This window comes from Caballeronia sp. SBC1 (genome assembly GCF_011493005.1).
In the GTDB taxonomy this organism is placed as follows: Bacteria; Pseudomonadota; Gammaproteobacteria; order Burkholderiales; family Burkholderiaceae; genus Caballeronia.
On the sequence record NZ_CP049156.1, the window covers coordinates 574,955 to 690,297 of the forward strand.

87 protein-coding genes and 1 pseudogene (2 of these 88 running past the window's edge) are annotated in these 115,343 nt (G+C 60.0%); 48 read left to right on the forward strand and 40 right to left on the reverse strand.

Going from position 1 to position 115,343, the window contains the following annotated elements; genetic code table 11:
- Window positions 1-326, forward strand: the end of a protein-coding gene (glnE, locus tag SBC1_RS02530) for a bifunctional [glutamate--ammonia ligase]-adenylyl-L-tyrosine phosphorylase/[glutamate--ammonia-ligase] adenylyltransferase (RefSeq protein WP_165987177.1). The gene continues 2,473 nt to the left of window position 1, outside the view; only the last 326 of its 2,799 coding nucleotides appear in the window; its start codon lies off the left edge, out of view; its stop codon occupies window positions 324-326.
- 157 nt (window positions 327-483) lie between these two features.
- Here the strand turns inward: glnE and recN are convergent, their stop codons facing one another.
- Both recN and SBC1_RS02540 read right to left on the reverse strand, forming a co-directional pair.
- Complete coding sequence (gene recN / locus SBC1_RS02535; protein ID WP_165086379.1) at window positions 484-2,139, reverse strand: DNA repair protein RecN; 1,656 nt, start codon at window positions 2,137-2,139, stop codon at window positions 484-486.
- A gap of 7 nt (window positions 2,140-2,146) precedes the next feature.
- Window positions 2,147-3,049 carry an NAD kinase gene (locus SBC1_RS02540; protein ID WP_165086381.1) on the reverse strand — a complete coding sequence of 301 codons (903 nt, stop codon included), beginning with the start codon at window positions 3,047-3,049 and terminating at the stop codon, window positions 2,147-2,149.
- A 234-nt stretch (window positions 3,050-3,283) separates the two neighbouring features.
- Between SBC1_RS02540 and hrcA the strand changes: the two genes are divergently transcribed.
- From hrcA to SBC1_RS02555, 3 genes are all read left to right on the forward strand, one after another.
- Window positions 3,284-4,300: a heat-inducible transcriptional repressor HrcA gene (hrcA, locus tag SBC1_RS02545; protein ID WP_165086384.1), complete on the forward strand. Its 1,017-nt coding sequence runs from the start codon at window positions 3,284-3,286 to the stop codon at window positions 4,298-4,300.
- A 249-nt stretch (window positions 4,301-4,549) separates the two neighbouring features.
- Window positions 4,550-5,617, forward strand: coding sequence for a ferrochelatase (gene hemH, locus SBC1_RS02550; protein WP_165987179.1), 1,068 nt, complete (start codon window positions 4,550-4,552; stop codon window positions 5,615-5,617).
- Window positions 5,618-5,636: 19 nt separating this feature from the next.
- Window positions 5,637-6,044: an RNA-binding S4 domain-containing protein gene (locus SBC1_RS02555; RefSeq protein ID WP_165086388.1), complete on the forward strand. Its 408-nt coding sequence runs from the start codon at window positions 5,637-5,639 to the stop codon at window positions 6,042-6,044.
- Here SBC1_RS02555 and SBC1_RS02560 read toward each other — a convergent pair.
- On the reverse strand, window positions 6,016-6,177 hold the full coding sequence (locus tag SBC1_RS02560) for a hypothetical protein (RefSeq protein ID WP_165086390.1): 162 nt from the start codon (window positions 6,175-6,177) through the stop codon (window positions 6,016-6,018). The two genes, SBC1_RS02555 and SBC1_RS02560, sit on opposite strands and share 29 nt — an antisense overlap.
- Before the next feature lie 457 nt (window positions 6,178-6,634).
- Between SBC1_RS02560 and grpE the strand changes: the two genes are divergently transcribed.
- The 5 genes from grpE (at window position 6,635) to pabB (ending at window position 13,081) form a co-directional block, all read left to right on the forward strand.
- Window positions 6,635-7,216, forward strand: a complete 582-nt coding sequence (grpE, locus tag SBC1_RS02565; RefSeq protein ID WP_165987181.1) for a nucleotide exchange factor GrpE — start codon at window positions 6,635-6,637, stop codon at window positions 7,214-7,216.
- 26 nt (window positions 7,217-7,242) lie between these two features.
- A complete protein-coding gene (locus SBC1_RS02570; protein WP_165987183.1) occupies window positions 7,243-7,638 on the forward strand; it encodes a thioredoxin family protein in 396 nt (131 codons plus the stop codon).
- Window positions 7,639-7,837: 199 nt separating this feature from the next.
- Window positions 7,838-9,793: a molecular chaperone DnaK gene (gene dnaK / locus SBC1_RS02575; RefSeq protein WP_165086397.1), complete on the forward strand. Its 1,956-nt coding sequence runs from the start codon at window positions 7,838-7,840 to the stop codon at window positions 9,791-9,793.
- A 332-nt stretch (window positions 9,794-10,125) separates the two neighbouring features.
- On the forward strand, window positions 10,126-11,268 hold the full coding sequence (gene dnaJ, locus SBC1_RS02580) for a molecular chaperone DnaJ (protein ID WP_165086400.1): 1,143 nt from the start codon (window positions 10,126-10,128) through the stop codon (window positions 11,266-11,268).
- Between the two features lie 19 nt (window positions 11,269-11,287).
- Complete coding sequence (gene pabB / locus SBC1_RS02585) at window positions 11,288-13,081, forward strand: aminodeoxychorismate synthase component I (protein ID WP_165987186.1); 1,794 nt, start codon at window positions 11,288-11,290, stop codon at window positions 13,079-13,081.
- Window positions 13,082-13,175: 94 nt separating this feature from the next.
- Here pabB and SBC1_RS02590 read toward each other — a convergent pair.
- The 7 genes and pseudogenes from SBC1_RS02590 to hda all read right to left on the reverse strand — a co-directional run bounded on the left by SBC1_RS02590 (window position 13,176) and on the right by hda (window position 19,015).
- Window positions 13,176-13,613 (reverse strand): annotated as a pseudogene (locus SBC1_RS02590) (DUF29 domain-containing protein).
- Between the two features lie 106 nt (window positions 13,614-13,719).
- Window positions 13,720-14,535 carry a 3-methyl-2-oxobutanoate hydroxymethyltransferase gene (gene panB, locus SBC1_RS02595; protein ID WP_165086407.1) on the reverse strand — a complete coding sequence of 272 codons (816 nt, stop codon included), beginning with the start codon at window positions 14,533-14,535 and terminating at the stop codon, window positions 13,720-13,722.
- A gap of 58 nt (window positions 14,536-14,593) precedes the next feature.
- Window positions 14,594-15,301 carry a deoxynucleoside kinase gene (locus tag SBC1_RS02600; RefSeq protein ID WP_165086410.1) on the reverse strand — a complete coding sequence of 236 codons (708 nt, stop codon included), beginning with the start codon at window positions 15,299-15,301 and terminating at the stop codon, window positions 14,594-14,596.
- Window positions 15,302-15,316: 15 nt separating this feature from the next.
- Window positions 15,317-15,844: a 2-amino-4-hydroxy-6-hydroxymethyldihydropteridine diphosphokinase gene (folK, locus tag SBC1_RS02605; RefSeq protein WP_165086413.1), complete on the reverse strand. Its 528-nt coding sequence runs from the start codon at window positions 15,842-15,844 to the stop codon at window positions 15,317-15,319.
- An 83-nt stretch (window positions 15,845-15,927) separates the two neighbouring features.
- On the reverse strand, window positions 15,928-17,523 hold the full coding sequence (gene pcnB, locus SBC1_RS02610; RefSeq protein WP_206365992.1) for a polynucleotide adenylyltransferase PcnB: 1,596 nt from the start codon (window positions 17,521-17,523) through the stop codon (window positions 15,928-15,930).
- Window positions 17,516-18,202, reverse strand: a complete 687-nt coding sequence (locus tag SBC1_RS02615) for an HAD family phosphatase (protein ID WP_165086418.1) — start codon at window positions 18,200-18,202, stop codon at window positions 17,516-17,518. The genes pcnB and SBC1_RS02615 overlap by 8 nt, the downstream gene beginning before the upstream one ends.
- Window positions 18,203-18,277: 75 nt before the next feature.
- The gene (gene hda / locus SBC1_RS02620; RefSeq protein ID WP_206365993.1) at window positions 18,278-19,015 is read right to left on the reverse strand and encodes a DnaA regulatory inactivator Hda; all 738 of its coding nucleotides are present in this window, start codon (window positions 19,013-19,015) and stop codon (window positions 18,278-18,280) included.
- Between the two features lie 232 nt (window positions 19,016-19,247).
- Here hda and purM point away from each other — a divergent pair, with 232 nt between their 5' ends.
- Window positions 19,248-20,303, forward strand: a complete 1,056-nt coding sequence (gene purM / locus SBC1_RS02625; RefSeq protein WP_165086422.1) for a phosphoribosylformylglycinamidine cyclo-ligase — start codon at window positions 19,248-19,250, stop codon at window positions 20,301-20,303.
- Window positions 20,304-20,421: 118 nt separating this feature from the next.
- Here the strand turns inward: purM and SBC1_RS02630 are convergent, their stop codons facing one another.
- The 4 genes from SBC1_RS02630 to thiL form a co-directional block, all read right to left on the reverse strand.
- Complete coding sequence (locus SBC1_RS02630; protein ID WP_165987188.1) at window positions 20,422-23,727, reverse strand: DEAD/DEAH box helicase; 3,306 nt, start codon at window positions 23,725-23,727, stop codon at window positions 20,422-20,424.
- 72 nt (window positions 23,728-23,799) lie between these two features.
- The gene (locus SBC1_RS02635; protein WP_165086426.1) at window positions 23,800-24,300 is read right to left on the reverse strand and encodes a CinA family protein; all 501 of its coding nucleotides are present in this window, start codon (window positions 24,298-24,300) and stop codon (window positions 23,800-23,802) included.
- 54 nt (window positions 24,301-24,354) lie between these two features.
- Complete coding sequence (locus tag SBC1_RS02640; protein WP_206365994.1) at window positions 24,355-24,891, reverse strand: phosphatidylglycerophosphatase A; 537 nt, start codon at window positions 24,889-24,891, stop codon at window positions 24,355-24,357.
- The gene (gene thiL / locus SBC1_RS02645; RefSeq protein ID WP_165987190.1) at window positions 24,881-25,936 is read right to left on the reverse strand and encodes a thiamine-phosphate kinase; all 1,056 of its coding nucleotides are present in this window, start codon (window positions 25,934-25,936) and stop codon (window positions 24,881-24,883) included. Before thiL ends, SBC1_RS02640 begins: the two co-directional genes overlap by 11 nt.
- Before the next feature lie 245 nt (window positions 25,937-26,181).
- Between thiL and SBC1_RS02650 the strand changes: the two genes are divergently transcribed.
- The 3 genes from SBC1_RS02650 to SBC1_RS02660 all read left to right on the forward strand — a co-directional run bounded on the left by SBC1_RS02650 (window position 26,182) and on the right by SBC1_RS02660 (window position 30,201).
- Window positions 26,182-28,488, forward strand: a complete 2,307-nt coding sequence (locus tag SBC1_RS02650) for an NADP-dependent malic enzyme (RefSeq protein WP_165086430.1) — start codon at window positions 26,182-26,184, stop codon at window positions 28,486-28,488.
- A 631-nt stretch (window positions 28,489-29,119) separates the two neighbouring features.
- Window positions 29,120-29,638 (forward strand): ribonuclease, encoded by a 519-nt coding sequence (locus SBC1_RS02655; protein WP_243830266.1) that lies wholly within the window; start codon window positions 29,120-29,122, stop codon window positions 29,636-29,638.
- Between the two features lie 5 nt (window positions 29,639-29,643).
- Window positions 29,644-30,201, forward strand: a complete 558-nt coding sequence (locus tag SBC1_RS02660; protein ID WP_047895752.1) for a barstar family protein — start codon at window positions 29,644-29,646, stop codon at window positions 30,199-30,201.
- Window positions 30,202-30,415: 214 nt separating this feature from the next.
- Here the strand turns inward: SBC1_RS02660 and SBC1_RS02665 are convergent, their stop codons facing one another.
- Window positions 30,416-31,153 carry a 16S rRNA (uracil(1498)-N(3))-methyltransferase gene (locus SBC1_RS02665; protein WP_165987191.1) on the reverse strand — a complete coding sequence of 246 codons (738 nt, stop codon included), beginning with the start codon at window positions 31,151-31,153 and terminating at the stop codon, window positions 30,416-30,418.
- 106 nt (window positions 31,154-31,259) lie between these two features.
- Window positions 31,260-31,673 (reverse strand): glyoxalase/bleomycin resistance/extradiol dioxygenase family protein, encoded by a 414-nt coding sequence (locus SBC1_RS02670; RefSeq protein WP_097261018.1) that lies wholly within the window; start codon window positions 31,671-31,673, stop codon window positions 31,260-31,262.
- 358 nt (window positions 31,674-32,031) lie between these two features.
- On the opposite strand from SBC1_RS02670, the gene tkt reads away from it, so the two are divergent.
- Together tkt and gap are read left to right on the forward strand one after the other, a co-directional pair.
- Window positions 32,032-34,062, forward strand: a complete 2,031-nt coding sequence (tkt, locus tag SBC1_RS02675; RefSeq protein ID WP_165987194.1) for a transketolase — start codon at window positions 32,032-32,034, stop codon at window positions 34,060-34,062.
- A gap of 85 nt (window positions 34,063-34,147) precedes the next feature.
- Entirely contained in the window at window positions 34,148-35,158 is a 1,011-nt protein-coding gene (gap, locus tag SBC1_RS02680) for a type I glyceraldehyde-3-phosphate dehydrogenase (RefSeq protein ID WP_165086438.1), read from the forward strand.
- A 128-nt stretch (window positions 35,159-35,286) separates the two neighbouring features.
- Here gap and fur read toward each other — a convergent pair whose 3' ends face one another.
- Window positions 35,287-35,715 carry a ferric iron uptake transcriptional regulator gene (gene fur / locus SBC1_RS02685; RefSeq protein WP_165086440.1) on the reverse strand — a complete coding sequence of 143 codons (429 nt, stop codon included), beginning with the start codon at window positions 35,713-35,715 and terminating at the stop codon, window positions 35,287-35,289.
- A 200-nt stretch (window positions 35,716-35,915) separates the two neighbouring features.
- Here fur and SBC1_RS02690 point away from each other — a divergent pair, with 200 nt between their 5' ends.
- The 4 genes from SBC1_RS02690 to SBC1_RS02705 all read left to right on the forward strand — a co-directional run bounded on the left by SBC1_RS02690 (window position 35,916) and on the right by SBC1_RS02705 (window position 38,929).
- Window positions 35,916-36,749: an outer membrane protein assembly factor BamE gene (locus SBC1_RS02690; protein WP_165987195.1), complete on the forward strand. Its 834-nt coding sequence runs from the start codon at window positions 35,916-35,918 to the stop codon at window positions 36,747-36,749.
- A 139-nt stretch (window positions 36,750-36,888) separates the two neighbouring features.
- On the forward strand, window positions 36,889-37,692 hold the full coding sequence (dapB, locus tag SBC1_RS02695) for a 4-hydroxy-tetrahydrodipicolinate reductase (protein WP_165987197.1): 804 nt from the start codon (window positions 36,889-36,891) through the stop codon (window positions 37,690-37,692).
- Between the two features lie 57 nt (window positions 37,693-37,749).
- Entirely contained in the window at window positions 37,750-38,454 is a 705-nt protein-coding gene (locus tag SBC1_RS02700) for a MotA/TolQ/ExbB proton channel family protein (protein WP_165086447.1), read from the forward strand.
- Window positions 38,455-38,503: 49 nt separating this feature from the next.
- Complete coding sequence (locus tag SBC1_RS02705) at window positions 38,504-38,929, forward strand: biopolymer transporter ExbD (RefSeq protein ID WP_165987199.1); 426 nt, start codon at window positions 38,504-38,506, stop codon at window positions 38,927-38,929.
- Between the two features lie 42 nt (window positions 38,930-38,971).
- Here SBC1_RS02705 and SBC1_RS02710 read toward each other — a convergent pair whose 3' ends face one another.
- Window positions 38,972-39,757: a fimbrial protein gene (locus SBC1_RS02710; protein WP_165987201.1), complete on the reverse strand. Its 786-nt coding sequence runs from the start codon at window positions 39,755-39,757 to the stop codon at window positions 38,972-38,974.
- Window positions 39,758-40,558: 801 nt separating this feature from the next.
- Here SBC1_RS02710 and leuS point away from each other — a divergent pair.
- The 5 genes from leuS to SBC1_RS02735 all read left to right on the forward strand — a co-directional run bounded on the left by leuS (window position 40,559) and on the right by SBC1_RS02735 (window position 46,759).
- Window positions 40,559-43,153 carry a leucine--tRNA ligase gene (gene leuS, locus SBC1_RS02715; protein ID WP_165987203.1) on the forward strand — a complete coding sequence of 865 codons (2,595 nt, stop codon included), beginning with the start codon at window positions 40,559-40,561 and terminating at the stop codon, window positions 43,151-43,153.
- A gap of 92 nt (window positions 43,154-43,245) precedes the next feature.
- Window positions 43,246-43,797, forward strand: coding sequence for an LPS assembly lipoprotein LptE (lptE, locus tag SBC1_RS02720; protein ID WP_165093026.1), 552 nt, complete (start codon window positions 43,246-43,248; stop codon window positions 43,795-43,797).
- 27 nt (window positions 43,798-43,824) lie between these two features.
- Window positions 43,825-44,949 (forward strand): DNA polymerase III subunit delta, encoded by a 1,125-nt coding sequence (gene holA, locus SBC1_RS02725; protein ID WP_165086455.1) that lies wholly within the window; start codon window positions 43,825-43,827, stop codon window positions 44,947-44,949.
- An 85-nt stretch (window positions 44,950-45,034) separates the two neighbouring features.
- Window positions 45,035-46,312 (forward strand): glutamate-5-semialdehyde dehydrogenase, encoded by a 1,278-nt coding sequence (locus tag SBC1_RS02730; protein WP_165086457.1) that lies wholly within the window; start codon window positions 45,035-45,037, stop codon window positions 46,310-46,312.
- A 30-nt stretch (window positions 46,313-46,342) separates the two neighbouring features.
- On the forward strand, window positions 46,343-46,759 hold the full coding sequence (locus tag SBC1_RS02735) for a CopD family protein (protein ID WP_165086460.1): 417 nt from the start codon (window positions 46,343-46,345) through the stop codon (window positions 46,757-46,759).
- A gap of 194 nt (window positions 46,760-46,953) precedes the next feature.
- Here the strand turns inward: SBC1_RS02735 and SBC1_RS02740 are convergent, their stop codons facing one another.
- Complete coding sequence (locus SBC1_RS02740) at window positions 46,954-47,730, reverse strand: copper homeostasis protein CutC (RefSeq protein WP_207958423.1); 777 nt, start codon at window positions 47,728-47,730, stop codon at window positions 46,954-46,956.
- Window positions 47,731-48,321: 591 nt separating this feature from the next.
- On the opposite strand from SBC1_RS02740, the gene SBC1_RS02745 reads away from it, so the two are divergent.
- The 4 genes from SBC1_RS02745 (at window position 48,322) to SBC1_RS02760 (ending at window position 58,949) form a co-directional block, all read left to right on the forward strand.
- Entirely contained in the window at window positions 48,322-50,640 is a 2,319-nt protein-coding gene (locus SBC1_RS02745) for a type I secretion system permease/ATPase (protein WP_165086462.1), read from the forward strand.
- Window positions 50,637-51,914: an HlyD family type I secretion periplasmic adaptor subunit gene (locus tag SBC1_RS02750; protein WP_165086465.1), complete on the forward strand. Its 1,278-nt coding sequence runs from the start codon at window positions 50,637-50,639 to the stop codon at window positions 51,912-51,914. Before SBC1_RS02745 ends, SBC1_RS02750 begins: the two co-directional genes overlap by 4 nt.
- A gap of 99 nt (window positions 51,915-52,013) precedes the next feature.
- Entirely contained in the window at window positions 52,014-54,233 is a 2,220-nt protein-coding gene (locus SBC1_RS02755) for a TolC family protein (protein WP_165987206.1), read from the forward strand.
- Between the two features lie 624 nt (window positions 54,234-54,857).
- Window positions 54,858-58,949: a YadA family autotransporter adhesin gene (locus tag SBC1_RS02760; RefSeq protein ID WP_165987208.1), complete on the forward strand. Its 4,092-nt coding sequence runs from the start codon at window positions 54,858-54,860 to the stop codon at window positions 58,947-58,949.
- Window positions 58,950-59,175: 226 nt separating this feature from the next.
- Here SBC1_RS02760 and SBC1_RS02765 read toward each other — a convergent pair whose 3' ends face one another.
- Entirely contained in the window at window positions 59,176-60,021 is an 846-nt protein-coding gene (locus SBC1_RS02765; protein ID WP_165086471.1) for a MurR/RpiR family transcriptional regulator, read from the reverse strand.
- A 284-nt stretch (window positions 60,022-60,305) separates the two neighbouring features.
- Here SBC1_RS02765 and edd point away from each other — a divergent pair, with 284 nt between their 5' ends.
- From edd to SBC1_RS02795, 6 genes are all read left to right on the forward strand, one after another.
- On the forward strand, window positions 60,306-62,168 hold the full coding sequence (edd, locus tag SBC1_RS02770; protein WP_165086473.1) for a phosphogluconate dehydratase: 1,863 nt from the start codon (window positions 60,306-60,308) through the stop codon (window positions 62,166-62,168).
- Window positions 62,169-62,804, forward strand: a complete 636-nt coding sequence (eda, locus tag SBC1_RS02775) for a bifunctional 4-hydroxy-2-oxoglutarate aldolase/2-dehydro-3-deoxy-phosphogluconate aldolase (protein ID WP_165086475.1) — start codon at window positions 62,169-62,171, stop codon at window positions 62,802-62,804.
- A 222-nt stretch (window positions 62,805-63,026) separates the two neighbouring features.
- Complete coding sequence (locus SBC1_RS02780; RefSeq protein ID WP_165086477.1) at window positions 63,027-64,388, forward strand: GntP family permease; 1,362 nt, start codon at window positions 63,027-63,029, stop codon at window positions 64,386-64,388.
- Between the two features lie 10 nt (window positions 64,389-64,398).
- A complete protein-coding gene (locus tag SBC1_RS02785; protein ID WP_165086480.1) occupies window positions 64,399-64,893 on the forward strand; it encodes a gluconokinase in 495 nt (164 codons plus the stop codon).
- Between the two features lie 485 nt (window positions 64,894-65,378).
- On the forward strand, window positions 65,379-72,416 hold the full coding sequence (locus SBC1_RS02790) for an Ig-like domain-containing protein (RefSeq protein ID WP_165987210.1): 7,038 nt from the start codon (window positions 65,379-65,381) through the stop codon (window positions 72,414-72,416).
- A 460-nt stretch (window positions 72,417-72,876) separates the two neighbouring features.
- Entirely contained in the window at window positions 72,877-75,213 is a 2,337-nt protein-coding gene (locus SBC1_RS02795) for an Ig-like domain-containing protein (protein WP_165987212.1), read from the forward strand.
- Here SBC1_RS02795 and istB read toward each other — a convergent pair.
- Together istB and istA are read right to left on the reverse strand one after the other, a co-directional pair.
- A complete protein-coding gene (istB, locus tag SBC1_RS02800) occupies window positions 75,138-75,926 on the reverse strand; it encodes an IS21-like element helper ATPase IstB (protein ID WP_165098394.1) in 789 nt (262 codons plus the stop codon). The genes SBC1_RS02795 and istB overlap by 76 nt on opposite strands.
- An 8-nt stretch (window positions 75,927-75,934) precedes the next feature.
- Window positions 75,935-77,458 carry an IS21 family transposase gene (gene istA / locus SBC1_RS02805; RefSeq protein WP_165106248.1) on the reverse strand — a complete coding sequence of 508 codons (1,524 nt, stop codon included), beginning with the start codon at window positions 77,456-77,458 and terminating at the stop codon, window positions 75,935-75,937.
- 193 nt (window positions 77,459-77,651) lie between these two features.
- Between istA and SBC1_RS02810 the strand changes: the two genes are divergently transcribed.
- Window positions 77,652-83,420, forward strand: a complete 5,769-nt coding sequence (locus SBC1_RS02810; protein WP_165987213.1) for an Ig-like domain-containing protein — start codon at window positions 77,652-77,654, stop codon at window positions 83,418-83,420.
- Between the two features lie 331 nt (window positions 83,421-83,751).
- Complete coding sequence (locus SBC1_RS02815) at window positions 83,752-84,678, forward strand: Ig-like domain-containing protein (protein WP_165987215.1); 927 nt, start codon at window positions 83,752-83,754, stop codon at window positions 84,676-84,678.
- A 65-nt stretch (window positions 84,679-84,743) separates the two neighbouring features.
- Here the strand turns inward: SBC1_RS02815 and purB are convergent, their stop codons facing one another.
- The gene (gene purB / locus SBC1_RS02820) at window positions 84,744-86,132 is read right to left on the reverse strand and encodes an adenylosuccinate lyase (RefSeq protein ID WP_165086488.1); all 1,389 of its coding nucleotides are present in this window, start codon (window positions 86,130-86,132) and stop codon (window positions 84,744-84,746) included.
- 150 nt (window positions 86,133-86,282) lie between these two features.
- Between purB and SBC1_RS02825 the strand changes: the two genes are divergently transcribed.
- Both SBC1_RS02825 and SBC1_RS02830 read left to right on the forward strand, forming a co-directional pair.
- Window positions 86,283-86,528: a plasmid stabilization protein gene (locus SBC1_RS02825; protein ID WP_165086490.1), complete on the forward strand. Its 246-nt coding sequence runs from the start codon at window positions 86,283-86,285 to the stop codon at window positions 86,526-86,528.
- On the forward strand, window positions 86,525-86,947 hold the full coding sequence (locus SBC1_RS02830; RefSeq protein WP_165987217.1) for a type II toxin-antitoxin system VapC family toxin: 423 nt from the start codon (window positions 86,525-86,527) through the stop codon (window positions 86,945-86,947). Before SBC1_RS02825 ends, SBC1_RS02830 begins: the two co-directional genes overlap by 4 nt.
- Before the next feature lie 9 nt (window positions 86,948-86,956).
- Here the strand turns inward: SBC1_RS02830 and murU are convergent, their stop codons facing one another.
- Both murU and SBC1_RS02840 read right to left on the reverse strand, forming a co-directional pair.
- A complete protein-coding gene (gene murU / locus SBC1_RS02835; protein ID WP_165987219.1) occupies window positions 86,957-87,649 on the reverse strand; it encodes an N-acetylmuramate alpha-1-phosphate uridylyltransferase MurU in 693 nt (230 codons plus the stop codon).
- Between the two features lie 26 nt (window positions 87,650-87,675).
- Entirely contained in the window at window positions 87,676-88,707 is a 1,032-nt protein-coding gene (locus SBC1_RS02840; RefSeq protein ID WP_165987221.1) for an aminoglycoside phosphotransferase family protein, read from the reverse strand.
- A 249-nt stretch (window positions 88,708-88,956) separates the two neighbouring features.
- Between SBC1_RS02840 and SBC1_RS02845 the strand changes: the two genes are divergently transcribed.
- The 8 genes from SBC1_RS02845 to SBC1_RS02880 all read left to right on the forward strand — a co-directional run bounded on the left by SBC1_RS02845 (window position 88,957) and on the right by SBC1_RS02880 (window position 99,301).
- On the forward strand, window positions 88,957-91,335 hold the full coding sequence (locus SBC1_RS02845; RefSeq protein ID WP_165987223.1) for an LPS-assembly protein LptD: 2,379 nt from the start codon (window positions 88,957-88,959) through the stop codon (window positions 91,333-91,335).
- A 105-nt stretch (window positions 91,336-91,440) separates the two neighbouring features.
- Window positions 91,441-92,811 carry a peptidylprolyl isomerase gene (locus SBC1_RS02850; protein ID WP_165988782.1) on the forward strand — a complete coding sequence of 457 codons (1,371 nt, stop codon included), beginning with the start codon at window positions 91,441-91,443 and terminating at the stop codon, window positions 92,809-92,811.
- 14 nt (window positions 92,812-92,825) lie between these two features.
- On the forward strand, window positions 92,826-93,830 hold the full coding sequence (gene pdxA, locus SBC1_RS02855; protein WP_165987225.1) for a 4-hydroxythreonine-4-phosphate dehydrogenase PdxA: 1,005 nt from the start codon (window positions 92,826-92,828) through the stop codon (window positions 93,828-93,830).
- A 61-nt stretch (window positions 93,831-93,891) separates the two neighbouring features.
- Window positions 93,892-94,704 (forward strand): 16S rRNA (adenine(1518)-N(6)/adenine(1519)-N(6))-dimethyltransferase RsmA, encoded by an 813-nt coding sequence (gene rsmA, locus SBC1_RS02860; RefSeq protein WP_089163065.1) that lies wholly within the window; start codon window positions 93,892-93,894, stop codon window positions 94,702-94,704.
- 503 nt (window positions 94,705-95,207) lie between these two features.
- Complete coding sequence (locus SBC1_RS02865) at window positions 95,208-96,263, forward strand: porin (protein WP_243830267.1); 1,056 nt, start codon at window positions 95,208-95,210, stop codon at window positions 96,261-96,263.
- A gap of 145 nt (window positions 96,264-96,408) precedes the next feature.
- Window positions 96,409-96,984, forward strand: a complete 576-nt coding sequence (locus SBC1_RS02870) for a LysR family transcriptional regulator (RefSeq protein WP_165987229.1) — start codon at window positions 96,409-96,411, stop codon at window positions 96,982-96,984.
- A gap of 41 nt (window positions 96,985-97,025) precedes the next feature.
- Entirely contained in the window at window positions 97,026-98,783 is a 1,758-nt protein-coding gene (locus SBC1_RS02875) for an IS1634 family transposase (RefSeq protein ID WP_165987231.1), read from the forward strand.
- A gap of 92 nt (window positions 98,784-98,875) precedes the next feature.
- Window positions 98,876-99,301 (forward strand): substrate-binding domain-containing protein, encoded by a 426-nt coding sequence (locus SBC1_RS02880; protein ID WP_165987233.1) that lies wholly within the window; start codon window positions 98,876-98,878, stop codon window positions 99,299-99,301.
- A 32-nt stretch (window positions 99,302-99,333) separates the two neighbouring features.
- Here SBC1_RS02880 and SBC1_RS02885 read toward each other — a convergent pair whose 3' ends face one another.
- The 15 genes from SBC1_RS02885 to SBC1_RS02955 form a co-directional block, all read right to left on the reverse strand.
- Complete coding sequence (locus SBC1_RS02885; RefSeq protein ID WP_165987235.1) at window positions 99,334-99,549, reverse strand: hypothetical protein; 216 nt, start codon at window positions 99,547-99,549, stop codon at window positions 99,334-99,336.
- Window positions 99,542-99,928 carry a lactoylglutathione lyase gene (gloA, locus tag SBC1_RS02890; RefSeq protein ID WP_089163063.1) on the reverse strand — a complete coding sequence of 129 codons (387 nt, stop codon included), beginning with the start codon at window positions 99,926-99,928 and terminating at the stop codon, window positions 99,542-99,544. The genes SBC1_RS02885 and gloA overlap by 8 nt, the downstream gene beginning before the upstream one ends.
- 181 nt (window positions 99,929-100,109) lie before the next feature.
- Complete coding sequence (locus SBC1_RS02895) at window positions 100,110-101,093, reverse strand: M48 family metallopeptidase (protein WP_165987237.1); 984 nt, start codon at window positions 101,091-101,093, stop codon at window positions 100,110-100,112.
- A gap of 96 nt (window positions 101,094-101,189) precedes the next feature.
- The gene (locus SBC1_RS02900; RefSeq protein ID WP_165086512.1) at window positions 101,190-102,011 is read right to left on the reverse strand and encodes a 1-acyl-sn-glycerol-3-phosphate acyltransferase; all 822 of its coding nucleotides are present in this window, start codon (window positions 102,009-102,011) and stop codon (window positions 101,190-101,192) included.
- A gap of 58 nt (window positions 102,012-102,069) precedes the next feature.
- Entirely contained in the window at window positions 102,070-102,633 is a 564-nt protein-coding gene (gmhB, locus tag SBC1_RS02905; protein WP_165086514.1) for a D-glycero-beta-D-manno-heptose 1,7-bisphosphate 7-phosphatase, read from the reverse strand.
- An 11-nt stretch (window positions 102,634-102,644) separates the two neighbouring features.
- Window positions 102,645-104,744: a glycine--tRNA ligase subunit beta gene (gene glyS / locus SBC1_RS02910; RefSeq protein ID WP_165987239.1), complete on the reverse strand. Its 2,100-nt coding sequence runs from the start codon at window positions 104,742-104,744 to the stop codon at window positions 102,645-102,647.
- An 18-nt stretch (window positions 104,745-104,762) separates the two neighbouring features.
- Window positions 104,763-105,770: a glycine--tRNA ligase subunit alpha gene (gene glyQ / locus SBC1_RS02915; protein ID WP_165086518.1), complete on the reverse strand. Its 1,008-nt coding sequence runs from the start codon at window positions 105,768-105,770 to the stop codon at window positions 104,763-104,765.
- 182 nt (window positions 105,771-105,952) lie between these two features.
- On the reverse strand, window positions 105,953-106,450 hold the full coding sequence (locus SBC1_RS02920) for a GNAT family N-acetyltransferase (RefSeq protein WP_165086521.1): 498 nt from the start codon (window positions 106,448-106,450) through the stop codon (window positions 105,953-105,955).
- Window positions 106,431-108,146 (reverse strand): apolipoprotein N-acyltransferase, encoded by a 1,716-nt coding sequence (lnt, locus tag SBC1_RS02925; RefSeq protein ID WP_165086524.1) that lies wholly within the window; start codon window positions 108,144-108,146, stop codon window positions 106,431-106,433. Before lnt ends, SBC1_RS02920 begins: the two co-directional genes overlap by 20 nt.
- A 205-nt stretch (window positions 108,147-108,351) precedes the next feature.
- On the reverse strand, window positions 108,352-109,272 hold the full coding sequence (locus SBC1_RS02930; RefSeq protein WP_165086527.1) for an HlyC/CorC family transporter: 921 nt from the start codon (window positions 109,270-109,272) through the stop codon (window positions 108,352-108,354).
- Window positions 109,273-109,507: 235 nt separating this feature from the next.
- Window positions 109,508-110,188, reverse strand: coding sequence for a gamma-glutamylcyclotransferase (locus tag SBC1_RS02935; RefSeq protein WP_165086559.1), 681 nt, complete (start codon window positions 110,186-110,188; stop codon window positions 109,508-109,510).
- Window positions 110,189-110,191: 3 nt separating this feature from the next.
- Window positions 110,192-110,659, reverse strand: a complete 468-nt coding sequence (ybeY, locus tag SBC1_RS02940) for an rRNA maturation RNase YbeY (protein WP_165086562.1) — start codon at window positions 110,657-110,659, stop codon at window positions 110,192-110,194.
- A gap of 37 nt (window positions 110,660-110,696) precedes the next feature.
- The gene (locus SBC1_RS02945; protein WP_165987241.1) at window positions 110,697-111,794 is read right to left on the reverse strand and encodes a PhoH family protein; all 1,098 of its coding nucleotides are present in this window, start codon (window positions 111,792-111,794) and stop codon (window positions 110,697-110,699) included.
- A 42-nt stretch (window positions 111,795-111,836) separates the two neighbouring features.
- Window positions 111,837-113,198, reverse strand: coding sequence for a tRNA (N6-isopentenyl adenosine(37)-C2)-methylthiotransferase MiaB (miaB, locus tag SBC1_RS02950; RefSeq protein ID WP_165987243.1), 1,362 nt, complete (start codon window positions 113,196-113,198; stop codon window positions 111,837-111,839).
- Between the two features lie 182 nt (window positions 113,199-113,380).
- On the reverse strand, window positions 113,381-114,346 hold the full coding sequence (locus SBC1_RS02955) for a LysR family transcriptional regulator (RefSeq protein ID WP_165987245.1): 966 nt from the start codon (window positions 114,344-114,346) through the stop codon (window positions 113,381-113,383).
- 169 nt (window positions 114,347-114,515) lie between these two features.
- On the opposite strand from SBC1_RS02955, the gene SBC1_RS02960 reads away from it, so the two are divergent.
- Both SBC1_RS02960 and SBC1_RS02965 read left to right on the forward strand, forming a co-directional pair.
- Complete coding sequence (locus SBC1_RS02960; protein ID WP_165987247.1) at window positions 114,516-114,938, forward strand: extradiol dioxygenase; 423 nt, start codon at window positions 114,516-114,518, stop codon at window positions 114,936-114,938.
- Window positions 114,939-114,948: 10 nt separating this feature from the next.
- Window positions 114,949-115,343, forward strand: the beginning of a protein-coding gene (locus SBC1_RS02965; protein ID WP_165987249.1) for an MFS transporter. It continues 784 nt past the right edge of the window; 395 of the gene's 1,179 nt are visible here — the first part of the coding sequence; its start codon is at window positions 114,949-114,951; its stop codon lies off the right edge, out of view.

Sequence of the window (115,343 nt, forward strand, 5' to 3'; positions counted from 1 at the left end):
GGAGCAAGTTATTTGATTTGAAGCACGACCGCGGCGGGATGGTGGATATCGAGTTCATCGTCCAGTACTGGGTGCTGCTGCACGCGCGGGAAGACGCTGAGTTTGTGCGAAATATGGGTAATATTTCGCTGCTGCGGCTGGCCGCGGGATTCGGGCTGATGAGTGCCGAGGAGGCGGAGACGGTGGCGGCTGCGTATCGGCGGTATCGGAAGTTGCAGCACACCTTGAGGCTCGACGGGATGGAGAAGGCACGGGTCGAACCAGATGTTGTGGTGGCGGAGAGGGAAGCGGTAACGGGGCTTTGGACGCGGGTATTTGGGAAATAGCCGCTTTGTTTGGCCTGAAGATTGGAGATCGGCGGCGAGCCTAGGCGCCCTGCAAGACGACGCTTGAATCGCTTGAAGGTGCGTCCCCAGCGTCGCGGGCGTGTGCATGGCGAGGGGTGACTGCCGCGAACAGCCGCGCTCCGCGCTGATTTACCGCTTACGCCGCAAGCATTTCCTTCGCGTGTTTGCGGGTCGTGGCCGTAATCTCAAGGCCCCCGAGCATCCGCGCGACTTCCTCCACCCGTTTTGATTTATCCAGCGGCGTGACGGTGCTAACCGTTCCGCCCACTGCGTCTCCGGCTTTAGCCACCTGGAAATGATGATCGCCGCGCGCCGCGACCTGCGGCAAGTGCGTCACGCACAACACCTGCCGGTCGCGGCCCAGTTGATGCAGTAAACGCCCGACCACTTCCGCCACGCCGCCGCCAATCCCGGTATCCACTTCGTCGAAAATCAATGTGGGGGTCGGGCTCGCCGTACTCGCAATCACCGCCAACGCCAGACTGATCCGCGCGAGTTCGCCGCCGGACGCGACCTTCGCCAACGGCCGCAAGGTGACGCCCGCATGGCCGGCCACCCGGAACTCGATCTGCTCAAGCCCATTCGCACCGCCTTCCGCAAGCGGCACGAGCGCGACTTCAAAGCTGCCGCCTACCATCGATAATTCCTGCATGCCCTTGGTGACTGCCTTGCCAAGCGACTTTGCAGCTTTCCCGCGCGCCTTCGACAACACCGCCGCTTCCGCCAGATAAACCTCTTTCGCCTTGGCAACCGCCGCGCGCAGTGCGTCGAGATCAGCGGCGGCATCAAGCGCCGCTAGCTGTCTGCGCCGCTCGGCATGCTCCTCGGGCAACGCTTCAGGCTGCATGCGGAACTTGCGCGCGGCCGAATGCAGTTGCTCCATCCGATGCTCGACCTGCGCAAGCCGGTTCGGATCGAGTTCAAGCCGCTGCGCGTAGTGTGAGAGCGAATACGACGCTTCCTGCAATTGAATTTCGGCAGGTTCGAGCGAAGCCAGCACATCGGCGAGCGCAGGGTCGATATCGACAAGACTGCGCAGCTTCGAGACGATTGCGGAAAGCTGCGTGATCATGGCTTCGTCCGACTCGGACAGCGCGTTGAGCGCACCTTGCACGCCGTCGATCAAACTCGCCGAATGCGACAGCCGATGATGCTCGGCGCTGACGTCTTCCCACTCGCCCGGCTGCGGCCCGAGTTTGTCGAGCTCGCTCAACTGCCACGCGAGTCGCTCGCGTTCCAGTTGCAATTCGCGATCGCGGTTTTGCGCCAGTTCCACTGCATGCGTGGCGTCGCGCCAGACCCGGTGCGCCCGCGCCACTTTCTGTGCCGAGTCGAGAAGGCCCGCGTGGGTATCGAAGAGTTCGCGTTGAGCGTCCGGGCGCATCAGCAATTGATGGGCGTGCTGGCCGTGGATGTCGACGAGCATTTCGCTCAGCTCACGCAACTGCACGAGCGTGGCCGGCGTGCCGTTGATGAACGCCCGCGAACGCCCGCTTGAATCGACTACGCGGCGGAGCATGACCGTATCGGTGTCGCCGATAGCCAGCGCGTGCTCGTCCAGCCAGCGCGAGACTTGTGCGTGGGTCGAAAATTCGGCCGTGATATCGGCCCGCGCTTCGCCGGTCCGCACAATGCTGGCGTCGGCGCGCGCGCCGAGCGTAAGCGCGAGGGCGTCGATAAGAATCGACTTGCCGGCGCCGGTTTCGCCCGAAAACACGGTAAAGCCGCGCTCGAACTCTAGGTCTAGCGCGGCGACAATGACGAAGTCGCGAATCGAGAGATGACGGAGCATGGGCGTCTTAGAGTTTCGTGGCGTCTTCGTGCGAGGGATATTCGTTCCAGTGCAGCTTCTTGCGCAGCGTGGCGTAATGGCTATAGCCGACCGGATGCAACACGGGCACGGTATGACGCGAACGCCGCACTTCAATGGTGTCGTTCAACTCGACAGCCGTAAACGACTGCATGTCGAAATTCACGTTCACGTCGCGCCCGCCAATAATCTGGATATCTACCTGAGAGTCATCGGGCAAAACAATGGGACGATTCGACAGCGAATGCGGCGCAATGGGCACGAGCACAAAACCCTGCAACTGCGGATGCAGGATTGGCCCGGAAGAGGAGAGCGCGTATGCGGTCGAACCCGTTGGCGTGGCGACAATCAGACCGTCCGAGCGCTGGTTGTACATGAAACGTCCGTCCACTGACACGCGCAGTTCCGCCATGCCCGAAAAGCCGCTCCGATTCACCACCACGTCATTGAACGCCAGCGCGTGATAGATCGGCCGGCCGTCCCGGACAATGCGCGCTTCCAGCAAGGTCCGCTCTTCGCGCTCGAAACTGCCGGCGAGCATTTGCGGCACGAGCTCATGCATTTCGGCCAGCGTGATGTCCGTGATGAAACCGAGCCGTCCGTGATTCACGCCAATCAGCGGCGTGCGATACGGCGCGAGCTGCCGCCCAATGCCGAGCATGGTGCCGTCGCCGCCGAGCACGACCGCCACGTCCGCGCGCGCGCCAATTTCCGGCGCGGTCAAGGCGGGGTAGTCGGTTACGCCAACGTCATGCGCCGTTTCCGCTTCGAACACGACGTCGAAGCCGCGTTTCGCAATGCACGCGGCGAGCGCCGTCAGCGGCTCCCTGATGCCGGGCGTATTGTTGCGCCCCACGAGCGCGACAGTCTTGAATTGGGTACCAATTTCCATGCCGGCATTACACCATAGGTGAGTGTCGAAAAGAACCGCGCGCCATGTCCGTGACGCCCTGGGTCGTCCTCTGGGTTGTCCTGTATACGCTAAGCCTCGGGCGGGAGGGGGAATTGTCGCTAGAATGGGTATGGATCATGAATTGATGACCGGTGAATGACAAATTAACGTCAGCCGTCGTCGCCCTATTTGGTGTGCTCGCTGTTTCCTTACACGTTGAGCTAAAATTTCCCCATGCTAGACCCACGTGCCCAGACCCTCCTCAAGACGCTGATCGAGCGTTACATCGCCGAAGGTCAGCCGGTCGGTTCCCGCACGCTGTCGCGTTATTCGGGACTCGAGCTCAGCCCGGCCACCATCCGCAACGTCATGTCGGACCTGGAGGACCTCGGGCTGGTGGTGAGCCCGCATACGTCGGCGGGGCGGATTCCCACGCCGCGCGGCTACCGGCTCTTCGTGGACACCATGCTCACCGTCGAAACCACCGACGACGAAGCCATGACCTCCGCCGTCAAGATCAAGCTGCAAGGCGGCGAGCCGGCGAAGATCGTGGCGGCCGCGGCGAGCGTGCTGTCGAACCTGTCCACCTTCGCTGGCGTCATTCTCACGCCGCGCCGCAGTCACATGTTCAAGCAGATCGAGTTCATGCGCCTGTCCGACAAGCGCATCCTGCTGATCATTGTGACGCCGGAAGGCGACGTGCAGAACCGCATCATGGCGACCCAGCGCGACTACTCGCCGTCGCAGCTCACCGAGGCGTCGAACTATATCAACGGGAATTTCGCCGGTTTGTCCTTCGACGAAGTACGCCGCAGACTGCGCGAGGAAATCGACGCGTTGCGCGGCGACATGACCTCGCTGATGCAGGCAGCGGTGGCCGCGAGCGTCGACGAAACGGATCAAGGCGACACCCTGCTGATTTCGGGCGAGCGCAACTTGCTGGAAGTGGCGGATCTTTCCTCCGACATGGCGCGGCTGCGCAAGCTTTTCGACGTGTTCGACCAAAAGACGAGTCTCCTTCAATTACTCGATGTCTCGAGCCACGCGCAAGGCGTGCAGATTTTTATCGGCGGCGAGTCGAATCTCGTGCCGATCGAGGAAATGAGCGTGGTGACCGCGCCCTATGAAGTGAACGGGAAGATTGTGGGTACGCTCGGGGTGATCGGACCCACGCGGATGGCGTACAACCGCGTGATTCCCATTGTTGATATCACCGCGCGCCTGTTATCCCTCTCGCTCAGCCATCAATAGGCCCGTGCGAGCGGCTTCCAGATTGGTTTCCAATCAGCCGCTCGCATGAAGCCGTCCACATTGAGCCGTCCACATTAAGTCGTCTGCCGGGGCGGCCCGCAAAATGCTGCAAATCTGTTCGGCAGACAACCCATCTTGCCTTGCCCCAGCCCCGTGCACCACTCGGCCGTTCGGCCGATGTTGCGTTCCGAAACGCGCCGCTATAATGGGTTTCACTTACTTACACAGGCTTCACAGCCCCTTTCCTCCATGCGCTACGACCTCGAGTTGCCTTCGCAGCCATCCGCTTCGCATCGCGTCGCGGTGCTGCTGATCAACCTCGGAACGCCAGACGCGCCCACGCCCAAGGCCGTGCGCAAGTACCTCGCGCAGTTCCTGTCGGACCCGCGCGTGGTGGAAATTCCGGCGCTTGTGTGGCAAGTGATCCTGAGGCTGGCAATCCTGCCGTTTCGCAGCCGTGCGTCGGCGAAAAAATATGCCCAGGTATGGCTACCTGAGGGCTCGCCGCTGCGGGTCTATACGGAGAAACAGGTGGAGGCGTTGCGGCGCTTGTTCATGGTGAACGACTATCACGTGATCGTGGACTACGCCATGCGCTACGGAACGCCTGACATTCCGGCCATGATGAATCAACTCAAGCTGGAAGGCGCCGAGCGCGTGCTGCTTGTTCCCATGTACCCGCAATATTCGTCTTCGACCACGGCTACCGCGTTCGATGACGCGTTCAGCGCCTTGCGGCACGTGCGTAATCAGCCCGAACTGCGCACTATCCGTCAATACGCCGACCATCCGGCCTATATTGGCGCGCTGGCCGAGCAGGTGCGGGACTATTGGCGGCATCACGGCCAGCCGGACTTTGCGGCGGGCGACCGGCTGGTGCTGAGTTTCCACGGGGTGCCAAAGCGCACCATGGATCTTGGCGATCCGTATCATGATCAGTGTCAACAGACCGGCTCGTTGCTCATGGCTGCGCTCGGCTTGTCGCCGGTCGAGTGCCGGGTGACATTCCAGTCTCGTTTTGGCCGGGCAGAATGGCTGCAGCCTTATACCGCGCCCTCGCTCGCTGAACTCGGAGCGGCGGGCGTGAAGCGAGTAGACGTGTTCTGCCCTGGGTTTACGTCGGATTGCCTGGAAACGATCGAGGAAATCGGTATGGAAGTGCGTGATGAATTCCTGCATGCAGGCGGCAAGGAGTTTCACCGGATTCCCTGCCTGAATGCATCGCCGGCCTGGATCAAGGCGCTGGGCGAAATTGTTGCGCAACACCTGCAAGGCTGGCCGGTTCAGGTGCCGCATACGCTGAGCGCAGTAGCATAGACCACCTTATTGACCACTCGTGAACTACCAGATATCAACCGACTCCAGCGCGCGCCTTCGTATCGATAAATGGCTGTGGGCAGCGCGCTTTTTCAAAACGCGCTCACTGGCGAGCGACGCCGTCGAGAAGGGCCGCGTGCGAATTGGCGGCGCGAATGTGAAGCCGTCCAAGGACGTACGCGTCGGCGATCTCGTGGAGATCGAGATTGAACACGTGCTCTGGCAAGTGAACGTCCTGGGAATTTGCGAAGTGCGCGGTCCAGCGCCGATTGCGCAGACGCTTTATGCGGAAACGGACACCGGACGGGAAAAGCGTGTTGCGGAGAGTGAGCGGAGGAAGACGTATCGCGAGCCAGCAGCCGCACTGCAGGGCCGCCCGACCAAGCGCGACCGCCGCATTATCGACAAACTTTCAGGCTCGGACTGAAAAGGTGTTCCATGGTGGCCGAGATGCCACCGTACTCTGTGGTGTGGTCGTTGACCGCGCCAGACATGCAAATGGTCGTGGTGCCGCCAACAAGTACCAATGCGACGATCGCAATAGCAAAGGTCAGTTTCATGGGCACCCCCTGTAACAACGCAACAGCTCTGAAAAGCAGGCGCTAGAGCTACATTGAATCAAGCTTCAGCGATAAAAAAACCTTGGATTCGGGCATTCGTAAGATTAGGGTTAACTAGCGCTTCCGAAGACATGTTCGAAGTGTAGGCGAGCAAGTCGACCGGCTCAATCTGAATCTGATGACAGGCCGAAAATGGTTGTAACCGGTCATTTCCACAGCCTAGAAACAGCCCCGGAAAGCGCATGCAACACCTTGAAAACGCTCATCTGAGCCTCAAATGCGTCTTTCAGAACGAACACAGGATGTCCCTCGCTTTACTCGCACTGCCCGCTGTTCCGGCAGTTGTGTTTTTGCAACGTTGAGTTGGCGGCTATCATCGGCAGCTTTTTGATGGGTCGAAACCGCAACGTTGCGTTCGATTTCATCCGTTTTCACCAATAGCAAAATCTTAAGCGACATGGAAAACACGCAAGACAATTCCGCGAGCCAGAACTCCACGCCCGTCGACAACACCGCGGCGGCCCAAACTATCCAGCAGCCCGGCATGCCGGACACGAATTCCGTACCGGAAGCCGTCGACGCGAACGAAACCGAAGCATTGCTCGCCGAAGCGCAAGCTCGGGCAACGTCGTTGCAAGAGGAGTTCTTGCGCGCGAAGGCCGAGACCGAGAATGTGCGGCGCCGAGCCCAGGAAGACGTGCAGAAGGCGCATAAATTCGCGATCGAAAATTTCGCGGAAAACTTGCTGCCGGTGCTCGACAGCCTGGAAGCCGCGCTGACGCATTCGTCCACCGACTTGGCAAAAGTCCGCGAAGGCGTTGAACTGACGCTGCGCCAACTGACCGCCGCGCTCGAAAAGGGCCGTGTGATTGAGGTCAATCCGGTTGGCGAGAAATTCGATCCGCACCGCCATCAGGCAATTTCGATGGTGCCGGCCGAGCAAGACGCGAACACGGTGGTCTCGGTGCTGCAAAAGGGCTATGTGATCGCGGACCGCGTTCTGCGCCCGGCGCTCGTCACGGTCGCCGCGCCGAAATAAGCGTTTCAGCCAAAGACGCTGCTGTCATGGCCAATATTCCTGTCGACGCCACGGCGTTTGCCGTTTTCGGCATGCAGGAATTGAGCGCCAAGACGTTCGATGCCGGCCTCGAGTCGGCGGCGGACGAACTGGCCGTCGTGTTCTTCTGGGGTTTCGAGTGTTTCAACTGCGAAATTGCGAAGAAGGCGATGCTCGCACAACCGGGCGAGATCCGGGCGCTCGGGCTGAGGTGGTTTCACAGCAACGTCTACGAGCATCGCGATCTTGGCCGCCGTTTCATGCTGCATGGCGTGCCAACGTGGTTCTTCTTCTACCGGGGCAAGCGCCTTGGACGAGCAACCGGCTGGCATGGGCTTGGCCAGTTTGAAGCCGCAGTCGCAGCCGCCCGCGAGAAAATCCGGTTACTCGAAGCGAAGGCGTGAGCGGTGAGCCCCAAGAAAAGTTTCAGATCGGCTGAAAAAAAGCGGGGAAGCGTCAGTTTTTGGTCTTGAAAACGATGCGAACGCTCTTATTTGGCGTACAGGGTTAAATTTTGGGCATCCGGCTAGCGGATTTGACCGTCAACCACGGCGAAAACGCGAAAACGGACCTGCTGCAATCAAAGTCAGGAGAGTGATAAAAATGGGCAGAATCATTGGTATCGATCTGGGCACGACGAACTCGTGCGTAGCGATCATGGAAGGCAACACGGTCAAGGTGATTGAGAACGCGGAAGGCACGCGCACCACGCCGTCGATCATCGCTTATGTGGACGACAACGAAATTCTCGTCGGCGCGCCGGCGAAGCGTCAGTCGGTCACGAACCCGCGGAACACGCTGTACGCGGTCAAACGGTTGATCGGTCGCCGTTTTGACGAAAAAGAAGTGCAAAAGGACATCGCACTGATGCCTTACAAGATCGTGCGCGCCGATAACGGCGACGCCTGGGTTGAAGCCCGCGATCAAAAACTGGCACCGCCGCAAATCTCGGCCGAAGTGCTGCGCAAGATGAAGAAGACCGCTGAAGACTATCTCGGCGAAGAAGTCACGGAAGCCGTCATTACGGTTCCGGCGTATTTTAACGACAGCCAACGTCAGGCGACGAAAGACGCGGGCCGTATCGCCGGTCTGGAAGTGAAGCGGATCATCAACGAACCGACCGCAGCCGCGCTCGCGTTCGGTCTGGACAAGAACGAAAAGGGCGATCGCAAGATTGCGGTGTACGACTTGGGCGGCGGCACGTTCGACGTGTCGATCATCGAAATCGCGGACGTCGACGGCGAGAAGCAGTTCGAAGTGCTTTCCACGAACGGCGACACGTTCCTCGGCGGCGAAGATTTTGACCAGCGCATCATTGACTACATCATCGCCGAGTTCAAGAAGGATCAAGGCGTTGACCTGTCGAAGGACGTGCTCGCGCTGCAACGCCTGAAAGAAGCCGCTGAAAAGGCGAAGATCGAGTTGTCGTCGGCTGCTCAGACCGAAATCAACCTGCCGTACATCACGGCGGACGCGTCGGGTCCGAAGCACTTGAACCTGAAAATTACGCGTGCGAAGCTGGAGTCGCTGGTTGAAGACCTGATCGAACGCACGATGGAACCGTGCCGTATCGCTATTAAAGATGCAGGCGTGAAGGTCGGCGAAATCGACGACATCATCCTGGTCGGCGGTATGACGCGTATGCCGAAGGTGCAGGAAAAGGTTAAGGAATTCTTCGGCAAGGAACCGCGCCGTGACGTGAACCCGGACGAAGCCGTGGCTGTTGGCGCCGCGATTCAAGGCCAGGTTCTGTCGGGTGATCGTAAGGACGTGTTGCTGCTGGACGTGACGCCGTTGTCGCTGGGTATTGAAACCCTTGGCGGCGTGATGACGAAGATGATCAACAAGAACACGACCATCCCGACCAAGCACGCACAAGTCTATTCGACCGCTGACGACAACCAGAGCGCCGTGACGATCAAGGTGTTCCAGGGCGAGCGCGAGATGGCAGCCGGCAACAAGCTGCTGGGCGAGTTCAACCTCGAAGGCATTCCGCCGGCAGCACGCGGCACGCCGCAGATCGAAGTGAGCTTCGATATCGACGCGAACGGCATTCTCCACGTCGGCGCGAAGGACAAGGCGACCGGCAAGGAAAACAAGATCGTCATCAAGGCGAACTCGGGCTTGTCGGACGCCGAGATCGACAAGATGGTGAAGGACGCCGAAGCGAACGCGGAAGAAGATCACCGTCTGCGTGAACTGGCCGACTCGCGCAATCAGGGCGACGCGCTGGTGCACAGCACGAAGAAGGCCGTAGCTGAATACGGCGACAAGGTTGAAGCGGCTGAGAAGGAAAAGATCGAAGCGGCATTGAAGGACTTGGAAGAAGCGCTGAAGAGCACGGCGAGCGACAAGGCTTCGATCGACGCGAAGATTGAAACGCTGGCAACGGCGTCGCAGAAACTCGGCGAAAAGATGTACGCCGACATGGCTGCAGCGCAAGGTGCGGCGGGCGCGGCAGGTGCAGAGGGCGCAGCAGGCGGCCCCGGTGCGCAAGCGGCGCCGGAGCAGCACGATGATGTTGTCGATGCCGACTTCAAGGAAGTGAAGAAGGACTAAGTCGATTGAACCGCGTCAGCGATTCGTCGATGAACGAACCGGTCCTGTGCAGCCTGGGTGTTGCGCGGGACCGCGACGAAAAATGTCCAGCGAGAAGTTGAGCGCACGGACGAAGAGCGCGCCTGGCGAGCCAAATGGCTTTCCGGGCACGTTGTTTTTTTAGAGGGCGCTGTGCTTTGTGCGGGTTGATTTGCGTGCCGGTCACTTATTGATCGCGCGAATCATGCATGTATGCCAGACGTCGACGAACCACATGAGTCGCGAGACTCCAGGCATCCAAGAGGGAGCTGCCGCACCTGATCTCTGATCAGCCGCGGTGGCGCTGAACCGATATGGCGAAACGGGATTACTACGAGGTTATGGGCGTCGCGAAGAATGCGAGCGACGACGAAATCAAGAAGGCTTATCGCAAGCTTGCGATGAAGCATCACCCCGACCGCAATCCGGATAACAAGGATTCGGAAGCGCGTTTCAAGGAGGTCAAAGAGGCCTACGAAATGCTCTCGGATCCGCAAAAGCGCGCGGCCTACGATCAGTACGGCCATGCCGGCGTCGATCCGAACATGGCCGGTGCAGGTCAGCAAGGCTTTGGCGGATTCGCCGATGCGTTCGGCGATATTTTCGGCGACATCTTCGGCCAGGCCGCCGGCGGTGGCGCGGGAGCCAGCCGTGGGCGGGCGGGTCCGCAGGTTTATCGCGGTGCGGACTTGCGCTACAGCATGGAAATCTCGCTGGAGCAGGCGGCACACGGCTACGACACGCAAATTCGCGTCCCGAGCTGGGTAAATTGCGAGATTTGCAAGGGCTCGGGTGCGAAGCCCGGTACCAAGCCGGAGAGCTGTCCAACGTGTCAGGGTCAAGGCACCGTGCGCATGTCGCAAGGCTTTTTCAGCATCCAGCAGACTTGCCCCAAGTGTCACGGAACCGGCACTTACATTCCTGAGCCGTGCGGACATTGCCACGGCGCGGGCAAGGTGAAGGAAACGAAGACGCTGGAAGTGAAGATTCCGGCGGGTATTGACGACGGCATGCGCATTCGTTCGTCGGGCAACGGCGAGCCGGGCATCAACGGCGGTCCGAGCGGTGATTTGTACGTCGAGATTCACATCAAGCAGCATTCGGTGTTCGAACGCGACGGTGACGACCTGCATTGCCAGATGCCGATTCCGTTCACCACGGCGGCGCTTGGCGGTGAGATCGAAGTACCCACGCTGGCTGGCCGCGCGAGTTTCACCGTGCCGGAAGGCACTCAGTCGAGCAAGACCTTCCGGCTGCGTAGCAAGGGTATCAAGGGATTGCGCTCGAGCATTGCCGGGGACCTATATGTGCATGTGCAGGTCGAAACACCGGTCAAGCTCACTGACCAGCAACGCGATCTGCTCAAGCAGTTCGAGCGTTCGCTGACGGAAGGCGGCGCTCGTCATAGCCCGCAAAGCAAGAGCTGGTTCGATCGGGTGAAGAGTTTCTTCGACTGAGCAATCTTCGATTAAGGCAATGATCATGCAGCAACGCAGCGAGGTTTTCGCGCTGCTCGACGATTGCGACTCGACCGCCGAAAGGCGGTCGAGTCGCCTTTACGCCAGCTTCCTGCGCGAACGGTCATGTCATGACGCCGCCGAACTCGACGCAGTGTGCGCGAGTGTTGCAGCAGACCTGCGCGACGGATTGCACGCCGTCGTGCTCGCAGACTATGAATTTGGCCGTAACCTCCAGTTAGCGCAGCCCGGCGATGCCGCGCTGCGCTTTTTGTTGTTCCGCGAGTGCACGTTGTTATCGCGTGAAGAGGCCGAAGGTTGGCTCGCCTCGCGCGATAACGGCCTGGCCGACCAGCCGTCGGTGGCGGGTGTAGCGAACATTGAAGCGAGTGTGTCGCGGGATGCATTCGAGCAAGCCATTACGGCCGTCCAGGAAGCGTTGCTGGCGGGCGATTCCTATCAGGTCAACTACACGTTCCGTCTCGCCTTCGATGTGTTCGGCTCGACCGTTGGGTTATATCGGAGGCTGCGGGAGCGGCAGCCGGTGCAATACGGCGCGCTGATTGCGCTGCCCGATGGGCGCGATGTGCTGTCATGCTCACCCGAGTTGTTCATCCGCCGCGAGGGCGACGTGCTGCGCGCACGGCCGATGAAGGGCACCGCGCCTCGCAGCGCGGACCCAGAATGGCTACGGCTCGATCCGAAGAACCGAGCTGAAAACGTGATGATCGTCGACCTGCTGCGTAACGATATGTCGCGTGTCGCGGTCACGGGAAGCGTGCACGTACCGCACTTGTTTTCGGTTGAGGCATACACCTCGATTTGGCAGATGACATCGACGGTCGAAGCGCGGTTGCTTCCCGGCGCCACCTTCGCGCCCATTCTTCGGGCGCTTATGCCGTGCGGTTCGATCACGGGCGCGCCGAAGCACAAGACGATGCAACTGATCGACGCGCTGGAAGCCACGCCGCGCGGCATTTATACAGGCGCAATCGGCTGGCTCGACACTCACCAGGACTTCTGTTTGTCGGTGCCGATCCGGACGCTGGAAATAGAGCATGGCAGAGGCAAGATGGGCGTGGGCGCAGGCATTGTGCTGGACAGCGTTGCCGCCGATGAATTCGAGGAGTGCCAATTGAAGGCTCAATTCCTGACCGGCTCGGATCCGGGTTTCCAGCTATTCGAGACAACTTTTGCTACGCGGGAACAACGCGTTCGGCATGGAGATCGGCATCTTGCGCGACTTGCCTCTAGCGCCGAGTGGTGCGGCTTTCCGTTTGATCCGGTGAAGCTGCAGGAACGTATCGATGAAACATGTGCGAGCTTCGAAGCGAAAGCGGGTTATCGGTTGCGGATTGCGTTGAGCAAAAGCGGCGAGATTGCCGTGACGAGTGCGCCGCTCGCGCCGTTGGCGGCGTCAACGGTCGACGTTTTACTGGCATCGGAATATGGCTTTGCGCCGCGATCGTCGGATGATCCGTTGCTCAGGCACAAGACAACGTCGCGTGAAGAATACGATCGTGCGTGGCGCAAGGCCGAAGCGCAAGGCGCATTTGACATGCTGTTCTTCAACGAGCGCGGAGAGCTGACGGAAGGCGGGCGATCGAACGTGTTCGTGCGACTCAACGGCCGTTGGAGCACGCCGCCGCTCGATGCAGGATTGTTGCCGGGCGTGATGCGTGGCGTGTTGATTGAAGAGCTGGAGGCTGAGGAACGCACGCTGACGCGTGAGGACCTGGACCGCGCGGAGTCGCTGATGATTTGCAACGCGCTTCGCGGCGCGATGCCGGCGCGATTGAAGCGGTTGAGCTAATGCTAAGAGAACACAAGAGAAAAGAAGAGAAACGGCCGGCTACGTTACCGCGCAACGTAGCCCTCCATGCACACCCTCTCGCTTCACGCATCGGCTAATCCGGGTAAAACGCTTGAGAGAGCGCCTGCTGCATGCTCCACGGACAGGCGTCAGGGAAGATTGCAAACCCGATCTCTGTTTCCTGGCTGGCTGTCTGGCGCGCGTCGGCCCACATATCCATGATCCACTCCGGATCCACCAGCATCGGCGCCAGACTTGGCGTTTTCTTCAGCCGCAGCTCGATGCGCTCGCGCTGAACGTCAATTGTGCGCCTCCAACTGCTGCCGCGCCTGTCTGGTTGATATCGCCACTTGAGCAGATGGGCCTACAGCGCAGCCATGCGGCTGGCCAACTCGCGTTGTTCGCTCTTGCCCACGTCCTCAATCTCCTCGGCGATGTGTCCAATGTCGATGGCTGACAGCTTGCCCGCACGCAGCAACGCCGCCTGCTCGGTCGCCCAGGCCACCACGTCTTCTTCGTAAGTCGTTCCCATGACATCCCCCAGCTTTCGGGTGAACTTATGTCAGCTCGTAACGCGAAGTGGCTCAACGAAGCTAGATGCGTAGAATGCTGCCCCTGACAGAACCGCAAAAAGCCCCTTAAAACGTATGCTCCGGTCCCGGAAAGGTCTTCTCCCTAACGGCGTGAACATACGCCTCGACGGCGGCAAGAATACTCGGTTGCCCTTGCATGAAGTCTTTAACAAAGCGCGGCCGTTTGCCTGGGAAAATCCCGAGCATATCGTGCAGCACCAGCACTTGGCCCGAACACTCGATCCCCGCGCCAATGCCAATTGTCGGGATAACCAACTGTTGCGTGACCTCGCTAGCCAGCAGCGTAGGCACCGCTTCGATCACCAGCAGCTGCGCGCCGGCATCTTGGAACGCCTGCGCATCGCGGCGCATTTGCTCGGCACCAGCATCGGTTTTCCCTTGCACCTTGAAGCCGCCAAACGCATGCACCGATTGCGGCGTCAAACCCACATGCCCGCAAACCGGAATTGACCGGTCGACGAGAAACTTGACCGTATCGGCGACCCATTCTCCGCCTTCGATCTTGACCATCTGCGCGCCCGCCCGCATCAATTGCACGGCGTTCGCATAGGTTTCCTCACGAGAACCGACCGTACCAAACGGCATATCGGCGACAACCAGCGCATTCTTGTTGCCTCGCGCGACTGCCGCAGTGTGATACGCGATATCGGCCAGCGTGACGGGTAATGTTGTGCCGTGCCCTTGAAGCACGTTTCCAAGTGAATCGCCAATCAACAAGACATCGACGCCCGCGCGATCCAGCAACGCGGAAAAACTCGCGTCGTAACACGTCAGCATCGTGATTTTTTCGCCGGCTTCGCGCATGGTCCTGAGTTTCGGGACAGTGATCGCGGAGCGGCTGGTTTCCTGCAAATACGCCATGGCAATTTCCACATCGACTAGATAAGAGACGGCACGCCTGCGCGCAAGCCGGACGGACTTAAAGTGACGTGCCCTTGACAAAGAATTCCTTGCGCCCACGCATGGTTTCAATGCGGTCTACCAGCAGCGCCAGATCGGCGTCCGATTCCAGCGGATTCAAATGCTCGGCGTTCACCGTCAGCAGCGGCGTAGCGTCGTAATGATAGAAGAAGTCATTGTAGGCGTCGCAGAGGGCGCGCAGGTACGTGTCGGGAATCTGCAGTTCCATCGGCAGCGCGCGCTTTTGAATGCGCGCGAACAATACCTCGGGACTGGCCTGCAAGTACACGACCAGATCCGGAGCGGGTGCGGAAGTATCAATACGCTTGGCGATCTCCCGGAACAACTCGAATTCGTCGTCGGGAAGCGTGAGACGCGCGAACAGCGCGGTTTTATCGGTGATGAAGTCGGTGATGAGCGGCGCGCTGGCGCTTTGCCCCGGATGCCCGGGTGCGCCCAATAGCGCCGCTGCGACCTCCTGCGTTTGCTGCGCGCGCTGTAACGCGAACTGCAACTGCGTGGGTAGCGCGTAACGCGTGTTGTCACGATAAAACCGTTCGAGAAACACGTTCTCCTGCGGACGCTCGAACAGCGTGCGCATTGACCAGCGTTCGGCGAGCAGCCGCGCCAGCGTGGTCTTGCCGACGCCAATGGGCCCTTCAATCGCAATATACCGATGCGGCGGGCGCAACTGCGGCGCGGTGACGGTCAGGGGCGAGATGCTCATGGGGCTATTCACCTTTCAAGCTTCGCGTCGCGAAGTACAGCGGGAAGCGAATAGCGGGCACTGATGTGTCGCCACTTTTTCAATACGTTGATTCTGAACCGAAGCGAGAAACGCATCGGCGCGGCCAAGTTGTGCGATGACTACATCGCGGTCGAGTTCGACCAGCGGCACGAGTGTAAACGCGCGCTCGGTGAGACGGGGGTGGGGCACGACAAGGTCGGCTTCCTCGATGCAGGAATCGCCGTACAGCAGGATGTCGATATCAAGTGTACGCGGCGCGTTTCTATATGGCCGCTCGCGTCCGAAATGGCTTTCTATGCCGTGACACAGCCGCAGCAACTGGCGTGCGGGCAGCGTGGTATCGATCTTGACGACACAATTGAAGTAGTCGTCGCCACCGGCGTCGATGGGCGCGGTGCGATAGAGGCTCGATTTCGCGAGCACGGTGATCGTGTGTTGCTGAGCAAGACACACCACTGTGTCTTTCAGGGTCTGGCGCGCGTCACCAAGGTTTGCGCCCAGGCCCAGATAAGCTACCGTCATGGCATGAATCCTACAACTGTCGTTCGGCGAAACACGACTCACGCGTGTTGATCGAAATGATCAAAACACGCGCACGGTCCGTGTCAATCGTCGCGCTGGCCACCGCTTTCGTCGCCATACCGCACATCACGCACGTCACGCTCTTCGCGAGCTGACCCTTCTGCGGTGCTCGCGCCGCCCTCCATTCCGTCACCCGGCCTGCGGCTTTTGGCGTTGCTGCTACGCCGCCGTCGTTTCTTGGTGGGTGCCCGGTCCTTCCCGCCTTGCGAGAGCAGTGACTCGCGCGCGGCAGTGTCCCCTTCGATGAAATCCGTCCACCACTGACCAACCGATGCATCCAGTTCGCCGGATTCGCATCGCAGCAGGAGGAAATCATAACCCGCCCTAAACCTTTGGTGTTCCAGCAGCTTCATCGCGGTTCTGCCCGAGCGTTTTTCGAGCCGATGTTGCAGACCCCATATCTCGCGCATATCCGATGAAAAGCGCTTATGGATAGCAAGCTTTTCGGTCTGCATGTCGAGTACGTCGTCCATCGCTCGATGCATCGCGGGCACGGGGAATTCGCCGGCCAGTTCGTATTGCTGCCAACGCGTCTGCATGTCGTTCCAGAGCAGCGTGGCGAACAGGAAGCCCGGCGACACACCTTTGCCGGCGCGCACACGTTCGTCGGTGTTGGTCAACGCGAGCGTGATGAATTTCTCGCCGTGCTGTGATTCGAAAATCACGTCGAGCAGCGGCAGCACACCGTGGTGCAGACCTTCCGCGCGCAGCCGAGTCAGGCACGCGAGCGCGTGGCCTGAGAGCAGCAGTTTGAGCATTTCGTCGAAGAGACGGGCGGCCGGGACGTTGCTAATCAGGTCGGCCAGTTCCGCGATCGGCGCGCGCGTGGCAGGCTCGATCTCGAAGCCGAGCTTCGCTGCAAAACGCACGACACGCAGCATGCGCACCGGATCTTCGCGGTACCGTGTGGCAGGGTCGCCAATCATGCGCAGCAAACGCGCACGGATGTCGGACATACCGTCGTGATAGTCCAGCACGGTTTGCGTGGCCGGATCGTAGTACATGGCGTTGATCGTGAAGTCGCGACGCGTGGCGTCTTCATGCTGCTCGCCCCACACGTTGTCACGAAGCACGCGGCCGCTGGCATCTACCGCATGCGTGCGCGTGTCCATCTCGCCGCGTCGCAGACGCGGTGGAGGCGGCGAGGGCGGTGCGTCGACGGGGGTATCGACGAGCGCGCGAAACGTAGATGTCTCAATGATGTCCTGCCCGAACTGCACGTGCACGATCTGGAATCGCCGGCCAATGATGCGCGCGCGGCGGAACAGCTTCTGCACCTGGTCGGGCGTGGCGTCTGTTGCAACGTCGAAATCCTTCGGCGCCACGTTCAGCAGCAGGTCGCGCACGGCGCCGCCCACGATAAACGCACGATGCCCGCCTTGCTGCAGGCCATCGGTCACGCGAATCGCGTTCTTCGAGATCAGCGACGGGTCGATGCCGTGCACGTCCGCCGCCAGGATCACCGGCACGTTGGGATCACGCTTCGCTGCGGCGGGCGCGGCTTTCTTGCGTGTGCTCTTGCGGGCGGGTTTTACATCGTCGGAGAGCGGGGCGGTTGCCGGGGTCTCTTCTTTGGCGCTTTCCTGGCCGAACAGCTTGCGGATAAGTTTTTTAATCACGTGGGGAGAAGATTTCCAGGATGCGCCAGCCGCGGGCTTGCGCATGCGCGCGCAAGGTGGCGTCGGGATTGGTCGCGATCGGGTCGGTGACTTTCTCTAGTAGAGGAATGTCGTTGTGCGAGTCGCTGTAGAAGTAGCTGTGTTCGAAGTCGTTCAGGTTTTTTCCCATGGACGCGAGCCACGCTTCGGTGCGCACGATCTTGCCCTCGCGATAGCTTGGCGTGCCCGTTGCGCGGCCGGTCAGCTCGCCGTTGGGGACATTGTCGACCGTTTCGACCTCGCACGCGATCAACGCTTCAATCCCGAACGCCCGGCCGATCGGCGCCGTGATGAACGCGTTCGTGGCGGTTACCAAACAGCAGAGATCACCTGCTTCCTGGTGTTTGCGCACGAGTTCCAGCGCGGCTGGAGCGATGGCCGGCGTGATGATTTCGCGCATGAATTGCGCATGCCAGTCGTCCAGTTGAGCGCGCGGGTGCTGGGCCAGCGGCGAAAGCTGGGCGCTCAGGTACGCGTGGATATCGAGCGTGCCGGCTTTGTAATCTTCGTAGAACGCGTCGTTTTGTTTCGCGAACTTCTCGGCATCGACAATGCCGAGCTTCGCCATGAAGCGACCCCATTCGTGGTCGCTGTCTGTCGGGATGAGCGTGTGATCGAGATCAAATAGGGCTAGGTTCATGGGAGCGCATTTTACTTGAAGCGGGTGGAAGCGTTCGCTGGCTGCTTGCGGCGGAGTGCCAGACTACTAGTCGGGCTAAAAAAGCTCGTTCTGCGGACGGGGCGCGTTGTCTGCCGCGTTGCCTTCTTTTGCGGCGAGCATCGTGCGCAATAACGGCAGTGTCACGGCGCGCTTTTGTTCCAGCGAAAAGCGGTCGAGCTCATCGAGCAAGGTCATCAGGCTGGGCATGTCGCGGCGAAAATGCGTGAGCAAATAGGCGGGGACGTCGTCGGCCAGCGCGATGCCGCGCTCGCGCGCCGCGTGTTTCAGCGCGCTGGCCTTGCTTTCGTCGGAGAGCGGCGTGAGCTGGAACACGAGTCCCCAGCCGAGGCGCGTGCGCAAATCTTCCCTCACCGATAAACCCAGCGGCGCCACGTTACCCGTTGCTACCAACGCGCTGGCCGGATGCGCGCGCACCTCGTTGAACAGGTTGAAGAGCGCGATTTGCTGCGCGCCTGAAAGTTGCTCGCAGTCGTCGATTGCGTAGACGCTGGCTTTCGGGTCGAATGTGAAGGCGGCCAGCGGCGCCTGCGGGCTCAGAAACCGCGCCCGGCCGTTCGCTTCGTGCACCAGCGCCTGCAGCAGATGGCTGCGGCCGCTGCCCGCTTCCCCCCAGACGTAGAAGGTCCGGTCGGCTACGGGGCCGGCTGCGAGCGCACCGTCGAGTTCGCGCAGACGGGTCACCAGTTCGTGGTTGCCGGCGGCGAAAAAATTATCGAAGGTGGCGAGCGGCGGCGTGCCGAGATCGAGCGTCAGTTGGCGTTGCACGGGCAATCGGTTCCGTCAGGGCGTATCTTGAAAAGCGGCGCGCTCAGCGGGCCGATGCCCGGTTTATGCCGTGGCGAAAGGCGTTGAGCGCAGGGTCGAGTTTCCAGCCGGATGGGCGTGAGTCTCGAAAAGGGTTTGGTGCGGTCTTTCTGAGTCAGGGCCGCGAACTGCGAGAAATCCGGCCGGGCGGCTGGCATCGGTTAAAATCTCATTTTACCGACCTTCTCGCCGATCCCCCATGAATCAACCGAAATCCGCCCCAGACGCCCAAGGTTTGTCCTATCGCGACGCGGGCGTGGACATCGATGCCGGCGACGCGCTTGTCGACCGGATCAAGCCCTTTGCCAAGAAAACCATGCGCGACGGCGTGTTGGGGGGAATTGGCGGATTCGGCGCGCTGTTCGAAGTGCCTAAACGATACAAAGAGCCGGTGCTGGTATCCGGCACGGACGGCGTGGGCACGAAGCTGCGTCTGGCTTTTCAACTGAACAAGCATGACACGGTTGGCCAGGATCTGGTCGCCATGAGCGTCAACGACATCCTGGTGCAGGGTGCCGAGCCGTTGTTTTTCCTCGATTATTTCGCTTGCGGCAAGCTGGACGTGGATACGGCGGCGACCGTGGTGCAGGGGATTGCGCAGGGTTGCGAGCTGGCCGGGTGTGCGTTGATCGGCGGTGAAACGGCTGAAATGCCGGGCATGTACCCGGACGGTGAGTACGATCTGGCCGGGTTTGCGGTGGGTGCGGTCGAGAAGAGCAAGATTATCGATGGCTCGACCATTCAGCCGGGCGACGTCGTGTTGGGCCTTGCTTCTTCCGGCATCCATTCGAACGGGTTTTCGCTGGTGCGCAAGATTATTGAGCGTGCGCAGCCTGATCTGAATGCCGATTTCGATGGCCGTTCGCTTGCCGATGCCTTGATGGCGCCTACGCATATTTACGTGAAGCCGTTGTTGTTGCTGATGTCGCAGATGGCTGTGAAGGGCATGGCGCATATCACCGGCGGCGGGCTGGTTGAGAATATTCCGCGGGTTCTGCGCGATGGCCTGACGGTTGAGCTGGATCACCGGGCGTGGCCGCTGCCGCCGTTGTTCTCGTGGCTGCAGAAGCATGGCGGTGTGGCGGATGCCGAAATGCATCGGGTGTTCAACTGCGGAATCGGCATGGTCGTGGTGGTGGCCGCTGCCGACGCTGAAGCCGCGACGGGTCTTTTGTCGGCTGCCGGTGAGCAGGTTTGGTCGATCGGTGTGGTGCGGGAATCGCTTGCCGGTGAAGCTCAGACTGTAGTGGTGTAAGTTTTTGACCGCGCCGGCGGACCGAAAGGGGTCGCTGGCGCTGGGCGGAAGCGGTCAGGGGCAAAAGCCCAGTCCCCGCCGCCCGATGATCCCTCCCGATCCACCGGTGCGAACGAACTCAAACCGCCGGCATTGGCGCCAGTAACGCCTCAATATCCTCGGCAGAAAACTTCGCTGCTCCGGCCGCGTCCTCACGCAAAATACTATCGGCGAGAGCGGCTTTGCGGCCCTGCATGGCCACAATCCGTTCTTCAATACTCCCCGCCACAATCAGCTTGTAGACAAACACCGGCTTCAATTGCCCAATCCGGTGCGCCCGGTCCGTCGCCTGATTCTCCGCCGCCGGATTCCACCACGGATCGTAATGAATCACCGTGTCCGCAGCGGTCAGATTCAATCCCACGCCGCCCGCCTTCAGACTGATCAGGAACAACGGCACCTCGCCGTCCTGAAAACGCGTCACCGGCGTAATCCGGTCAGTCGTATCGCCCGTCAATGTGACGTAGGGAAGCCCGGCTTTATCGAGCGCGGCAGCAATGATTGCCAGCATCCCGGTGAACTGCGAAAACAGCAGCACCCGACGCCCTTCCTCAAGCAACTCCGGCAGCATGTCGAGTAGTAAATCGAGCTTCGCCGATTCCTCCACACGCCCTGCCCGCGCCAGCTTCACCAACGCCGGATCGCAGCAAACCTGCCGCAACTTGAGCAACGCCTCGAGCACGACAATATGGCTGCGCGCCAAACCCTGGTCGGCCACCGCCATCCGCACTTTTTCCTGCATCGCGATCCGAACGGTCTCGTAAAGATCACGTTGCGCGCCCTCAAGCGCCACCGTGCGCACAATGGTCGTTTTCTGCGGCAATTCCTTCGCGACCTCATCCTTTCTTCGACGCAGCATGAACGGCCGAATCCGGCGCACCAGCAAATCGCGCCGCACCGGATCGTCGTATTTTTCGATCGGTGTACGCCAACGCTTCGTGAAATCTTTCTGCGTCCCGAGGAAACCGGGCAGCAAGAAATCGAATTGCGCCCACAGCTCACCCAGGTGGTTTTCCAGCGGCGTGCCAGTCAGGCATAGCCGATGTCGCGCGCGCAAATCGCGGATACCCTTCGCGGCCTTGGTCGCGACGTTCTTCACTATTTGCGCTTCATCGAGGATCAGCAGGTGGTACTCGTGCAGCGACAACATTGCCTGATCGCGCCACAGCAGCGGGTAGGTGGTCAGCACGAGATCGTGCTCGCCAATCTGATCGAACCGTTCCTTGCGCTGTGGTCCATGCAGGTCCAGCACCCGCAGATCAGGCGCGAACTTTTTCGCTTCCTCACGCCAGTTGTGAACCAGCGTGGTCGGCAATACAACGAGCACCGGCCGGTCCAGCCGTCCGGACTCCTTCTCGACCAGGATATGCGCCAGCGTCTGCACGGTTTTGCCGAGACCCATGTCATCGGCGAGAACGCCGGACAAATTGCGCTCGCGCAAATACTGCATCCAGTTGAGCCCTTCGCGCTGATACACCCGAAGCTCGGCATGCAAGCCGCGCGGCACGGGCACTTCCCGCAAGCCTGGCCCTTCCTGCAAACGCTGAGCAAGCTCGCGAATGGAAAGGTCGCCGTGAAACTCCCAGCGGCCTGTGTCGCTGAGCGCTTCCAGCCGCCCGGCGTCCTGCTCGGAGACACGCAGCGGATGCGTGCCGATGGTATCGAAGAGATCGATCAGTACGCGCACCACCGGCTTGATCCGCGCCGCCCGCACCCGCAGCCGCTCGCCAAGATCGGTCTTCAGCTCAATGCCTTCTTCGTCGGGGATTGAATCGATAGCGCCTGCCAGCCAGCGCCGGTCACGCTGGAACAGATCGGCCAAAAGCGGTTCGAGCCGAACGCTCCGATCACCCACGGCAATGCCGAGTTCCAGGTCGAACCAGCCGTCGTTTCCCTGGCGTGCGGTGCCCTGAATATCGTCGATCTCAATAAAGTCGAAGCGAAATTCCGGCGACATGCTCACGCGCCAGCCGTCCTCACGCAACGCGGGCAGCGCGTCGTTGGTGAACACGGCCCATGCGTCGGGCACGGGCAAGCCGAGCACGCCGCTGGGAATGGGCTTGGGACCAAAACGTTGATTCGATGGAATCTGGCGGAAGCCAAGATCGTAGAGCGAGGCCAGGTAACGCGCTTCCACGTCGTGACGGCGCCTGACCTGAACCATCTCGCCTGACGCGGCGCGCATGACCGTGGTGGCGCGCGTGGGGTCGATGCTGAAACCGTCGTAATCGAACGTCACGAGGGCAAAGTCGAGCACGTTCGCGGCGGTGCGCTCGTCGCGGGGACGCCAACTGCTGTTGACGGGCCGTGTATCGAGCGCGAGCGTTGGCACGGGCTCCGTATCGATAATGCGCACGTTCAGCGTTTCCGGCTCGGGCGGCGGGGGCAGGTCGGAATCGACTTCACGCAGCATGGCGCTGACCAGCGGCGCTTCGGCGAGCGAGATGGGCGGCATCGACAAATAATCGGCCAGTTGCCGCGCGGGTTGCGGCATATCGACAATGCCCGCTTCACGCGTTTGCGCGTCGGCGAACCACAGCGGTTCGGTGGGAATGACCAACGTGGCGGGCGGCTCGGTTTGCAGCACGGGGTGCACGCGATCATCCGCGTCCGGCGTCCATTCGATTCGTCCTGGCCGTTGCTCACCTTCGCGCAGCGGCCGGCGCGGCTCCGAGGCATCGTGGTCGGCCGGCATGGCGCTGAACAACCGTCCTGTCGCCAGCATGCGCTTCACCAGATCCGCACCATCTTCGCCGTGTAGCCCGAAACCGCCGAAATCGTTGCGAGTACGCCCAATGACGAGCCCCCGCACAATGGTCATGTCTTCATCGCTGACGAACTTCGGCTGCTTGACAAGCGCCGCGTCCAGATTGGTCCAGGGCCGGTCGAGGGTCTGGAACGAACCGTCCGGACTGAGCCGCACTTTATGCAGTGCGACTTCCGGGGTGCGCATGATGCGTGACGCTCCCAGCACATAAACGAGCGCAAGCGCACCGCTCGTCTCGCCGGGCTTTTTCGCGGAGTTGCTGCGAGTGGAGGCGAACCTCGAGCGGAATCCTTCAAGCCAGCCCGCCACTTCCGGGCGCACGGTTTCGGACTCGCGCGGCCTGTCCGCGGCGCTCGCGAGCAATACGGCGGCGGCGTGCTTGCAGCCGAATCCGACCGGGCACGAACAATGGCCTTGCGCGGAAAGCTTGCCGTGCTGCTCGCCAAACATCACCTCCACGGTATACGGCTGGCGTTGCGTTCCTTGAACGTTGGCGCGCAGCACGTCTTCGTCCCAGTGCAGACGCGTCACCTCGTCTACATAGCCGCGCGCCTTGGCAACGGTATGCGAGCCGAGCCATTTGATGATTTGAGCCGTGTCGTACACAAACGCCGGCATCAGCAAACCCGTCCGTGCATGGCCGTTCCTGTCTCAGCCCGTATTGCCGCCATCCTTTCGATCACCGTCTACTCACCGTTCCCTTCGTTCCAATAGTTCCAGCAAGCCGCGCAGCGCGTACGCTGCCGCTTGCGTGCGAATCTGCGCGCGGTCGCCCTTGAATTGCTGCGTCTCCACGGTCGTGTGCAAGCGGTTGCTCCACGCAAAAGACACCATGCCGACAGGCTTCGTTTCCGTGCCGCCGCCCGGTCCGGCCACGCCGGTAATCGACAACGATACCTGCGCCCGGCTATTCCTCAGCGCGCCTTCTGCCATGGCTTTGGCGACCGGTTCGCTGACCGCGCCGTGGCGCTCGATCATGTCGGCTGGCACGCCGATCATCTCGGTTTTCGCCAGGTTCGAATAGGTGACAAAACCGCGCTCGAACCATGCGCTGCTGCCGGAAATATCGGTCATGGCTGCGGCGACCAAGCCGCCGGTGCACGACTCGGCGGTCGCGAGCATCAGCCGCTCGTCGCGCAGTTTGTTGCCGGCACGGATGGCGAGCTGGTGGACGACGTTATCGGTAGCCATGGCAAAGCCTCGAGTGGGGGCGGTCGGAAACGTGAGATGCGAGCAAGACGGAAATCAAATGGTCATGCGCCACAACGCAATCACGAGCAGCGTGAAGAACGCAGCGGCAATGTCGTCGAACATGATGCCGAAACCACCTTTCAACCGGCGGTCGAAATAACTGATGGGCGGCGGTTTCACCATGTCGAAGAAACGGAACACGATGAACGCCCACAATTGCCCGGTGAACGTGGCCGGCGTGACGAACAGCAACACCAGCCAGAACGCGATGATCTCGTCCCACACCACCGGCGACGGATCGGCAATGCCCATTTTTTTTGCCGTGAAACCGCAGAACCAGCAGCCGGCCACGAACCCCACGGCGATCAGCGCTGCCCATTCGGCGACTGTCAGGTGCGGGTTGAACACCACGAACGATACCCACGCGAACAAAGTGCCGACCGTGCCGGGCGCGATCGGCGACAAGCCGCTGCCGAAGCCGAGCGACAGGATATGCAGCGGATGCGACAGCATGAATCGCACGCTCGTCCGGCGTGGAGGCTTCGGGGGTGGCGTCTCGTCGATTGTGTCGATGATTGGATCAGTCTGCATGAAAATGGTCGAAGCCCGTGTCTGGAAAATAAACCGGACCAGTGTTGTCGCGCCAGTCGATAGCCGGCAGGTCGTGATGCTCGCCCGTCGGGGCCGCGCTGGACGTGCCGGAAGCCGCTTGTTCCTCGGCGGCCGGACCCTCGATTGTACCGATACGCGTCAACAAAATTTTCTGCGCCGTTCCTATCTGCTCGATTTCAGCCCGCGCGGCGACGGGCGCGGTGAAGCAGAGTTCGTAGTCGTCGCCGCCCGCCAGGATGCAATGCACTTGCGCGGTTTCGGTCAGCGTGGCGAGCGTGCCGGAGCGCGGTATCTGATCGATATTCACTGTCGCGCGCATCTTCGAGCGCTCCAGGATGTGCAGCAAGTCGCCGGCGAGACCGTCGGAGATATCGAGCGCGGCGTGCGCGATTCCCCGCAATGCGATGCCGAGCGCCACGCGCGGTTCCGGTTGTTCGAGTGCCTTGATTGCGATGGCTTCGTCGGCAGGATCTTTCATCGACCATTCGTTGCGGCGCAGGCCGAGCCCGGCACGCGCACCCCCCAGGACGCCGGACACCCAAATGTCGTCGCCTGGGCACGCAGCGTCGCGCCGCAGCGCCTGCGCAGCCGGGACATCGCCGAACACGGTAATGCTGATGCACACGTGCGGGCCGCTGGTTGTATCGCCGCCAATCAGCTCGCAGCCGTACTGGTTCGCCATCTGGAACAGACCGCTGCTGAACGCTTCGAGCCAGCTTTCATCGGCTTTCGGCATCGACAACGCCAGGGTGAACGCACGCGGCTTCGCGCCCATGGCTGCGAGGTCCGAGAGGTTCACTGCCAGCGCCTTGTAACCGAGCGCCCACGGGGAGACATCCGGGAAAAAATGGCGGCCTGAGACCAACATGTCCGTGGAGATTGCCAGATGCTGACCGCGCTTCGGTGCGAGCAGCGCACAGTCGTCACCAATGCCGAGCGTTGCCTTCGGCTCGTCGTCCGTTGCCGGAAATGCGGCGGCGGGCTGGGAGAAATATCGTTCGATCAGGGAAAACTCTGAGAGCATCGGCGATCCGGCAATGTCGAGGGAGAGTTAAGGACGATGCGCGCCTGTTGACGCGCGTTTCATCTCAATAAGGGAATTTTGCGGCGTGAACCGGCTGCCGGCGTGCGGCTCATGCTGCTTTTCCAGGTCTTGTCCAAATGGGCTATGTACCGCGTCTGGCCGGTATTGCCGGTCGGGACGGCCTTTGATTGGCGCTACAATGCATTCGAACTTCTATTCTAATCTTGCCTTTAGACCGACGCCTCATGACCACTCCAGCCGATAACGCCAAAGCCAAACTCCGCGAAGCCGCGCTCGATTACCACGAGTTTCCGACTCCCGGCAAAATCGCGATTGCCCCCACCAAGCAGATGATCAACCAGCGCGATCTCGCGCTGGCGTATTCACCGGGCGTGGCTTTCGCGTGCGAGGAAATTGTCGCCAATCCGCTGAATGCCGCGCGTTTTACCGCGCGCAGCAACCTGGTCGGCGTCGTGACAAACGGCACGGCGGTGCTCGGACTCGGAAATATCGGCCCGCTCGCGTCGAAGCCGGTCATGGAAGGCAAGGCGGTGCTGTTCAAGAAGTTCGCCGGCATTGACGTGTTCGATATCGAGCTGAACGAGATGGACCCGCTGAAGCTCGTCGACGTGATCTGCGCGCTCGAACCCACGTTCGGCGGTATCAACCTGGAAGACATCAAGGCGCCGGATTGCTTCATCGTGGAGCGGGAATGCCGCAAGCGCATGAAGATCCCGGTGTTCCACGACGACCAGCACGGCACGGCCATTGTTGTTGCGGCGGCCATTACCAACGGCCTGGTCGTGGTCGGCAAGAAGATTGAAGAAGTGAAGCTGGTCGCCTCGGGCGCGGGCGCGGCAGCCCTGGCCTGTCTGGACCTGCTGGTTGAACTCGGCATGAAGCTCGAAAACATCTTCGTGACGGACTTGGCCGGCGTGGTCTACAAGGGCCGCGTGGAATTGATGGACCCGGACAAGGAACGTTTTGCGCGCGAAACCTCGGCGCGTACGCTGGCGGACGTAATGGAAGGCGCTGACGTGTTCCTCGGTCTTTCCGCTGGCGGCGTGTTGAAGCAGGAGATGGTGAAGGGCATGGCGCAAAAGCCGCTGATTCTTGCGCTCGCCAACCCGACGCCGGAAATCCTGCCGGAACTCGCGCTGGAAGTGCGTCCAGACGCAGTACTTGCCACCGGCCGCACGGACTATCCGAACCAGGTCAATAACGTCCTGTGCTTCCCGTTCATTTTCCGCGGCGCGCTTGACGCGGGCGCGAGCACGATCACGCGTGAGATGGAAATTGCCGCGGTGAACGCGATCGCGGATCTGGCACGGCAGGAACAAAGCGATATTGTGGCGACCGCTTATGGCATTCAGGACCTGTCGTTTGGTCCGGAATACCTGATTCCGAAACCGTTCGACCCGCGCTTGATCGTGAAGATCGCGCCGGCCGTGGCCAAGGCGGCCATGGATTCAGGTGTGGCCACGCGTCCTATTGAAGACATGGACGCGTACGAACAGCATCTGCAGCAGTTCGTCTATCACAGCGGCACGACCATGAAGCCCGTGTTCCAGCTCGCACGCAGCGTGGAGCCGGACAAGAAGCGGATTGTGTTCGCCGAGGGCGAAGAGGAGCGCGTGCTGCGCGCGGTCCAGATCGCGGTGGACGAGAAGATTGCCAAGCCAATCCTGATAGGACGCCCGGCCGTGATCGCGCAGCGCATCACGAAGTACGGTTTGCGTTTGACAGCGGGCGTGGACTTCACCGTTGTGGATACCGATCACGACGAGCGGTATCGCGATTTCTGGCAGACGTATCACACCATGATGGCCAGGAAGGGCATCAGCGCGCAGATGGCGAAGCTGGAGATGCGCCGCCGCACTACGCTGATCGGCGCAATGCTGGTCAAGAAGGGCGAGGCGGACGGCATGATCTGCGGCACGATCAGCACCACGCACCGGCATCTGCATTTCGTCGATCAGGTGATCGGCAAGAAGGAAGGCTGCAGCGTGTACGCGGCAATGAATGCGCTGGTGCTGCCGGGCCGGCAGATTTTCATTGTCGACACTCATGTGAACGTGGATCCGACCCCCGAGCAGCTTTGCGAGATCACGATCATGGCGGCGGAAGAAGTGCGCCGCTTCGGGATTGTGCCGAAGATCGCTCTGCTGTCGCATTCGAACTTCGGCACAAGCAATGCGCCGACGGCCATCAAGATGCGCGACACGCTGGCGTTGTTGCGCGAGCGAGCGCCGGATCTGGACGTGGACGGCGAAATGCACGGCGACGTAGCGCTGGATGCGAATCTGCGCCGCGAAATCCTGCCTGAGTCAACGCTGGTAGGCGACGCGAATTTGCTCGTACTGCCGAATATTGATGCCGCGAATATTTCGTACAACCTGTTGAAAACGGCGGCGGGCAATAACATCGCCATTGGGCCAATGCTGCTGGGCGCGGCTCAGCCGGTGCACGTGCTGACGGCGTCGGCTACGGTGCGCCGGATCGTCAACATGACGGCGTTGCTGGTGGCGGACGCCACGGCTGTGGCGCGGTAAGGGTTTTTGAAGCCTGGGTTCAAAGCCCGGGTTCGAAACTCGCGGCGCTAAATTCGTGGGACCTGACCCGCGCGGGGCTGGCGGGTTCGAGCAGAACTCCGGGAAGAGGGATTGCAGAAAAGAGGGATTGCGACTTCTCGTCGCAATCCCTCTTTTTACTTCTGCGATCTTTGCCCGGCATGGACGGAGTGCCTGCTCGACTTAGTGACCTGAACCTTGCGGCTTACTGTGTTTCCCTGGACGAAAAAAAAGCGTGCCGGATGATCCGGCACGCCACGAGGCATGCAAGGGGATTTGCTTTGTCCTCCAAACAGCAATGGTGCCGACTTTGCGCCGTGGGAGCTTCGCGAGAGAGGCGACGCTGGTTCCACTCCCCAAACCATGCATGAAGCCATTATTCATCTATGTGGGATAAAAATATCTCAGACTGATCTTAAATATGATCGAGGCCTATTTTTTTGACCATCAACGAAAAAGTGCTGGCGAACCGCATGTAACGGTCAAATGCGAGGCAAAAATCGCCTGAAAAATGGGCATCTTCCGAACCAACATTGATTCCCGGTGTCATTAGCGATACCCTTACGTCTTTCATGGTCGTCATATTTCTGGGTTCAAAGCGGGGACAGGTTTCGTGAAGCGCGCATGGTTTTGTGGATTCATCGTGGCGCTTTCTTTGGTGGTAAGCGGCTGCGGGAAGAGCGGGCCGGATTCCCACAGCCCGGCCGCGAATACCTCAGCAGGAGCGTCGCAGGCGGAATCGCCGCACGTGTTGCAAGACAAGGACAAGCTGAAAAGCGATCCGCGCGCAGAGAGCTGGCGCGATACCGCATCAACGGGTTCGGAACCGTCGCAGACTACCGTCGACGCCGCGCAATTGCCGAAACAGGCCATTGTGACGCTGCGGCGGATTGAGGCTGGCGGGCCGTTTCCGTATGAGAAAGACGGCATCGTGTTTGGCAATCGCGAGCGTATGCTGCCGCCGCACCCGCGCGGCTTTTACCACGAATACACCGTTCCTACGCCGCGCGCCCGCGATCGCGGCGCACGTCGGATTGTATGTGGCGGGCCCCGTCGGCAGATCGACAACTGCTTCTATACCGACGACCATTACGTGAGTTTTAAACGCATTGCGGGATTAACTTCGGGATGAACGGCATGAGCGACAACATCTACGCGCACGACAACGGTGTCGCGGGTGATCTTTTCGCCGGCGATGGCAACATGTTCCAGCGAGTTTTGCGACTCCGCACGACAGACGAAAATCGACCCGACGACGAACAGAGCGCGGCGCTGTCATCATTGAACGAGGGGTCTATGAGTCTTTTCAAGACGGTACGATCGAATATCGTGCAGTCGATCCGCGCTTTCAGGGTCCAGGATCTCGCCGACGAAGCGAGCAAGCTGGGCCAGCATTTTCTTTACGCGTATTGCGGCCAGGCCCAGAGCAAGCAGGAAGTGCTCGAAACCATCGCCACGTCGTTTCTGTTTCCGAAGCACTTCGGGAAGAACTACGACGCGCTGTACGACAGTCTGACCGACCTCGTACACAAAGCCGGTTCGCAGCCGGGGTTCGTGATCGTGCTGGAAGCGTTGCCCGTCGCTCAGAAATTTGACAAGGAAGGGCGCGAGACCCTGCTCGACGTGTTTCGCGAAGCAGCGGAATTCTGGGCGGAACGGCGTGTGGCGTTCAGGGTGTTTTACTCGTTCGCCTGAACCGTTTGCCTGCCTGAGCCGTTCGCCTGCGTGAGCTGTTCGCCTGAACGTAAGCGGTAAGCGCCCAAGTTCGGGGCCATGTTCCCCGCGCCGGGCGCTGCGTTTTTTTTCGGTGCAAGGCGGTTAGAAAGCCGGTCGTCGTCTGTTGAACACGGGCGCTGACCGGCTTTTTTGCGTTTATTTTGGGATGGATCGTGGCGCGGCGGCGGCTAATTCACCACCCGCCCCAGCGCGCGGCGAGCGCAGCAAGGACGGCCATGCCGGCCGTCTCGGTGCGCAAGACGCGAGGTCCGAGACCAAGGGTGGTAAAACCGGCATCCACAATGGCCGCTTCCTCTGCCGGCGAAAACCCGGCTTCTGGCCCGATCGCGATGGTCACGGGTGCGCTGGGCGCGCTCGCTGGCAAAGAGGCAAACCCAAGCTGCGCTCGCGGCGACAGCAGCAGCCGCAACTCGCCATCTTCGGCGGGCGGTAGGTTACCGAGCCATTTATCCAGGACCTGAGGCGCCGCTACATCCGGCACCCGATTTCTTCCGCATTGCTCGCATGCGGCTTGCACCAACGCCTGCCAATGCCCTTGCCGACGCGCCGCACGTTCGCCCGATAGCCGCACCACGCCGCGCTCGGCAGTGAGCGGAACGATGGACGTGACGCCCAGTTCGACCGCTTTTTCGATCAGCCAGTCCATCTTGTCGCCACCCGCCACGCCTTGCGCCAGCGTGATGCGATAAGGCGGCTCCGTTTCGCGGTCGGTGAATTGATCGAGTTGCACGGTCGCGGTGCGCTTGCCGATTTCAACCAGACGCGCGCGATATTCACCGCCCGAGCCGTTGAAGAGATGGACGGTGTCCTCAGTTTGCAGGCGCAGAACGTGAACATGGCGGACGACCTCGTCCGGCAAGGGCATGATTTCGCCCGCGACGAGCGGGCTGGCTACAAAGAAACGTGGCATGAAGTGACTCGCCCGGGCGCTAAAAAGCGCGGGCAGGGAAGTGATGGGTGCTTGAGCTATATCCGTTCAGCCAACGACCAACAACGTAGAACGCGACAGACCCAGCCTAATTCAAATGCCGGGCGATTGCCCAGCGATACCCGTCCGGGTCTTCGAACTGCGCAAAACGATCGCCCCAGTACTGGTCTTGCGGTTCGATCAGCGGCTTCGCGCCAACCGCGATTGCACGTGCGAACGCGGCGTCTACATCGTCGACATAGAGATAGAACGATTGCGGCGCCATCAGGCCCGTGCTTTTCGGCGTCTTCGCGTGCGAGCCGTACGCGCCTTCAGGGGCGAACATCAGGATCAACTGTCCGCGATACGTCATCTCGACATGAATCACGGCGCCGTCGTCGTTGACGCTGTCACGCACCGCAAAACCTAGCGCCTGTTCGTAGAAGCCCGTGGAGACACGGGCGTCGCGAACGGTCAGGTAAGGCGTGAGCCACGGCACATCGGCGGGGCGGGGGTCGGACATAAGGGCTTCTCCTCGAGCTTGGCTTGATCGGTGCATTGTGCCATGGCGCCTTTTGGCAGAAGGGCTGCGCGGATTTCTGTTGCTGCGCTACGTCGCGCTGGCGCGATATGTCGATGCAGGGAGCGTGCCCGCGCGAAGCTTTCGTTATGATTTACGTTTCCGGCGGACAATCCCCTTCGGCGCCGCTCGCTACTGCGCTGCCCTCGCGCCAGCGCTCCAAAGTCGTCTGCTAGAATAACCGGCTTCCGATCCTCTCCGTTTCTCGTCGCTCCGGGTGTTGAAAACGTGGTTTCATCGTTCGCTCCGGTGCGTCGCCCAGAATCATCCCAGGATCTTTTCAGGACCTACCGGACTCGACATGACCACCCCGACTTCCAGCCAGACCACCCTGATGGCCAACGCAATCCGTGCGCTGGCAATGGACGCCGTTCAACAAGCCAACTCCGGCCATCCGGGCATGCCAATGGGCATGGCGGAAATCGGCGTCGCGCTCTGGTCGCGTCACCTGAAGCACAACCCGAGCAACCCGCACTGGGCTGACCGCGATCGTTTCGTACTGTCGAACGGCCATGGTTCCATGCTGCTGTACTCGTTGCTGCACCTGACCGGCTACGACCTGCCGATCAACGAACTCAAGAACTTCCGCCAACTGCATTCGAAAACGCCGGGACACCCGGAATACGGCATCACGCCGGGCGTTGAAACGACTACCGGTCCGCTTGGCCAGGGTCTGGCGAACGCGGTCGGCATGGCGCTCGCCGAAGCGCTGCTTGCAGCGGAATTCAACAAGGACGGCGCGAAGATCGTCGACCATCACACGTACGTGTTCCTCGGCGACGGCTGCATGATGGAAGGCATCTCGCACGAAGCCTGTTCGTTCGCGGGCACGCTCAAGCTGCACAAGCTGATCGCGCTGTACGACGACAACGGTATTTCCATCGACGGTCACGTTGAACACTGGTTCCACGACGACACCCCAAAGCGCTTCGAAGCGTACGGCTGGAACGTGATCCGTGCGGTAGACGGCCACAACGTGGACGCAGTGGACGCAGCCATTGCGCAAGCGAAGAACTCGGATAAACCCACGCTGATCTGCTGCCGTACGACTATTGGCAAGGGTGCGCCGACCAAGCAAGGCAGCCACGATTCGCATGGCGCGCCGCTGGGCGCCAAGGAAATTGCCGACGCTCGTGCGGGCATGGGCTGGACCTGGGAACCGTTCGTGATTCCGCAGGAAGTCTATGGGGCGTGGGACGCGAAGGAAGCCGGTGCCCGTGCTGAAGCGGAATGGAACAAGCAATTCGATGCCTACCGCGCAAAGCATTCGGCCGAAGCCGCCGAATTCGTCCGTCGGATGAACGGTGAACTGCCGGCCAAGTGGGCGCAGGACGCGAAGGACATCATTGAAGCCGCGAATCAGAAGGGCGAAACCATCGCGACCCGCAAGGCTTCGCAGCAGACGCTCGACGGCCTCGCTGCTGCGCTGCCTGAGCTGCTTGGCGGTTCCGCCGACCTCACGGGTTCGAACCTGACCAACTGGAAGGCATCGAAGCCGGTGCGCGCTGGTGAGAACACGAACGAAATCCAGTGGGGCAACCACATCAACTACGGCGTGCGCGAATTCGGCATGAGCGCGGCCATCAACGGCATCGTGCTGCATGGCGGCTATCGGCCGTTTGGCGGCACTTTCCTGACCTTCTCGGACTACAGCCGCAACGCGCTGCGCGTGGCTGCACTGATGAAGGCACCGTCCATCTTCGTGTTCACGCACGATTCGATCGGCCTTGGCGAAGACGGCCCGACGCACCAGTCGGTGGAGCAAACGTCGAGCTTGCGGCTGATTCCGCACTTACAAGTGTGGCGTCCGGCGGATACCGTCGAGACCGCTGTGGCATGGACGTACGCCATTGAGCACAAAGGACCGTCGGCGCTGATTTTCACGCGTCAGAACCTGTTGTTCTCGCCGCGTAACGACGTGCAGATCGCGAACATTGCGAAGGGCGGCTACGTGCTGCGCGACTGGAACGACGACATTCCGGCACGCAAGATCATCTTGATCGCCACGGGTTCGGAAGTCGAACTGGCGCTGAAGGCCGGCGAGAAACTGGCGCAAGAAGGCATTGGCGCACGCATCGTGTCCATGCCGTGTACGAACGTGTTCGATCTGCAAAATGCGGAATATCGCGACCGCGTGTTGCCGAAGGGCGTCGTGCGTGTGGCAATCGAAGCCGGCGTGACCGATTTCTGGCGTAAGTACGTGGGTCTCGAAGGCGGCGTGGTGGGTATTGATTCGTTCGGCGAATCCGCGCCCGCTGGCGAGCTTTTCAAGTATTTCGGCTTCACCGTCGAGCATGTTGTGGAAACGGCGAAAGCCGCGCTCGCGGGCTGATATCGGGCGCTTCGCAAGCGTTGCTAAACCAGCGAACCCGGAAGCAGCGAACTGGAACTTTTTTTCAGCCATCAGGAGATTGACCATGACGATTCGCGTTGCAATCAACGGCTACGGCCGGATCGGCCGCAATACGCTGCGCGCCTTGTACGAAAACGGCAAGAAGCACGACATCGAGATCGTTGCCATCAACGACCTTGGAGACGCCGCCACGAACGCGCACCTGACGCAGTACGACACCGCGCACGGCAAGTTCCCGGGCGAAGTGTCGGTGGACGGTGATTACCTCGTGGTCAACGGCGACCGCATCCGTGTGCTGGCTAACCGCAACCCGGCCGAATTGCCGTGGGGCGAGCTGAAGGTCGACGTCGTGCTGGAATGCACGGGCTTCTTCACGACGAAGGAAAAGGCCAGCGCGCACATCAAGGGCGGCGCGAAGAAGGTCATCATCTCGGCACCGGGCGGCAAGGACGTTGACGCAACCATCGTCTACGGCGTGAATCATCACGTGCTGAAAGCCTCGGATACGGTGATCTCGAATGCATCGTGCACGACGAACTGCCTGGCGCCGCTCGTCAAGCCGCTGAACGACAAGATTGGCCTGGTGAACGGCCTGATGACGACCATCCATGCGTACACGAACGACCAGGTTTTGACGGACGTTTATCACGAGGACCTGCGCCGCGCGCGCTCGGCCACGCATAGCCAGATCCCGACGAAGACCGGTGCGGCATCGGCGGTTGGCCTGGTGTTGCCGGAGTTGAACGGCAAGCTGGACGGTTACGCTATTCGTGTTCCGACGATCAATGTGTCGATCGTCGACCTGTCGTTCATCGCTGCACGCGACACGACGGTGGACGAAGTGAATTCGATCATGAAGGAAGCATCGGAAGGTTCGTTGAAGGGCATTCTGGGCTACAACACTGCGCCGCTGGTGTCGATCGACTTCAACCACAACCCGGCTTCGTCCACGTTCGACGCTACGCTCACGAAGGTGTCGGGCCGTCTGGTGAAGGTCTCGAGCTGGTACGACAACGAGTGGGGCTTCTCGAACCGCATGCTGGACACGGCTGTGGCGTTGGCTAACGCGAAGTAAAACGGGGAGACGGAGCCGCGAAGTAACGCGGTGAAATCAAGCTGAAAAAAAGCCGCCGGTTTGCAAGAACCGGCGGCTTTTTCACGCTGGGCGCGCGAACATCACGCGCCAGGAACGGTCTTTCGAAATCAGTTTTTCCTGTGCGGGCAATGCTCCTTCGTGCAGGTGCCATACAGCGCGAGGGCGTGTTCGTGCAGCTTGAAGCCACGGTCCTTGGCTATATCCTGCTGACGGCTTTCAATTTCAGCGTCGAAGAATTCTTCCACCATGCCGCAGTCCAGACACACCAGATGATCATGATGGGTCCCTTCGTTGAGCTCGAACACGGCTTTGCCCGACTCGAAGTTACTGCGCGACAGCAGCCCCGCTTGCTCGAACTGCGTGAGCACGCGGTAGACGGTGGCAAGACCGATGTCGAGTTCCTCGTGCAACAGGTTTCTATATACGTCTTCTGCAGTCAGGTGACGCACAGGACTATGCTGGAAAATCTCAAGTATCTTGAGCCGGGGCAAGGTTGCCTTCAGCCCGATATTTTTCAGATCGGCGGGATTGGTCATCGCTAGGCATCCCTAGAGTACAATTCAAGGTTCTCATAGTAATGCGTTTTTACCGTTCCGGTCACCATCCGAACGAAATGGCGCGATCTCCGAAAGACTCCGAAATTCTTGCGCCCCCACGGGCGATGGGCCAGGCGAAGGGTGAAATGAAGGGTGAAATGTTTCTAAAATCTTTATTGAATAGCCGGGAGAGCCGTCGTATGCGCGGAACTTTGATCGCTGCCGCCACTATGACCGTCCTGGCCGGTTGTTCCACTTACGATAGCGTTACGCAGAGCTTCGCGCAGCACATCACGCCGTATCGGATTACGGTTGTACAGGGGAACTTCGTTTCGGCGGAAGCAGCGAGCCAGATGAAGGTCGGCTTGACGCGCGACCAGGTGAAGACGCTGCTCGGCACGCCGTTGCTGGCAGACATGTTCCATGCGAACCGCTGGGACTACGTCTTCTACTTCAAGCGCGGTTCCACGTCGGTCGTGCAGCAACGTGATTTCGTCGTGCTTTTCGAGGGCGATCACGTGGCGAGCTGGTCAGGCGGCGAGAATTTGCCGTCCAACCTGGAATTGCTTGCTGAAATTGACGGCGACAAGGGCCGTAAGCTGACCGCCGCTACGGCTGCGGCCACGGCTGCAGCAGCCAGCGCAACGGCGGCAGCGGGTACGTCCGCCAACGGTGCTGCTGTTGCGGGAGCGGCCGGTGCGTCGGGCGTGCAGCCGGACGCATCGAATGCGGCGAACGCATTTGCTGGCGACGCCAACCAGCAAGCCGCCCAGGCCGCGAATCGCGCGACTGACGCCGTGCAGACGCCAACGGGCCGCGCCCGGTCATCGGCCATGCCGACCGTGCCGGGTAATCCGGGATTACCGCCGAACGTCAACGCCGCAGGCAACTCGCAGATCCAGTTGCAGCGTCGTCCGACTACGGTCACGGTTCCGGACAGCAGTGCCGTGGGCCCGCAGGGCATGTCGCCCGCCCCGGCGGACACCAGCAATGGTCTAGGCGCGTCCTCCGTGCCGGCGACAAGCACCAACTAAGCATAGCGGCAGGCTTTGTCCTGCCCGTTTCACTTGGGTGCGTCGGGTCCTATCCTGTTCAAGCGGCCGTGCGCAGGCGGCCGCCGTATATCGCTTCCACGCTTCTGACTTCGTAGCCCCAACTCACGCGAGACACGCCATGAAAATCGCCATCGCTGGCGCATCGGGCCGCATGGGCCGCATGCTCATAGAAACCGTTCTCAAGGACGCCAACGCCACGCTGGCCGGCGCGCTTGACCGAACCGGATCGCCGCAACTCGGCCAGGACGCAGGCGCGTTCCTCGGACAAGAGACAGGCGTTTTGCTGACTGACAATATTGAGAATGTTTTCGCCAACGCGGACCTGCTGATCGACTTCACGCGGCCCGAAGGCACGCTCGTGCATCTGGAAGCGGCGTTGCGGCATAACGTGAAAATGGTCATCGGCACGACGGGTTTTGACGATGAACAGAAAGCCCAGTTGCGTGCCGCCGGTGAAAAAATCGGGATCGTGTTTGCGCCGAACATGAGCGTGGGCGTGAACGTGACGCTCAAGCTGCTCGAGTTCGCGGCCCGGCATTTCGCCGAAGGTTACGACATCGAGATCATCGAAGCGCATCACCGGCACAAGGTCGACGCACCGTCGGGCACCGCGCTCGCAATGGGTGAAACCATTGCCCACGCGCTCGGCCGCGAGCTGAAGGACTGCGCCGTGTACGGCCGCGAAGGCGTGACGGGCGAACGCGATCCGTCGACTATCGGTTTCGCGGCGATTCGCGGCGGCGACATTGTCGGCGATCACACTGTGTTGTTCGCGGGCCTTGGCGAGCGGATCGAAATCACGCACAAATCGGCTAACCGCTTGTCTTACGCGCAGGGATCGTTGCGCGCCGCGCACTTTCTTGCGGGCCGCGAGCGCGGTTTCTTCGACATGCAGGACGTGCTCGGGTTGCGCGTGGCCTGAGTTTGAGCCTGATCCTGAGTCTGCTCCTGAGCCACCCAAACCCGGGGTTTTTTTCCGATGGCAACAACCGGCATCATTCATTACTTGCAGAGCGGCGACGGCATCACGCATGGCGTCGCGGGCGTGCTTCTGGCCATGTCGGTGGCGAGTTGGTGTTTTCTCATCGTGAAAGCGTGGGTCCTGGTGCGCGCGAAGCGTCAGGGACCGCGCGCCGTGCAGCGTTTCTGGCAAGCGCCAACGCTCGCCGAAGGCATCGCGGAGTTGCGCAAAGCGGATAAGGAACGCGTGTATCTGCCGCTTGCGGTCGCTGCGTGGCGTGCGTCGGAGGCGGAAATGCCCGGCGCGTTGATCGCGCATGTGGAGCCCGGCGAGCGTGTGTTGCGCGCGTTGCGGCACGCGTTGCTCGCGTCGCAACGGCGGCTTGAATTTGGGCAGGTTTTGCTGGCATCGGTGGGGAGTACCGCGCCGTTCGTCGGTTTGCTCGGCACCGTATGGGGCATCTATCACGCGCTGGGCAGTATTGCCGCGAGCGGGCAGGCAATGATCGAAAATGTGGCCGGCCCGGTCGGCGAGGCGCTCATCATGACGGCGTTCGGCCTGGTCGTCGCTATCCCTGCGGTGCTTGCGTACAACGTGCTGGGACGGCTGGTGCGGCAGATTTCGGAAGAACTCGACGGCTTCGCCCACGACCTGCACGCGTACACGAGCGGCGTGGCGCCGCGCCGCGTCAAGAGCGCGCCCGTTCAGGACCGCGTGGTTTAATCAACGCGCCAGACGGCCCTCTAATACCCCGTACCCGGACGAGCACATCATGGCATTCGGCGGACTGGACAAGAAATCGAACGGCGCTCCAATGGCCGAGATCAACATGACGCCGTTGATCGACGTCATGTTGGTGCTCCTGGTGATTTTCATCATCACGGCGCCGTTGTTCACGCATGCTATCCGGCTGGATTTGCCGAAGGTCGCGTCGCAAGTGGCGCGCGAGACGCCTGAGACCATCACGCTTTCCATCGACGATACGGGCAAGATCTACTGGAACGACAAGCCGATTGCGCTCGAGCAAATGCAGGCGCAATTCGCTGCGGAGGGGAAAAAGCCGGTACAGCCCGAGATTCATCTTCGGGCGTCGAAGGAAACGCGTTACGACGTCATTGCGAGAGTAATGGGTGCGGCGCAAAGCGCGGGCTTAAGCAAAATAGGATTTGTGACGGATCCATCGACGCGCGCCAAATAAAATCAGACGAGTGCGGTCGAGTTCAGCGAGGCCACTGTCGGCCTACTGATACGACATGGTGAACGTGGCCAACGCCTTGACCGTGCCGGCTTTCACCACACCGGTACGAATGTATTGCGCAGTCAGCGGCACCTGAAGTAGCCCGTTCGGCGATCCACCAATCAACCACTGATTCGCAACGCTCGGACCGGATGCATCCGGGCCGAATGCCACCAGCGTGTTCGCATTTCTCAGAAGCTGAATACCAATCCCTGTAGCGGTCGACTCGGGCTTAAGCGTGAGGGCGGTAGTCCGGTTCGATGGCGTCACAGCGTCGGTGATGACAATCGATACCTGGGCACCCGTCGTGCAAGCGAACCCCAGGTTGAACGTCTGACTGCCGGCGATCGCCCCAACGCCGCTCTCAAACGAGCGAGTGGCGACCGTCGGACGCGTGATGCTGTTAGCGACCGTCTGTACGGAACATGTAGCGGTGGTGAGCGTGCCGCTCGTGGCGCCTGTGTATACGGGCGACGCGGGCCATGATCCACCCACGTTTTTGATTGTGTAGGTGAATGACACAATGGGCGAACTCGACAGTGTGGTGACACCTCCCTGCGTCGGACCCGTCACCACGAGACTGGGCGTCACGATCACTTTCGCATAGACGTGAGCGCCTCCGGGGACACCATTGATCAAACACGAGACACTGATCGCTTTGTTCTTCATCGTCTGGTTGGTCGTGTCGCAGATTGCATCGCTATCGAAGGTGTAGCGGATGCCCAAGCCGTCGATGTTGGTCGGATACACGTCGGTGAATCCTGCTGCGGGCGCGGTGACGGTGGCCATATTGGCAATAATGGTTCCGGACGTCGTAGTTTCGTTTGTCGTGAGCCAACAGTTATTTGTAATCGTATTCGACGGTAGGGTGAGCACGGTTGAACCGGCTACAGCGCCAGCAGGGATCGAAATCGAACCTGCAGCGATCGTAAAGTTGAGGGTGCCAGCGTTACAGCTCAAATTATTCGCATGTGCCGGCGCGGCCACGAGCGCAGCGAACGCGAGCAACCACAGCCCGATTATTCGTCCGGCAGACCGCCGGGCGGCCCTCGTTTCCAAGGTGTTGTTCTTGCGCCCGTACGTTGCACACGTCTGCTGGAAGGAATGCGTCATGTGAATTTTCGTTAGCTGGGTGTTGCCTCTACCCCTTGCCAATACAATCGTCGTATCGATCCCGTCTCGTCAACTTCCAACAGGAACATAGTGCATTTCACTTCCGTAGGAGCGACGGGCCGGGAAGCATGAAGCGCGGTTTCAAACTGACGGGATCCACGGAAGCTGGCGCCAGTTAATCCCCCCGCATTGGGACGAAAAGACTCGTGGCGAATGTCCGCCATCCGGGACATACCCGTTTGAGCGACTTTCCCGGCGACCAAAGCAACGGCGTCGCGCGCGGGGTCCGATCACCCGGAAAATGCCTGTCAGCCTTCCTGCAGAGTTCCTACAGAGTCGAAAGCCAACCGCCCTTGGCGGCCTCGTACGCGTCAGACGGTATAATCGTGCGTTACCCGTGGGTAGTGTCTGATCGAGCAAAAACCGCGAAAAGCACACCCAAACGCATCTACTAGCGTCAGCAAAAGCCAAAAGACCATGCAAGATAAATACGTACCCGCCGACGTCGAATCCGCAGCGCAAAGCGACTGGCGCGCGAAAGACGTCTACCGGTCGACCGAAACCAGCGACAAGCCAAAGTTCTACTGCGTCTCCATGCTGCCGTACCCGTCGGGCAAGCTGCACATGGGGCACGTGCGCAACTACACCATCAATGACGTGATGTACCGGTTCCTGCGCATGAACGGCCACAACGTGCTGATGCCCATGGGCTGGGACGCGTTCGGCATGCCCGCGGAAAACGCCGCGATGGCAAACAACGTGCCGCCGGCAAAGTGGACGTACGACAACATCGACTACATGAAGAAGCAGATGCAGTCGATGGGCTTGGCTATCGACTGGTCGCGCGAAATTGCGTCGTGCAAGCCTGAGTACTACAAGTGGAATCAGTGGCTGTTCCTGAAGATGCTGGAAAAGGGCATTGCGTATAAAAAGACCGGGACAGTGAACTGGGACCCGGAAGACCAGACCGTGCTCGCGAACGAACAGGTGATTGACGGGCGCGGTTGGCGTTCGGGCGCGCTGGTGGAAAAGCGCGAGATCCCGATGTATTACATGCGCATCACGGACTACGCGGATCAGCTGCTGGGCGATCTGGAAGGCCTCGGCTGGCCCGAGCGCGTGAAGGTGATGCAGCAGAACTGGATCGGCAAGAGCTTCGGCGTGAATTTCGGCTTCCCGTACGAGATCGACGGCGAAAGCAAATTGCTGCGCGTTTTCACCACGCGCGCCGACACCATCATGGGCGTGACCTTCGCCGCCGTCGCCGCGGAACATCCGCTGGCAACGCGCCTTGCCCGCGATAACACGGATTTGCAGGCGTTCATCGAGGAATGCAAACGTGGCGGCGTGGCCGAAGCCGACGTCGCGACGATGGAAAAGAAGGGCATGCCCACGGGCTTTTTCGTCACGCATCCGCTGACGCACGAAAAAGTCGAAGTGTGGGTCGGCAATTACGTGCTGATGAGCTATGGCGAAGGCGCGGTCATGGGCGTGCCGTCCCACGACGAACGCGATTTCGCATTCGCGAAGAAATATTCGCTGCCGATCAAGCAAGTGGTCGCGATTGAAGGCAAGACCTACAGTACGGACGCGTGGGAAGAGTGGTACGGCAACAAGGAAGGCGGCGTACTCATCAACAGCGGCAAGTACGACGGCCTTAATTTCGAAGAAGCGACCACTGCTATCGCGGCTGACCTCAAAGCGCAGAATCTCGGCGACAAACAAGTCACGTGGCGTCTGCGCGACTGGGGAATTTCCCGCCAGCGCTACTGGGGCACGCCGATCCCGATCATCCATTGCGCCACGTGCGGCGACGTGCCGGTGCCGGAAGCGGATTTGCCGGTCGTGTTGCCGGAAGACCTGGTGCCGGACGGCACGGGTAATCCGCTCGCCAAGTCTGAAGCGTTCGTGAATTGCACGTGCCCGAAGTGCGGCGCGCCGGCAAAGCGCGAAACGGACACCATGGACACGTTCGTCGACTCGGCCTGGTATTTCTCGCGTTATGCCGCGCCGGACGCTACGACGATGGTCGACGAACGCACGGATTACTGGATGCCGATGGACCAGTACATCGGTGGGATCGAGCACGCAATTTTGCACCTTTTGTACTCGCGTTTCTGGACTAAGGTCATGCGCGACCTGGGTCTGGTCAAGTTCGGCGAGCCGGCGAAGAACCTGCTCACGCAGGGCATGGTGCTGAACGAGACCTACTTCCGCGAAGATGCTGCGGGCAAGAAGACGTGGATCAACCCGGCCGACGTGACCGTCTCGCACGACGACAAAGGCCGCCCGGTCGGCGCGGTGCTGAATGCCGACGGCAAGCCGGTGGTGATTGGCGGCGTGGAGAAGATGTCGAAGTCGAAGAACAACGGCGTCGATCCGCAATTGCTGATCGATGCCTACGGCGCGGACACAGCTCGCCTGTTTGTCATGTTCGCCGCGCCGCCCGAACAGTCGCTCGAGTGGTCGGGCACTGGCGTGGAAGGCGCGAGCCGCTTCCTGCGCCGCGTGTGGCAACTCGCGCATGGCCGCGCGGAGGTGCTTAAAACACACGCGAAGCTCGATAAATCGAAGCTGAACGACTCCGACCGCACACTGCGCCGCGAGATCTACACCATCCTGAAGCAGGCCGATTTCGACTACGGCCGCTTGCAGTACAACACGGTGGTCTCGGCGGCCATGAAAATGCTGAACGCCGTGGATAGTGCAAAGGACGCAACGCCCGCTGTTCTCAACGAGACCTTCAGCGTGTTGCTGCGCGTTCTGTACCCGGTCGTGCCGCACATCACGTTCCAGTTGTGGCAGGAACTCGGTTACGCCGATCTGCATGGCGGGCTGCTCGATGCATCCTGGCCGAAAGTGGACGAAAGTGCGCTCGAACAGTCGGAAATCGAACTGGTGCTGCAGGTCAACGGCAAGATGCGCGGAACGCTGACCGTGGCGAAGGACGCGTCGCGTGAAGACATCGAAAAGGCTGCGATTGCGCACGAGATGTTCGAGAAGTTTTCGGAAGGGCGCGCGCCGAAGAAGGTCGTCGTGGTGCCGGGCCGACTGGTGAACGTGGTCGTATGAGCCAGAGACCGCGCGCCGTGAAAATCCTGGAGGACGTTGTGAGCAGGGACGCTGTCAGCCCAAGTTTGACGAACACGAAGACGAAGCGCGCGATCAGCCGGCGCTCGCTCCTGACGCTTGCGTGCAGCGCGGTGCTGTTGTCCGCATGCGGTTTCCAGTTGCGTGGCCAGCAGGACTACGCGTTCAAGCGCCTCGCCATTGTCGGGGGCTCGCCGGAAATGCTCGGACGCCTCCAGCGCGTGGTGGAAGGCGGCAGCGACACCGTGGTCGTCAAGGCGACCGAAAAGCCCGACGCTGTCCTTACTCTGGGCGGCGGCACCGGCATGAAGACCTTGAGCCTGAATGCGCAAGGTGTCGTGCAGGAGTACGAACTCGACTACAACCTGACTTACTCAATGGTGGGTGCCGACGGTACCTTGCTGATTCCGCCTAGCGTGATTTCGCTGAATCGTGCGCTGACGTATAGCGATCAGTACACGCTGGCGAAGGGTATTGAAGCGCAGACGCTGTATCGCGACATGCAGTTCGACGCCGTGGACCAACTGACGCGCCGGCTTGCTGTCGTGCGTTCGCTGCATCCGGCGCCGAATGAAGCGCTACCGGGTATTGCGCCACGTGCACCGTTGCCTGTGCCGCCGCTCTAAGCGCACAAACACGCCACGCCACAAACCATGCAACTTCGACTCGACGCGCTCGACGCGCACCTCGCGAAAGGGCTGAAAGGCTTGTACGTCGTTTATGGCGACGAGCATCTGCTCGCGCAGGAAGCGTGCGACAAGATTCGCGCGAGCGCCCGGGCGCAGGGTTTCACGGACCGCTCGGTGTTTGTAGTCGATCGTTACTTCGACTGGAGTTCGCTGCTCGGTGCGAGCCAGTCGATGTCGCTCTTCGGCGACCGCCAACTGGTCGAGTTGCGCATTCCCACGGGCAAGCCCGGCAAGGAAGGCGGCGAGGCGCTGAAAACGCTGGCCGGCGCCGATAACCCCGACGTTCTCACGCTCATCACCTTGCCGCGGCTCGACGCCGCTACGCAAAAGTCCGCGTGGTTCACCGCGTTGAGCGGGCCGGGCGTGATGATGAAAATCGACCCGGTTGAACGCGCGCAGTTGCCCATGTGGATCGGGCAGCGGCTGAGCGCGCAAAACCAGCGTGTCGCGCCGGGCGAAGACGGGCGGCGCGCGCTGGTGTTCATCGCGGAACGGGTGGAAGGCAATTTGCTCGCCGCGCATCAGGAAATCCTGAAGCTTGGGCTTTTGCATCCGGCGGGCGTGCTCACGTTTGAACAGATCCACGACGCCGTTCTCAACGTCGCGCGCTACGACGTGTTCAAGCTCAACGAAGCCATGCTGACCGGCGACGTCGGGCGTCTGACGCGCATGCTCGACGGCCTGAAAGGCGAGGGCGAAGCCGGGACGCTCGTGATCTGGGCGCTCGTCGAAGAAATACGTACGTTGCTGCGAATGAAACGCGGTGTCGCAGCGGGCAAGCCGCTCGCCACGCTGTTGCGCGAGAACCGTGTCTGGGGGCCGCGCGAACGTCTGATCGGGCCTGCACTCTCGCGCGTGACCGAGGCGGCGCTTGAAAAGGCGTTGTCGCTGGCGGCGAAGCTGGATCGGCAAGTTAAAGGCCTGTCCGGCGGCGGTGGTCCGCGAGGCAGCACGAACCCCGGAGATCCGCCGCCCAATCCATGGGACGGCATGTTCGAGCTCGCGATGACCGTCGCGTCGTCGGGCAGTCCGCTGCAGGGCAAAGTGCCCGGCACTCCGCCAACGCCCGCTGGCAAGCGCCCGGCCTGACAACGGCTTAAAATCGATGTTCTTCGGCGACGAAAGCCGAACACCGCGTCCGATCAAGCGCCGAACGAACCCCAAGAGAATGACGATGACCCACATCGACGAATACATGACCGACCTCGGCCGCCGCGCGCGCCGGGCTTCACGCGCGATGGCGCGTGCATCGACGGCTGCGAAGAATGCCGCCCTCGAAGCCATAGCGAACGCTATTGAACGTGAGCGCGCTGCGTTGAAGGACGCGAACGCGCGGGATCTCGCCCGCGCCCGCGACAAAGGCCATGACGCGGCGTTCATCGACCGCCTGACGCTCTCCGATAAAGCCCTGAACACCATGATCGAAGGTTTGCGGCAAGTCGCCGCGCTGGCCGATCCCATTGGTGAAATAAGCGGTTTGAAATATCGGCCGAGCGGGATTCAGGTCGGGCAAATGCGCGTGCCGCTTGGTGTGATTGGCATCATTTATGAGTCGCGGCCGAATGTGACTATCGACGCCGCCGCGCTGTGTCTGAAGTCGGGCAACGCGGCCATTCTGCGCGGCGGTTCCGAGGCGCTGGAATGCAACGCGGCGCTGGCGAAATTGATCGGTGAGGGATTAGAGGCAGCCAGCTTGCCGCAAGACGCGGTGCAAGTTGTCTCCACGGCCGACCGCGCGGCGGTGGGCAAGTTGATCACCATGACCGAGTTCGTCGATGTGATCGTCCCGCGCGGCGGCAAGGGCCTGATTGCGCGGCTCATGGAAGAGGCGCGCGTGCCGATGATCAAGCATCTCGATGGCATCTGCCACGTCTACGTGGACGATCGCGCTGACCTCGTGAAAGCGTTCAACGTGTGCGACAACGCCAAGACGCATCGGTACGGTACCTGCAACACCATGGAAACGCTGTTGATCGCCAAAGGCATCGCGGCCGAGGCGTTACCCATGTTCGCACGCGAGTTCGTGGCCAAGGACGTGGAGCTGCGCGTTGACGGCGCCGCGCGGGCTGTTCTTGAAGCAGCAGCGTTCGAAGGACCGCTTACCGACGCCACCGATGCCGACTGGAGCACGGAATACCTCGCGCCCATCTTGTCGATCAAGCTGGTGGAAGGGTTGGACGAAGCTATCGAGCACATCAACACCTTCAGTTCGAATCACACTGACGCCATTGTCACGGAAGACCACGACCGCGCCATGCGCTTTCTTCGCGAAGTCGATTCAGCGAGCGTGATGGTCAATGCATCGACGCGTTTCGCCGATGGTTTCGAATTTGGCCTTGGTGCGGAGATCGGCATCTCGAACGACAAGTTGCACGCGCGCGGACCGGTTGGACTGGACGGTTTGACATCGTTGAAATACGTGGTGTTAGGCCACGGTGAAGTACGTCAATAAAGCACGCCAATAAGCGAGAAAACACCCCCGATGCTCTGGATCAAATCGCTGCATATAGTATTAGTGGCCTCGTGGTTTGCTGGCCTGTTCTACCTGCCGCGCATTTTTGTGAATCTCGCGATGGAAACCGAGCCGGCGGCCACCGCCCGCTTGCTTGTCATGGCGCGCAAGCTGTTTCGGTTCATGACGTTCATCGCGGTGCCGGCGCTGGCGTGCGGCCTGTGGCTGTTCTTGGTTGTAGGGATTGGGCAAGGTCAGGGGTGGATGCATGCCAAGCTCGGCATAGTTGTCCTGATCATTATTTATCATGCGTATTGCGGCGTTTTGCTGCGTACGTTCGCGCGTGGTGAGAACAAGCGCTCGGACAAGTGGTACAGAATGTTCAACGAGTTGCCGGTTCTGGGCTTGCTTGGCGCGACCTTATTGGTTGTGATCAAGCCGTTCTGAATCTCATCAGCGTGTTGCAGTAACAGAAATGCCGGCCACCAAGTGCCGGCGTTTTTGCATCTGGACTAAACGCACGTATTTGCCGCGATTTGCCGCGTTCGGGATCGAGTTCCTGCAGAGAGGGTCCGCACGGTCACCGTGGTGCCGGAATTTGCTTCGGGATATGGGCGCACCGAACCCAAGCTGCTGCGCGCTCAATCTACTCGGCCCACTTGTTCCCACGCTTCATTCGCCTCGGCGATGATCTGTCTGACCAGGTCAGCCGAAGTCTCCACGATCGCGTATTCATCCTGCCCCGGGCCACCCATTTTTATACGTTCATTGCGGTAGCGCATGTTGCTGGCGAAGGGCACCCGTCCGGAAGTGTGATATTCGACGCAGCCGGTTTCAGAGACCAGTTGTGCAATATTGTTCAGCCGCACCCCCGCGCCCGGCATGATCACCAGTCGTTCCCCCGCGGCCTCACGCAGTTTGCTGATCAGTTCGGCGCCATCCGCCGCGCTGGCTTCCTGGCCGGATGTGAGCAGGCGGTTGCAGCCGGTGACAATGACGTCTTCCAACGCTTTAAACGGATCACGTGCGACGTCAAACGCGCGGTGGAAGGTGGCCGGCATGGGCATGGCCAGCTCAACCAGATGCTTGGTGCGCGGCACGTCAATATCGCCGTCGGCGGTGAGCAGCCCGATCACTACGCCGTCGACACCGAGCTTCTTGCAGGCGAGGATGTCCCGCTTCATCACGTCAAATTCGACATTTGAGTACAGAAAGTCACCGCCGCGTGGCCGGATGATTACGTTTAACAAGATCCGCAGCTGGTCCCGCGCGCTGGCGATGGCGCCGTAAGAAGGTGTGGTGCCGCCCTCCAGCAGGTTGTCGCAAAATTCGACACGGCCCGCGCCGCCTTCTTGCGCCGCTAGACATGAGGTAACAGATCCCGCACAGATTTCAAGCAGAACAGGGGGTTTGAGCACGGAGAGGTTTTCCAGGTTGATGCACGGCCTTCAGCTTAAACCACCCACGGATCAAGTAGCTGCGCGGATGTGGACTGTTTAGTCACTGCGCGCAATGAAAATAAGCGTTCCGAGAAGTGGCACAGAATCTCCAACGAACTACCGGCACTCGCGGGCTGCCCGGCGCCATGTTGCCGGTCTTCAGCAAGCTCTGAATCGCTTGAGCACCTTGTCGCAGTTGATGAGGCATGTCCTTCAAGCATAGTTATTTCACCGCTTATTTTCATTTAATTTCGGAATCCATATGTTTTTAAACGGAATCTCCGGCGGGAATCCGTGGTTCGGTGAATTAGGACGCTTCTCATGGTTTCCCTAAGACCGTGCAACGAGAATCTATTCATCGCATGTAGTTCATGCGCTTTGCTGTAGATGAGGCTTCATTCCTAGGTGTATTTAGGACCTTTCCGATTTGCGACATGCAATGCGTTGCAGATAATGCTCGCGCTAAAAATTGCACTGCGCGACGAAAGCGGATCGAGTCGTCTCCACAGCCACGTTCAACCCGACCGGCCGGAGTATTTGCTCAGGCCGGACCCTCAAAAGTCAAAAGCCATGAAAAATGAAGTATCGGGCGCCTTCGCGCCTAATCGACCGGACGACGGCGCAGAGGCGTTGCCCGTATCGGTAAAAGTGGACGACACGCTGCTGAAAAGTCTCGTCTGGATGGCCGCTTACCACGGCAGGCCAACCAGCGAAGCGTCGATGCTCGCTGGCCTGCCCACCGGGCGGTTTATTTCGCCCAAGCAGGCGCAACTCGCTATTGAACAAGCTGGATTTACCGCGGGAATTATAGAGCGCCAGCCAAACGAAGTTTCCCAGATGCTATTGCCGGTCGTGCTGTTCCGCAAGGATCACGGTGGCATGATCTTGATCGGCCGGTCTCCTAAGGACGTCAAGGTCATCAAGCCTGCGTCCGAAATCAAGGAAGGCGCACAGCCCGAAGTCGACGAAATGGAAGCGGCTTATCTCGTCGTGCTTCCGGAATCGGGATCGAAGATTGTATCCATCGGCGTAAGTCAACTGAAGGCGAACTATACCGGCTATGCGATGCTGGTAAAGCCGGTCGGCCGTGTTGACGAACGTGCAGGCAAGGCGGAGCCGGCGAACGACGGTCACTGGCTTTTGAGCACGTTGTGGCGTTTTCGCCGGTACTACTGGAGCGCCGCACTGGGTGCGCTGCTCATCAACGTCCTGGCACTCGCCGGTACTTTTTTCACCATGAACGTCTATGACAGAGTGGTGCCGAACCAGGCATTTACGACGCTCTGGTCGCTGGCTATCGGGGTGTCCATTGCGATGCTGTTCGAGTTCATATCGCGTAATGTCCGCGCGCATGTGCTCGATGTTGCAGGCAAGAAAGCCGACTTGATCATGGGCGCGATGTTGTTCAGGAAAGCGCTGGCTATCCGCATGGAACACAAGCCGGCGTCGTCTGGATCGTTCGCCAATCAATTGAGGGAATTCGAGTCGGTGCGCGACTTTGTTGCGTCTGCCACGCTGGCCACTGTTTCCGATCTGCCTTTCACCCTCTTGTACGTAGCGGTGATCTTCATGATTGGCGGGCAGCTAGGCTTTATCCCGCTTTTGTTGATCCCCGTGATCATTGGCGTGAGCCTCATGATTCAGTGGCCGCTCAAGAAGGTGATGAAAGAAAACCTGCGTGAGTCGTCGTTGAAGCAGGGCGTGCTGATTGAAACCGTCGAGGGCATTGAAACGCTCAAGGCCACAGGCGGCGAGCGCTACATGCAGGAACGCTGGGAGCTGTTTTCAGCTAAAGCCTCTGATACCTCGATGAAGTCCAAACGTCTCTCCGCCCTGGCGATGAACTTCGTGTCGTGGATCACGCAGTTCGAGACAGTGATGATCGTGGTTTTCGGTGTGTATCTGATTGCCGATGGCAAGCTGACCCAGGGCGCGTTGATCGGCTCGGTGATTCTGGCTTCGCGCGCACTCGCCCCGCTTGCTCAGGTTGCCGGTCTCGCCGTGCGTTTTCAACAGGCGAAGGCCGCGCTTGACTCGCTCAGCGCCCTGATGAAGAAGCCAGTCGAACATGATCCGGAAGTTGAATATCTCAACAATCCCTCCATTAGCGGTGCGATTGAACTGAAGCGCGTGGGTTTTCACTATCCCTCGCCGAGTGGCATGAAGCCGCCCGAGTTCCTGAAGGACATCAACGTCAAGATCAATGCCGGTGATCGTGTTGCGATTCTCGGCCGGGTCGGTAGCGGAAAATCGTCGTTGCTGCGCGTGATGTCGAATCTATATCGTCCGACTAGCGGACAGGTCTTCTGCGACGGCATCGACATCAAGCAGATCGACCCCGCCGACTGGCGCGCCAATGTGGGTTACGTATCGCAGGACAGCCGCCTGTTCTACGGCTCGCTGCGTGAAAACGTCATGCTCGGACGCCCTGACGCGAGCATTCACGAACTACTTCGTGTAGGAAAACTAACTGGGCTAGATGCGATCGCCGCGGATAATCCGCATGGCTGGAACTTGCCGATTGGAGAGAACGGCGACGGCCTGTCGGGTGGCCAGAAGCAACTCGTCGCGCTTGCACGCTCCCTGATCGCCCGTCCGAAACTCATGTTGATGGACGAGCCGACCAGCGCGATGGATACGCAGACGGAAGCCGCTTTTATCACCCATCTTAACGAGGCCACGCAAGGTACGACGCTGGTCGTGGTGACCCACAGGCCGTCCCTGCTGCAACTGGTCGACCGGATCATCGTCATTGACGGCGGCCGCGTCGTCACTGACGGCCCGAAGGAAGAAGTGCTCGCTGCGTTGCGTGGCACGTCTGGGCCGGCCGTTACTTCTGCACAACATTCTGATACTCAGGCGCAAAGCGTCACGAAGGATGCGTCATGAAACTATTTACTAAATTACATCGTCTGCTTCGTTCGCTGACGCCCGGTGGCCGCAGGAAGAACGCGGCGCCCAGAATTCACCCGGCTCATACCGCCTATATGAATGACTTGCGCGAATCGCTTCTCGCGCAATCGATCCCTGGCACGATGATCATGCTCTACCTTGTCGCGGCCGTGATGATCGGCGGCGTGATCTGGGCGAAGTTCGCGAAGGTCGAGGAAGTCACGCAAGGGCAAGGGAAAGTGGTTCCGGTTCGCCGTGAACAGCTTATCCAAAGCCTGGAAGGAGGCATTCTCGCCGATATGCGTGTGAAGGAAGGCGATATTGTCCAGAAAGGCCAGGTGCTGTTGAACATCGACCCGAAGCGTGCCGACTCGTCCTACGCGGAAGGACATTCGAAGTGGGTGGGTCTGGTAGCGCGAGTCGCGCGCTTGCGTGCCGAAGCAAACCACACCCCGTTGCTGTTTCCCGCTGATATCCAGAAGGACACGGCCGTCACGCTGAGCGAAACCCAGGCATATCAGGCGCGGCGTCGGTCGCTGGAAGACTCGGTCGCATCGCTGCAACGAAGCTACACGCTCGCAATGGACGAAATCAACATGACGGAGCCGCTAGCCGCACGCGGTCTTATTTCGGAAACCGAAGTATTGCGCATGAAGCGAAGCGCAAATGACCTGCAGTCGCAAATTGTGGATCGTCGCAACAAGTTTCAGGCCGATGCCAACGACGAATTGTCGCGCCTCGAACTCGAACTCTCGCAGACCAAGGAAAATCTTGTGGGCCGTGCCGACGTGGTTGAACGCACGACGCTGGTGGCCCCGGTCAAGGGAACCATCAAGGATATTCGCGTGACCACTATCGGCGGCGTGATTCAGCCGGGCGCGCAGATCATGAGCATCGTTCCTTACGCGGATCAGCTGATCGTGGAAGCTCACATCAAGCCGCAAGACGTAGCGTTCATTCATCCTGGTTTGCCCGCAATGGTGAAGATCTCGGCCTACGACTTTGGCATCTATGGCGGCCTTAAAGGGCACGTGATTGACGTTAGCCCGGACACGCTTGTAGATGAAAAAGCTGTGCCAGGCAAAGGTGACGCGATTTATTACCGCGTCCAGGTCCTCACCGACAAAAGCGAACTTGTCGCGGCTGGGAAACACTTGCCGATCATTCCTGGCATGACGGGTAACGTCGAAATTAGAACCGGCGAAAAAACTGTTCTGTCTTACTTGCTGAAGCCGATTTTCAAATCGCGTGAAGCATTCCGCGAGAGATAAATCGATATGTCTACACGAACAAAAACCGCACAGTCAGGCTGTGCTGAGATTGAGGCTACGGTCGCACAATCGTACGGACCAGCCCCACGACGGACGATTGTGTCCGCCTTGGGAGTCCTGGTCGGAACCGGTGTCGTCACGCTTGCGTTCGGAGTTCCGGAGGCGCATGCAAAATCGGCAATCGATGAACTCGATTGGGTCCCGCAGTCCCAACAGGCCCGCCTCGCTGAACGCGCCGAACGCGCACGGCAAGCTCAGCAAGCTCAGCAAGCTCAGCAAGCTCAGCAAGCTCAGCAAGCTCAGCAAGCTCAGCAAGCTCAGCAAGCTCAGCAAGCTCAGCAAGCTCAGCAAGCTCAGCAAGCTCAGCAAGCTCAGCAGGCACAGCAGGCTCAGCAAGCGCAGCAGGCACAGCAGGCACAGCAGGCACAGCAGGCACAGCAGGCACAGCAGGCTGAGGTTTTCCCAAACGGCCTCTTAGCGGCTGACCGTGCGCCGGCTCGTGCCCAGTTTATCGACACGGCGGAATGGCCGATCGCAGCGGTGCGCCCTTTGCCATACCAGGCACCAGTGCCCCTCTCGACCGCTTCCGCCATGGCTGCGGCCCCGCTAAAGGGCTCGATGCCGGAACGGCCACTGGGCCTCGTTGCAGCGGGTCCGGCTACACCGCTTCGGCTTGAATCGGTTGAAACGCCGGCGACTGTGCCAAGGCCAACGCCAAGGCTTAACGGTGACGGCGACGGTCCTTACGCGTCCGGCCCACCTGTTGTGTCTGTCGCAGCGCGGGTGCCGAACATAAAGGCTGACTTGCAGTCATTGCGTGGATCACTCGCGACCGGCGCGGTGACGCATATGGATGATGAGCTTGCCGCGTCGTCATCGGCTTCCGGCAGGTCAAACGCCTTGCGCGATGGCACAGGCCAGCAGACGAACTTGCCCGTTGGTGCAAAAACAGACAGGCAAAACGGGGACGCTTACTCCGCGGCCCTCGCGAGTAGCGCGTCCTCGATGAACCGTCGCGGCCAGCGCAATGTTCGTTCGCTGGACACGGGCTTCTCCGAGTGGCTGGACGATGGATCCAGTTTCCGCACCCGTGCCAACGTAGCAGTGGTGCCTGAACAGGCTGTCCGTGCAGCGTTGCGAAACGCTGCCGACGCGGCGGCAGCCCGAAGTGCGACGATACGGCAGGCGCAGGCCGATTGGGATGCGGCCAAGGCGGACATCGATCAGGTTAAAGGCCAGCGTTATCCGCAAGTGCAGGTAGGCGCGAATACGCCAAGCATCACGGGCGACAGTGCGAGCTTTAACCAGTACAACCGCCCGACCGCGAGCATCGCAGTTACGACATTGATTTATGACTGGGGCAAGACAAGCAAGAACATTGCTAGCCGCACGAAGACGGCCGAAGCAACAGAGTTGTACTTCCAGACGGTGTCGCAGCAGAATGCTTACGACGTTTCATCGAACCTGGTTGAGTTGACGAAATTTAGGGCCATCTATGTGATTGGCGAGAGTTACGTCAAGCGCATGAAGCAACTTGTGGAGATGCTGGAGGAGATCGTCAAGGTCGATCCGGGTCGCCTCAGCGAGCTGACCCAGGCGAAGTCTCGACTATTGCAGGCACAGACATCGCAGCAGACGGTCGCGGCACAAGTGCGTGCCCTGCAGCTCGCGGTCCACAAACTAGTGGGCGATGAGCCCACGCCTATGCCGGCCGGCACACACTGGCAGCTTCAACTTGACGGCCTGGACGATGCTGTCGCCGCCGTCGCGCAGAATCCCGCCATCGCACAAGCGGGTGCTGAAGCGGCCGCTGCGAAGCTGAGCGCCCAGGCTGTGCGCGCGGACGGATTGCCCAAGCTGAACTGGGTCATCAACAAGAATACGGCCTCTGACGTGTTTGGCAATCGCCAGCCATGGTCGACTATGTTGCAGCTCTCCTGGACGCCGTTCCAGGGTGGCTCGCAGCGCGCTGCCGAGCGCGCTGCGTTGTCCCGGGCTTCGTCGAGCAGTGACAAGCGCGATCAGCTCGAGCTCGATTCGGAGTTCAAGGTCCGCGACGCTCATCGGGATGCTATAGCGCTCGCCGAGCGGGCGCAGATGTACGGCCAGCTTTCAGGGGAAACCGATCTTGTTCGCAAGCAGTTTTTCGAGCAGTGGTATCACCTTAATCGTCGGACGTTGCTGGACGTACTGTCAGCGGAAAGCGACTTTTATAACAACCAGGTGAGTGAGGTCACCACTCAGTTCGATTCTTATCAGTCAGTTCTTAAAATTCATCTCAATAATGGCACGTTGGGGGAATGGTTGCAGCGGACTTAACTGAGACAGAAAAATTCCTTTTATAAGAAACATCTTATTGCCGATTTGATATTAAGAAAAATCTTAGTTTGTCCGAAAGCCACTCGATATCGAATATCGGGTGGCTTTTTTCATTTGATAATTGTTAAATAGTTGGGCGGATTAAAAATTCTTTAATGAGATAGGTTTGTGCTTATCTGTTTCGTCAAAATGCGGTTGTTGAGATGCAACAAGACGCCAACATAAGAATAATCCTAAATACTGTTCGGGTCTAAAAAAAAATCTTGGCATTTCTCTCGTAATCCTTTATCAGCAAGGCCCAGAGGGTCAAGGGCCGTCTTTAAAAGTAATCGTTCATCTGATTCCATTCATCTGAGAATCAAGAAATAGTTTGGCGAAACTCAAATTAGGAGTTTTCGCATTAAGTCACGTCCATTCCAAACCTATAGTTCGTCTGCGGTCACGGTACCGGTCTTTTCGTAACCCGGTTTCAGTGCTTCGGTAGAAAGAGGCTGGGTCAAGCATAAATGCCGAGCGTTACGCGGAAGCGGCAAAAAAGATTAAGCATCTTGAAAAAGATGGTGATCGATCTCTGTTCCGAGCCGCAAGGCTATTTTCTAATTTTTGTAAAGGTATTTACATAGCATGAACAAGTCATACAAATCTGTTTGGAACGAGTCGACCGGAGCTTGGGTTGCTGTTTCCGAACTCGCAACTGGCCGTAGCAAGAGCAAGCGCGCGAAGACAGCGCTTTCAAAGGCGATCCTGACGCAAATCGCGGTAGGCGGCATGAGCTTGGCCGGCGCTGGTGCAGCCATGGCTGACGACGCCAACGTGCAAGACAAGAGCGCGACCGTCGCTGTTGCAGACGGCGTCCCCTCGAGCGCTGATTCGGACGCGTCCGCGAACGTCGTCAGCACGCCGTCGCTGCCGCATCTGCTGGGTGCGCAATTGCTCGGCGCGACCGACCCTGTGGTACCTGTGGTGACCGGTAGTGCGTATCTCGCGCAGGGCAAAATCACCAACGTAGGCGCAGATAACAGTGCTGTGGTGAGCGGTGCAGACAGCCTGGCAGTCGGCGCATACGCATCTGCGAACGACAGTTCCGTTGCTATCGGGACACGCAGCCTTGCTGGCGCGGGTCCGACGGCTGCATTCGCAACCGCAATCGGCTACCAAGCCTCTGCGACCGCCTCACAGTCGGTCGCTCTTGGCGTTGGCGCAAGCTCGTCGGGTTACAACTCGGTAGCTTTGGGCCAGGGCTCGTTGGCTGACGTATCGAATACCATATCGGTTGGTAAGGCGGGCAACGAGCGCAAAATCGTCAATGTGGCGGCTGGCAGCCTGGATGCGTCGAGCACCGACGTGGTCAACGGCTCGCAACTCGCCTCAACGAATCAAAGCGTCACGAACCTGCAAACGGTCGTGAACACGATTAGCACCCAGGGCGTGGCTAATCCGTATCTCGCGCAGGGCAAAATCACCGCTGCAGGAGCGGATAACACCGCCAAAGCAACCGGCTCGGACAGCTTGGGAGTTGGCGCATACGCTTCCGCGAGTGACTCGTCCGTAGCTATCGGAACGCGCAGCGTTGCTGGCAGCCCCACGACTGCCTTCGCAACTGCAATCGGCTATCAAGCCTCTGCGACCGGCTCACAGTCGGTCGCTCTTGGCGTTGGCGCAAGCTCGTCGGCTTTCAACTCAGTAGCACTGGGCCAAGGCTCCGTGGCTGACGTCTCGAATACCGTGTCGGTTGGCAAGGTTGGCGGCGAACGCAAGATCACCAACGTAGCAGCAGGCGCGGCAGCAACTGACGCAGTGAACGTTGGTCAGTTGACCGCAGCGGGACTGAATATCGGCACGAGCGGCGCAGTCACCAACCCGTTGGTGACGTATGACACAACGGCGAAAGATTCGATCACGCTGGCTGGTTCGAATGGCGCGCAGATCCACAAGGTCATCGCAGGTACGGCTGACACCGACGCAACGAACGTGGCGCAATTGAAGGCGATGGGCGCAACGATCGGCACGAGCGGCGTGGTCACCAACGCATTCGTGGCTTACACGGATACGACGAAGACGGCAGTGTCGCTGGGCAATGGCACGGTTGGCGCGAAGATCACGAACTTGCAAAACGGTGCAATCTCGGCCTCAAGCCGTGACGCAGTCAACGGTTCACAACTCGCAGCAGTCGCTTCGAGCGCAGCTTCGGCACTGGGCGGCGGCTCCACGATGGGCGCGGACGGCAAGATTAGTGCGCCGACCTACACCATTAACAGCAAGGCCTACACCACGCTTGATTCGGCCTTGAATGCGGCGGCTGGCTCTGGCGGCGGTACGGATCCGCTGGCAGTTCACTACACCGACGCGACCCTCACGTCAGTAGCACTCGGTACTGCCGCGGCACCGGTGAAGTTGACTGGAGTGGCGGCCGGCACGGCGAACACTGACGCAGTGAACGTTGCGCAGATGAACGCTGCAACGAACGGTCTGTCCGGCGTTGTCGACAAGCTGCGGTACATCAATTTCGGACCGAGCACCGCTGCACAGTCACAAGCGACCGGCACCGATTCAATGGCAATTGGCGGCAACTCCTTCGCAACTGCCAACCAGTCGCTCGCGTTCGGTCTTAACGCACGGGCATCGGCAATCAACTCCGTCGCTATTGGCGTCAACTCGAGCACGAATCAGGCAAATACCGTTTCGATCGGTGGCGTTGGCAAGGAGCGCCGACTGATCAACGTGGCCGATGGCACCGGTGACACGGACGCTGTTACGCTGGGCCAGGTAACGCAAATGTTCGAGGATGCGAGCACCAAGAACGTTCAACAAGTCGTACAAAGCACCCCGAAGCAGATGGTTTCGGCAACGCGCCAAACAGGTCTCCTGGGTGCGTCATCGGTAGGCGTTGGCTTGGTTTCACCGACGTTCACGCTGAACGACGTCATCCGCATTGGACCGACGGAACAGTTGGCGGCCATTGAAGCTATCGGTACCGACTCCATTGCGATGGGGTTGAACGTGCACGCAACGGGTGACTCCTCGGTCGCAATCGGTTCGAACGTCAACTCGACGAACGTCGAATCTGTCTCGGTCGGTTATATGACCATTGCAAACGGCAACGCGGCGGCTTCGTTCGGTACGCGCGCCCAGGCTGTAGCTGACGGTGGCCTGGCGATGGGTAACAACGCCATGGTCGACGGTGATGGGACGGATGGCATTGCAATCGGCACAGGTTCATTGGCCTCTAACGACCGCTCGGTCTCGATTGGTAAGACCTCTTTCTCAGGAGGCAAGCAGTCGATCGTGCTGGGCAACCAGTCGTCAGTCTTCGCCGATGGTTCGGTCGTGATCGGCAACAACAACTTGATCAAGACAGCCACGGCAACGGGTTCGTTCGTCCTTGGTAGCGGCAACACGGTAACCGGTGCAAATTCCTACGTTATTGGTAGTAACAATACGAAGGTCAGTGGCACCAACAGCATCATCCTCGGTAATGGCAGTGACGGAACGCAAAGCAATGTTGTATCCGTTGGCGGCGTGGGCACCGAACGCAAGGTCGTGAACGTTGCAGCAGGTACAACCAACACCGACGCGGTCAACCTCGGGCAGATGACTACCGCTATCAACTCGGTAGCAATCGGCGTGGGATCGTCGACCAACATGGACAACACGGTCTCCTTTGGTACAACGGCGACCGCACGCAGGCTGATCAACGTCGCGGACGGTGTGGGCGATAACGACGCCGTGAACCTGGGTCAGGTCGAAGACTTGATCGCGGACAGCGTGTCGAAGCAAATGGTCAGCACGCAGAAGGTGATGGCAACACGTAATTTGTTGACGGCTACGCCGACGCCGGTTCTGTCGGATTTCATTGCGGTTGGCACCTCGGACAAGATCGGTACCAACAGCAACACGGCAATTGGCACAGATTCAATCTCTATCGGTCTGGGTAACAGCTCGACGGGCGATCAATCAGTGGCGATTGGCTCCAACGTCAATTCGGTCGGCTATAGGTCGGTTGGGATGGGCTACGGTTCAATTGTCAACGGCGCGAGCTCGACGGCCATTGGCGTGAATGCTCAGGTGACCGCAGACGGCAGCCTCGCTGTTGGTAAGAACGTAACGGCCGAGACGGCGAACTCCACCGTCATTGGTGCGGACTCGTACATCCTCGACGACGGTAAGGGCGGCGGTTTGAACTCCGTATCCATTGGTTCAGGCAACACGGTGACCGGCACAAGTTCGATCGTGGTCGGTAGCGGCACGATCGCAATCGGCGGCAACGCCGGTGCGTCGGGCACAGACTCGATCGCCATCGGTAACGGCGCTACGGCTCCGGCTAATAGCGCAGTGGCACTGGGTGCAAACTCGGTCGCTGATCGTGACAACAGCGTGTCGGTCGGTTCCGCCGATCAGCAACGTCAGATCACGAACGTTGCAGCTGGTACGCAGGGTACGGACGCAGTCAACCTGAACCAGATGAACTCGGCGGTGGGCGGTATTGCTCGCAAGGCGTATAGCGGTATTGCGGCAGCCACTGCGCTGACGATGATTCCGGACGTCGATGCGAACAAGACGCTGTCGCTTGGTATTGGTGGCGGTACGTTCCAGGGCTACGCAGCAACGGCCATTGGCGGTACGGCTCGTATCACGCAGAACATCAAGGTGCGCGTGGGCGCGGGTTGGTCGGCAGCTGGTACGACGGTTGGTGCTGGTGCTTCGTACCAGTGGTAATCGGGATCTGATCTGAGAGAAATCCGGTTCGAAAGAGCCGGGTTTCTCGAAGGATCGGTCTTGCAGGTTTTTTGATGTACTAGTAGTTAAAGCTGTACTTAAAGCGGGTTCTTCTTCGGAGGAACCCGCTTTTTTCGTATGGAAAACAGCTTCGTGACAAGAGCCTTGTCAGGCAGGCGTGACGCGGCTTGAGAGCTTGAAAAGTCGCTCGACGACGCCCGCTTGTCTAATTCCCCACGCGTCGTCGATCCAGCACGCCCTTCGCTTCAGCCAATCGCTCCGCGAATTCCGGCCCACGCGCCAGCGCCACCCCCACCGCCAAAATATCGCCTATCGCCAGATGCGATACGCGCGATGTCATCGGCGAGAAAATGTCGGTGTCTTCATCCACGTTCGCAAACAAGCCGATGCTGGCTTTACGTGCCAGCGGCGAACTGCCATGGGTAATTGCAATGACCTTTGCGCCGGCGTCAAGCGCCGACTGCACTGCGTCGAGTATGTCCCGGGTGCGCCCGGTATTCGAGATGACCACGACGACATCCCCAGGGCCCAATAAAGCCGCCGATGTCGTATAGGTGTGGGGGTCGGAGTAAGCCACGCTCGGCACGCCAAGCCGGAAAAATTTGTGCTGCACGTCGAGTGCGGCAATGCCCGAGCCGCCCGCGCCGTAAAACTCGATCCGCCGTGCATCGGCAAGCAATGCAATCGCCGCGGCCACGCTATCCGATGACAAGCTATTGCGCACCTGCAACAGAGCGCCGATGGTGCGGTCCAGCACCTTCGCCGCGACGCCGGCAGCCGGCTCGTCGGCACGAACATCGCGGAACACGGCCGGCGCCGGGACATCGGATGCGATGCTTTGCGCCAGCCGGATCTTGAATTCGCGAAACCCTGAAAAGCCGAGTGCCTGGCAAAACCGCGCAATAGTTGGCTGACTCACGCCTGCACGTGTTGCGAAATCGGTCATTGCGAGATCGAGCACTTCGCGCGGCGCGTCAATGACGTAATCCGCGAGCTTGCGCTCGGAGGGGCGCAACTGGTCGCGCATCGCTTTTACTTGGGACAGCAACATCGTGAATCTCGCCTATGCTGGAGTTGCACGGACTATAGCTGATCTATTGAAATGTACAAAAACTACCAAATCGAGATGCAGGCAACTTGATGAGTTCGATTCGCTTTTTGCCTTATGGAGTGGCGAAATAGTAGATATAAGGGTTTTCCAGATGGTGGAAATGTAGTTTTTCTACTAAAATTAACGCCGATACACTCAAGCTTTATGTAGAAGCCGTTCACCCACCCACGTACTTGCCCAATCCCGCCGCCGGCCGCGTGCCGCAACGAGGCGAAGGAGTTTCGATGGCATCCCCGCATTCGCATCTGAACCACGTCACCCGGCGCGTCATTGAGCGCAGCAAACCGACGCGCGCAGCGTATCTGGCCCGTATCGATGGCGCGCAAGGTCATTTTCCAGCGCGTGGCGCGCTTTCCTGCGCCAATCTCGCGCACGGTTTTGCCGGCATGGAAGGTCAGGAAAAAATTTCGATCAAGGCCGTCCGCGAACCGAACATCGGCATTGTTTCGTCTTACAACGAGATGCTGTCGGCTCACGCGCCATTCAAGAATTACCCCGACATCATCAAGCACGCGGCGCGCGAAGCAGGCGGCGTGGCGCAATTCGCGGGCGGCGTTCCGGCCATGTGCGATGGTGTCACGCAGGGCAATGCTGGAATGGAGCTGTCATTGTTTTCGCGCGAAGTCATTGCGATGAGCACGGCCGTCGCGCTCACGCACAATATGTTCGACGCTGCGCTGTGCCTCGGCATCTGCGACAAGATTGTTCCCGGCTTGCTGATCGGCGCTCTGCAATTCGGTCATCTGCCGACCATTTTCGTGCCGGCTGGCCCAATGACGAGCGGCCTCACCAACGACGACAAAGCCAAAGTCCGCCAGCAGTTTGCAACCGGCGCCTGCAATCGCGAAGCGTTGCTTGAAGCGGAAGCCGCCGCGTATCACGGCCATGGCACCTGTACGTTCTATGGCACGGCCAACAGCAACCAGATGTTGATGGAAGTCATGGGCTTGCATCTTCCTGGATCTGCGTTCATCCACCCGCACACGCCGTTGCGTGACGCGTTGACCGCCGAAGCCGCGAAGCGCGTGCTGGAGCTGACGGTCGAGCGCGGCAACTACACGCCGATTGGCCGGGTCGTCGATGAAAAAGCGATTGTGAACGGCATTGTTGCGCTGCTCGCCACGGGTGGCTCAACGAATCACACGCTGCATCTGGTCGCGATTGCTCGTGCGGCGGGAATCATGATCGACTGGAACGATTTCGATGAACTCTCGCAATCCGTGCCGCTCGTTGCGCGTATTTACCCGAATGGCAAGGCTGACGTGAACCATTTTCACGCGGCGGGCGGCATTGCCTATCTGGTGCGCGATTTGCTGAGCGCAGGTCTGCTCCACGAAGACGTAAAGACCGTCGCGGGCGAGGGCCTCGGCCATTACACACGCGAACCGAAACTTATCGACGGCAAGTTGCAATGGATCGATGGCCCCGAAACCAGCCACGACACCCAGGTTCTTCGCAGCCACAAGGAGCCGTTCGCACCTGATGGCGGTTTGCGTCTGATGCAGGGCAAGCTTGGCCGCGGCGTGATCAAGATCTCGGCGGTTGCGCAAGCGCATCGGCATGTGAAGGCGCCGGCTATCGTTTTCGAGTCGCAGGAAGAAGTGCAGGAAGCGTTCGACAATGGCGAACTGAAGCGCGATTTCGTGGCGATCGTCCGGTTCCAGGGCGCGCGCGCGAACGGCATGCCGGAGTTACACCGGTTGACGCCCCTTCTGGGTGTGTTGCAGGATCAGGGCTTCCATGTGGCTTTGGTGACGGATGGCCGTATGTCGGGCGCGTCCGGGAAAGTGCCCGCTGTTATCCATATTTCGCCGGAGGTGCTGCTGCAGGGCCCGCTGGGCAAGGTACGCACGGGCGACATGATTGTTATCGATGCAAATAACGGCGTGCTGGATATTGATATCGACGCAAACGAGTGGGCCGCGCGTGCAGTCGCACAGCCGGCGCATCAGGCGGAGAATGAAGTGGGATTCGGTCGTGAGCTGTTCGGCGTCTTCCGCCACGCTGCGATGCCGGCAGAACTGGGCGCGTCGGTGTTCGGCCCAATGGTCGGTGAAGTCGCGCCACAACACGTAAAGGAGAAGTAAATGAAGTCAGTTAGCGAAATCGTGCGTCTGGGGCCAGTGATTCCAGTGCTTGCATTCGAATCGGTCGAGCAGGGTGAGAATGTCTCGCGCGCGCTGCATGCCGGCGGCGTCAAGGTGCTTGAGATCACGCTGCGCACGGCCGCAGGGTTAGAGGCGATCGAGCGCGCAAGCCATCTGGCCGACGATATTGTGGTGGGTGTAGGAACAATTACCCGTCCCGAACATTGCGCGCAGGCAAAGAAAGCCGGTGCGCAGTTCGGGGTATCGCCGGGACTGACCAAAGAGATCCACCAGGCTTCGCTCGATGCTGGTCTGCCCTTGCTGCCAGGCGTGATGACGCCGACCGACATCATTGTGGCCATGGAACTCGGCTACGAAATCGTGAAGCTGTTTCCGGCGCAACAGGCGGGCGGGGTGTCAATGCTGCAAGCGCTCAACGGGCCATTCCCCGGCCTGAAATTCTGCCCGACCGGCGGCATTACGGCCGAAACTGCGCCGAACTTTCTGGCGTTGCCGAACGTGGTGTGCGTGGGTGGATCGTGGTTGACGCCAAAGGCCGCATTGACTGCGAAAAATTGGGAGGAAGTCACGCGCCTCGCGCGTGCGGCCAGCTTGTTAGCGCCCACGCAGCACTAAGCCCAAGCGTTGGGTAGTTTTGTCGCTGTACTGAAGGCCTCCGCGCTCGACACGCGGAGGCTTTTTCACATTTAGACATAGTTCCCGCGCGAGTTTCTAAACCTCCAAGTAAAATCCCGGTCAGTCACGCTGAAACGCGCGTGCGGTTTCAACGCGGCTGTTAAAAGGTAGCAACGTACCGCGCTGCGCAAAAAAAACGTCAACCAACTGAGGAGGCACTTTATGGAGCCAGTCCACGGCAGCATGCTGCTGGCATACGCGGTGATCGCGATCGCGTTGCTCATCTTGCTGATCACGCGCTTCAAGGTGTACCCGTTCCTTGTTCTGATCATTGTGTCCCTGTTGCTTGGCCTTGCCGTAGGCATGCCGATGGACAAGATTGTCAGCGCCTTCGAAACGGGCAATGGCAACACGCTCGGACACATCGCGATCGTTGTCGGTCTGGGTACCATGCTCGGCAAGATGATGGCGGAATCGGGCGGCGCTGAACGTATTGCCAACACCCTGATTGGCTGGTTCGGTGAGAAGTACATCCACTGGGCAATGATGTGCGTTGCGATCATCGTCGGCTTGCCGGTCTTCTTTGAGGTCGGCTTCGTCCTGCTGATTCCCATCGCGTTCAACGTCGCCAAACGGACCAAGAAATCGCTTCTGCTGATCGGGCTGCCTATGGTCGCCGGCCTCTCGGTCGTGCATGGCCTGATCCCGCCTCACCCCGCTGCACTGCTCGCCGTGCAGGCGTATCACGCGGACATTGGCCGGACGATCGCGTATGGCTTGATTGTCGGGATTCCCACAGCGATTGTGGCGGGTCCGTTGTTTGCGCTGCTGATCCACAAACACATCAAGCTCGCCGAAAACAATCCGCTCGCCGCGCAGTTCGTGGACTCGCGCAAGGAAGACGAAACGCGTGAGTTGCCGGGTTTTGGCATCACCTTGTTCACCATCTTGTTGCCGGTGATCTTGATGCTGATCGGAAGTTGGGCCGACCTGATCTCGACGCCCAAGACCTTGCCGAACAATGTGTTGCGCTTTTTCGGGACATCGGATGTGGCGCTGCTGGTTGCCGTGCTGTTCAGCTTCTGGAGTTTTGGCGCATCAAGGGGGTTCAATCGCGAGCAGATTCAGAAATTCTGCGGCGAGTGTCTGGCGCCTATAGCGGGGATCACGCTGATCGTGGGTGCGGGCGGCGGCTTCGGCCAGGTATTGCGTGAGAGCGGAATTTCACAGCAACTGGTCTCGACGGCGTCGGCTGCGCATCTGTCGCCGTTGCTGCTCGGCTGGTTTGTCGCGGCACTCATCCGTCTGGCCACAGGTTCAGCGACGGTTGCCATGACGACGGCGTGCGGCATTGTTGCGCCGATCGCGGCCGCCTCGAACGGCGCGGTGAGCCCGGAACTGCTGGTGTTGGCAACGGGTTGCGGGTCGTTGATTTTCTCGCACGTGAACGACGGCGGATTCTGGCTGATCAAGGAGTATTTCGGTATGACGGTCGGCCAGACGTTCAAGACGTGGTCGCTGTGCGAAACGATTATTTCGGTGATGGGTTTAGGACTGACCTTCGCACTCGCGACGGTCGTGTAAGGAGATTCTCATGATTTTAATTACGATGGGTGTATCGGGCTGTGGCAAGACGACCATAGGCGAGTTACTCGCTAAACGGCTTGGTTGCGATTTCGCCGATGCCGACAGTTTTCACAGCCAGGCGAACAAGGACAAGATGCACAAGGGCATCCCGCTCACCGACGAAGACCGTTGGCCCTGGTTGAAAGCGATCCGGGCATCGATTGTGGAGAAACAGGCTGACGGGACTACACACGTCTATGCCTGTTCGGCGCTGAAACGCGTCTATCGGGACATTCTGCGTGACGGCGACAAGGACGTGACATTCGTCTATCTGAAGGGATCGCCCGAGCTGTTGAAAGAGCGGATCAAGACCCGCAAGGGGCATTTTTTCGACCCGGCGCTGTTGCAGAGCCAACTCGACACACTGGAGCCGCCTGGCCCGGATGAAGCTATCGAGGTGGATGTGGCTTTAACGCCGGAGCAGATCGTGGATCAAGTGCTCAAGGAAGTGAAGGAACGCTGACTGGCAACAGTCAGGCTGCCAATGAGTAAATGACAAAAAAGCAAAAAGCCGGTTCTCGCATAACGCGAAACCGGCTTTTTGCTTTTTGAAAAAGTAGTGCGATCCGATTAAATCTTTTTTGAGCATCGCAACGCTTGTCATTGATGAAACGGAGTGTGTCCAAACGGAAGCTTGTTTTCGAGATGGCTCTTCACCGATATTCCTACCTGCGTCTCCCACTGGTTTAGCGGCACTCGCACCTCGCCAACGAGTGTTTCGATGTCCTTGAGATTGAGCGGTAAGTGGTAGATCGGCACAAGGACTCAGACATTTAGGATTGTTCCAATTGGCCCGCGCTCGCCTGATAGCCAGAATTGGAGCTCCCCGATAGGAATGTGCACACTCGCTATTCCTGCGGCTTTCCGAGCTTACTAGGCGCGACCGGTCATCTGATCGTCGGCCTTGGGGCTTCATCGATTTGACAGTAACACCTGGACAATCAAGAAATGGCAATTCAACCTACCCCCCCGAATCCGCTTTTAGCCGCGGCTTTAAAAACCCCGATAGTCACCAGCCTGGTCGACGGCAATTCACTGCCGATCGTTGACGGTGTTACCGCCGACGCTTCGCCGAAGATGAGCGGCACCGGCACCGCTGGCGACATCATCAGCTTGTATGACGGTGTGATCCTGTTGGGTTCGACTATCATCGACGCCAACGGCAAGTGGTCCGTCCAGCCTGCGGTTCCAATGGCTCCAGGCTCGCATGGCCTTTTCGTGGTTGAATCCAACGCCGCAGGCGACACCAGCCTGCCGTCGGATCGTTCGTGGATTATCGTCACGCCGAGCTACGCGCCTGCTCCGGTCATCACGAGTCTTGTCAATGAGGCTGGCCCGGCTCAACACGTGATTCCGAACAACGGTTTCACCAATGACTCGCACCCGACCATTAGCGGAACGGGTGTCGCGGGCAGCAGCATCCTGGTCTACGTAGATGGCGTAAATTCTTATTCTCCAGTCATAGTTGACGCCACGGGTCACTGGACGTTCACCCTGGCAGTAATGGGTGACGGCCCGCACGTGTTGTCCGCGGGTCAATATAGTGCTACTCAGGATCTGAGCCCTCAGTCCAACACCTGGACCGTGACGGTTGACACCAGCCCGGTTGCCAAGCCGGTGGTGAACGTTCCGACCGACGACAGCGGCGTGCCGATCACCGGCACGACGACTGACGCGCATCCGAACATTAGCGGTACAGGCAAGGCAGGCGACACCATCACCGTGTACGACGGTTCGAAGGTGATTGGCTCGGTGGTCATTGGTGCGGACGGCAAGTGGAGCTTCAAGCCCACGACGGATCTGTCCAACGGCACGCACGACATCTATGTGATCGAAACGAACCCGGCCGGTACGTCCAGCCCGCAGTCGGATCACACCGCGATCGTGATCAACACGAATCCGTCGCCGGTCATCCTGAACATTGTGGATGCGGTTGGCCCGGTTCAGGGCACGGTTCCGGTCGGTGGGGTGACCGACGATACGCATCCGACCATCAGCGGCACGGGCATTCCGGGCAATACGGTTTATGTGTATCAGAACGGCATCGGCTGTGGCGACACCAAGGTCGCGGCAGACGGCACGTGGTCAATCAAGATCACGGGCGCCATGTCGAACGGCGTGCATGACATGACGGCGACGCAGTTCGCAGCGGGTCAGCCACAAAGCCCGGCGTCGAACCATTGGTCCTTCACGATCGACACGAGCACGCCGGCCAAGCCGGTAGTGAACCCACTGACCGACGACAGCGGCAAGGTCATCAGCGGCCCGACGACCGATGGTCATCCGAACATCAGCGGTACAGGCAAGGCAGGCGACACCATCACCGTGTACGACGGCTCGAAGGTGATCGGCTCGGTGGTGATTGGCGCGGACGGCAAGTGGAGCATCAAGCCCACGACGGATCTGTCGGTTGGCACGCATGACATCTACGCAATCGAGACGAACCTCGCCGGTACGTCAAGCCCGCAGTCGGATCACACCGCGCTGACAGTGACAACGGGCATCGCTCCGCCCGCAGCGTCGATCAACTGGTTGAACGGTCAGTCCCTCGACGCTCACATTGCACCGGGCGCAGGGAGCAACAGGCTGGACGGGCTCGGTGAGCCGGGCGACGTTGTCACGCTCTACAATGGCTCGAAGGTTCTGGGATCCGCAGCGGTCGGCGCCGACGGATTGTGGGGCCTTTTCATAACTGGTTTGGCCGGTTCGAGCGACATTTACGTGACGCAGACGAATGCTGCGGGCGTGGTGAGCCCGCCGTCGAGCCACTTCAATTTTGCGTTGTCTGCTGACAAGCCTGTTGTCACCAGCATCACGAATGAAGCTGGGGTGCCCATCACGAATGGCGTGACGAATGACGCGCGTCCGATCATGAACGGCACGGGCAAGGCAGGCGACACGATTGTTATGTACTCTGCCGATTCCCAGCCAGTTGGCTCGACAATTGTGAAGGCCGATGGCACGTGGTCGGTCAAGCCAACCGTCGATCTGAGCGGGAAGCTGGACCTTTACGTGGTCGAGTCGAACCCGGGCATCATGTCGGACACGGCGTCGGCACATACGTCGATGGTGATCGACACGAGCACGCCGGCCAAGCCGGTGGTGAACCCACTGACCGACGACAGCGGCGTGCCGATCACGGGCTCGACGACTGACGCACATCCGAACATCAGCGGTACAGGCAAGGCAGGCGACACCATCACCGTGTACGACGGCTCGAAGGTGATCGGCTCGGTGGTCATTGGTGCGGATGGCAAGTGGAGCATCAAGCCCACGACGGATCTGTCGGTTGGCACGCATGACATCTACGCAATCGAGACGAACCTCGCCGGTACGCCCAGCGCGCAGTCGGATCACACCGCGCTGACAGTGACAACGGGCATCGCTCCGCCCGCAGCATCGATCAACTGGTTGAACGGTCAGTCCATCGACGTTCACATTGCGCCGACCGCAGGGACCAACAGGCTGGACGGGCTCGGTGAGCCGGGAGACGTTGTCACGCTCTACAATGGCTCGAAGGTTCTGGGATCCGCAGCGGTGAACGCGGCTGGAGTGTGGAGCATTTTCACAACTGGCTTGGCCGGTTCGAGCGACGTCTACGTGACGCAGACGAATGCTGCCGGCGTGGTGAGCCAGCCGTCGAGCCACCTCAATTTTGCGTTGTCTGCTGACAAGCCTGTTGTCACCAGCATCACGAATGAAGCTGGCGTGCCCATCACGAATGGCGTGACGAATGACGCGCGTCCGATCATGAACGGCACGGGCAAGGCAGGCGACACGATTGTTATGTACTCTGCCGATTCCCAGGCAGTTGGCTCGACAATTGTGAAGGCCGATGGCACGTGGTCGGTCAAGCCAACCGTCGATCTGAGCGGGAAGCTGGACCTTTATGTGGTCGAGTCGAACCCGGGCATCATGTCGAACACGGCGTCGGCACATACGTCGATGGTGATCGACACGAGCACGCCGGCCAAGCCGGTGGTGAACGTTCCGACCGACGACAGCGGCGTGCCGATCACGGGCTCGACGACTGACGCACATCCGACCTTCAGCGGTACAGGCAAGGCAGGCGACACCATCACCATGTACGACGGCTCGAAGGTGATCGGCTCGGTGGTGATTGGTGCGGATGGCAAGTGGAGCATCAAGCCCACGACGGATCTGTCCAGCGGCACGCACGATATCTACGTGATCGAAACGAACCCGGCCGGTACGTCAAGCCCGCAGTCGGATCACACCAGTGTCGTGATCAACACGAATCCGTCGCCGGTGATCCTGAACGTGGTGGACGCGGTTGGCCCGATTCAGGGCACGGTTCCGGCAGGTGGCGTGACCGATGACACGCATCCGACCATCAGCGGCACGGGTATCCCGGGCAATACGGTTTATGTGTATCAGAACGGCATCGGCTGTGGCGACACGAAGGTGGGCGCCGACGGCAAGTGGTCGATCAAGATCCCGGGCGCGTTGTCCAACGGCGTGCACGACATGACCGCGACGCAATTTGCTGCCAATCAGCCGCAAAGCCCGGTATCGAATCACTGGTCGATCACGGTTGACACCAGCACGCCAGCCAAGCCGGTAGTGAACGCGCCGACCGACGACAGCGGCAAGCCGATCAGCGGCACGACGACTGACGCGCACCCGACCTTCAGCGGCACGGGCAAGGCAGGCGACACCATCACCATGTACGACGGCAAGACGGCGATCGGCTCGGTGGTGATCGGTGCGGACGGCAAGTGGAGCCTCAAGCCCACGACCGATCTGTCGAGCGGTACGCACGATATCTACGTGATCGAAACGAACCCGGCGGGTACATCGAGCCCGCAGTCGGATCACACCTCTGTTGTGATCAACACGAATCCGTCGCCCGTGATCTTGAACGTGGTGGACGCGGTTGGCCCGGTTCAGGGCACGGTTCCGGCAGGTGGCGTGACGGATGACACGCATCCGACCATCAGCGGCACGGGCATCCCGGGCGATACGGTGTATCTGTATCAGAACGGCATCGGTTGTGGCGACACGAAGGTGGGCGCTGACGGCAAGTGGTCGATCAAGCTTTTGGGCGCGTTGTCCACGGGCGCGCACGACTTCACGGCAACGCAGTTTGTGCCGGGTCAGCCGGAAAGCCCGGTATCGAACCATTGGTCGATCACGGTTGACACCAGCACGCCAGCCAAACCGGTAGTGAACGCGCCGACCGACGACAGCGGCAAGCCGATCAGCGGCACGACGACTGACGCGCACCCGACCTTCAGCGGCACGGGCAAGGCAGGCGACACCATCACCATGTACGACGGCAAGACGGCGATTGGCTCGGTGGTGATTGGTGCGGACGGCAAGTGGAGCCTCAAGCCCACGACCGATCTGTCGAGCGGTACGCACGATATCTACGTGATCGAAACGAACCCGGCGGGTACATCGAGCCCGCAGTCGGATCACACCTCTGTTGTGATCAACACGAATCCGTCGCCCGTGATCTTGAACGTGGTGGACGCGGTTGGCCCGGTTCAGGGCACGGTTCCGGCAGGTGGCGTGACGGATGACACGCATCCGACCATCAGCGGCACGGGCATCCCGGGCGATACGGTGTATCTGTATCAGAACGGCATCGGTTGTGGCGACACGAAGGTGGGCGCTGACGGCAAGTGGTCGATCAAGCTTTTGGGCGCGTTGTCCACGGGCGCGCACGACTTCACGGCAACGCAGTTTGTGCCGGGTCAGCCGGAAAGCCCGGTATCGAATCACTGGTCGATCACGGTTGACACCAGCACGCCAGCCAAGCCGGTAGTGAACGCGCCGACCGACGACAGCGGCAAGCCGATCAGCGGCACGACGACTGACGCGCACCCGACCTTCAGCGGCACGGGCAAGGCAGGCGACACGATCACCATGTATGACGGCAAGACGGCGATCGGCTCGGTGGTGATTGGTGCGGACGGCAAGTGGAGCCTCAAGCCCACGACCGATCTGTCGAGCGGTACACACGATATCTACGTGATCGAAACGAACCCGGCGGGTACGTCGAGCCCGCAGTCGGATCACACCTCTGTTGTGATCAACACGAATCCGTCGCCTGTAATCCTGAACGTAGTGGATGCAGTTGGCTCGGTTCAGGGCACGGTTCCGGCAGGTGGCGTGACGGACGATCCGCGTCCGACCATCAGCGGCACGGGCATTCCGGGCGACACGGTGTATGTGTACCAGAACGGTATGGGTTGTGGCGACACGAAGGTAGGCGCTGACGGCAAGTGGTCGATCAAGCTCTTAAGCGATTTGTCCACGGGCGCGCACGACTTCACGGCAACGCAGTTTGCTGCGGGTCAGCCGGAAAGTCCGGCATCGAACCACTGGTCGATCACGGTTGACACCAGCACGCCAGCCAAGCCGGTTATCACCGGTCTGACCGACGACGCGGGCGCAGCAATCCCCGCTGGCGGCGCAACGGTCAACGCGCACCCGACGGTGAGCGGCACGGCCAAGGCAGGCGATATCGTCACGCTGTACGACGGCTCGACGGTGATCGGTTCAGCGAAGGCTGGCACGGATGGCAAGTGGAGCATCAAGCCGTCGACGGATCTGTCGGCAGGTTCGCACGACGTGTATGCCATCGATACGAACCTGGCTGGCACGCCAAGCGCACAGTCGACGCACGTTGCGTTCACGGTGGTGTCGGCGTTTGGACCGCCGGTGATCACGAATGTTGTTGATGCAACCAGCACTCACGCGGGTACGGTTCCGACCGGTGGCACCACCACTGATACGCATCCGACGGTTAGCGGCACGGGCATTCCGGGCGACATTATTTATCTGTATCAAAACGGCTCCGGGTGTGGCGGCACCACGGTGGGCGCCAACGGTACATGGTCGGTCAAGATACCAGGCGACCTGTCCGCCGGCTGGCACGCCTTCACGGCAACGCAGTTTGCGCCGGGTCAATCGGAAAGCGTTGCCTCGAACAGTTGGTATGTCTCGGTTGCGGCGAGCAGCAGCAGCGGCGGCACCAGCGGCGGCTCCGGACCGAGTTCGGTCACTATCACGAAGATCGTGGATTCGAATAACAACGCAATGTCGAACGTTGCTGCGTCGAAAGAGCTGCATCCGACCGTCAGTGGTACGGCCCCTGCGGGCAGTACCATTCAGGTGGTTGCGGGCATGACGTGGGTAGGCCGGACTACGGCCGACGCCAACGGCAATTGGTCGGTTACCGTTACAGGCGACATAACTAACAGCGCGACGAAAATCAATGGAATGTTGCTCGTAAGCTTCACCGCGGGGCTAATTGGTGCCGGTGGGAACGACTACGATTACAGCGCTGTGGTGACCGCACTTATCAACCCCAACTTGCAATCAGTCATGCTCAAGTCGACCCATGTGGTGGTTGATGATTCGGTGGTAGTGGCGACGGACACGCACGACCAGCAGGCTGTGCAGCAGGTTGCGCAGCCGGCCGCACCGGTGGCGGAGCATCATACGGTTGTGGATGCAACGCATACGTTCAAGGGCACGGCGGGCGGTAATGAAACCGTTGACCTGAGCGTTGATCCGGCCTCGTACTTCAAGCAAGCCACGGCTCACATTGAAGGCGCGAAGGGTGGTGCTGTTGATACGTTGCATCTGATGGGTGACCACCAGGTGCTGGATCTGACGTCACTGACCGGTAAAACGGCAGCGGCGAAGATCTCGGGCATTGAAGCCATCGACCTGGGCGGTCAGCACAACACGCTGAAACTTTCGCTGACAGACGTGCTGAATCTGGGCGAAACCGACCTGTTCCAGAAGGACGGCAAGCAACAGATGATGGTGAACGGCAAGGACGGCGATTCGGTTGATCTGTCGAACTCGCACGTTGCCGGTCTGGCTGACGGTGAGTGGGCGCAACACGGTACGGCGCAAGTTGGTGGTGTGACGTACAACGTGTACGAACACTCGGGCGCGCACACTGAATTGCTCGTTCAGCAAGGCGTGCAGATCGTAGTGCATTAAGAGTGGTGAGATCCGCTTTCGCCTGGTGAGGAAAGCGGGTTGATTCAAGGTAGCAAGAGGCCGTTCCAGGATGTTCTGGAACGGCCTTTTTTTTGCGGTGCGCCCGGCAAGAGATCGCCCAATTTTTTCAAACCGGCCGCTGCAATCCCTCAGGTCAGTGACCCATATAGTGCGATCCGATTAAACCGTTTTTTGAGCATCGCAACGCGTGTCATTGATGAAACTGATTGTGTCCAAACGCAAGCTTGTTTTCGAGACAGGTTGAATCTGCATATGACCGAGGCATTTAGGATTGTTCCAATTGGTCAGCGCTCGCCTGATAGCCAGAATTGGAGCTCCCGACGGGAGTGCGCGCGTGCGCGATCCCCGCCGGTTTTCGAGCTCACTGCGCGCGACCGGTCATCTGATCGCCGGCCTTGGGACTTCATCGATTTGACAGTAACACCTGGGCAATCAAGAAATGGCAATTCAACCTACCCCCCCGAATCCGCTTTTAGCCGCGGCTTTAAATACCCCGATAGTCACCAGCCTGGTCGACGGCAATTCACTGCCGATCGTTGACGGTGTTACCGCCGACGCTTCGCCGAAGATGAGCGGCACCGGCACCGCTGGCGACATCATCAGCTTGTATGACGGTGTGATCCTGTTGGGTTCGACTATCATCGACGCCAACGGCAAGTGGTCCGTCCAGCCTGCGGTTCCAATGGCTCCAGGCTCGCATGGCCTTTTCGTGGTTGAATCCAACGCCGCAGGCGACACCAGCCTGCCGTCGGATCGTTCGTGGATTATCGTCACGCCGAGCTACGCGCCTGCTCCGGTCATCACGAGTCTTGTCAATGAGGCTGGCCCGGCTCAACACGTGATTCCGAACAACGGTTTCACCAATGACTCGCACCCGACCATTAGCGGAACGGGTGTCGCGGGCAGCAGCATCCTGGTCTACGTAGATGGCGTAAATTCTTATTCTCCAGTCATAGTTGACGCCACGGGTCACTGGACGTTCACCCTGGCAGTAATGGGTGACGGCCCGCACGTGTTGTCCGCGGGTCAATATAGTGCTACTCAGGATCTGAGCCCTCAGTCCAACACCTGGACCGTGACGGTTGACACCAGCCCGGTTGCCAAGCCGGTGGTGAACGTTCCGACCGACGACAGCGGCGTGCCGATCACCGGCACGACGACTGACGCGCATCCGAACATTAGCGGTACAGGCAAGGCAGGCGACACCATCACCGTGTACGACGGTTCGAAGGTGATTGGCTCGGTGGTCATTGGTGCGGACGGCAAGTGGAGCTTCAAGCCCACGACGGATCTGTCCAACGGCACGCACGACATCTATGTGATCGAAACGAACCCGGCCGGTACGTCCAGCCCGCAGTCGGATCACACCGCGATCGTGATCAACACGAATCCGTCGCCGGTCATCCTGAACATTGTGGATGCGGTTGGCCCGGTTCAGGGCACGGTTCCGGTCGGTGGGGTGACCGACGATACGCATCCGACCATCAGCGGCACGGGCATTCCGGGCAATACGGTTTATGTGTATCAGAACGGCATCGGCTGTGGCGACACCAAGGTCGCGGCAGACGGCACGTGGTCAATCAAGATCACGGGCGCCATGTCGAACGGCGTGCATGACATGACGGCGACGCAGTTCGCAGCGGGTCAGCCACAAAGCCCGGCGTCGAACCATTGGTCCTTCACGATCGACACGAGCACGCCGGGCAAGCCGGTAATCACGGGTCTCACGGATGACGCGGGCGCAGCCATTCCCGCTGGCAGCTCGACGACCAACGCGCACCCGACGGTGAGCGGCACGGCCAAGGCGGGCGATATTGTCACGCTGTACGACGGCTCAACGGTAATCGGTTCAGCGAAGGTTGGCACGGATGGCAAGTGGAGCATCAAGCCGTCGAAGGATCTGTCGGTGGGTTCGCATGACGTGTATGCCATCGACACAAACCTGGCTGGCACGCCAAGCGCGCAGTCGGCGCACGTTGCGTTCACAGTGACGTCCGCGTTTGCACCACCGGTGATCGTGAGCGTCGTGGACGCAGTTGGCCCGGTTCAAGGCACGGTTGCAGCCGGTGGCGTGACGGACGATCCGCGTCCGACGATCAGCGGCACGGGCATCCCGGGCGACACGGTTTATCTCTATCAGAACGGTACCGGTTGCGGCGACACCAAGGTGGGTGCCGACGGCAAGTGGTCAATCAAGCTCTTGAGCGATTTGTCCAGCGGCGCGCACGACTTCACGGCGACGCAGTTTGCGCCGGGTCAGTCGGAAAGCGCGGCATCGAACCATTGGTCGATCACGGTTGACACCAGCACGCCAGCCAAGCCGGTAATCACGGGCCTCACGGATGACGCGGGCGCAGCGATTCCTGCTGGCAGCTCGACGACCGACGCGCACCCGACGGTGAGCGGCACGGCCCTGGCAGGCGATATCGTCACGCTGTATGACGGCGCGACGTTGATCGGTTCGGCGAAGGCTGGCACGGACGGCAAGTGGAGCATCAAGCCGTCGAAGGATCTGTCGGTGGGTTCACACGATGTGTATGCCATCGATACGAACCTGGCCGGTACGCCAAGCGCACAGTCGACGCACGTTGCGTTCACGGTGACGTCGGCGTTTGTTGTCACCTTTCGGCGTAATGGCGCCGGGCATTTTCGCCGTAATGACGCCACCGGAAACGAGCAATTGGAGGGTTCGAACGGGGATCAAGGTTGCTTGATTTTGCCTCCTTTTGCAAGCTCGGTTCTAGGTGACTCGACGCCCGGTTTTAGTCCGCGATAGCTCTCGCCGTCGAGGACGATTTTGTGGGCACCATGACGCAAGCGGTCAAGGGTTGCCGCGCCGATCATCTTGTTACCTGGGAATGCTTCACCCCATTCCGGGAAGTCCAAATTGGAAGTTAAGATCGTGGCCGTGCGCTCATAACGCTCGGCGATCAGGTCGTGGAAGTCTTCATCGTCCGGCGAACGCAGTGGCTTGAGTCCGAAGTCGTCAATGATCAGAAGTGGAAGCTTGGCGAGATACTGGAAACGGCGGTCGTAGGTGCCCACGGCCGCCGCGCTGCGTAGACTTGATAGCAATTGGCTTTGCGTAGAGAACAAGACATCGTGTCCTTGCCGCGCAGCTGCATGTCCCAGCGCTTGTGCGAGATGACTCTTGCCAGTCCCACACGGGCCGGCGATCAGAACGGCTACTTTCTCGTCGATGAATCGGCACGTGGCCAGATCGTGGATGGCGGCTCGATTCAAACCTGGCAGCCGATCGAAGTCGAAGCCTTCGAGTGTCTTCTGGCTACGGAAGTTGGCGCGTCGCATGCGCAAGCTGAGTTTCTTGTTATCGCGCCGGGCTACTTCATCATGGATGAGCAGCGAGAGGAATTCGGTGAAGGCGAGCTTGCGATCAATGGCCTCGCGGTTGCGCGCTTCCAGCGAATCGAGGATGCCAGACAAGCGCAGTTGTTTAAGCAGTGGAGTCAGTTCAGGAATGGGATGCATGGCCGGCCTTATTGGAGAATGGTTTGTGTATTGCGGCAGAAACGGCCCCCTTCGGTGTAGGTGCTCGCCAGCGCATCAAAGGCGTTTAACAGCGTCAGCTGATCCAATCCCTTTTGCAGAATGGTCTTAACTGCCGTGTAATGCGGCGTGCCGTAATGGTTGGCGCGCGAGCAAGCAGCTTCGAGTCGAATCGCGCCGTATTTCTGTTTGAGCCGCAACACGCCTTGCACCGAGCGCATCTTGATTAAGACTTTGTCGCCGAAGAGCGCATGAACCAGGGCGTAGCAGGCAGGCCCGATCTGCTCAGCAGTTGCCAGACACCATTGAGTGTCCTGCAGTTGCCACGCTTGAGCAGCGGATGGCAGATGATCGTCTACGGTGCGGCGGCCCCCCGGACGGGTAAGACGCACGTGGGCGGCAACCGATTCCTGCCCGCGATAGAGTGTCACCATAGTGTCGGTCGCCTTGAGCCACAACTCCTGGCCGACCAGTCGATACGGGACCGAGTAAAAACTCTGCTCGAACTGAACGTGAGCGTCGCGATGCACCTTCCCCTTAGCCCACACCGCAAGCTCTGGTGGGACGTCTGGCAAGCTGCTTAGCAGGCTTCGTTCGACTTCCGCGAAGCGTTTGAGCGGCATCTCGCGGGTGGTCCCGTGAATGCGGTTGCCGGCCTCGTTCATGACCCAAGCGTGTATCTGGCGGTTGGCGTCAGCCAGACCGCGGAACTCCCGCAGTGGCAAGAAGCCTCGCTTTACAAATTTGACGCCCGATTCCACGATTCCCTTTTTTTGCGGATCCCTTGGCGGGCATGCATCGATCTTGAAACCATATCCTTCTGCGCACTCGCCATACGCGCGTTGCACTTCGGGCTCGTAATAACACGCCCGGGTGATCGCACATTTGCAGTTGTCGATGATGACCCGGGCCGGCACGCCCCCAAATGCCTCAAAGGCGCGCCGATGACATCCCAGCCAGGTCGCTACGGTTTGGTCTCGAACAAACTCGACATATTGGTGGCGCGACCACGCCAGGGTCATGACGAAGAACCAAGTCTTATGGATCTCGCCGGTGAGCGCGTCGGTCATCATCGGGCCGGCGCCGAAATCAACTTGCGCGGCTTCGGCCGGCTTGAACTCCAGGCGCAGCGGCACGTCGGGCGTGTGCGAGGCGTCTATATGCAGAAGGAAACGATAGACCGAGGAATAGCTGCCGCTGTATCCGTGGTTGCGAACGAGCGTGGCGTGGATCGTGGTGCATTGAACGCCGGTTGCCCGCCACTTGCTGATCTGCTCGCGCCACGGTTCCAAGGTTGAGACGCAACTCGATGGTAGCGGCGCCTCTTTGCGATCCAGGAAAGCGGCCATTACGTGTTCGTCGGGTAAAGCCGCTTCACGCGCCAACCATCCGTTCTTGGCGGCAATCTCCCGCACCTGCGCAATCTTCTTGCGCCCCATGGTCTTCGATCGTGCGATATCCCGGTCAGAGTCGCCTCGGCGCATGCGCACCAGGATCTGTCGGTATTGGTACATCTCGAACCTCCGATTGGCCACGGCCTCTCCCGGCAAAAGGCCGGCAGTCTAGCCGATCAATGAAAGTTCGAACCCTCGTTGCTCGTCATCCGGGTGGCGCCATTACGCCGAAAAACGACTGGCGCCTTTACGCCGAAAACGTCGTGGCTCCATTACGCCGGAAATCCGGTGGCGCCATTACGCCGAAAACGAAATGGCTCCTATATGCCGGAAATTCACATTTGTGGCGCCGGTGATTGTGAACGTGGTGGACGCGGTTGGCCCGATTCAGGGCACGGTTCCGGCAGGCGGTGTGACCGATGACACGCATCCGACCATCAGCGGCACGGGCATTCCAGGCAATACGGTTTATGTGTACCAGAACGGTGTGGGCTGTGGCGACACGAAGGTAGGCGCCGACGGCAAGTGGTCGATCAAGATCCCGGGCGCGTTGTCCAATGGCGTGCACGACATGACCGCGACGCAGTTTGCGCCGGGTCAGCCGGAAAGCGTGGCGTCGAACCATTGGTCGATCACGGTTGACACATCGACCCCAGCGAAGCCGGTCATCACGGGTCTGACGGACGACGCGGGCGCAGCAATCCCCGCTGGCAGCTCGACGACCAACGCGCACCCGACGGTGAGCGGCACGGCCCTGGCAGGCGATATCGTCACGCTGTACGACGGCTCAACGGTGATCGGTTCAGCGAAGGCGGGCACGGACGGCAAATGGAGCATCAAGCCGTCGACGGATCTGTCGGTGGGCTCGCACGACGTGTATGCCATCGATACGAACCTGGCCGGCACGCCAAGCGCACAGTCGACGCACGTTGCGTTCACGGTGACCTCGGCGTTTGTGGCGCCGGTGATCCTGAACGTGGTGGACGCGGTTGGCCCGGTTCAAGGCACGGTTCCGGCAGGTGGTGTCACGGACGATCCGCGTCCGACCATCAGCGGCACGGGCATCCCGGGCGACACGGTTTATCTCTATCAGAACGGCATGGGCTGTGGCGACACGAAGGTAGGTGCGGACGGCAAGTGGTCAATCAAGCTCTTGAGCGATTTGTCCAGCGGCGCGCACGACTTCACGGCGACGCAGTTTGCGCCGGGTCAGCCGCAAAGCGTGGCGTCGAACCATTGGTCGATCACGGTTGACACGAGCACGCCAGCCAAGCCTGCTATTCCGGTGCTCAGCGACGACAATGGCGTGGTGATTCCCGCGGGCTCGACCACCAGTAACGGCCATCCGCACATCAGCGGCACGGGCAAGGCGGGCGACATCATCACGGTGTACGACGGCACGAGCACATTGGGTTCGGTCAAGATTGGCAGCGACGGCAAGTGGATCTTCACGCCGGCCGCTGACCTGTCCACAGGTTCGCACAGCATTTCCGTGACGGACACGAACGCGGCCGGCGCGATCGGACCGAAGTCCGATGCGTTTGCCTTCAACTTCTCGCTGGTCGCAGATGCGCCGGTGATCCTGAACGTGGTGGACGCGGTTGGCCCGATTCAGGGCACGGTTCCGCCAGGCGGTGTGACGGACGATCCGCGTCCGACCATCAGCGGCACGGGCATCCCGGGCGATACGGTGTATGTGTACCAGAACGGTATGGGCTGTGGCGACACGAAGGTGGGCGCTGATGGCAAGTGGTCGATCAAGCTCTTAAACGATCTGCGTGCGGGAGTAAACGACCTCACGGCAACGCAATTTGCACCCGGTCAGCCGCAAAGCGCGGTATCGAACCACTGGTCGATCACGGTTGACACCAGCACGCCAGCCAAGCCGGTCATCACGGGTCTGACGGACGACGCGGGCGCAGCAATCCCCGCTGGCAGCTCGACGACCAACGCGCACCCGACGGTGAGCGGCACGGCCCTGGCGGGCGATATCGTCACGCTGTACGACGGCTCGACGGTGATCGGTTCGGCGAAGGCGGGCACGGATGGCAAGTGGAGCATCAAGCCGTCGACGGATCTGTCGGTGGGCTCGCACGATGTGTATGCCATCGATACGAACCTGGCTGGCACGCCAAGCGCACAGTCGGCGCACGTTGCGTTCACGGTGACTTCGGCATTTGCACCGCCTGCAATCCTGAACGTGGTGGATGCAACCACCGCACACACGGGTACGGTTCCGGCCGGTGGCGCAACCACCGACACGCATCCGACGGTCAGCGGCACGGGCATTCCGGGCAACACCGTGTATCTGTACCAGAACGGTATGGGCTGTGGCGACACCAAGGTGGCTGCCAACGGTACATGGTCGATCAAGATCACAGGCGACCTGTCCACGGGCGCACACGACTTCACCGCAACGCAGTTTGCTGCAGGTCAGTCGGAAAGCGCGGTATCGAACCATTGGTCGATCACGGTCAGCACACCGGTGGTCGCTCCCACGGAGTCGGTCACCATCAGCGGGCTGTACGACGACACATCGGGCAGTCTGGTGCTGGTGAACCGCGGTGGTTCGACGCTGGACACAACGCCGATCGTCAAGGGCACCGTTGACCATGCGTTGCTGAGTGGTGAATCGCTGGTGGTTTATCGCGATGGCAACAAGGTCGGCACGGCCACCATGAGCGGCACGAGCTGGTCGTTCAACGATTCGGGCGTGGGAGTGGGAAGCCACACCTACACGGCACGCGTTGAGAACAGCGCGGGCGCGAGCGCGTTCTCGGCCGGGTACAGCTTTAGCGAGGCGTCGCCGTTTGCACCGCCAGTGATCGCAAACGTGGTGGATGCCACCAGCGCTCACACGGGTACGGTTCCGGCTGGTAGCACCACCACCGACACGCATCCGACCATCAGCGGCACGGGCATTCCGGGCAACACGGTGTATCTGTACCAGAACGGCATGGGTTGTGGCGACACGAAGGTGGCTGCCAACGGTACATGGTCGATCAAGCTCATAGGCGACCTGTCGACTGGCGCACATGACTTCACCGCCACGCAGTTTGCTGCAGGTCAGCCGGAGAGCGCGGTATCGAACCATTGGTCGATTACGGTCAGCACACCGGTGGTCGCGCCGACAGAAGTGGTCACGATCACCGGTCTGTATGACGACACATCGGGCGACATGATGTTGGTGAACAAGGGCGGCTCGACCAAGGACACGACGCCGAGCATCAGGGGCATCATCGACCATGCATTGCTCAACGGTGAATCGGTGGTTGTTTATCGCGACGGCACCAAGATCGGAACGGCTGAGATAAACGGCAGCACCAACTGGTCGTTTAACGATTCGGGCGTGGCAGTAGGAAGCCACACCTATACGGTGCGCGTGGAGAGCAGTGCAGGTAATGGCGCGTTCTCGGCAGGGTATAGCTTTGTCGAGGTTTCGGCACTCACCGCGCCGGTGATCGCAAACGTAGTGGACGCAACCAGCGCTCACACAGGTACGGTTCCGGCCGGTGGCGCGACGACCGACACGCATCCGACGGTCAGCGGCACGGGGTTTCCTGGGTACACTGTTTATCTGTATCAGAACGGTGTGGGCTGTGGCGACACGAAGGTGGGTGCCGATGGCAAGTGGTCGATCAAGATCACGGGTGATTTGTCCAGCGGCGCACACGACTTCACGGCAACACAGCTTGCCGTTATTGGAGGAGAAAGCGCAGCATCGAACCATTGGTCGATCACGGTCAGCGCACCGGTGGTCGCGCCCACGGAGTCGGTCACCATCAGCGGCCTGTACGACGACACATCGGGCAGTCTGGTGCTGGTGAACCGCGGTGGTTCGACGCTGGACACAACGCCGATCGTCAAGGGCACGGTTGACCATGCATTGCTGAGTGGTGAATCGCTGGCGGTTTATCGCGATGGCAACAAGGTCGGCACGGCCACCATGAGCGGCACGAGCTGGTCGTTCAACGATTCGGGCGTGGGAGTGGGAAGCCACACCTATACGGCACGCGTTGAAAACAGCGCAGGCGCAAGCGCGTTCTCAGCTGGGTACAGCTTCAGCGAGGCGTCGCCGTTTGCACCGCCTGTGATCGCGAACGTGGTGGATGCCACCAGCGCTCACACCGGTACGGTTCCGGCTGGTGGCGCAACCGCTGACACACATCCGACGGTCAGCGGCACGGGCATTCCGGGCGACACCGTGTATCTGTACCAGAACGGCATCGGTTGTGGCGACACGAAGGTGGCGGCCAATGGCACATGGTCAATCAAGGTCACAGGCGGCCTGTCAACTGGCGCACACGACTTCACCGCCACGCAGTTTGCTGCGGGTCAGTCGGAGAGCGCGATATCGAATCATTGGTCGATCACGGTCAGCGCACCGGTGGTCGCGCCCACGGAGTCGGTCACCATCAGCGGCCTGTACGACGACACATCGGGCAGTCTGGTGCTGGTGAACCGCGGTGGTTCGACGCTGGACACAACGCCGATCGTCAAGGGCACGGTTGACCATGCATTGCTGAGTGGTGAATCGCTGGCGGTTTATCGCGATGGCAACAAGGTCGGCACGGCCACCATGAGCGGCACGAGCTGGTCGTTCAACGATTCGGGCGTGGGAGTGGGAAGCCACACCTATACGGCACGCGTTGAAAACAGCGCAGGCGCAAGCGCGTTCTCAGCTGGGTACAGCTTCAGCGAGGCGTCGCCGTTTGCACCGCCTGTGATCGCGAACGTGGTGGATGCCACCAGCGCTCACACCGGTACGGTTCCGGCTGGTGGCGCAACCGCTGACGCACATCCGACGGTCAGCGGCACGGGCATTCCGGGCGACACCGTGTATCTGTACCAGAACGGCATCGGTTGTGGCGACACGAAGGTGGCGGCCAATGGCACATGGTCAATCAAGGTCACAGGCGGCCTGTCAACTGGCGCACACGACTTCACCGCAACGCAGTTTGCTACAGGTCAGCCGGAAAGCGCAGCATCGAACCATTGGTCGATTACAGTTAATACCACGCCCGCCGTTGATCCAAACATTGCCCATATTGTTGCCAATGGACGTTTCCTCGCGGGGCTGGTGAACATTATTGGCTATGGTGTTTCCATACAATTGCCGACAGTTGACACTGCAAAAGTCGCATCGGTTACCGTTGTTGACAACCTTGGAAAAACACTAACCTCAACTTCCCTTGTGGTTTTGAGCGATGGTAATACTTACTACAACATACCTTACTACTATCCTCTTTACGGAAGTGCCGGCGTCAATCGGATAAACGTATATGTTACCGACACAAGTGGCAAAAAATATCTCGTGGATTCTGGCGCGATTGTGTTCGGTAGCGACGGGCCGGGTGGGGTGACTATGCCTTATAACGTCGTGGTCTACTCGCACGGGTTCAGCGGAGGCAGTGCGGTACCGTTGGCTTCTGTTTCGGCAGTCCATAGTTCTCAGGAGGTTACGAGCGACAGCTCTGATGCCCAGGCTGTAGCCGCGTCATCTACTGATGATTCTTCCACGCTGGCGACGGCTGATCATCACATTGCGGTTGGTCAAACTGAATTGTTCGTAGGCAAGTCTGGCCACGACACAGTCGATCTGAACGTGGATCCTGCTTCCTACTTCAAGGAAAGTACCGCTCACATTGAAGGCAGCAAGGCCCATGGGATTGACCCGACAACAGGTACGGCGACTGCGGTCAATACGCTGCACCTGACGGGCGATCATCAGGTGCTGGATCTGACCTCGCTGACAGGCCAGACGGCAGCGGCAAAGATCTCGGGCATTGAAGCCATCGACCTGGGCGGTCAGCACAACACGCTGAAGCTGTCGCTCACCGACGTGCTGAATCTGGGCGAAACCGACCTGTTCATGAAGGACGGCAAGCAGCAGATGATGGTGCAGGGCAAGGAAGGCGACGAAGTCGATCTGTCGAACTCGCACATTGCGGGTCTGGCTGAAGGCGAGTGGCAGGCGCACGGCACAGCGCAAGTGGGTGGCGTCACGTACAACGTGTACGAGCACTCAGGCGCGCATACCGAACTTCTGGTTCAGCAAGGTGTGCAGATCGTCGTGCATTAAAGCTTCATGATGTAGACATCCGCTTTCGCCGGTTTGGGAAAGCGGGTTGATCGAAGTTGTACGAAAAGCCGTTCCAGGATGTTCTGGAACGGTTTTTTGTTTTGGACCGCGCGGACCCATTCACATGAGTGGTCGTGATGCAGCTCTGACGGCGCAACACGTATCACAAAACTAGCAACGCGCTGTTTCACCGTTCGAATGGATTTCGCAGTTTCTGGAAGGTAACTTAGCGATTCAATCGAAGGCGCTCGGCCACTCGCTGGCCCTGCGGCAATCGGGTTGTTATCTGGTAAGGCGTCACGTCAATTCACTCTAAAAAGGAATTTGCACAATGGCTTTTGACTTTGACACTCGCATGCAAGCGGTTATTACTGACGTGCAGGGTGTGACGAGCGGCGGCACGATTACCAGCGAGAAGCCACTGATCGCCGGGAAAGCCGATCCTTTTACGACCATTGATGTATATGACGGAACAACGCTTCTCGGCGTAGTTACGTCGAATGGTCAAGGAAGCTGGTCGTTGCAATTATCTAGTCCGCTTTTTGATGGCATTCACGATCTCTCCGCTGTCCAGCTGAATGAACTCGGCTCAGGACCGACCACAAGTTATTTTTCCGTCACGGTCGATACATCAGGAAGTCCGCACTCGGACCACAACGAAACTTCATTGTCCGACCAAACCTTGCCATTCTCCGGCAACCACACTGACAGCGATGTACCGTATTTCCCGCCGAACCTCTTTAAACAGCATTCCTCAACAAACAACACCGGAAGCGGCGGAATGGACAAGGCTGTGCACGGCCTCGTTGACTCAACGGGTGATCCACTTGCCTACGTCCGTCAAACATCTGCGCCTCTGGAAAGTGGCAAGGGCTTCGACATGGTTTCGTTTCTAGGCGATCACCAGGTTCTCAACCTAAGCAATTTCACCGAACACGCCTCGGCGTCACATACGCAAAGCGTGGTTGGCTTCGACCTGGGCGGTCATCACAACGCGCTGAAAGTGTCCCTCGCTGACGTGCTCAGCCTCGGCGAGCAAGACCTGTTTATCGACGATGGCAAACGGCAATTGATCGTGAACGGCAAGGAGGGCGATTCCGTTGATCTGACCACATCGCACGTTGCGGGATTGTCCGAAGGCGATTGGCATCATCATGGAACGGCTGAAGTTGGCGGCGTTCTTTATAACGTGGTTGAGCATTCGACCGCGAATACCGAATTGCTGGTTGAACATGCCGTGCGAATTGAAATGCATTGATCGGGCATAGAAAAAAGCCGTTCAAGATTCTTGAACGGCTTTCAACTACTAGAAGCGTAAGTGCATCACTTGATACGCTGTGCCAGCTCCACGGCTTTCCCCACATACGATCCCGGCGTCATTTCAAGCAGCAATCTCTTTGCGTCATCCGGAATAGCAAGCCCGTTAATAAACGTCTGCAAACCTTCACGCGTAATGCCCTTGCCGCGCGTCAATTCCTTCAACTGCTCGTACGGATTTTCTACGCCGTACCGGCGCATGACGGTTTGAATCGGTTCGGCGAGCACTTCCCAGCAATTATCGAGATCTTCATTCAGCCGCGCGGCATTCACTTCCAGCTTGTCCAGTCCGCGAATCAGCGAGTCATAAGACAGCAGCGAATAGCCGAACGCCACGCCAATATTGCGCAACACGGTTGAATCCGTGAGGTCACGTTGCCAGCGCGAGATGGGGAGTTTATCGGCGAGATGGCGCAGCAATGCATTCGCCAAACCGAGATTGCCTTCCGAATTCTCGAAGTCGATAGGATTGACCTTATGCGGCATGGTCGATGACCCAATCTCACCCGCTTTCGTCCGCTGCTTGAAATAGCCGACGGAGATATAACCCCATATGTCGCGATCCAGATCCAGCAGAATGGTATTGGCGCGCGAAATGGCATCGAAGAGTTCGGCCATGTAATCGTGCGGTTCAATCTGGATGGTGTATGGATTGAACGTCAGTTTCAGCCGGTCTTCAATCACGCCTTCCGAAAACGCTTCCCAGTCGAATTCCGGATACGCCGAAAGATGCGCGTTGAAGTTGCCCACGGCGCCGTTCATCTTGGCAAGAACCGGCACTTCCGCAATGCGCTCAATGGCGTTCTGCAGGCGGGCGGCAACGTTCGCCATTTCCTTCCCAAGCGTGGTCGGGCTGGCGGGTTGCCCGTGCGTGCGCGAGAGCATGGGCTGCGCGGCATTTGCATGAGCCAGCTTGACCAACCGGTCGTGCACCGATCGCAGCGCGGGCAACAGTACGTGTTCGCGGGCGCCCGCGATCATCATGCCGTGCGACGTGTTGTTGATATCTTCCGAGGTGCACGCAAAGTGGATGAACTCACTCGCGCGCTCGAGTTCCGGCTGACCTTTGACGGATTCCTTGAGCCAGTACTCAACGGCTTTCACGTCGTGATTCGTGACCTTTTCAATGTCCTTGATCCGCGCGGCGTCGTGAGCGGTGAAGCGCTCGGCGAGTTGCAGCAGGAAGTTTTCGGACCCTTCAGAGAAGCGCGGGATTTCATCGAACCCTGCATGGGACAGCGCGATCAGCCAATGAATTTCAACTTTCACGCGATGCTTCATGAACGCGGATTCGGACAACCAGTCCCGGAGCGCTTCGGTTTTGGCGGCATAACGGCCGTCGAGCGGCGACAGCGCGGTGAGCGCGAAGAGGGTATCGGGACGGGTATCGGACATGGGCAACCGCGAAGAAAGGCCAGAGGGAAGGGGGGATTTTAACATTTGCAAACCGGGTGCCGGGCGACCCGAATTCCGATCGCCGCCTTCAGACGATTCCATACTTTATATGCTAGCATTGCAGTCAATGACAGCATTCGGAGTCCCCTGATGGCAACACTGACAATTCGCAATTTGGACGAGCAAGTGAAGGCTTTGCTTCGTGTCGAAGCGGCGCGGCATGGCCGGTCTATGGAAGAGGAGGTGCGGGTGATCCTGCAAAATGCGTTGGCTGGCACTGCGAACGCAACTGGTTTCGGCAGCCGCGTGCATCAACGCTTTGCGAGCTTGGCGGACAAGGGCCTGGCATTGCCGGATCGCACGGAGCAGCCGCGGGCCGCTGAGTTTCCGGAATGATTATTCTGGACACGAACGTCTTGTCGGAACTCATGCGTGCGAACCCCGACGAGAACGTGCTGGCCTGGCTGGACGTCCAGAATATGCAGGACCTGCAAACCACGGCCATCACGGTTGGCGAATTGTTTTACGGTGTTGCGCGCCTTCCGCATGGCCAACGCAAATCCGCGCTGCGCGGCGCAATCGAATCTATGCTCGAAGGCGAACTCGCCGGCAAGATACTCCCCTTCGACGATAATTCCGCGCGCCGGTACGCCATGCTTGTAGCTGAACGCGAGGCGCAGGGCCTGCCAATCAGTTCCGCCGACGCACAGATCGCCGCGATCTGTCACAGCCGCGACGCAGCGCTCGCGACGCGAAACTGCAAGGACTTCGAAGGAACGGGCGTTTTAGTCATCAACCCCTGGACTGCCGCGTAGCCATTCCTGCTATCTGCCCCGCAGCGTCTGCTCCAGCGCTTCCAACTGCGCTGCCGTCCCAACGTTTTCCCATCGCCCTTCATACAACTCGCCGGTAGCACGTCCGGCTGCGACGGTCTCCTGGTAATACGGCGTCAATGCGCGCCGTGTGTTGGGAGCGAGATCGCGGAACATGCGCGTGTCGTACAAGCCGATATTGCCGAACGTGTAGCGCTGCTCGCCATCGAGAGCGAGCGTGCCATTGGCTTCAAGCGCGAAATCCCCAAGTTTATGAAACGGCGGATTCGGCACCATGACCAGATGCATCGCCGGTTGCGCAGCAAGCGCCATCTCAGGCGCACGCACCCGCAAACTTGCATAGTCGAATTCGCAGAACACATCGCCGCTGACTGCCAGAAACACGGCCGCTTCGCCGTCTTTTTCGAGCAGCGGCAAAGCCTGCGCAATTCCGCCCGCCGTCTCCAGCGCATGCATCTCGTGCGAGTAGCGGATCTCGACGCCCCAACGCGAACCGTTGCCGAGATTCGATTGAAGCATGCGCCCAAGCCACGCGTGATTGATCACAATAACTTCAAACCCCGCCGCCGCCAGCCGTTCAATCTGCCAAACGATCAACGCTTTACCGCGAACTTTCAGAAGCGGCTTCGGACATGTGTCGGTCAGCGGACGCATGCGCTCGCCGCGCCCGGCGGCAAAAATCATTGCCGTGGTCAAACTATTCAAAGCGTTCAAAACGTATATCCCACATCAACGGCGCGCCCTTCGAGCGTATCGAGCAAGCGTGCAAACGGCCGCAACGGCCTGTATCGCTCCGATACCTTCCGCGCATAGCCAATAAACCGAGGCAAATCGGCGAGATACTGCGGCTTGCCATCGCGATGATAAATCCGCGCGAACAGCCCAAGCACCTTGATATGGCGCTGCAGCCCCATCCATTCGATCTGCCGGTAGAACTCGCCGAAGTCGGCATCGACCGGCAATCCGGCTTTACGCGCGCCTTCCCAGTAGTACACGAAGCAGTCGAGCTCGAACTCTTCTTCCCAGCTAATGAACGCGTCGCGCAACAGCGACGCAATGTCATAGCTTAATGGTCCATACACCGCGTCCTGGAAGTCGAGCACGCCGGGATTCGGCTCGGCGATCATCAAGTTGCGCGGCATGAAGTCGCGCAGCATGAAGACCTGCGGTTGAGCCAGCGCGCTCTGGACCAGCACGTTGAATGTATCGTCGAGAACCTTGCGTTCGGCCGCATCCAGCGTGTGGCCAAGATGGCGCGTCACGAACCACTCGGGCATCAGCTCCATTTCGCGCCGGAGAAAAGCTTCATCGAACACAGGCAACACGCCTTCCCGCGATGTCACCTGGAACTTGATCAACGCATCAATAGCCGCGCGCATCAGCGGCCGCGCGTTCTTTTCATCAAGCACGGACAGATAGGTCGTGGTGCCCAGGTCCGTGACCAGCATGAAACCAGCGTCGAAATCCGTTTCCAGGATCTGCGGCACATGCACGCCGGCGTCGCGCAACAGCCCGGCCACCTGCACGAACTCGCGGCATTTTTCGGGCGGCGGGGCGTCTACGGCGATCAGCGTTTTCCCAAACTCGAGCCCGGCATGGCTCGCCAATCGAAAATAACGCCGGAAACTGGCGTCGGTGGAAGCAGGGGCAAGCGTGGAAAGGTCCAGCCGATACCGCTCGGGCAGGGATTGCAGCCAGTCATGAAGCTGGGTAAGGCGAAAATCAGGGGGATTGGGCGTCATAAACTCGAGGGGTGAAACGTCTTGCCATATAATACCCCACGACTTTTTTAAGCATTCCGTTTGCGCCCGGCGCGAAGCCTTTGGCAGGCCATGAAGGCTGCCGTTGGTCGAGATTACCGCCCGACCATCCATCGATAGATTCATTTTCGTTCGCAGCGAACCGTCAACTCCGGTGGCGCGAGTTCCGGTGGCTGTGCCCGGAAGCTCTCGTCGAGCGCGGGGCGCAACGCGATTGAACAGCACTCAAACATGCCGCCACGACAGTTTTCCAAACCAGTTCCCTTGCGCGAAGCGCGGCCACGCAGGCGGCGGCTGTTCGCGGCCCTCATAGCAGTGCCCGGTCTCATGCCCGCGCTCGCGCACGCGCAGCTAGCGGGCGCGGCAGCGGACTCGCAGCCCCTGGGTGACGCCTGGAGCCTGCGGTTGGCTCCCCAGCTCCAGGAGCGGCCGCTGCGCCAGGGCGACCAGCCGGCCACGTTCGTGCTGGGCGACCACACCACGGGCACGAGCGACCAGGACATGGCCGCGAAGGGTTCAGCGGAATTGCGCCGCAATGTCTCGGTGATCAAGTCGGATGCGCTGCATTACGACCAGGACACCGACATGGCCGATGCTTACGGTCATGTCAGGATCTTCAACAACGGCAATTCGTTCATTGGCCCGGAAGCGCACTTGAAGGTGGAGGCGAACGAGGGTTACATGACGAACCCGAAGTACCGCTTCAACCTCTCGAACGGTTCGGGCAGCGCGCAGCGCGCGGACCTGATTGATGACGAACAAACGCGCGTGGATCACGGCACGTACACGGCATGTTCGTGCGAATTGGATCCGGCCTGGTACATCAAGGGTACGTCGTTCGACTTCGATACCGGCGCGAACGAAGGCGTCGCGCATAACGGCGTGCTGTTTTTCCAGGGCGTACCGGTGTTCGCGAGCCCTTGGCTCTCGTTCCCGCTGACCAGCGAACGGCGCAGCGGCATCTTGCCACCCACGGTGTCGCTGAATTCGACCACGGGTTTTGAAGTATCGGTGCCGTATTACTTCAATATCGCGCCGAATCGCGATCTGGTGGTCACGCCGCGTTTGATGACGCGGCGCGGCATTCAGATCCAGTCGACGTTCCGGTATTTGTCACCGACTTATTCGGGCACCATCACCGGTGAATTCCTGCCGCAGGACATGCAGACGCATACGAACCGCTATGCAATCTACATCCAGCACCAGCAGAACTTCGGCGGCGGTTTCGGCGCGTACATCAACTACAACAAGGTCTCGGACAATCAGTATCCGGAAGATCTTGGCAACGCCGCGAACCAGATCATCAACGGTACGCAGGTGCTGTATCAGCAGGAAGTAGGGGTCACGTACAACAACGGGCCGTGGTCGATTCTCGCGCACGAGCAGCGCTGGCAGGTACTGCCGCCGGCAACCGCGCCGTACGCCCGCGAGCCGCAGTTGAACGTCCTGTACAACAAGTACAACGTCGGCGGTTTCGACTACGGCGCGGAAGCGGACTACACGCGCTTTACGACCACCATCGCGGACTCCACGGAAGGCCAGCGCGTTGTTTTTAATCCGTACCTGAGCTACAGCGTCACCGGACCCGGTTATTTCGTTACGCCGAAGGTGCAGTATCACTTCGCGTCGTACGACTTGAACGAGATCGGCAGTGCGGCGAACGGCACGCCCGCGGGACAGCCGAAGAACCTGTCGGAATCCATTCCCACGGTCAGCTTCGACACCGGCCTCGTGTTCGACCGCTCGGTGCGTATCTTCGGGCAGGATTACATCCAGACGCTTGAACCGCGCCTGTATTACGTGTACACGCCGTATCGTAATCAGGAATTCGCGCCTATTTTCGATACCGGCCAGTCGGACTTCAGCCTCGCTGAAATCTATACGCCGAACACGTACGCGGGCAACGACCGTATTGCCGATGCAAACCGTCTGACGGTGGGCCTGACCTCGCGTTTTATCAACCCGGCAACGGGCGACGAACGCGCACGTTTTGTGATTGCGCAGCAGTATTATTTCCAGCCGCAGCGCGTCACGATCACGGAAGGCCAGCCGCTCGACCAGGCGAAACACTCGGACCTGATCCTGGGCGCGTCCTTCAAGCTGGGCGCTGGTTTTTCACAGGAAACGGCGTTCCAATATAATGCCGATAACAACCAGTTGGTGCGTTCGAGCATCGGTTTCGGGTTCAGCCCGGCGGCGCGCGAAGTCATCAATATTGGGTACAGGTACACGCGGGCGAACGAGACCACGCTGTCCACCTCGCCGATCAACCAGATTCTGGTTTCGGCACAATGGCCATTGTCGCGACACATTTATAGCGTCGCCCGGGTGAACTACGATCTGGCAGGCCATCGTCTCGTCGACGGGCTGCTGGGCTTCCAGTACGATGCCGACTGCTGGACGTTGGGCATCGGCTTGCAGCGTTACGCAAATGGTGTCACTAGCACCGGAAGTAACACTGCAGGGACGCGCGTTCTCGCTCAAATGACGTTCAAGGGCTTGTCGAACGTCGATAATGGCTTGACCGCAGCGTTCCGCGCCGGCGTCAACGGCTACACGCCGCCACCGCCGCCGCCAGCACCGCTCGCGCGTTACACGAATTACGAATGAGCGTGCGGAGTGTGTCCCGGGGTGTATGCGGTACGCCGTAGGCAACAGTGCAACAGGCAATAGGGTCGGTCACCGGCCGCAATCGATGGAGTATCTGTGTCAAACATGATTAAGTTGAAGTGCGCAATGTTCGCGGCAGGTGTTTTCGCCGTAGCTTTACTGGCCGGTCCGGTGGCGCACGCTCAGGCGCTGTCGCCCACGACCACGGCGGGCGGCGCGCAGATTGCGGACTCCGTCGTCGCGGTGGTGAACAACGACGTCATCACGGAACGTGAACTCGCCGACCGCACGGGTCTGATCGTGCGCCGCCTGCAACAGCAGAACGCGCCGGTTCCCCCTGCGGATCAGTTGCAGCGTCAGGTGCTCGACCAGATGGTGATTGAGCGCATCCAGTTGCAGAAGGCGAAGGAAGACAACATCAACGTTGACGACGCCACCGTGCAACGCACGCTCGAGCGCCTCGCGCAGCAAAACAACATGACGTTGCCTGTGTACCGTGCGCGCATTGAGGCGCAAGGGGTGCCCTGGACGACCTTCCAACGCGATGCCCGCACCGAGCTGACGCTGTCGAAACTGCGTGAGAAAGAGGTGGACAGCAAGATCACGGTGTCGGACGGCGAAGTGGCCAACTACGTTGCGAGCCAGCGTGGACCGAACGCCCGCCAGTCGAACGACCTGCATCTTCAGCACATCATGTTCAAGGTGCCGGACAACGCGTCGCAGGCTGACATTGCCGCTATCCAGGCCAAGGCCGAAGCCGTGCTGAAAGATGCGCAAAGCGGAACGGATTTTAGCAAGCTGGCGAAGAACAATACGCAGGATACCGACGCGGCCAAGGGCGGCGATCTCGGTTTCCGCACGCAGGCTTCGTTGCCGGCGGACATTGTGACCGCAGTCGCAACGCTCCGTCCGAACGAGGTGAATCCGCAACTGATTCGCACCGCTGGCGGGTTTGAGATCATCAAGCTGGTGGAGCGCCGCGTAGGTCAAGGGCAGGCCGCCGATGCGCCCAAGCTCGTGCAAACCCACGTCCGGCACATCTTGCTGCGCGTAGCCGACGGCGTGTCCGAAGCGGCCGCACGTCAGAAGCTGCTGGATATCAAGAGCGACGTAGAGAAGGGCGGTGATTTCGCCAACTTCGCGCGGACCTATTCGCAGGACGGTTCAGCGTCGCAGGGTGGCGATCTTGGCTGGATCAGCCCGGGTGAAACCGTGCCGGAATTCGAGCGTGCCATGAATAACCTGAAAGACGGTCAGGTCAGCGACCCGGTTCGCAGTGAGTACGGTTATCACTTGATTCAGGTGCTCGGACGCCGCGACGCGGAAGGCTCGGTGCAGCAGCAACTGGACACGGCACGTCAGGCGATTGGTCAGCGCAAGGCCGAGCAAGCGTATTCCGACTGGCTGCGTGAACTGCGCGACACCGCCTATGTGCAGTACAAGGGTGTTGCAGCTCAGCAAGCGCTGAACCAGTAAGCAGGCTTCGCGAGATGAACGCCGCGAGCCGCCCACTGTCGCCAGTGTCTCCATTGTCGATAGCCATTACCACTGGGGAACCGGCGGGCGTGGGGCCTGAATTGACGGTGGCGGCGCTCGCTGAAGCTGCGCAGCGCTGGCCGTCGGTGCGGTTTACGGTACTTGGCGACCGTGAGCTAATGGCTGAGCGCGCGGGTTCATCGCCGTGGCTTTCAACAACGGGCGCGGCAATCGAAATCGAGCATCATGCGCTGAGCGTGCCCGTTATCGCAGGCAAGCTGAATGCCGCTAATGGGCGTTACGTGCTCGCTCTGCTCGACGCGGCCATAGACGGGGCGGTGAGCGGGCGTTTCGACGCTATCGTCACCGCGCCGCTTCAGAAAAGCACCATCAACGATGCCGGCGTTCCGTTCACCGGCCATACCGAATATCTCGCTGAACGCACCCATACGCCGCGCGTTGTCATGATGCTCGCGGGCATGGGCGACCGGCCGCTGCGCGTAGCGCTCGCTACCACCCACCTGCCGCTGAAAGATGTGTCGGCGGCGTTGACGGTAGATGGCATTGTCGAGACGCTGAGCATTATCGATCGCGATCTGAAAGCGCTGTTCGGTCTGCAGAAGCCGCGCATCCTGGTGACCGGGCTCAACCCGCATGCGGGCGAAAACGGTTACCTGGGCCGCGAGGAAATCGATGTCATCACGCCTGCGCTGCTGCAAGCTCGTGCCCTCGGTATTGACGCTCCCGGTCCGTATTCGGCAGATACGTTGTTCCAGCCGCGTTATCTCAAAGACGCCGACTGCGTGCTCGCCATGTTCCACGACCAAGGTTTGCCGGTCCTGAAATTTGCCACGTTCGGTGAAGGCATCAACATCACGCTCGGCTTGCCGATCATCCGCACGTCGGTCGATCATGGCACTGCGCTCGATCTGGCCGGCACCGGCCGCGCCGATCCGGGCAGCCTGATTGTGGCTATCGATACAGCCGTTGCCATGGTGCGCCATCGTCGCGCAACCTGATTCCGCGCGGCCTGATTCCTTGTCTGTTTCCCTTTCATTGCGGTTTTAATCGGTTCCTCCGATGTCCATCAAGCACCAGGGCCACTTCGCGCGCAAGCGCTTCGGGCAGAACTTCCTCGTCGATCAAGGCGTCATTGATTCGATCGTCGATACCATCGCGCCCAAGCGCGGCGAACGCATGGTCGAAATCGGGCCGGGTCTTGCCGCGCTCACTGCGCCGCTGATCGAACGGCTCTCCACGCCGGAGTCGCCGTTGCACGCGGTGGAACTGGATCGCGACTTGATCGGACGGCTTGAGAAGCGGTTTGGCAATCTGCTGGCGCTGCATGCCGGCGATGCCCTCGCATTCGACTTTGGTTCGCTCGCGCTGGAAGGCGAGAAGCCTTCGCTCCGGATTGTGGGGAACCTGCCGTACAACATTTCCAGTCCGCTGCTGTTTCACCTGACCGCATTCGCGCCGAAGGTCATCGATCAGCATTTCATGCTGCAGGATGAAGTGGTGGACCGGATGATCGCCGAGCCGGGCAACAAGGATTTTGGCCGGCTGACGGTGATGCTTCAGTACCGCTATGCAATTGATAAGCTCATCGACGTGCCGCCCGAATCGTTCAACCCGCCGCCGAAGGTGAATTCCGCCATTGTGCGCATGATTCCCTTCGCACCGAACGAATTGCCCGACGTGGACGACAAGGTGCTGGGCGAGGTGGTGCTCGCGGCGTTCTCGCAGCGGCGCAAGATGATGCGCAATACGCTTGGCGTGTATCGTGATCGCGTGGATTTCGATGCGCTTGGGTTCGACCTTTCGCGGCGTGCGGAAGAAGTGCCCGTAGCCGAGTTCGTGAAACTGGCGCAGGTGGTGAAGGCGGCGCAATAGTCGCTTCTGAGGCTGCAGGCGGGTTTCGATAGCGGCGTGCCGTTGCCAGATCCGTGTGCGCCGGTCGTGCCACGGCGGTTCTATGAGGCTGCTATCGCGCCTGCTGGCACTCATCTCATCTTTTCTATCTCACTATTGCGGGTTCGCTGATGCGAACTGCGCGACCTCAGTTCCACCTCTCTTTCCCTCTTGCTCCCATGCGGCTCCTGCATTCTCTTAATGCAAGGAATGCACTGGAGTTAATCCCCTCGTTAGTCTCAAATTGGCAGCGCAAACGCGCAGCAGACTCTTGTAAAGGGCAACCGCTTTAGCGGCATGACGCGGGTGCATCGGAGATGACAACGGCTTCTTTGATTCGTGGCGATACAGGCAGGGCCTGATCGTCGCATTACGACATCACGAGGAGACGTATGAACAGGTCGGGACAACTTAAAAAATCTGGTCGGTTGGGACAATGGTGCAAGGTGAGTTACGCGTTGCTGCCAGCAGCGTTCGCCTGCGAAATGAGCCACGCACAATCCAGTGTCACGCTCTACGGCGTTGTCGACACGAGCCTGCGTTATCTGTCCAACGCCGACACCCAGGGTAACGGCCGCTTCCTGATGGGGCCCGGCGGCATGAGCGAGAGCCGCTGGGGCGTCAAGGGCGTTGAAGACCTGGGCGGCGGCTGGTCGACCACCTTCAAGCTCGAAAACCGTTTCTTCCTGAACAGCGGCCAGAGTGACCCCACCATGCCGTTTTTCAATGAAGCGCAGATCGGGCTGCGGTCATCGACGTATGGAGAGGTTGTGTTAGGCCGTCAGTACAACGTGATGATTGAAGGCATCACCATGGGCGGGTATTCCAGCAATCCATGGATTCCCTATGACTTCAACTTCCAGCCCGAAGTCACCATGACAGGCGGCATCTGGAGCAGCAACCAGATCCAGTATCACGGCAAGTACAAGGACTTCCGCATCTCGACCGCCTATTCGGTCAGCGGCAACGCCGGCCATATGGCATACGGCAGTCAGTGCGGCGTGGCAGCAGCCTACGCACCGGCGAACGGCCCATTCACGTTTGGTGGCGCGTTCAAGGAGACGAAGGACTCGATTAACGGCAGCGACGCAAAGGCGTGGACCGTCGGCGGTTCGTACACATGGGACAAGACGCGATTCGCGTTGGGTTATATCGTCAATCAGAACGACAAGGGATTCTCCACCTTCGCCAACGGACCGTTCGCGGCACCGGGACTCGCCGCGCTGAAATACTCCGACTTCAAGAAGCGCCGGATGATTCTGGGTGGCGTTACGCAGCAAGCCGGGGCGTGGCACTTCGCCGGGAATGTGTGGCGCACGCTGCAGGCCGGCAAGACGCAACCGCAGGACGGCTCGGCGTGGCAATTTCAACTGGTCGCCGACTACGACCTCTCCAAGCGCACCGACGTGTATCTGGAAACCGATTATTCACTCTATAGAAACGATCTGATCGGCTCGCAGTTACAAGGCGTCAACGCTGTCAGTCTCGCGCAGAAAAGCACGCAGCTTGGCGTGATGGCCGGGATTCGGCACAAGTTCTGAACCAGGACCGGTGGCATCTCACTTGGAATGCTGCCGGTCTTTTGCGGAAGTCTTGCATCGAATGTGCGGCTTTGCGGCAGCCGGAATGGTATAACCAGCCGCCTTCTAAATCAGTGATCAATCATTTAGGGTTCCGTTTTAAATCATGCATGAGATCAATTCGCGGCGTCTCACGCACCTCGTCGCGCTAGCCGAGGAGGGCAGTTTCGCGCGTGCGGCGGAGCGGGTTCATCTGAGTCAGCCCGCGCTCAGCCGTAGTATTCAGGCGCTGGAAGATGAATTCAATATCAAGCTCTTCGATCGCGCGGCACGCGGCGTGGTGACAACCGCCGCCGGCCGGATGCTGGTCGAGCGCGCGCGGCGCGTCCTGTTCGAAGCGCGCTGCCTCTTTCGCGACGTCGAGCTGATCAGGTCCGACGCTCTGGGCGAGGTGAGAATTGGCCTCGGACCTTATGCCGCCGCCATCCTGTTTCCGGATCTGCTGGTCGAACTCGCGCGGCAGTTTCCCGCCACCAAGGTATTGGTTCAAATCGATGAAGCCAGCGTGCTGATGCAAAGCCTGCGCTCGGAGGGTGCTGATTTCGTGGTGGTGGATCGTCGTGAAACGCCCGCGGCGCCCGATGTCTCCACCCATCGCCTGACTAGTCCGAACTTTTTCCCGTCAATCAGCCGGAACCCTCCGCAGCACTGGGTCTCGGCTATTTTTTTGATTCAAATGTAGCCATGTAAATACATGTTTTTACCTTTCTTTTTGCGTTAAATATGCTTTACTTAGTGTTCATGTACATCGAACACGTTCCCAACCGCAACTCGCCACCCGCGATCCTCCTGCGCGAGTCCTATCGCGACGGCAACAAGGTCAAGAAGCGCACCCTCGCGAACCTGTCGTCGCTGCCGACTGAAGTGATCGAAGGCTTGAAGGTCCTGCTACGGGGTGGCGTCGCCGTGTCCTCGGTCGATGAAGCCTTCGTGATCGAACGCAGTCTGCCGCACGGGCATGTGGCCGCCGTGCTTGGCGCGGCGCGCGCCTGCGGTGCCGAGCAGTGGTTCGCGCCTGCGCCTGCGCCGCTACGCAGTGTGATCATGGCGCTGCTGGTGGCGCGGGTCGTGTCGGCCGCCTCCAAGCTCGCCACCCATCGCATGCTGCGCGACGAAAGCGCGACCCACTCGCTATCGCGCCTGCTTGGCCTCGTGGACGTCGAACTCGAGCAGGTCTATGCCGCCCTTGACTGGTTGGGCGAGGCTCAAGAGGGCATCGAGAAGCGGCTTGCCAGGCAGCATCTGGGCGGCAGTACGCTGGTGCTCTATGACCTCACTTCCACGTGGGTGACCGGACGCCGTTGCGAGCTTGCGGCCCGAGGCTACAGCCGCGATGGCAAGCGCGACGATCCCCAGATCGTGTTCGGTCTGATCTGCACGTCTGAGGGATGCCCCGTGGCGGTTGAGGTCTTTGCCGGCAACACCGCCGATCCGGCCACCGTGGCGCCCCAGGTCGCGAAGCTCAAAGACCGCTACGGGATCGACAAGCTCGCCTGGGTGGGCGACCGGGGCATGCTCACGCAAGCGCGTATCGATACGCTGTTGCGCCCGGCTGGCCTGGACTGGGTGAGCAGTCTGCGCGCGCCGCAGATGGCCGCGCTCGCCCGCGAAAAGGGACCGTTCCAGCCCTCGCTGTTCGATGAGCGCAACCTGCTCGAGGTGACGAGTGAAGCGTTCCCCGGCGAGCGCCTGGTAGTGTGCCGTAATCCGCTGTTGGCCGAGGAGCGCACCCGCAAACGCGAGGCGCTGTTGCAGGCCACCGAACAGGAACTGACCCAGATTGCCGAAGCGACCACGCGCGTGCGCAACCGGCTCAAGGGCATCGAGGCGATTGCCTTGCGCGTGGGCCGAGTCATCAATCACTTCAAGATGGCCAAGCACTTCGAGTTGAACATCACCGACTCGAGCTTGAGCTGGCAGCGCAAGACGGAGCAGATCCAGCAGGAGGCTGCGCTTGATGGTCTGTATGTAGTGCGTACGAGTTTGCCGACAGCGACGCTCTCAGCCGAGGCGGCCGTGACGGCCTACAAGGGTCTGGCGGTCGTGGAGCGGGCCTTCCGTTCGCTGAAGACCGTCGATCTGCAAGTGCGACCCGTGTTCCATTGGAACGCCGAGCGCGTGCGCGCGCATGTCTTTCTGTGCATGCTCGCTTACTACGTCGAGTGGCACATGCGCGAGAAGTTAAAACCTATGCTGTTTGACGATGAATACGTCGAGCAAGCGCGCGCGGCCCGGCCTTCGCCAGTGGCCAAGGCGCAACGTTCGGAACAGGCGAAAGCCAAGGACGCCTCCAAGCTCACCGAGGATGGCTTGCCGGTCCACAGCTTTCGCACGTTACTCGACGATCTGGCTACGCTCACGTACAACGTCTGCCACACGCCACTCAATCCAAACGCCAAGATCATCATGACCACTCGGCCCACGCCAATCCAAGAAAAGGCCTTCCGCCTTCTGAACGTCAACGCTGCTTGTACCCAGTAACCGTTCTCCCCACCTACGCATAACAGTGCGAAATCAATAGCTTATGTTAGCGCCAGGCTAAAGTTCGGACTATTCACGAAGGCGGCTGGTTTGTGCGCCCCGGTCATCCGTTGCTCGCGCGTGCTCCGGTGCCGCTGGCAGCGTTAAGAGATTTTCCGATGGTGTCCGTGCCGCTGTCCGCGTTCATGGAAGACGCGTTGCGGCGGTTGCTCAAGTTTCGCGCGCACGAAGCGGTTCCTGTGCAGTTGGAATGCAACGATGTCGCCGTGCTGAAGGATGTGGTCGCGCGATCGGATGCCGTGGTGTTTTGCACGGCTTCGGTGTTGCAACGAGATCCCGATAGCCAGCGCCTTGTGCGCGTGCCGATTGTTCATCCGCGCAAACTTGGGCTTCAGTTTGCGCTAGTTTGTCTGGCGGACAGGACGCAATCCGCAGCGGCTGAAGCAGCGCTCGCGCTTGCCGGGCAGATCATGAATGACGCCAGCCGTGCCGCGCAAGCAGTCGGGCGTGGACGGTAGCTGAGCGCGCGATCAGGTGCGCTAAGGTGCGCTTAGGTGCGAGGGCGCGCACGCCCGGTCGGGGCATTGACAAGCGCGATGCCCGTGACCACCAGCGCCGATGCAATCATGAAACAGAAATTTCCTGGCTTCGAAACGCGCCATTTTTGAGGCCGGGCAGCAACAAGTGCGCGTTTGAGCATCGCAGAAAGTCTGGAGATAACCGGCCATTGCTGCCAGATCGTTATCCCCAAAATCAACTCAAGCATGCTTCTCGATCAACTCGACCTTGTACCCATCCGGATCTTCAACAAACGCGATCACGGTGGTTCCACCTTTCACCGGACCGGCCTCGCGCGAGACCTTGCCGCCGGCTTCGCGGATGCGGTTGCAAGCCGCTGCCGCGTCGTCCACTTCCAGCGCGATGTGGCCATAAGCCGAGCCCAGATCGTACTTGTCGACGCCCCAGTTGTAGGTCAGTTCGAGCACGCTGTTTTCGCTTTCATCGCCGTAACCGACGAACGCAAGCGTGTACTTGTACTCGGTGTTTTCGCTTTGACGCAGCACTTTCATGCCGAGGATGCGCGTGTAGAAGTCGATGGATCGTTGCAAGTCGCCGACTCGCAGCATGGTGTGAAGAAGTCGCATGATGGGGTTCCTGTGGGGAATGTCGATTGACCGGGTGGTCCGCTTTACCGCGTCTTTTACGGTGCGTCAGTGAACAGCGCGCACGATTAAAACGGCCACGTTCAAAATTGTACCGCCCACAGCAAAGGCTCGCAGCGCGGTGCTCTGTACCACTCCGCTCTGAGGAGGCGCTAGCGAGGCATCAAAGCAGCGGCAGCAGTTCCGGCGGATGATGCTTGAGCGTATGCCGCGCTTCGCGGAAGTCCGGAAAAATGGATTCGACGGTGTGCCAGAATCGCGCACTGTGATTCATCTCGCGAAGATGCGCGAGCTCGTGAGCAACAACGTAATCAATGACATGCACGGGGAAATGAATCAGCCGCCAGTTGAGGCGGATCTTGCCTTCGCTGGAACAACTGCCCCAGCGCGTAGCCGCCGACGACAACGCATACGCCCTGAACTCCACGCCCAATTTGGCCGCATACACCGGCAGCCGCTCGCCGAAAACCTGCAAAGCCTGAACATGCAGCCAGCGTTGCACACGCTCGCGAATGAGCTGAACATCTGCCAGTGCGGGAAGGCCGAGCCAGAGCACGCCACTGTCGGTATCGAAGGCTGGCTGGGTCGCGCTTTTGCCCGTCGTACCCGGGGCAGAGGTCATCATGACGCTGATGGTCTGCCCGAGATACGGAAGCTGCGCGCCGTCCTTCCATTCAATCCGGGGCACCACGCGTTGTTCCACGCGCGTTTGCCACTCAGTGAGCTTCTTGACGATCCACTTTTCCTTCTCGGCAATCGCGCTTTCTATTGCTCCGATCGTCACCCAGCGCGGCGCGGTAATGGCAAGACCGGTACCGTCGATAGTGAAGCCGATCGTCCGGCGCGACGAACGTTTCAAGCGGTAATTGAGCATCTGCGAACCGAGCACGAGTTGCCGGTTGCGCGCGCCATCGGGCGCACCGGGTGCACGTAATGGCGGCGAGAAAGGGCTGGCGGTCTCGGTTGTATCGGTCGGCGCGATGTCGCCACGCAATGTTGCAGGCATGGCGGGGGCAGGTGCGGCAGGAATGGCGGGCGATTGTGCCGCACTCGACAGCCTTGGCTCACTGGGGAGGTTGAGCGGCAGGTCGAGTTGCGGGTTGTCGAGCGCGGCAGCGGGACGCTGTCGCGGGGGAGTCTTCTGCATCGGCTCAGCTTGGCGCACGCGGCGCAGGAATGACGGGAAGAACGACACTAACGATAGAAACAAACGTAACGGACGTAACGATAACGACACCTGGGTCTACAGACCGGTAGCCGCGCCGTGAGACTTGGACTCCGAATCAGACTTGGAGTCGGAGTTGGACTCCGAATCAGACTCAGCGGCGAAACGATCGGCGGGACCGTACGAGCCCGGATCAATACGACGCATTTCCGTTTCGATCCAGCGCTCCACGCGCAGGTTGACTTCTTCCGGCGTGAGGCCTGTCGTGTCAATCGGACGACCGATTGACATAGTGACTATACCCGCATATTTGAGAAACGATTTTCGCGGCCATACGTGCCCCGCGTTGTGGGCAATAGGGACGACCGGTGCGCCCGCCGCGCACGCGAAGCGCGCACCGCCGGACTTGTACTTGCCCTGATGGCCCACACGGGTACGTGTGCCTTCCGGGAACATGATGACCCACGCCCCCTCGGCCATGCGCTCGCGTCCTTGCCGCGCTACCGATGCAAACGCGTCCTTGCCCTGACGCCGATCGATATGCACCATCTTCAGCATGCCCATGGTCCAGCCGAAGAACGGCACGAACAGCAACTCACGCTTGAACACATAGCAGAGCGGACGTGGCATCAAAGCAGGAAATGCCAGTGTTTCCCAAGCGGACTGATGCTTCGACAACAGCACGGCCGGACCGTTGGGGAGGTTCTCCATGCCTTCGATCTGATAGCGGATGCCGTTCAGATATTGCATTACCACAATGCACGACTTGCACCAGTACGCCGCCATCCAGTAGCGCTTTTCAGCGCGCATGAACGGGAACACGAGGAAGCACGCACACGCGTACGGCACCGTATAAACGACGAAAAAAACCATCAACAACAGCGAACGAATGAAGCGCATCGGCTTGAATAAGTCTTATGTGATGTGACGAAAAAACCCCGGTTTCAGGTCAGTCAGGTCAGTCGTGGTGTGCGGCGAGGAAGTCGAGCGCGAAGGTGCGCAAGTCGTCGTGTACCTTTGTATTCGGCGGCAGATTGCCCGCTGCCAGCGTTTTACGCCCCTTGCCGGTCAGCACCAGATGCGGCGCGAAGCCGAGCGCCGCGCCTGCCTGCAGATCGCGCAGCGAGTCGCCGACCATGGGTGTTTCAGAGGGATCGATCTCGAAGCGCTCCACGATCTGCTGCAACATGCCGGGCTTCGGCTTGCGGCACTCGCACTCGTCTTCCTGCGTGTGCGGGCAGAAAAACACGGCGTCTATGCGGCCACCCACTGCCGCCGCCGCCCGGTTCATTTTTTCGTGCATTGCGTTGAGCGCAGCCATGTCGAACAGACCACGGCCTATACCCGATTGATTCGAAGCGATCGCCACGCGGTAGCCGGCCTGATTCAAACGCGCGATCGCTTCCAGGCTGCCGGGGATGGCAACCCATTCATCGGGCGACTTGATGAAAGCGTCCGAGTCGACGTTGACCACGCCGTCACGATCGAGAACTACCAGCCTCTTGTTTGCGTTGGTCGGCATGGTGTGGCGCATCAGGCGGCAAGCTTCGAAATGTCCGCGACGCAATTCATCTGCTGATGCAGTGCGCCGAGAAGTGCCAGACGATTACTTCGCAGTGCCGGATCTTCGGCGTTCACCATCACGTCGTTGAAGAAAGTATCCACGGCGTCGCGCAAAGCGGACAGCGCCGACAGCGCTTCCGTGTAGTTGCGCTCAGCCAGTTGCGTTTGGACGCGCGGTGCAACTTGCTCGAGCTGCGCGTACAGCGCCTTTTCAGCAGCTTCTTGAAGCAGGGCAGGCTGCACGCTGGACGGAACGCCTTCCGCTGACTTCTTCAGGATATTCGAGATGCGTTTGTTCGCCGCGGCAAGCGATGCGGCTTCCGGCAACGACGCGAACTCGCGCACCGCGTCCAGACGCGCGACGATGTCATCCAGGCGCGTGGGGTTCAGGCTCAGCACCGCGTCGATTTCAAGTGCATTGAAACCGCGCTCACGCAGCACGCCGCGCAGCCGGTCCATGAAAAACGCGTAGAGGGCTTCGGTTGAATCGATGACTTGCGGCATATCGGCGAATTGCTTGTACGCGGTGCGCAGCAAGTCGAACAGGTCGATGGCAAGGCGTTTTTCCAGCAGGATGCGCAACACGCCGAGCGCGTGACGGCGCAGCGCGAACGGATCTTTCTCGCCGGTTGGCTGCAGGCCAATGCCCCAGATACCAACGAGCGTTTCCAGTTTGTCGGCCAAAGCGACAGCGCTGCTCACGCCGGTGGACGGGGTTTCATCGCCGGAGAAACGCGGCTGATAATGTTCCGAACACGCGAGCGCAACTTCTTCCGGCTCGCCGTCGTGGCGCGCGTAGTACGTGCCCATGGTCCCCTGCAATTCCGGGAATTCGCCGACCATGTCGGTGATCAGGTCGGCCTTCGCGAGCAGGGCGGCGCGCTTCGTGACGGTTGCATCCACGCCGATCATGGGCGCGATTTCGCCGGCCAGCGCTTCAAGCCGCTGCACGCGTTGCAACTGCGAACCGAGCTTGTTGTGATACACCACGTTCGCGAGCAGCGGCACGCGGTCGCCGAGGCGTTTCTTCTTGTCCTGCTCGAAGAAGAACTTGGCGTCGGCCAGACGCGGGCGCACCACGCGTTCGTTGCCTTCCACAATATCGCCCGGCGTTTGCGTGTCGATGTTCGACACAATCAGGAAACGCGAACGCAGCTTGCCGTGCTCGTCAGTCAGCGCGAAATACTTCTGGTTCGTCTGCATGGTGAGGATCAGGCATTCCTGCGGCACTTGCAGGAACGACTCGTCGAAACGGCATTGATACACGACCGGCCATTCGACCAGCGCATTCACTTCGTCCAGTAACGACTCGGGCATGACCACGCGATCTTCGCCCGCGAACGCCAGCAATTGAGTGCGGATGGATTCGCGGCGGTCGTCGAAATTCGCTACGACCTTGCCCTTCGAGCGCAGGGTGTCGGCGTAATCGTCGGCGTGCGTGATCGCGACAATCCCTTCCGACATGAAGCGATGCCCCAGCGTAGTGTCGCCGGAGTCGATGCCGAGTGCGCTCACCGGCACGATATGACGGCCATGCAATGCGATCAGTCCATGCACCGGCCGTACGAACTGCACGCTAGTGCCGTCGGGGCGCTGATAGGTCATCACCTTCGGGATTGGCAATTTGCCGAGCGTTTCTTGCAGAGCGATCTGCAGGCCGTCGGCAAGCGTTGCACCGGGCGCTGCGTAGCGCAGGAAAAACGCTTCGGCCTTGCCATCTTGCGCGCGTTCGAGATCGCCAATGGGGAAGTCGGGGAAACCCAGCGCCGCGAGTTTCTTCGCGAGCGGCGCGGTAGGCTGGCCGTCTTTGTCCAGTGCGACGGAAACCGGCAGCACCTTCTCGCGCACTTGCCGTTCCGGCGCGACCGCGCGCACGTTCTTGATAAGCACGGCGAGACGTCGCGGCGTGGCGTATTTTTCAAAACTCGCTTCGCCTTCAATCAGGTCGCGCGCGGCAAGCCGCTGCACAATACCTTCGGCAAACGAGGTGCCCAGGCGCGCGAGCGCTTTCGGCGGAAGTTCTTCGGTCCGCAGCTCGACGAGCAGCGATGCAAGATTGGTTTCGGTCATTGTTATGTCGTGCTCTGGTCAGGCCTGATCGATATTGCGCTCGACCTTCAGCGCCGGCGCCCACGCGGGCTTGGCGGCCTCTTGCGCGTCGGTGATGAGTCCGGCTGCGGCGTGTACGGGATTGCCCAGCATTGGGAAACCGAGCGCTTCACGCGACTCGTAATAACCCTTCGCGACTGCACGCGACAAGTCGCGAATCCGGCCGATATACGCCGCGCGCTCCGTCACCGAAATCGCGCCGCGCGCGTCCAGCAAGTTGAACGTGTGGCCGGCTTTCAGCACGAGCTCATACGCAGGCAGCGAGAGCTTCGCTTCAATCATCTTCTGTGCTTCGGCTTCGTAGCTCTTGAAGAACGTGAACAGCAAGTCGACGTTCGCGTGCTCGAAGTTGTAGGTGGATTGCTCGACTTCGTTTTGGTGATACACGTCGCCATAGGTCAGGCGCCGGAGTTCGCGACCGTTCGGAGTGTCCTCCTCCCATTCGGTCCACACGAGGTCGTACACGTTTTCCACTTTCTGCAGGTACATGGCGAGCCGTTCGAGACCGTAAGTGATCTCACCGAGCACCGGTTTGCAGTCGATACCACCGACTTGCTGGAAGTACGTGAACTGCGTCACTTCCATGCCGTTCAACCAGACTTCCCAGCCGAGGCCCCATGCACCGAGCGTTGGATTTTCCCAGTCGTCTTCCACGAAACGCACGTCGTTCTGCTTCAGGTCGAAGCCGAGCGCTTCAAGCGAGCCGAGGTACAAGTCGAGAATGTTTTCAGGCGCGGGTTTCAGCACCACCTGATACTGATAGTAGTGCTGCAGGCGGTTCGGGTTGTCGCCGTAACGGCCGTCCTTCGGACGCCGCGACGGTTGCACGTACGCCGCGCGCCACGGTTCCGGGCCGATGGCGCGCAGGAATGTGTGCACGTGCGAGGTGCCCGCGCCGACTTCCATGTCGATCGGCTGGAGAAGCGCGCAACCCTTGTTATCCCAATAGGATTGCAGCGTCAGGATGATTTGCTGAAAAGTGAGCATGAATGCCTTTGAAGCGTGCCTTCGAAGCTTGGGGCCATGGGCCGCCGCGGGGTCGAAGCGGACTGGAAAAATGCACCGGCCGGAGGGCTAAAACGTTGAATTTTAGCGGGAATGAGGGTCTTGTGCGACTTTCCAGGGATGAACGGCGGACTCATCGGCCATTCGGCCGGTAAAAACGGGGATTATCCGTGGAGCCGTTTCGTCATCGGTACGCAATCCATGGTCAGGCCTCGCGGCGAGTGGTATTGCGCGATTTCATCGCCGTCGAAACCGAGTGCGCGATAGAACGGCGCGGCGTTCAGCGTGGAGTCGAGCTTGAGTTCTCGCAGCCCCTGCGAGCGGGCGAGTGTTTCCAAATGACGCATCATGGCCGCACCGATGCCGTGTTTCATATACGCCGGATGGACAAAAATCGCGTCGATTTTGCCGGTTTCGATGTCGATCATGCCGGTGCCCGCCACATGCTCGTCAACGGTTGCCACCAGGAAACGCTCTTCAACGGCATCGGCGAATGCTCGCGAGGCCGTGCCGCCGGTCCATTGCTCTAGTTGGTCCAGGGGATACGCGTTCACGCATTCAGTCATCACGGCGGCGCGGCGGATCTCCCATGCTGCGTCCGCGTCTGCTCTAACGGCTTTGCGGATCGCGAACAGGGCTAGCTCAGGATTTTTTGGAACCATTGTTGTCAGGTTTGTTGCGGCCATTCCTGCCCGGCGCAAACGCAAATGCGAACGCCAGCAGCAACAGCGACACCACGATCACCGTCAAATTGCCGCTCGTGACATAGGGTGTCCGGCCGGACGTGCCCTGGACGGTGGCCTCAAGAGAACCGACCGTGTACACAGGCAACCGTGCCACTACAGTGCCATTCGCCGCAATCACTGCCGTCGTGCCGGTGTTGGTCGAGCGCAGCATTGGACGACCGGTTTCGATCGAACGCATGCGGGCCATTTGCAAATGCTGATCCAGCGCGATGGTGTCGCCGAACCATGCAAGATTCGTCGAATTCACCAGGATGCCCGCGGGCGCTTCCTGTTCGCGAATCGTCCGCGCGATCTCTTCACCGAAAATGTCTTCGTAGCAGATATCGACGGCAATCGGCTGGTTGTGTACGAAGAACGATTTCTGCACCGGTGGGCCGCGCCCGAGATCGCCGAGCGGAATGCCCATGAGCGCCACGAACCAGTGGAACCCTGTAGGCACGAATTCGCCGAATGGCACGAGATGATGTTTGTCATAGCGGTACACGTCCCGCTGGTTCGGCGTGATGCCGAACAGGCTGTTCGTGTAGCCGGTTACGCGGCCTTCCGAAGCGGTCACGCCAATTGCGCCAAACAGAATGGACGAGTTGGTTGTATCGGAGAATTTGCGCAGCGCAAGCGCCAGGTCTGGAGGCACCTCGACGGCAAGAATGGGCAATGCCGTTTCTGGCGTGACAATGAGATCCGCAGGTTTTTCCGTGATCAGCTTTTTATACAGCGCCAGCGATTGATCGACGCCTTCCTGTTCGAACTTCATCTCCTGCTTCACATCGCCTTGCAGTAGCCGGACGGTGAGCGGCGCGTTCGCCGGGATCGTCCATTCGACCAGCGACAACAACATGCCGGACGCAAGCAACACCACCGCGACGATGAACGGCGCGAGACGCGCAGCCTGCGACGTTTGCGCCGCTGAGTTGCGCCGAAAGCCGTAGAACCCCTGCACGAGCAACGCCGCCACGAGCCCCAGCACCCAGCCCACGCCATACACGCCCGCGACAGGTCCGAACCCCGACAGCGGGCCATCGACTTGGGCATATCCACTCGCAAGCCACGGGAAACCCGTGAACACCAGGCCGCGCAACCACTCGCCGAGCGCCCACGCGCTCGCAAAGGCAAACGCGCCGTGCCAGGTCGGCATGAAGCGCGGTTCATCGACGGGCACGGCAGCAGACGAGCCATTGTCTTCATAACGCGCACGGCCCGCGCACAGCGACCAGACCACGCCCGCCAACGCCGGATAGATCGCGAGGTACATGGAGAACAGCGCAACGGCCGCAGCCGCCAGCGGCGCCGCCATGCCGCCGTAGTCGTGCATGCTGACGTACAGCCACCACACACCCGTCACGAAGTTGCCGAATCCAAATGCCCAGCCCGTCAACGCCGCGCCTTTCCAGCCGCTGGTGCGCGTGAGCCACGCGAAGAACAGCGTGAAGATCACCAGTTCGACCCAGCCGCCGTGCGGCGTAGGCGCGAACGAAAGCGTATTTGCGGCGCCAAGCACGGCCGCGACGAGGTAATGCCAGAACGGCAAGGACTGAGCCGCGCCCGTGAGCTTTTTGGAGGACATCGGCTGGGAGCCGTTCCGTGAGGTGACAGGAGACGAAGAGTCGGCCATGGATTACGGGTCGGCAAAAAAGTAAGCGAATGACGAAGCGTGACCGGCGCGCGTCATTTCACGAAAAAGGCGCAAAACGCCCGCATAGCCGTCCGGCACGCCACTGGCAGTCAACGCGTAGTGTGAACACGCAGTGTTACAGGCTTAAAGCAGGTCAGAGCCCGCTCAGCGGCGTACCAACGCGATCCAACGCATTCAAACGCGCTCAATCGCGTTCGTCGTCGTGAACGCTGTCGCGGTGGTGGTTGCGCGAATTGCCGTCGAGCACGTTCGTATGGGGTGCGCGTCGTACACGCAGCACGTGGATTTGGCGAGCGTCGCCACGCAGAATCTCGAACGCGAAGTCGTCAATCCGCACCTTCTCTCCGCGATGCGGCACACGTCCGAACCGATGCGTGACCAGCCCGCCAATGGTGTCGACTTCGTCGTCGGAGTAATGCGTGCCGAACTGTTCGTTGAACTGCTCGATGCCAGTCAACGCACGCACACGGTGCGCGCCGTCCGGCGTCGCGATGATGTTGCCGGCTTCTTCGTCGAAGTCGTATTCGTCTTCGATGTCGCCAACAATTTGTTCCAGCACGTCTTCAATGGTGATCAGTCCAGCCACGCCGCCGTATTCATCAACGACGATGGCAATGTGATTCCGGTTCACACGGAAATCGTGCAGCAGGACGTTCAGTCGTTTCGATTCAGGGATGAACACAGCGGGGCGAAGCATGCCGCGGACATCGAATTCTTCTTCGTGGTAATAGCGCAGCAAGTCTTTTGCAAGCAGCACGCCGATCACGTTGTCACGATTGCTTTCGAATACCGGATAGCGCGAGTGCGCTTTTTCGAGCATGAACGGAATGAACTGCTCGGGTGTTTCGGCAATGTTGATGGCGTCCATCTGGGCACGCGGGATCATGATGTCGCGCGCGCAAAGTTCCGAAACCTGGAACACGCCTTCAATCATGGAGAGCGAATCCGCGTCGAGCAGATTGCGTTCGTGGGCGTCCTGAAGGACTTCCAGCAATTCGTCGCGCGATTCAGGTTCGTGCGAGATGAAATCGGTCAGGCGCTCAAGCAGCGTGCGCTTTTCCGGCGGTTTGTCGGTGTGTCGTCGACTGGGATAGGCGTCGTTCATAGTGGGGCGGCCGGATTGTTCCGGACGCGAAATTACGGAGAGTTAAGAATACACCAAGGAAAATTCGCGCCAATTCGGGCCGGCACGAAGACGTTCAAATCTCGTAGAAACATCGTAACTGATAAATATCGGCCGAGTATGTCGAGCCGGTGACGTTGGCCGATCGGTCTGGTTTGGCTACATTACCAAGCATTTTGAGCAGTTTTATGCGTGCTTTTAACGCATCCCGTCGCGTTCATTCCTGCGACGAATTCGCATCTCGGCAGCACCGCTGCAACAGCGCCTCGAGCTGCCGGTCCGGCATGCCGCATTCGCGTAGCGCCTCGACCGTGCGGCTGACGTAGTCGAGCGTGGTGCCGTATCGGCCGGTGGCGCAGCCGAGCACGTGGCGCACCATCTGGTCGGCAAGCTTACCGGTGTAGGTGGAGGCCTCGCGCCGCATGACGAAGGCCAGCGCCTCCACGCGGCGGCCGTCCACCAGCGTGCACGGCAACCAGGCCACGCGATAGGAATTCATCGCCATTTCGCGTCGCCACAGCACGTCAAGATGTGGCTCCGCGCCCTCGGCTGCAAGCCGGAACGCCATGCCCGAGCACGAACCGCCACGATCCAGCGCCAGAACAAGCCCAGGCTGCTCGGGCGTGCCGCGATTCACGCGCGACCACAAATACAGTCCGCGATGATAACCGTGCACCTTGCTGCGCACCGTTTCCACAGCGGGCAAGCCCGGGTTCCAGATCAGTGAGCCATAGCCGAACAGCCAGAGATCGGTCTTACGATCCCAGTGCGCCAGCGCTTTTTCACGCGATGCCGCGAGTTCTTCGTCGGTGAGAAGGCGCGACTCCGCGAACACCGGCGGGTAATCGTCGGGAGTCTGGGCGGGCAATTCGGAGAGGGGGGAAGGGTCAGGAGTCACGGCTTAGTTGGGCGGCAACGGCAAGTAGGGATCGGTGAAACCGAGCTTTTGCATGATGCCCGTTTCGATCGATTCCATTTCTTCCGCTTCCGCCGAATCTTCATGATCGTAGCCCTGAGCATGCAGCGTACCGTGCACGATCAGATGCGCGTAATGCGCGGCAAGCGGCTTGTTCTGCTCGCGCGCCTCGCGTTCCACTACCGGGCAGCACAGCACGAGGTCGCCCGTGACCGGATCGTCCTCGGACTCGGCGTACGCGAACGTCAGCACGTTGGTCGCGTAATCCTTCTGCCGATAAGACCGGTTCAGCGTCCGGCCTTCCTCGGTATCGACGAAACGCACGGTCAGTTCAGCGTCCGCGAACAACGACGCCTTGATCCAGCTGGCGACGGTTGCGCGCGGCAACAGCGCCTTGTGTTCTGGGAACGTTTTGGCGGCGGGAAATTGCAGCGACAAGGCAAGTTTGGGCATGCGGGGTTTAGGCGAATAATCCGGTCATGGCGGGCGATTATTTTCCGGCAGAAGCCGCAGCAGCAACGGTATCACGCTGCGACTGCGCGTCGTACGCTTCCACAATGCGTGCCACCAGCGGATGCCGCACCACGTCAACGCTCGTGAACTTCGTCATCGCGATGCCGCGCACATCGGCCAATATGTGTTGCGCTTCAATCAGTCCGCTCCTGTGCCCACGCGGCAAATCGACTTGCGTGGTGTCGCCGGTGACAACGGCCTTCGACCCGAAGCCGATCCGCGTCAGGAACATCTTCATCTGCTCGGGCGTGGTGTTCTGCGCTTCGTCCAAAATGATGAACGCATGATTCAGCGTCCGGCCGCGCATGTACGCGAGCGGCGCGATTTCGATCATCTGGCGCTCGAACATTTTTGCGGTTTTATCGAAGCCGAGCAGGTCGTACAGCGCGTCGTACAACGGCCGCAAATAGGGATCCACTTTCTGTGCGAGATCACCCGGCAGGAAACCCAGCCGCTCTCCGGCTTCCACCGCCGGACGCGTCAGCACAATGCGCTTGACCTGATCGCGTTCGAGCGAATCCACCGCGCACGCCACCGCCAGATAGGTCTTGCCCGTACCGGCAGGGCCGATGCCAAACGTCACGTCGTGCGCAATGATCTGCTTCAGATATTCACGCTGCATTGGCGTGCGGCCGCGTAGATCGGCGCGTCGCGTGTACAGCTTCGGACCCGGATCTTCTTCTTCGCCGAGGTCGATGGTCGCGCTGGGTTCATCGAAGGGATGATCGGGGTCGCCGCGGAAACGCGGATCCACGGGGTCGGAATTCAGATTATTGGACGGCTTATTCACGTTCAACCCGCGGCGCGCCGCATTGCGCGCTTCGACCAGCGCCAACTGGATGTCGTCCACCGACAACGTGTCCTTCGCGCGATTGTAGAAATTCTCGAGCGCCGCCAGCGCAACCTTCGCGCCGCGCCCGCGGATGGTGATCTTGTGTCCGCGACGCGTAAGCGTCACGTCGAGCGCCTGCTCGATCTGCCGCAAGTTTTCGTCGAGCGGGCCACAGAGGTTGGCGAGCCGCGCGTTGTCGTCGCGCGTTGCGGTGAATTCCATATGCTGCTGAGCGGTCTTCAAGGCGAGAGTCGGGTTCCTGTCGAAGCTGCAGTTAAGGGGCAATTAGTGAGTTGTAGCGGGCGTCAAAACCAGCTCGCCACGCAACGAATGCGGATACGCCACGTTGATTTCCACATCGACCATCTGGCCGATCAGCCGCTTGTGCGAGGAGATAGGCGCGGGAAAATTCACCACACGATTATTCTCCGTGCGTCCGGCGAGTTCGCTTGGGTCCTTGCGCGACGGGCCTTCCACCAGAATGCGTTGCACCGAGCCCAGCATGGAGTTGCTGATCTTCGCTACGTTTGCCTCGATAGTCGCCTGCAAATGTTGCAAACGCTTGAGCTTCACTTCGCGCGGGGTGTCGTCGTGCAAGTTGGCAGCGGGCGTGCCGGGACGCGGGCTGTAGATGAACGAGAAACTGGTGTCGTAACTCATTTCGTCGATGAGCTTCATCATCTTCTGGAAGTCGTCTTCCGTCTCGCCCGGGAAGCCCACGATCATGTCCGTGGACAGCGACAAATCCGGACGAATAGCACGCAATTTGCGGATCACCGACTTGTATTCGAGCACGGTATAGCCGCGCTTCATGGCCATCAGGATGCGGTCGGAACCGTGCTGCACCGGCAAGTGTAAATGGCTCACGAGCTTGGGCACTTTCGCGTACGTATCGATCAGGCGCTGCGTAAATTCCTTCGGATGCGACGTGGTATAGCGAATCCGTTCAATGCCCGGAATTTCCGCTACGTATTCGATCAACGTGGCGAAATCCACGATGTCGGTGGAATGCTGTGTCACCGGTCCACGGTACGCATTCACGTTCTGCCCCAGCATGGTGACTTCGCGCACGCCCTGGTCGGCGAGACCGGCGATTTCGGTCAGCACGTCATCCAGCGGCCGCGATACTTCTTCGCCGCGCGTGTAGGGCACCACGCAGTAGCTGCAGTACTTGCTGCAGCCTTCCATGATCGATACAAAGGCGCTCGGGCCATCGACACGCGCCGGCGGCAGATGATCGAATTTTTCAATTTCCGGAAATGAGATATCGACTTGCGAACGGCCGGTGGAACGCCGTTTCGCAATCATTTCCGGCAGCCGATGCAAAGTCTGCGGGCCGAATACCAGGTCCACGTACGGCGCGCGGGACACAATCGCCGCGCCTTCCTGGCTCGCCACGCAACCGCCCACGCCAATGATCAGGTCCGGGTTCGCTTCCTTCAATTCGCGCACGCGGCCGAGATCGGAGAAAACCTTCTCTTGCGCTTTTTCGCGCACTGAACACGTGTTGAAGAGAATAACGTCCGCGTCTTCCAGCGTTGTCGTCTGGATGAGGCCATTCGCTGCGCCGAGTACGTCGACCATTTTGTCGGAGTCGTACTCGTTCATCTGGCAGCCGAAGGTCTTTACATACACTTTCTTGGTCATGAATTTCGCCGGTCGCAGTGATTAGTCTGGGGGCGCGGTTTTTAATGCGTTGAAGGGACTTACGAGTTTCGTTTCGTCGGCGTTTGCGCTCGCTTTTAGGCCCGCTTTAGGTCTGCTTTAGCCCTATTTCGCCTGCAATGGCCGAAATTCGGATGCCGCGTAGCTCGACGCTTAACTCAATATTATAGCGTCCGCTCGACTTCGTGACCCTGCTGGCCGGGCGGGTAGGCAAGGTCGCCGAGTAGTTCCGCCGTCGCGCGGGCGAAGCGTTCGATCAGGAAATCCAGCAGCGCGCGCACGCGCGGCGCCATATACCGGTTGCAGTGATACACCGCGTGGACCGCTGCCTCGTTCGAACACCAGTCTGCCAGCAAAATTTTCAGCGCGCCGGAGCGGACATCGGCGGCTATATCCCAGATCGATTTATGCGCAATGCCCTGGCCGGACAGCGCCCACGCGCGGGACAGCGCGCCGTCGTTGGTTTCCCAGGCGTCTTCGAGCGGCACGGTGTGGGTGAAACGCTCGTCGCCACGAACGAAATCGAACTGATTGAACGTAGCCGTGGATGTCACCAGGACCGTGAACACGTGCGTGGCGAGATCGGCTGGCGTTTTCGGTTCGCCGTGCCGCGCCAGGTAGTCCGGCGATGCGCAAAGCACACGCCGGTTCGGCGCGAGCCGCCGCGCGATGAGATTGCCCTCTGACGGCCGGTTGAAGCGAATCGCCAGATCAATATCGTCGAGCAGCAGATTCGACACCGAATCCAACAGCGTCAGCGAGAAACTGACGTCCGGGTACAGGCGGCTGAATTCATCGAGCCAATGGCACAGCAGGTTGCGGCCGAAATCCGATGTGGCCGAGATTCGCACCTTGCCGCGCACGAGATTCTGGCCGGCGTGCAGCGCAGCTTCGCCGTCGTCGATAGCCTGCAGCGCAATCCGGCAATGCTGCAAATAAAGCCGGCCTTCGTCGGTGAGCCTGAGCTGGCGGGTGGTGCGCTCGAACAGCCGCGCCGTGAGCGATTTCTCCAGCTTGAGCAGCCGGGCACTGGCTGCCGCCGGGGACAAACCCAGCTTGCGGCCTGCCGCGGACAAACTGCCGAGGGCTGCCGCTTCCGTGAACAGGCGCATGTCGCCGAGTCGATCCATCGTGATTCTCAACTTGCTTTTGATAATGCTTCAAATACTACGCCAATTATCAAAACGACCCTTGGCGCGCAGAATTTGGTGCATTGCCGCGTAAGAAGTCGCCTATGGGGCCAATGGGGTCAATCATGCCACCCGAATTTTCCAGACGCGCCTTGGTGCCTATTCCCCGATGAAACTCGATCACGTCACGATCGTCGCGCCCGATTGCGAGCCGATCCGCCATTTTCTCGTCGATATTGCCGGCATGAAAGTCGGCCCGCGCCCGCCGTTCGGCATAGGCGGGTACTGGCTTTATCTCGATGACGCGCCCGCCGTGCATCTGATCGAGAACGGCTCGGTGCTGGCAGCGCCACCCGGTGGACGGGCGGCCACGCGCATTGATCATCTCGCGTTGCGGGTGGAAGGCGCAGCCGAATGGCAGGCGCTGCTTGCGCGCCTGCATGAGCACGCAATCCCGTTTTCCGAGGCTGACGTTCCACTCGCCCGTGAGCAGCAAGTGTTCGTGCAGCTTGCGCCAGGCGTGGTCGTCGAATTCGTGACGTCGAATTCCGCGTTCGCCGAACCCTCTGCATTCTCCGCATTCTCAAACTAAGAGGATTTCCATGCCTATTCCACTTCTGGCGCTCGCCATCAGCGCATTCGCCATCGGGACAACCGAGTTCGTGATCATGGGGCTGCTGCCCGATGTGGCCCGCGATCTCGCTGTATCGATTCCTTCAGCGGGTTTTCTCGTCACCGGCTACGCGCTGGGCGTGGCCGTGGGCGCGCCGCTGCTCGCCGTGCTGACCGCAAAAATGCCGCGCAAACTCGCGCTGCAATTGCTGATGGGCGTATTTATCGTCGGCAATGTGCTGTGCGCCGTTGCACCCGGTTATTCGATGCTCATGGTTGCCCGCGTGGTGACATCGTTCGCGCATGGCTCGTTTTTTGGCATTGGCGCAGTGGTCGCGGCGTCGCTGGTTCCGGCTGAAAAGCGCGCGAGCGCAATTGCGCTGAT

Bases quoted from the DNA above. Each gene is read 5' to 3' on its own strand.
- SBC1_RS02745 (WP_165086462.1), top strand. From the start codon at position 48,322: ATGAAAAATGAAGTATCGGGCGCCTTCGCGCCTAATCGACCGGACGAC.
- hrcA (WP_165086384.1), top strand. From the start codon at position 3,284: ATGCTAGACCCACGTGCCCAGACCCTCCTCAAGACGCTGATCGAGCGT.
- SBC1_RS02850 (WP_165988782.1), top strand. From the start codon at position 91,441: ATGATTAAGTTGAAGTGCGCAATGTTCGCGGCAGGTGTTTTCGCCGTA.
- SBC1_RS02560 (WP_165086390.1), bottom strand. From the start codon at position 6,177: ATGAAACTGACCTTTGCTATTGCGATCGTCGCATTGGTACTTGTTGGC.
- panB (WP_165086407.1), bottom strand. From the start codon at position 14,535: ATGGCGTATTTGCAGGAAACCAGCCGCTCCGCGATCACTGTCCCGAAA.
- SBC1_RS02650 (WP_165086430.1), top strand. From the start codon at position 26,182: ATGACCACTCCAGCCGATAACGCCAAAGCCAAACTCCGCGAAGCCGCG.
- miaB (WP_165987243.1), bottom strand. From the start codon at position 113,198: ATGACCAAGAAAGTGTATGTAAAGACCTTCGGCTGCCAGATGAACGAG.
- SBC1_RS02920 (WP_165086521.1), bottom strand. From the start codon at position 106,450: ATGGTTCCAAAAAATCCTGAGCTAGCCCTGTTCGCGATCCGCAAAGCC.
- SBC1_RS02780 (WP_165086477.1), top strand. From the start codon at position 63,027: ATGGAGCCAGTCCACGGCAGCATGCTGCTGGCATACGCGGTGATCGCG.
- dnaK (WP_165086397.1), top strand. From the start codon at position 7,838: ATGGGCAGAATCATTGGTATCGATCTGGGCACGACGAACTCGTGCGTA.
- SBC1_RS02665 (WP_165987191.1), bottom strand. From the start codon at position 31,153: ATGCCACGTTTCTTTGTAGCCAGCCCGCTCGTCGCGGGCGAAATCATG.
- pabB (WP_165987186.1), top strand. From the start codon at position 11,288: ATGATCATGCAGCAACGCAGCGAGGTTTTCGCGCTGCTCGACGATTGC.
- SBC1_RS02830 (WP_165987217.1), top strand. From the start codon at position 86,525: ATGATTATTCTGGACACGAACGTCTTGTCGGAACTCATGCGTGCGAAC.
- recN (WP_165086379.1), bottom strand. From the start codon at position 2,139: ATGCTCCGTCATCTCTCGATTCGCGACTTCGTCATTGTCGCCGCGCTA.
- holA (WP_165086455.1), top strand. From the start codon at position 43,825: ATGCAACTTCGACTCGACGCGCTCGACGCGCACCTCGCGAAAGGGCTG.
- SBC1_RS02810 (WP_165987213.1), top strand. From the start codon at position 77,652: ATGGCTCCTATATGCCGGAAATTCACATTTGTGGCGCCGGTGATTGTG.
- leuS (WP_165987203.1), top strand. From the start codon at position 40,559: ATGCAAGATAAATACGTACCCGCCGACGTCGAATCCGCAGCGCAAAGC.
- SBC1_RS02735 (WP_165086460.1), top strand. From the start codon at position 46,343: ATGCTCTGGATCAAATCGCTGCATATAGTATTAGTGGCCTCGTGGTTT.
- lnt (WP_165086524.1), bottom strand. From the start codon at position 108,146: ATGGCCGACTCTTCGTCTCCTGTCACCTCACGGAACGGCTCCCAGCCG.
- fur (WP_165086440.1), bottom strand. From the start codon at position 35,715: ATGACCAATCCCGCCGATCTGAAAAATATCGGGCTGAAGGCAACCTTG.
- gmhB (WP_165086514.1), bottom strand. From the start codon at position 102,633: ATGCCGACCAACGCAAACAAGAGGCTGGTAGTTCTCGATCGTGACGGC.
- istB (WP_165098394.1), bottom strand. From the start codon at position 75,926: ATGCATCCCATTCCTGAACTGACTCCACTGCTTAAACAACTGCGCTTG.
- folK (WP_165086413.1), bottom strand. From the start codon at position 15,844: ATGACGGTAGCTTATCTGGGCCTGGGCGCAAACCTTGGTGACGCGCGC.
- SBC1_RS02815 (WP_165987215.1), top strand. From the start codon at position 83,752: ATGGCTTTTGACTTTGACACTCGCATGCAAGCGGTTATTACTGACGTG.
- SBC1_RS02875 (WP_165987231.1), top strand. From the start codon at position 97,026: ATGCTTTACTTAGTGTTCATGTACATCGAACACGTTCCCAACCGCAAC.
- SBC1_RS02630 (WP_165987188.1), bottom strand. From the start codon at position 23,727: ATGCCGGCGTTTGTGTACGACACGGCTCAAATCATCAAATGGCTCGGC.
- SBC1_RS02730 (WP_165086457.1), top strand. From the start codon at position 45,035: ATGACCCACATCGACGAATACATGACCGACCTCGGCCGCCGCGCGCGC.
- SBC1_RS02635 (WP_165086426.1), bottom strand. From the start codon at position 24,300: ATGGCTACCGATAACGTCGTCCACCAGCTCGCCATCCGTGCCGGCAAC.
- SBC1_RS02570 (WP_165987183.1), top strand. From the start codon at position 7,243: ATGGCCAATATTCCTGTCGACGCCACGGCGTTTGCCGTTTTCGGCATG.
- SBC1_RS02785 (WP_165086480.1), top strand. From the start codon at position 64,399: ATGATTTTAATTACGATGGGTGTATCGGGCTGTGGCAAGACGACCATA.
- gap (WP_165086438.1), top strand. From the start codon at position 34,148: ATGACGATTCGCGTTGCAATCAACGGCTACGGCCGGATCGGCCGCAAT.
- SBC1_RS02840 (WP_165987221.1), bottom strand. From the start codon at position 88,707: ATGACGCCCAATCCCCCTGATTTTCGCCTTACCCAGCTTCATGACTGG.
- eda (WP_165086475.1), top strand. From the start codon at position 62,169: ATGAAGTCAGTTAGCGAAATCGTGCGTCTGGGGCCAGTGATTCCAGTG.
- glyS (WP_165987239.1), bottom strand. From the start codon at position 104,744: ATGACCGAAACCAATCTTGCATCGCTGCTCGTCGAGCTGCGGACCGAA.
- SBC1_RS02750 (WP_165086465.1), top strand. From the start codon at position 50,637: ATGAAACTATTTACTAAATTACATCGTCTGCTTCGTTCGCTGACGCCC.
- tkt (WP_165987194.1), top strand. From the start codon at position 32,032: ATGACCACCCCGACTTCCAGCCAGACCACCCTGATGGCCAACGCAATC.
- purB (WP_165086488.1), bottom strand. From the start codon at position 86,132: ATGTCCGATACCCGTCCCGATACCCTCTTCGCGCTCACCGCGCTGTCG.
- purM (WP_165086422.1), top strand. From the start codon at position 19,248: ATGAATCAACCGAAATCCGCCCCAGACGCCCAAGGTTTGTCCTATCGC.
- SBC1_RS02615 (WP_165086418.1), bottom strand. From the start codon at position 18,202: ATGAACCTAGCCCTATTTGATCTCGATCACACGCTCATCCCGACAGAC.
- SBC1_RS02700 (WP_165086447.1), top strand. From the start codon at position 37,750: ATGGCAACAACCGGCATCATTCATTACTTGCAGAGCGGCGACGGCATC.
- SBC1_RS02765 (WP_165086471.1), bottom strand. From the start codon at position 60,021: ATGTTGCTGTCCCAAGTAAAAGCGATGCGCGACCAGTTGCGCCCCTCC.
- SBC1_RS02670 (WP_097261018.1), bottom strand. From the start codon at position 31,673: ATGTCCGACCCCCGCCCCGCCGATGTGCCGTGGCTCACGCCTTACCTG.
- SBC1_RS02790 (WP_165987210.1), top strand. From the start codon at position 65,379: ATGGCAATTCAACCTACCCCCCCGAATCCGCTTTTAGCCGCGGCTTTA.
- rsmA (WP_089163065.1), top strand. From the start codon at position 93,892: ATGTCCATCAAGCACCAGGGCCACTTCGCGCGCAAGCGCTTCGGGCAG.
- SBC1_RS02540 (WP_165086381.1), bottom strand. From the start codon at position 3,049: ATGGAAATTGGTACCCAATTCAAGACTGTCGCGCTCGTGGGGCGCAAC.
- SBC1_RS02930 (WP_165086527.1), bottom strand. From the start codon at position 109,272: ATGAACGACGCCTATCCCAGTCGACGACACACCGACAAACCGCCGGAA.
- thiL (WP_165987190.1), bottom strand. From the start codon at position 25,936: ATGCTCTCAGAGTTTTCCCTGATCGAACGATATTTCTCCCAGCCCGCC.
- SBC1_RS02825 (WP_165086490.1), top strand. From the start codon at position 86,283: ATGGCAACACTGACAATTCGCAATTTGGACGAGCAAGTGAAGGCTTTG.
- SBC1_RS02865 (WP_243830267.1), top strand. From the start codon at position 95,208: ATGAGCCACGCACAATCCAGTGTCACGCTCTACGGCGTTGTCGACACG.
- pdxA (WP_165987225.1), top strand. From the start codon at position 92,826: ATGAACGCCGCGAGCCGCCCACTGTCGCCAGTGTCTCCATTGTCGATA.
- ybeY (WP_165086562.1), bottom strand. From the start codon at position 110,659: ATGCCCAAACTTGCCTTGTCGCTGCAATTTCCCGCCGCCAAAACGTTC.
- SBC1_RS02885 (WP_165987235.1), bottom strand. From the start codon at position 99,549: ATGCTTGAGTTGATTTTGGGGATAACGATCTGGCAGCAATGGCCGGTT.
- gloA (WP_089163063.1), bottom strand. From the start codon at position 99,928: ATGCGACTTCTTCACACCATGCTGCGAGTCGGCGACTTGCAACGATCC.
- SBC1_RS02900 (WP_165086512.1), bottom strand. From the start codon at position 102,011: ATGCGCTTCATTCGTTCGCTGTTGTTGATGGTTTTTTTCGTCGTTTAT.
- SBC1_RS02845 (WP_165987223.1), top strand. From the start codon at position 88,957: ATGCCGCCACGACAGTTTTCCAAACCAGTTCCCTTGCGCGAAGCGCGG.
- dapB (WP_165987197.1), top strand. From the start codon at position 36,889: ATGAAAATCGCCATCGCTGGCGCATCGGGCCGCATGGGCCGCATGCTC.
- SBC1_RS02640 (WP_206365994.1), bottom strand. From the start codon at position 24,891: ATGCAGACTGATCCAATCATCGACACAATCGACGAGACGCCACCCCCG.
- grpE (WP_165987181.1), top strand. From the start codon at position 6,635: ATGGAAAACACGCAAGACAATTCCGCGAGCCAGAACTCCACGCCCGTC.
- SBC1_RS02955 (WP_165987245.1), bottom strand. From the start codon at position 114,346: ATGGATCGACTCGGCGACATGCGCCTGTTCACGGAAGCGGCAGCCCTC.
- SBC1_RS02795 (WP_165987212.1), top strand. From the start codon at position 72,877: ATGGCAATTCAACCTACCCCCCCGAATCCGCTTTTAGCCGCGGCTTTA.
- SBC1_RS02895 (WP_165987237.1), bottom strand. From the start codon at position 101,093: ATGCAGAAGACTCCCCCGCGACAGCGTCCCGCTGCCGCGCTCGACAAC.
- dnaJ (WP_165086400.1), top strand. From the start codon at position 10,126: ATGGCGAAACGGGATTACTACGAGGTTATGGGCGTCGCGAAGAATGCG.
- murU (WP_165987219.1), bottom strand. From the start codon at position 87,649: ATGATTTTTGCCGCCGGGCGCGGCGAGCGCATGCGTCCGCTGACCGAC.
- SBC1_RS02690 (WP_165987195.1), top strand. From the start codon at position 35,916: ATGCGCGGAACTTTGATCGCTGCCGCCACTATGACCGTCCTGGCCGGT.
- SBC1_RS02600 (WP_165086410.1), bottom strand. From the start codon at position 15,301: ATGAGCATCTCGCCCCTGACCGTCACCGCGCCGCAGTTGCGCCCGCCG.
- hemH (WP_165987179.1), top strand. From the start codon at position 4,550: ATGCGCTACGACCTCGAGTTGCCTTCGCAGCCATCCGCTTCGCATCGC.
- SBC1_RS02960 (WP_165987247.1), top strand. From the start codon at position 114,516: ATGAAACTCGATCACGTCACGATCGTCGCGCCCGATTGCGAGCCGATC.
- glyQ (WP_165086518.1), bottom strand. From the start codon at position 105,770: ATGCTCACTTTTCAGCAAATCATCCTGACGCTGCAATCCTATTGGGAT.
- istA (WP_165106248.1), bottom strand. From the start codon at position 77,458: ATGTACCAATACCGACAGATCCTGGTGCGCATGCGCCGAGGCGACTCT.
- edd (WP_165086473.1), top strand. From the start codon at position 60,306: ATGGCATCCCCGCATTCGCATCTGAACCACGTCACCCGGCGCGTCATT.
- SBC1_RS02710 (WP_165987201.1), bottom strand. From the start codon at position 39,757: ATGGCCACCGTCACCGCGCCCGCAGCAGGATTCACCGACGTGTATCCG.
- SBC1_RS02660 (WP_047895752.1), top strand. From the start codon at position 29,644: ATGAGCGACAACATCTACGCGCACGACAACGGTGTCGCGGGTGATCTT.
- SBC1_RS02760 (WP_165987208.1), top strand. From the start codon at position 54,858: ATGAACAAGTCATACAAATCTGTTTGGAACGAGTCGACCGGAGCTTGG.
- SBC1_RS02705 (WP_165987199.1), top strand. From the start codon at position 38,504: ATGGCATTCGGCGGACTGGACAAGAAATCGAACGGCGCTCCAATGGCC.
- SBC1_RS02870 (WP_165987229.1), top strand. From the start codon at position 96,409: ATGCATGAGATCAATTCGCGGCGTCTCACGCACCTCGTCGCGCTAGCC.